At 70.6% G+C, this 115,343-nt stretch carries 100 protein-coding genes, 3 tRNA genes and 2 pseudogenes (1 of these 105 running past the window's edge); 53 read left to right on the forward strand and 52 right to left on the reverse strand.

Annotated features, from left to right (window positions below):
* Window positions 1-149: 149 nt before the first annotated feature.
* Window positions 150-1,346, forward strand: a complete 1,197-nt coding sequence (locus F5972_RS27725; protein ID WP_150937444.1) for a hypothetical protein — start codon at window positions 150-152, stop codon at window positions 1,344-1,346.
* A 237-nt stretch (window positions 1,347-1,583) separates the two neighbouring features.
* Here F5972_RS27725 and F5972_RS27730 read toward each other — a convergent pair whose 3' ends face one another.
* From F5972_RS27730 to F5972_RS27740, 3 genes are read right to left on the reverse strand one after another with little or no spacing between them, the layout of a single operon-like run.
* The gene (locus F5972_RS27730) at window positions 1,584-2,255 is read right to left on the reverse strand and encodes a C40 family peptidase (RefSeq protein ID WP_150937446.1); all 672 of its coding nucleotides are present in this window, start codon (window positions 2,253-2,255) and stop codon (window positions 1,584-1,586) included.
* Entirely contained in the window at window positions 2,252-3,088 is an 837-nt protein-coding gene (locus F5972_RS27735; RefSeq protein ID WP_111700462.1) for a replication-relaxation family protein, read from the reverse strand. Before F5972_RS27735 ends, F5972_RS27730 begins: the two co-directional genes overlap by 4 nt.
* Entirely contained in the window at window positions 3,085-5,286 is a 2,202-nt protein-coding gene (locus F5972_RS27740; RefSeq protein ID WP_191910342.1) for a type IV secretory system conjugative DNA transfer family protein, read from the reverse strand. Before F5972_RS27740 ends, F5972_RS27735 begins: the two co-directional genes overlap by 4 nt.
* Window positions 5,287-5,337: 51 nt before the next feature.
* Here F5972_RS27740 and F5972_RS27745 point away from each other — a divergent pair, with 51 nt between their 5' ends.
* Window positions 5,338-6,096, forward strand: a complete 759-nt coding sequence (locus tag F5972_RS27745; RefSeq protein ID WP_225311954.1) for a nucleotidyltransferase domain-containing protein — start codon at window positions 5,338-5,340, stop codon at window positions 6,094-6,096.
* A 20-nt stretch (window positions 6,097-6,116) separates the two neighbouring features.
* On the opposite strand, the gene F5972_RS27750 is transcribed toward F5972_RS27745, so the two are convergent.
* The 4 genes from F5972_RS27750 to F5972_RS38405 all read right to left on the reverse strand — a co-directional run bounded on the left by F5972_RS27750 (window position 6,117) and on the right by F5972_RS38405 (window position 11,786).
* Window positions 6,117-7,868 (reverse strand): VirB4 family type IV secretion system protein, encoded by a 1,752-nt coding sequence (locus F5972_RS27750; RefSeq protein ID WP_150937453.1) that lies wholly within the window; start codon window positions 7,866-7,868, stop codon window positions 6,117-6,119.
* Window positions 7,865-8,803 (reverse strand): PrgI family protein, encoded by a 939-nt coding sequence (locus F5972_RS27755; protein WP_150937455.1) that lies wholly within the window; start codon window positions 8,801-8,803, stop codon window positions 7,865-7,867. Before F5972_RS27755 ends, F5972_RS27750 begins: the two co-directional genes overlap by 4 nt.
* A complete protein-coding gene (locus tag F5972_RS27760; protein ID WP_150937457.1) occupies window positions 8,800-10,362 on the reverse strand; it encodes a conjugal transfer protein TrbL family protein in 1,563 nt (520 codons plus the stop codon). The genes F5972_RS27755 and F5972_RS27760 overlap by 4 nt, the downstream gene beginning before the upstream one ends.
* Window positions 10,363-10,502: 140 nt before the next feature.
* Complete coding sequence (locus F5972_RS38405; RefSeq protein ID WP_225311955.1) at window positions 10,503-11,786, reverse strand: hypothetical protein; 1,284 nt, start codon at window positions 11,784-11,786, stop codon at window positions 10,503-10,505.
* Window positions 11,787-12,006: 220 nt separating this feature from the next.
* Between F5972_RS38405 and F5972_RS27770 the strand changes: the two genes are divergently transcribed.
* The 3 genes and pseudogenes from F5972_RS27770 to F5972_RS39490 all read left to right on the forward strand — a co-directional run.
* Window positions 12,007-12,558 carry an XF1762 family protein gene (locus tag F5972_RS27770; RefSeq protein WP_150937459.1) on the forward strand — a complete coding sequence of 184 codons (552 nt, stop codon included), beginning with the start codon at window positions 12,007-12,009 and terminating at the stop codon, window positions 12,556-12,558.
* Complete coding sequence (locus tag F5972_RS27775; protein ID WP_318527638.1) at window positions 12,555-13,574, forward strand: DNA-methyltransferase; 1,020 nt, start codon at window positions 12,555-12,557, stop codon at window positions 13,572-13,574. Before F5972_RS27770 ends, F5972_RS27775 begins: the two co-directional genes overlap by 4 nt.
* Window positions 13,575-13,875: 301 nt before the next feature.
* Window positions 13,876-14,820 (forward strand): annotated as a pseudogene (locus tag F5972_RS39490) (recombinase family protein); the annotation flags it as partial.
* 869 nt (window positions 14,821-15,689) lie between these two features.
* Here F5972_RS39490 and F5972_RS27785 read toward each other — a convergent pair.
* A tRNA-Arg gene (locus F5972_RS27785) sits at window positions 15,690-15,762 on the reverse strand.
* Window positions 15,763-16,572: 810 nt separating this feature from the next.
* Between F5972_RS27785 and F5972_RS27790 the strand changes: the two genes are divergently transcribed.
* Complete coding sequence (locus tag F5972_RS27790; protein WP_150937461.1) at window positions 16,573-17,688, forward strand: D-alanyl-D-alanine carboxypeptidase family protein; 1,116 nt, start codon at window positions 16,573-16,575, stop codon at window positions 17,686-17,688.
* Between the two features lie 6 nt (window positions 17,689-17,694).
* On the opposite strand, the gene cpaB is transcribed toward F5972_RS27790, so the two are convergent.
* The 5 genes from cpaB to F5972_RS27815 form a co-directional block, all read right to left on the reverse strand.
* Window positions 17,695-18,288 (reverse strand): Flp pilus assembly protein CpaB, encoded by a 594-nt coding sequence (cpaB, locus tag F5972_RS27795; protein WP_150937462.1) that lies wholly within the window; start codon window positions 18,286-18,288, stop codon window positions 17,695-17,697.
* A gap of 13 nt (window positions 18,289-18,301) precedes the next feature.
* On the reverse strand, window positions 18,302-19,108 hold the full coding sequence (locus F5972_RS27800) for an S-methyl-5'-thioadenosine phosphorylase (protein ID WP_150937464.1): 807 nt from the start codon (window positions 19,106-19,108) through the stop codon (window positions 18,302-18,304).
* Window positions 19,109-19,180: 72 nt separating this feature from the next.
* Window positions 19,181-19,522 (reverse strand): FmdB family zinc ribbon protein, encoded by a 342-nt coding sequence (locus F5972_RS27805; RefSeq protein WP_150937466.1) that lies wholly within the window; start codon window positions 19,520-19,522, stop codon window positions 19,181-19,183.
* Between the two features lie 127 nt (window positions 19,523-19,649).
* Window positions 19,650-21,149, reverse strand: coding sequence for a potassium/proton antiporter (locus tag F5972_RS27810; protein WP_150937469.1), 1,500 nt, complete (start codon window positions 21,147-21,149; stop codon window positions 19,650-19,652).
* A gap of 36 nt (window positions 21,150-21,185) precedes the next feature.
* A complete protein-coding gene (locus tag F5972_RS27815) occupies window positions 21,186-21,761 on the reverse strand; it encodes a 5-formyltetrahydrofolate cyclo-ligase (protein WP_150937472.1) in 576 nt (191 codons plus the stop codon).
* Window positions 21,762-21,785: 24 nt separating this feature from the next.
* On the opposite strand from F5972_RS27815, the gene galU reads away from it, so the two are divergent.
* The 9 genes from galU (at window position 21,786) to F5972_RS27860 (ending at window position 28,029) form a co-directional block, all read left to right on the forward strand.
* A complete protein-coding gene (gene galU / locus F5972_RS27820) occupies window positions 21,786-22,691 on the forward strand; it encodes a UTP--glucose-1-phosphate uridylyltransferase GalU (protein ID WP_150937474.1) in 906 nt (301 codons plus the stop codon).
* A 5-nt stretch (window positions 22,692-22,696) separates the two neighbouring features.
* Window positions 22,697-23,881: a molybdotransferase-like divisome protein Glp gene (gene glp, locus F5972_RS27825; protein WP_150937476.1), complete on the forward strand. Its 1,185-nt coding sequence runs from the start codon at window positions 22,697-22,699 to the stop codon at window positions 23,879-23,881.
* On the forward strand, window positions 23,878-24,378 hold the full coding sequence (moaC, locus tag F5972_RS27830) for a cyclic pyranopterin monophosphate synthase MoaC (protein ID WP_150937478.1): 501 nt from the start codon (window positions 23,878-23,880) through the stop codon (window positions 24,376-24,378). Before glp ends, moaC begins: the two co-directional genes overlap by 4 nt.
* A 7-nt stretch (window positions 24,379-24,385) precedes the next feature.
* Complete coding sequence (locus F5972_RS27835) at window positions 24,386-24,862, forward strand: MogA/MoaB family molybdenum cofactor biosynthesis protein (protein ID WP_150937480.1); 477 nt, start codon at window positions 24,386-24,388, stop codon at window positions 24,860-24,862.
* A 61-nt stretch (window positions 24,863-24,923) separates the two neighbouring features.
* Window positions 24,924-25,565: a GNAT family N-acetyltransferase gene (locus tag F5972_RS27840; protein WP_111701422.1), complete on the forward strand. Its 642-nt coding sequence runs from the start codon at window positions 24,924-24,926 to the stop codon at window positions 25,563-25,565.
* A gap of 112 nt (window positions 25,566-25,677) precedes the next feature.
* Window positions 25,678-26,247, forward strand: coding sequence for a hypothetical protein (locus tag F5972_RS27845; RefSeq protein WP_150937483.1), 570 nt, complete (start codon window positions 25,678-25,680; stop codon window positions 26,245-26,247).
* A 20-nt stretch (window positions 26,248-26,267) separates the two neighbouring features.
* Entirely contained in the window at window positions 26,268-26,834 is a 567-nt protein-coding gene (locus F5972_RS27850; RefSeq protein ID WP_150937485.1) for a hypothetical protein, read from the forward strand.
* Window positions 26,835-27,182: 348 nt separating this feature from the next.
* Window positions 27,183-27,902, forward strand: a complete 720-nt coding sequence (gene sepX, locus F5972_RS27855; protein ID WP_150937486.1) for a divisome protein SepX/GlpR — start codon at window positions 27,183-27,185, stop codon at window positions 27,900-27,902.
* A gap of 50 nt (window positions 27,903-27,952) precedes the next feature.
* Window positions 27,953-28,029, forward strand: a tRNA-Ala gene (locus F5972_RS27860).
* Between the two features lie 529 nt (window positions 28,030-28,558).
* On the opposite strand, the gene F5972_RS39215 is transcribed toward F5972_RS27860, so the two are convergent.
* The 4 genes from F5972_RS39215 to F5972_RS39495 all read right to left on the reverse strand — a co-directional run bounded on the left by F5972_RS39215 (window position 28,559) and on the right by F5972_RS39495 (window position 33,041).
* Window positions 28,559-29,167 carry a tyrosine-type recombinase/integrase gene (locus tag F5972_RS39215; RefSeq protein ID WP_318527639.1) on the reverse strand — a complete coding sequence of 203 codons (609 nt, stop codon included), beginning with the start codon at window positions 29,165-29,167 and terminating at the stop codon, window positions 28,559-28,561.
* An 888-nt stretch (window positions 29,168-30,055) separates the two neighbouring features.
* Entirely contained in the window at window positions 30,056-31,339 is a 1,284-nt protein-coding gene (locus F5972_RS27870; protein WP_150937490.1) for a pentapeptide repeat-containing protein, read from the reverse strand.
* Between the two features lie 548 nt (window positions 31,340-31,887).
* Window positions 31,888-32,676, reverse strand: a complete 789-nt coding sequence (locus F5972_RS27875) for a hypothetical protein (RefSeq protein WP_150937492.1) — start codon at window positions 32,674-32,676, stop codon at window positions 31,888-31,890.
* Complete coding sequence (locus tag F5972_RS39495) at window positions 32,673-33,041, reverse strand: PadR family transcriptional regulator (RefSeq protein WP_150937494.1); 369 nt, start codon at window positions 33,039-33,041, stop codon at window positions 32,673-32,675. Before F5972_RS39495 ends, F5972_RS27875 begins: the two co-directional genes overlap by 4 nt.
* A gap of 570 nt (window positions 33,042-33,611) precedes the next feature.
* Here F5972_RS39495 and F5972_RS27885 point away from each other — a divergent pair.
* Entirely contained in the window at window positions 33,612-34,415 is an 804-nt protein-coding gene (locus F5972_RS27885; RefSeq protein WP_150937496.1) for a GNAT family N-acetyltransferase, read from the forward strand.
* A gap of 139 nt (window positions 34,416-34,554) precedes the next feature.
* Here the strand turns inward: F5972_RS27885 and F5972_RS27890 are convergent, their stop codons facing one another.
* From F5972_RS27890 to F5972_RS27905, 4 genes are all read right to left on the reverse strand, one after another.
* Window positions 34,555-35,124, reverse strand: coding sequence for a ferritin-like domain-containing protein (locus F5972_RS27890; RefSeq protein WP_150937498.1), 570 nt, complete (start codon window positions 35,122-35,124; stop codon window positions 34,555-34,557).
* A gap of 15 nt (window positions 35,125-35,139) precedes the next feature.
* Window positions 35,140-35,793, reverse strand: a complete 654-nt coding sequence (locus F5972_RS27895; RefSeq protein WP_150937500.1) for an MIP/aquaporin family protein — start codon at window positions 35,791-35,793, stop codon at window positions 35,140-35,142.
* Window positions 35,794-36,142: 349 nt separating this feature from the next.
* Complete coding sequence (locus F5972_RS27900; protein ID WP_150937502.1) at window positions 36,143-36,685, reverse strand: hypothetical protein; 543 nt, start codon at window positions 36,683-36,685, stop codon at window positions 36,143-36,145.
* 156 nt (window positions 36,686-36,841) lie between these two features.
* A complete protein-coding gene (locus tag F5972_RS27905; protein ID WP_150937504.1) occupies window positions 36,842-37,294 on the reverse strand; it encodes a hypothetical protein in 453 nt (150 codons plus the stop codon).
* 211 nt (window positions 37,295-37,505) lie between these two features.
* Between F5972_RS27905 and F5972_RS27910 the strand changes: the two genes are divergently transcribed.
* Both F5972_RS27910 and F5972_RS27915 read left to right on the forward strand, forming a co-directional pair.
* Window positions 37,506-38,135 carry a TetR/AcrR family transcriptional regulator gene (locus F5972_RS27910; RefSeq protein WP_225311957.1) on the forward strand — a complete coding sequence of 210 codons (630 nt, stop codon included), beginning with the start codon at window positions 37,506-37,508 and terminating at the stop codon, window positions 38,133-38,135.
* On the forward strand, window positions 38,132-38,506 hold the full coding sequence (locus tag F5972_RS27915) for a VOC family protein (RefSeq protein ID WP_150937507.1): 375 nt from the start codon (window positions 38,132-38,134) through the stop codon (window positions 38,504-38,506). Before F5972_RS27910 ends, F5972_RS27915 begins: the two co-directional genes overlap by 4 nt.
* On the opposite strand, the gene F5972_RS27920 is transcribed toward F5972_RS27915, so the two are convergent.
* On the reverse strand, window positions 38,490-39,224 hold the full coding sequence (locus F5972_RS27920) for a class I SAM-dependent methyltransferase (RefSeq protein WP_225311958.1): 735 nt from the start codon (window positions 39,222-39,224) through the stop codon (window positions 38,490-38,492). The genes F5972_RS27915 and F5972_RS27920 overlap by 17 nt on opposite strands.
* A gap of 195 nt (window positions 39,225-39,419) precedes the next feature.
* On the opposite strand from F5972_RS27920, the gene F5972_RS27925 reads away from it, so the two are divergent.
* On the forward strand, window positions 39,420-40,271 hold the full coding sequence (locus F5972_RS27925) for a cellulose-binding domain-containing protein (RefSeq protein ID WP_150937509.1): 852 nt from the start codon (window positions 39,420-39,422) through the stop codon (window positions 40,269-40,271).
* Window positions 40,272-40,329: 58 nt separating this feature from the next.
* Here the strand turns inward: F5972_RS27925 and F5972_RS27930 are convergent, their stop codons facing one another.
* On the reverse strand, window positions 40,330-40,737 hold the full coding sequence (locus tag F5972_RS27930; RefSeq protein WP_150937511.1) for a hypothetical protein: 408 nt from the start codon (window positions 40,735-40,737) through the stop codon (window positions 40,330-40,332).
* Here F5972_RS27930 and F5972_RS27935 point away from each other — a divergent pair.
* On the forward strand, window positions 40,736-41,584 hold the full coding sequence (locus F5972_RS27935) for an ATP-binding cassette domain-containing protein (RefSeq protein ID WP_263641867.1): 849 nt from the start codon (window positions 40,736-40,738) through the stop codon (window positions 41,582-41,584). The genes F5972_RS27930 and F5972_RS27935 overlap by 2 nt on opposite strands.
* The gene (locus F5972_RS27940; protein ID WP_150937515.1) at window positions 41,559-42,383 is read left to right on the forward strand and encodes a cellulose binding domain-containing protein; all 825 of its coding nucleotides are present in this window, start codon (window positions 41,559-41,561) and stop codon (window positions 42,381-42,383) included. Before F5972_RS27935 ends, F5972_RS27940 begins: the two co-directional genes overlap by 26 nt.
* Window positions 42,384-42,452: 69 nt before the next feature.
* Here the strand turns inward: F5972_RS27940 and F5972_RS27945 are convergent, their stop codons facing one another.
* Together F5972_RS27945 and F5972_RS27950 are read right to left on the reverse strand one after the other, a co-directional pair.
* Entirely contained in the window at window positions 42,453-43,871 is a 1,419-nt protein-coding gene (locus tag F5972_RS27945; protein ID WP_150937517.1) for a hypothetical protein, read from the reverse strand.
* 102 nt (window positions 43,872-43,973) lie between these two features.
* The gene (locus F5972_RS27950) at window positions 43,974-45,581 is read right to left on the reverse strand and encodes a dolichyl-phosphate-mannose--protein mannosyltransferase (protein ID WP_150937519.1); all 1,608 of its coding nucleotides are present in this window, start codon (window positions 45,579-45,581) and stop codon (window positions 43,974-43,976) included.
* Window positions 45,582-45,725: 144 nt separating this feature from the next.
* On the opposite strand from F5972_RS27950, the gene rsmI reads away from it, so the two are divergent.
* Window positions 45,726-46,556 carry a 16S rRNA (cytidine(1402)-2'-O)-methyltransferase gene (gene rsmI / locus F5972_RS27955; RefSeq protein WP_150937522.1) on the forward strand — a complete coding sequence of 277 codons (831 nt, stop codon included), beginning with the start codon at window positions 45,726-45,728 and terminating at the stop codon, window positions 46,554-46,556.
* Here the strand turns inward: rsmI and F5972_RS27960 are convergent.
* Window positions 46,523-48,058 (reverse strand): hypothetical protein, encoded by a 1,536-nt coding sequence (locus F5972_RS27960; RefSeq protein ID WP_191910343.1) that lies wholly within the window; start codon window positions 48,056-48,058, stop codon window positions 46,523-46,525. The genes rsmI and F5972_RS27960 overlap by 34 nt on opposite strands.
* A 266-nt stretch (window positions 48,059-48,324) precedes the next feature.
* On the opposite strand from F5972_RS27960, the gene F5972_RS27965 reads away from it, so the two are divergent.
* The 5 genes from F5972_RS27965 to F5972_RS27985 all read left to right on the forward strand — a co-directional run bounded on the left by F5972_RS27965 (window position 48,325) and on the right by F5972_RS27985 (window position 54,313).
* Complete coding sequence (locus tag F5972_RS27965) at window positions 48,325-49,554, forward strand: glycosyltransferase family 2 protein (RefSeq protein ID WP_225311959.1); 1,230 nt, start codon at window positions 48,325-48,327, stop codon at window positions 49,552-49,554.
* A gap of 77 nt (window positions 49,555-49,631) precedes the next feature.
* Window positions 49,632-51,242: a methionine--tRNA ligase gene (gene metG / locus F5972_RS27970; protein WP_150937524.1), complete on the forward strand. Its 1,611-nt coding sequence runs from the start codon at window positions 49,632-49,634 to the stop codon at window positions 51,240-51,242.
* Window positions 51,243-51,244: 2 nt separating this feature from the next.
* Window positions 51,245-52,102: a TatD family hydrolase gene (locus F5972_RS27975; protein ID WP_150937526.1), complete on the forward strand. Its 858-nt coding sequence runs from the start codon at window positions 51,245-51,247 to the stop codon at window positions 52,100-52,102.
* Between the two features lie 50 nt (window positions 52,103-52,152).
* The gene (rsmA, locus tag F5972_RS27980) at window positions 52,153-53,025 is read left to right on the forward strand and encodes a 16S rRNA (adenine(1518)-N(6)/adenine(1519)-N(6))-dimethyltransferase RsmA (RefSeq protein WP_150937528.1); all 873 of its coding nucleotides are present in this window, start codon (window positions 52,153-52,155) and stop codon (window positions 53,023-53,025) included.
* 250 nt (window positions 53,026-53,275) lie between these two features.
* A complete protein-coding gene (locus tag F5972_RS27985; protein WP_150937530.1) occupies window positions 53,276-54,313 on the forward strand; it encodes a M4 family metallopeptidase in 1,038 nt (345 codons plus the stop codon).
* Between the two features lie 17 nt (window positions 54,314-54,330).
* On the opposite strand, the gene F5972_RS39220 is transcribed toward F5972_RS27985, so the two are convergent.
* On the reverse strand, window positions 54,331-57,507 hold the full coding sequence (locus F5972_RS39220) for a serine/threonine protein kinase (protein ID WP_150937532.1): 3,177 nt from the start codon (window positions 57,505-57,507) through the stop codon (window positions 54,331-54,333).
* A gap of 302 nt (window positions 57,508-57,809) precedes the next feature.
* On the opposite strand from F5972_RS39220, the gene F5972_RS27995 reads away from it, so the two are divergent.
* From F5972_RS27995 to F5972_RS28015, 5 genes are all read left to right on the forward strand, one after another.
* Entirely contained in the window at window positions 57,810-58,736 is a 927-nt protein-coding gene (locus tag F5972_RS27995; protein WP_150937535.1) for a 4-(cytidine 5'-diphospho)-2-C-methyl-D-erythritol kinase, read from the forward strand.
* A gap of 58 nt (window positions 58,737-58,794) precedes the next feature.
* On the forward strand, window positions 58,795-60,630 hold the full coding sequence (locus F5972_RS28000; RefSeq protein WP_150937537.1) for an ABC-F family ATP-binding cassette domain-containing protein: 1,836 nt from the start codon (window positions 58,795-58,797) through the stop codon (window positions 60,628-60,630).
* Between the two features lie 418 nt (window positions 60,631-61,048).
* On the forward strand, window positions 61,049-62,617 hold the full coding sequence (locus tag F5972_RS38420; protein WP_225311960.1) for a trypsin-like serine peptidase: 1,569 nt from the start codon (window positions 61,049-61,051) through the stop codon (window positions 62,615-62,617).
* A 138-nt stretch (window positions 62,618-62,755) separates the two neighbouring features.
* Window positions 62,756-63,118, forward strand: a complete 363-nt coding sequence (locus tag F5972_RS28010; protein ID WP_225311961.1) for a hypothetical protein — start codon at window positions 62,756-62,758, stop codon at window positions 63,116-63,118.
* 401 nt (window positions 63,119-63,519) lie between these two features.
* Window positions 63,520-65,061 carry a trypsin-like serine peptidase gene (locus tag F5972_RS28015; RefSeq protein WP_150937541.1) on the forward strand — a complete coding sequence of 514 codons (1,542 nt, stop codon included), beginning with the start codon at window positions 63,520-63,522 and terminating at the stop codon, window positions 65,059-65,061.
* A 702-nt stretch (window positions 65,062-65,763) separates the two neighbouring features.
* Here F5972_RS28015 and F5972_RS38425 read toward each other — a convergent pair.
* The 3 genes from F5972_RS38425 to F5972_RS28030 form a co-directional block, all read right to left on the reverse strand.
* Complete coding sequence (locus F5972_RS38425) at window positions 65,764-67,296, reverse strand: trypsin-like serine peptidase (RefSeq protein ID WP_225311962.1); 1,533 nt, start codon at window positions 67,294-67,296, stop codon at window positions 65,764-65,766.
* A 697-nt stretch (window positions 67,297-67,993) separates the two neighbouring features.
* A complete protein-coding gene (locus F5972_RS38430; protein WP_225311963.1) occupies window positions 67,994-69,655 on the reverse strand; it encodes a PT domain-containing protein in 1,662 nt (553 codons plus the stop codon).
* A 334-nt stretch (window positions 69,656-69,989) separates the two neighbouring features.
* Window positions 69,990-70,526, reverse strand: coding sequence for a MarR family winged helix-turn-helix transcriptional regulator (locus F5972_RS28030; protein WP_150937543.1), 537 nt, complete (start codon window positions 70,524-70,526; stop codon window positions 69,990-69,992).
* Between the two features lie 82 nt (window positions 70,527-70,608).
* On the opposite strand from F5972_RS28030, the gene F5972_RS28035 reads away from it, so the two are divergent.
* Together F5972_RS28035 and F5972_RS28040 are read left to right on the forward strand one after the other, a co-directional pair.
* Window positions 70,609-71,367 carry a trans-aconitate 2-methyltransferase gene (locus F5972_RS28035; RefSeq protein WP_191910344.1) on the forward strand — a complete coding sequence of 253 codons (759 nt, stop codon included), beginning with the start codon at window positions 70,609-70,611 and terminating at the stop codon, window positions 71,365-71,367.
* Window positions 71,368-71,561: 194 nt separating this feature from the next.
* Window positions 71,562-73,022, forward strand: a complete 1,461-nt coding sequence (locus tag F5972_RS28040) for a CYTH and CHAD domain-containing protein (protein WP_150937545.1) — start codon at window positions 71,562-71,564, stop codon at window positions 73,020-73,022.
* Between the two features lie 82 nt (window positions 73,023-73,104).
* Here F5972_RS28040 and F5972_RS28045 read toward each other — a convergent pair whose 3' ends face one another.
* The 4 genes from F5972_RS28045 to F5972_RS28060 form a co-directional block, all read right to left on the reverse strand.
* Window positions 73,105-73,986, reverse strand: coding sequence for an NUDIX hydrolase (locus tag F5972_RS28045; protein ID WP_225311964.1), 882 nt, complete (start codon window positions 73,984-73,986; stop codon window positions 73,105-73,107).
* A 29-nt stretch (window positions 73,987-74,015) separates the two neighbouring features.
* Window positions 74,016-76,112 carry an RNA degradosome polyphosphate kinase gene (locus F5972_RS28050; protein WP_150937549.1) on the reverse strand — a complete coding sequence of 699 codons (2,097 nt, stop codon included), beginning with the start codon at window positions 76,110-76,112 and terminating at the stop codon, window positions 74,016-74,018.
* A gap of 239 nt (window positions 76,113-76,351) precedes the next feature.
* Window positions 76,352-77,317 carry a TetR/AcrR family transcriptional regulator gene (locus tag F5972_RS28055; protein WP_404803082.1) on the reverse strand — a complete coding sequence of 322 codons (966 nt, stop codon included), beginning with the start codon at window positions 77,315-77,317 and terminating at the stop codon, window positions 76,352-76,354.
* Between the two features lie 160 nt (window positions 77,318-77,477).
* The gene (locus F5972_RS28060; protein WP_150937552.1) at window positions 77,478-78,416 is read right to left on the reverse strand and encodes an acyl-CoA desaturase; all 939 of its coding nucleotides are present in this window, start codon (window positions 78,414-78,416) and stop codon (window positions 77,478-77,480) included.
* Window positions 78,417-78,777: 361 nt separating this feature from the next.
* On the opposite strand from F5972_RS28060, the gene F5972_RS28065 reads away from it, so the two are divergent.
* The 3 genes from F5972_RS28065 (at window position 78,778) to F5972_RS28075 (ending at window position 81,732) form a co-directional block, all read left to right on the forward strand.
* Window positions 78,778-78,848, forward strand: a tRNA-Gln gene (locus tag F5972_RS28065).
* A 178-nt stretch (window positions 78,849-79,026) separates the two neighbouring features.
* Window positions 79,027-80,523, forward strand: a complete 1,497-nt coding sequence (glmU, locus tag F5972_RS28070; RefSeq protein ID WP_150937554.1) for a bifunctional UDP-N-acetylglucosamine diphosphorylase/glucosamine-1-phosphate N-acetyltransferase GlmU — start codon at window positions 79,027-79,029, stop codon at window positions 80,521-80,523.
* Between the two features lie 231 nt (window positions 80,524-80,754).
* Window positions 80,755-81,732 (forward strand): ribose-phosphate diphosphokinase, encoded by a 978-nt coding sequence (locus F5972_RS28075; protein WP_150937556.1) that lies wholly within the window; start codon window positions 80,755-80,757, stop codon window positions 81,730-81,732.
* Between the two features lie 60 nt (window positions 81,733-81,792).
* Here F5972_RS28075 and trpS read toward each other — a convergent pair whose 3' ends face one another.
* The gene (trpS, locus tag F5972_RS28080) at window positions 81,793-82,881 is read right to left on the reverse strand and encodes a tryptophan--tRNA ligase (protein WP_150937558.1); all 1,089 of its coding nucleotides are present in this window, start codon (window positions 82,879-82,881) and stop codon (window positions 81,793-81,795) included.
* A gap of 304 nt (window positions 82,882-83,185) precedes the next feature.
* Between trpS and F5972_RS28085 the strand changes: the two genes are divergently transcribed.
* Window positions 83,186-83,785, forward strand: coding sequence for a 50S ribosomal protein L25/general stress protein Ctc (locus F5972_RS28085; protein ID WP_150937560.1), 600 nt, complete (start codon window positions 83,186-83,188; stop codon window positions 83,783-83,785).
* 79 nt (window positions 83,786-83,864) lie between these two features.
* Window positions 83,865-84,476, forward strand: a complete 612-nt coding sequence (gene pth / locus F5972_RS28090; protein WP_150937562.1) for an aminoacyl-tRNA hydrolase — start codon at window positions 83,865-83,867, stop codon at window positions 84,474-84,476.
* Between the two features lie 54 nt (window positions 84,477-84,530).
* Here the strand turns inward: pth and F5972_RS28095 are convergent, their stop codons facing one another.
* From F5972_RS28095 to F5972_RS28120, 6 genes are all read right to left on the reverse strand, one after another.
* On the reverse strand, window positions 84,531-85,862 hold the full coding sequence (locus F5972_RS28095; RefSeq protein ID WP_150937564.1) for a UDP-glucose dehydrogenase family protein: 1,332 nt from the start codon (window positions 85,860-85,862) through the stop codon (window positions 84,531-84,533).
* Window positions 85,863-85,988: 126 nt separating this feature from the next.
* Window positions 85,989-87,191: a NosD domain-containing protein gene (locus tag F5972_RS28100; RefSeq protein WP_225311965.1), complete on the reverse strand. Its 1,203-nt coding sequence runs from the start codon at window positions 87,189-87,191 to the stop codon at window positions 85,989-85,991.
* Window positions 87,192-87,194: 3 nt separating this feature from the next.
* Entirely contained in the window at window positions 87,195-89,165 is a 1,971-nt protein-coding gene (locus F5972_RS28105) for a right-handed parallel beta-helix repeat-containing protein (RefSeq protein WP_150937566.1), read from the reverse strand.
* Window positions 89,162-91,489, reverse strand: a complete 2,328-nt coding sequence (locus F5972_RS28110; protein WP_150937569.1) for a right-handed parallel beta-helix repeat-containing protein — start codon at window positions 91,487-91,489, stop codon at window positions 89,162-89,164. The genes F5972_RS28105 and F5972_RS28110 overlap by 4 nt, the downstream gene beginning before the upstream one ends.
* On the reverse strand, window positions 91,490-92,707 hold the full coding sequence (locus F5972_RS28115; RefSeq protein WP_225311966.1) for a glycosyltransferase family 2 protein: 1,218 nt from the start codon (window positions 92,705-92,707) through the stop codon (window positions 91,490-91,492). It lies immediately after the preceding gene.
* Window positions 92,708-93,081: 374 nt separating this feature from the next.
* The gene (locus F5972_RS28120) at window positions 93,082-93,678 is read right to left on the reverse strand and encodes an exonuclease (RefSeq protein WP_150937573.1); all 597 of its coding nucleotides are present in this window, start codon (window positions 93,676-93,678) and stop codon (window positions 93,082-93,084) included.
* A 381-nt stretch (window positions 93,679-94,059) separates the two neighbouring features.
* On the opposite strand from F5972_RS28120, the pseudogene F5972_RS39225 reads away from it, so the two are divergent.
* The 9 genes and pseudogenes from F5972_RS39225 to F5972_RS28165 all read left to right on the forward strand — a co-directional run.
* A pseudogene (locus tag F5972_RS39225) lies at window positions 94,060-94,689 on the forward strand (sugar transferase); the annotation flags it as partial.
* A gap of 2 nt (window positions 94,690-94,691) precedes the next feature.
* Window positions 94,692-95,465, forward strand: coding sequence for a 3'(2'),5'-bisphosphate nucleotidase CysQ (locus F5972_RS28130; RefSeq protein WP_150937575.1), 774 nt, complete (start codon window positions 94,692-94,694; stop codon window positions 95,463-95,465).
* 10 nt (window positions 95,466-95,475) lie between these two features.
* Window positions 95,476-96,390 carry a sulfate adenylyltransferase subunit CysD gene (gene cysD / locus F5972_RS28135; protein WP_150937577.1) on the forward strand — a complete coding sequence of 305 codons (915 nt, stop codon included), beginning with the start codon at window positions 95,476-95,478 and terminating at the stop codon, window positions 96,388-96,390.
* Entirely contained in the window at window positions 96,390-97,652 is a 1,263-nt protein-coding gene (cysN, locus tag F5972_RS28140; RefSeq protein WP_150937579.1) for a sulfate adenylyltransferase subunit CysN, read from the forward strand. Before cysD ends, cysN begins: the two co-directional genes overlap by 1 nt.
* A gap of 158 nt (window positions 97,653-97,810) precedes the next feature.
* A complete protein-coding gene (locus F5972_RS28145) occupies window positions 97,811-98,725 on the forward strand; it encodes a sulfotransferase (RefSeq protein ID WP_225311967.1) in 915 nt (304 codons plus the stop codon).
* The gene (locus tag F5972_RS28150; RefSeq protein WP_150937581.1) at window positions 98,722-99,642 is read left to right on the forward strand and encodes a glycosyltransferase family 2 protein; all 921 of its coding nucleotides are present in this window, start codon (window positions 98,722-98,724) and stop codon (window positions 99,640-99,642) included. The genes F5972_RS28145 and F5972_RS28150 overlap by 4 nt, the downstream gene beginning before the upstream one ends.
* Window positions 99,642-100,592 carry a WecB/TagA/CpsF family glycosyltransferase gene (locus F5972_RS28155; RefSeq protein ID WP_225311968.1) on the forward strand — a complete coding sequence of 317 codons (951 nt, stop codon included), beginning with the start codon at window positions 99,642-99,644 and terminating at the stop codon, window positions 100,590-100,592. Before F5972_RS28150 ends, F5972_RS28155 begins: the two co-directional genes overlap by 1 nt.
* A 110-nt stretch (window positions 100,593-100,702) precedes the next feature.
* Entirely contained in the window at window positions 100,703-101,002 is a 300-nt protein-coding gene (locus F5972_RS28160) for a DUF6247 family protein (protein WP_150937583.1), read from the forward strand.
* Window positions 100,999-101,256: a hypothetical protein gene (locus F5972_RS28165; RefSeq protein WP_150937585.1), complete on the forward strand. Its 258-nt coding sequence runs from the start codon at window positions 100,999-101,001 to the stop codon at window positions 101,254-101,256. Before F5972_RS28160 ends, F5972_RS28165 begins: the two co-directional genes overlap by 4 nt.
* A gap of 1 nt (window position 101,257) precedes the next feature.
* Here F5972_RS28165 and F5972_RS28170 read toward each other — a convergent pair whose 3' ends face one another.
* The 3 genes from F5972_RS28170 to F5972_RS28180 all read right to left on the reverse strand — a co-directional run bounded on the left by F5972_RS28170 (window position 101,258) and on the right by F5972_RS28180 (window position 103,822).
* Window positions 101,258-102,142, reverse strand: coding sequence for a bifunctional 5,10-methylenetetrahydrofolate dehydrogenase/5,10-methenyltetrahydrofolate cyclohydrolase (locus F5972_RS28170; protein ID WP_150937587.1), 885 nt, complete (start codon window positions 102,140-102,142; stop codon window positions 101,258-101,260).
* Entirely contained in the window at window positions 102,139-102,798 is a 660-nt protein-coding gene (locus F5972_RS28175; RefSeq protein ID WP_225311969.1) for a cyclodeaminase/cyclohydrolase family protein, read from the reverse strand. Before F5972_RS28175 ends, F5972_RS28170 begins: the two co-directional genes overlap by 4 nt.
* 67 nt (window positions 102,799-102,865) lie before the next feature.
* Window positions 102,866-103,822 (reverse strand): EamA family transporter, encoded by a 957-nt coding sequence (locus tag F5972_RS28180; protein ID WP_150937589.1) that lies wholly within the window; start codon window positions 103,820-103,822, stop codon window positions 102,866-102,868.
* A 98-nt stretch (window positions 103,823-103,920) separates the two neighbouring features.
* Here F5972_RS28180 and F5972_RS28185 point away from each other — a divergent pair, with 98 nt between their 5' ends.
* On the forward strand, window positions 103,921-104,421 hold the full coding sequence (locus F5972_RS28185) for a MarR family winged helix-turn-helix transcriptional regulator (protein WP_150937591.1): 501 nt from the start codon (window positions 103,921-103,923) through the stop codon (window positions 104,419-104,421).
* A 39-nt stretch (window positions 104,422-104,460) separates the two neighbouring features.
* A complete protein-coding gene (locus F5972_RS28190) occupies window positions 104,461-105,021 on the forward strand; it encodes a flavoprotein (RefSeq protein ID WP_150937593.1) in 561 nt (186 codons plus the stop codon).
* Window positions 105,022-105,131: 110 nt separating this feature from the next.
* On the opposite strand, the gene F5972_RS28195 is transcribed toward F5972_RS28190, so the two are convergent.
* The 8 genes from F5972_RS28195 to F5972_RS28225 all read right to left on the reverse strand — a co-directional run bounded on the left by F5972_RS28195 (window position 105,132) and on the right by F5972_RS28225 (window position 112,876).
* A complete protein-coding gene (locus tag F5972_RS28195) occupies window positions 105,132-105,365 on the reverse strand; it encodes a hypothetical protein (RefSeq protein ID WP_150937594.1) in 234 nt (77 codons plus the stop codon).
* 128 nt (window positions 105,366-105,493) lie between these two features.
* A complete protein-coding gene (locus F5972_RS39000) occupies window positions 105,494-105,628 on the reverse strand; it encodes a hypothetical protein (protein ID WP_263641868.1) in 135 nt (44 codons plus the stop codon).
* Between the two features lie 3 nt (window positions 105,629-105,631).
* Window positions 105,632-106,537, reverse strand: a complete 906-nt coding sequence (locus F5972_RS28200; RefSeq protein ID WP_263641869.1) for a sulfotransferase — start codon at window positions 106,535-106,537, stop codon at window positions 105,632-105,634.
* A gap of 32 nt (window positions 106,538-106,569) precedes the next feature.
* On the reverse strand, window positions 106,570-108,015 hold the full coding sequence (locus tag F5972_RS28205; protein WP_225311970.1) for a lipopolysaccharide biosynthesis protein: 1,446 nt from the start codon (window positions 108,013-108,015) through the stop codon (window positions 106,570-106,572).
* A complete protein-coding gene (locus tag F5972_RS28210; protein ID WP_225311971.1) occupies window positions 107,982-108,839 on the reverse strand; it encodes a sulfotransferase domain-containing protein in 858 nt (285 codons plus the stop codon). Before F5972_RS28210 ends, F5972_RS28205 begins: the two co-directional genes overlap by 34 nt.
* 67 nt (window positions 108,840-108,906) lie before the next feature.
* Window positions 108,907-109,908 carry a hypothetical protein gene (locus F5972_RS28215; RefSeq protein WP_150937600.1) on the reverse strand — a complete coding sequence of 334 codons (1,002 nt, stop codon included), beginning with the start codon at window positions 109,906-109,908 and terminating at the stop codon, window positions 108,907-108,909.
* Complete coding sequence (locus F5972_RS28220) at window positions 109,905-111,488, reverse strand: hypothetical protein (protein WP_225311972.1); 1,584 nt, start codon at window positions 111,486-111,488, stop codon at window positions 109,905-109,907. Before F5972_RS28220 ends, F5972_RS28215 begins: the two co-directional genes overlap by 4 nt.
* Window positions 111,485-112,876: a Wzz/FepE/Etk N-terminal domain-containing protein gene (locus tag F5972_RS28225; RefSeq protein WP_150937602.1), complete on the reverse strand. Its 1,392-nt coding sequence runs from the start codon at window positions 112,874-112,876 to the stop codon at window positions 111,485-111,487. The genes F5972_RS28220 and F5972_RS28225 overlap by 4 nt, the downstream gene beginning before the upstream one ends.
* Before the next feature lie 296 nt (window positions 112,877-113,172).
* On the opposite strand from F5972_RS28225, the gene F5972_RS28230 reads away from it, so the two are divergent.
* From F5972_RS28230 to F5972_RS28240, 3 genes are all read left to right on the forward strand, one after another.
* Entirely contained in the window at window positions 113,173-114,240 is a 1,068-nt protein-coding gene (locus F5972_RS28230) for a glycoside hydrolase family 26 protein (RefSeq protein ID WP_150937604.1), read from the forward strand.
* Window positions 114,241-114,397: 157 nt separating this feature from the next.
* Complete coding sequence (locus F5972_RS28235) at window positions 114,398-115,258, forward strand: alkaline phosphatase family protein (RefSeq protein ID WP_150937606.1); 861 nt, start codon at window positions 114,398-114,400, stop codon at window positions 115,256-115,258.
* 4 nt (window positions 115,259-115,262) lie between these two features.
* Window positions 115,263-115,343, forward strand: the start of a protein-coding gene (locus F5972_RS28240) for an MFS transporter (protein ID WP_150937608.1). The gene runs 1,275 nt beyond the window's last position; the window shows 81 of its 1,356 coding nt (coding positions 1-81); its start codon is at window positions 115,263-115,265; its stop codon lies beyond the right edge, outside the window.

Below are 115,343 nucleotides of genomic sequence, written 5' to 3' on the forward strand. Positions count from 1 at the left end.
TCAACCGGCTCAAACGCCACCGGGCCGTCGCCACCCGCTACGACAAGCTCGCCGTGCGCTACGAAGCCACGATCCTCGTCGCCGCACTCAACGAATGGCTCTGATCGACTTTGATACAGGCCCTAGGCGACCGGGCCGCCCCACCGCCCATGACAGCCCCCGACGCAGCTCTTCTCGCCACGAGAATGTTGTGGCGGCCTGCCGGAGACGAGCCAGGCAGCGAGGAAGCGGCCGAATTGGTAGGTGCCGCGGCCGGCTACAGGCTAACGGCAGCCGAGGATTTGCTGCCCTACATCAGCCGCGCCGTCATCGCACGCGTTGAAGCGGCGATGAGGGACACGGACCTCATGAAGAAGATCGATCGTGAAGCACAGGAACTAGCTGACACCAACCACAAGCGTTGGGCTGATGCGTTCATAGGCCGCCACGCGCTGGTGGAGGACACCCTGCAACGGGCCGCAGCCGGTGGTCGCTCAGCCCTCCTTGCCGCAGGAAGACCTCCCGCCGACCCTGCCTCATGGGAGCACACGCTGGCCCACGTCTTGCTTAACGACCCCTCATTGCCTCTCGCGATCGAACGCACCCGCCAACCCCGCCCAAACATCATTGCGCCACCGGGAGCAAGAGACCCGATCTGGCTCCAAGCGCGCGATATCGCCTTAGCCGCAGGACAAGAGCGACGATCGGCCGACGCTGACCTGCTCATAACGGTGGCGTCACCAGCCCTCGAAGGCTTCTGCGGCACCGTTCCTGCCGGCCGCTTCCGTCACTGGCGGATAATCGCCTCGGTCGAGGAGCACACGGTGTTGCCGGTTTGGCCAGAGAAGACCGACCTCCTGCGACAGTCGGGCCGTGATCACGCGCTAGAACTGCGGCAGCCCGACGATTCGGCAGGACTCAATAGCCGCCCCTTCGCTAGCGATACCACAGCAAACTGGTTCGTTCCCACGCCCCCGCTGCTTAACAGCATTGCGCCCAAGACGAGCCTTCCACTGATTGGAATGGACCTTGAGGGTGACTACCTGGCCGACACGCCGAACGGCCTCGGCGTGCATAGCCCACTTCTCGTCCCGACTCTTCGGCTGAAGCTGGTACTTGGCCTTCAGCCAGGCGAGGAGCCATTCGTACTTCACGATGACACCGGACCCGCCTTGGTCATGATTACCTGGCGTAACCACTACCAGACTAGTGACTACTATCTGCCTTGGCCGCGCACTCGGGGCACGATACTGGCGGTAAGTCCAAAAGCCTTCGACAAACTCATCGCTTGGGGAGAGGGCCGTTTGGTCATTCGAGAGGTAATCCACGGAGATCCGTCGCTCGCCTACCCCACAGACCCTATATAGGGTGGAGTCCCAATATCCCAACCATTTGTATTCCTGGCCTCCTCGGCGAGGCGGGCCTCCTATTGCCCCCTAGACGTCCCCAGATCTCTTAGCTTCGATCCGAAAGACGCCTAAGCATTGATGGGCTCCGACCCCCGCACGGCTGGCTCCGCTGCTGCCGCTGTCCGCCTGCCTGCTGATTGCGAACCAGCGTACTGCTTAGGTTGTAAGAAACGGTCATACTTTTGAAAACTCACGTCACGCGGGCCTGACGACGCCGATGAACTCTCGCTCCCGGCTTGGTACACCTGCCCAGGTGTCGACGCGCACGGTGCTGCCGGTAAACGGCGCGTGGACCATGCGGGTCGCGTCGATCGCGATGCCGACATGGTGGATCGTCGCGGGGTCAGCCGGGTCGGAGGCGAAGAAGATCAGATCTCCTGGCCTTATCTGACTTCTGAGCACGTGGATCCCCGCGTTCCACTGCGCGGAGGTGTCGCCGCCGATCCGCGCCCCGGCCCTGGCCCAGGCGTATTCGGCCAGTCCGGAGCAGTCGAATCCTCGCGTTCCGGCGCCGCGACCGATGCCAAAGCTCGGTCCGGCCGGCCCGCCGCCTCCCCACGAGTACGGGGTGCCGCGCATGTGCAACGCCGCCTGAACGGCGATAATCCCGCGCTCCGCTCCAGCCAGCGCCTCTGCCGGAATCTCTCCGGACGATAGTTCCGCGCACAGACCGGCGGCCCCGGGCGGTGTTTCTCGGGGCTGCGTCGATCTCAGCTCGGACACCGAGGGACTGAGGTTGTCACAGACCGCGCTGGCCGAGATGGCCGCGTACCGCGCGCCTCCTGCCAGTCCTATGAAGAGGACAATCCCTGCCACGAGGCTGGCGCCTGCGGCGAGGATCTTCGCCAATGCGTCTTCTTCGATCAAGGGTGCTCCGCTGCGGGCTGAGGCCAGTGATCGGCGAGTTCGGCCAGGCGCAGGCGTGCTTCTCGGTGGTTATGGGGCAGCCAGATGGGGCCCTGCGGGTCAGCCCCGGCGACGGCCGTCGCGCACGGCACCCCGGTTTGAGCCGCACGGAGCTGGAGCCGGCCGTGAAGGCTGCTCTCCCTTCGCCTGGAGGCGGTCAGGAACAGTACGGGGGTGGTGATTCCGGTGGCCGCCGTCAGTGCGGCGTAGCCGTGCAGCTTGGCCAGCACCCGGTCGAGGGTCTCGGTGCCGGTGTCGTACTCGAGGAAGAAGTCGACGGTGTGGCCGTTCTCGGTCCACCTGCCGTAGGCGTCGGGGCGGACGTGCTTGCCCCACTGGGCGGCACAGCGCGTCTCTGGCCACCAGGTCTCCAGGAGGCACCCATTCGCCTCACGGGCGGCGCCGTAAAGGCGGGCGAAGACGTCGTTGACGCCGACGCTGTGGGCGAGACGCTGACTGTAGGCCACGGCCAGGGCGCGGTCGCGGCGGTAGCCGAACTCGCTCAGGTCGACGCCGTCCTCAGTGGCGAGTACGGCGGCGCCGGTTTCACCGAGCACGTAGTGCCAGGGCGCTGAACCGACGGGTGGCTTGGGCCGGAAGCGGTCCAAGACGCCGATGCGATGCAGCCTCACCAAGCGGTGCCGTGCGGTGATCGGGTTGTCGAAGGCGATGTGGGTGATCTGATGGCCGGTCAGGACCTTATGGGTCCAGACCAGGCGCAGCAGGTGGCGGTCGCGGCTGGTCAGCAGGGTGGCAAGCGAGGCCAGGACGCCCGGTGTGTAGTGCTGATTCATGTGTTCTCTCCGTTTCTGGGCCGCTGTCGTGGGTCGTTGTGCGGAAGCACTTCGGGCTGGGCGAGGGGCCGGCCGTGGGCTCTGGCGGCGGCGGCGCGGACGCGTCGTGCCAGGTCGGGGTCGGGGATGGGCAGTGGCCGGGTGCGCAAGGTGAAAGGCGGGGTCTCGGCGGAGCGGACAATCAGGCGGGCAGCGGCCTGGAAGGCGCCGAGATTGGCAAGATCGTGCCGGGTCAGGTACGGGCTGAAGTGGTGCTCAACTTCGCGGGCGTCCTCTGGCGAGAGCGAGAAGTAGATCTTGTTGCGAGCGTCGGAGCTGACCGCCTGACACAGGTCGCGGGGAAGCTGCGCCAGGTGCTGGTGGGCGAGCACCATGGAGAGCCGGTACGCGCGGGCCTCGGCGAGCATGTCCGACAGAGCGTGCGGGAGGTTCAAGAAGTTCTGCGTCTCGTCCACGTACAGCGCGGACGGCGTGCGGCTGCGGCCCAGGCGCGCGCGGTGGGAGGCGGCCTGCCAGACCTGGGCCAACAGAAGCGAGCCGAGCAGGCGTGCGGTGTCGTCGCCGAGCACGCCTTTGGGCAGCCGCGCGAGCAGGATCTTTCCGTCCAGGACGTCGCCGACGTCAAAGGTGGACTGGGCCGAGCCGAGGATGTCCCGGACGAAAGGACGGAGCAGGAACGCCCGCAGCTTGTTCATGATGGGCGCGGTGACGTGCGCTTGGGCCTGCTCGGACAGGTGCTCGTACCAGTTCCAGAATCCCAGCAGGAAAGGATCGTTGAGGCGTTCGGTGAGCTGCTTGCGGTAGAGGGGATCGGTGAGTAGCGCGGGGATGTCGGCGAGAATTCCGCCGTTGCGAGAGAGAGTGAGAGCGCAGCCGCGCAGGATGTCGTCGCTGCGTGGGCCCCAGGAATCGGCGTAAATCTTGTGGAAGATGCCGACGAGGTTGTCCACGAGAGTTTCCAGGTCTGGGCCGCTCAGCACGTTGAGTGCCGGCCGGGGTTGGCGGTCGTCCGGGTCGATCAGAGCGATGCGCTCGCCTGCTTCTTCGGGGATGAGGCCGAGCAGGTCGGCGACGAGGTCGCCCTTCGCGTCGACGACGGCGACGCCGCGCCCCGCCTGGATGTCGGAGATGATCATCTGCGCCAGCAGCGTGCTCTTGCCGGTGCCGTTCGGGCCGAGGACGTGCACGTGGTGGCAGGAATCGATCACACGCAGAGCGACCGGCCGCTCGTGACCGGCGTCGGCCAGGCCGAGCACCTTTCCGTTCTGGGCGACCTGCGGCGAAGGAGCCACCGTGTTCGCTCCGGCTCGTTGTAGCCCGGGTACGGCGGGATCCATTGGCAGATGTGCGAGTGCGGCCAGCTCGGGGACCGACAGGAGGTAGCCGCGTCCGAATCGGCGGGAGGCGAAGTGGCGAGCGGGGAGCGGCAGGCGGCGCCGCTCCAGGTGATTGTGCCCGGAGAACAGAGCGAATGCCGAAGCGATCGCATGCGCACGGCCTCGGATGATCTTCCGGCGGGCCTTGCGCGCCGCCCGGTCCTTGCCTTCGTCGCCTTGGACGGCGTAGCGGACGGCGACCTCGTACCGGGGTTGTAGGGCCTTGTCCCTCATAGCGCGGGCCTCGGCGTACTGCTCCAGACGGGCAGCGTGATCCTGTACCCCGTGGTTCGGCTTGTGGTGAGTGCGAGTCGGGCCCGGTGCGAAGAGGTCGAGTCCGGCTCGCAGCAGGAAGACAGGAATACTGCCGGCGCCGCCGGTAAGGCGGCGGCCGGTCGCGGGCCTGGCGAGAATCTGTACGGCGGAGTGCTGCCAGCCAGGCATGCCCACCGCGGCTCCGAGGAGGGCGCGGAGAGGGTCGTGGTCCTGGTCGTGCCGGAGCGGCAGCCGCTCACTGCGTGCGATCACCAAGTGTCCGCCGATGGCCTGTCCGCTGAGCGGTATCGGCGGAGCGGCCTCCACGACGGTGGTCCGGGCGGACGGCCACGCGGCTTCGATCGCGTGGTCCACCAGGTGCTGAGGGACCGTGCCGGGGACCCACATCCGGATCCGGACTCCGCCGCTGCCGAAGACGTACTCGAAGGCCAGATGCGGCTGGCCGAACAGGGTGCGCTTCCAGGCCGGGCGCAGCAATCCGAGTATGTTGCCCCACAGTGCCTCGGCACCCGCCATGTCCGCCGTGGGCGGGGCGAAGATCTCCACGCATCGTGCTCCGTTCGTCGCGGCGCGGTGGCGGAGCCGTACGACCAGGACGTGGAGCAGTTCGAGGGTGATCGCGGCGGCCGAGAGTGCGAGGGCGAGCTGCCAGACGCGGCCGTTTATCCAGGCCAGCAGCCAGTCCAGAAAGGCATCCGGGTCGTAGAGCATGCTTCACCCGCCCTGCTGGGTGATGATGAGCTGGTGCCGAGGACGGAGACACCGTGGGGGCCGTGGGAGCCGGCGTCGCTGGCCGAGGTGGTCACGCTGTTCCAGGGCTTCGCCGCTTCGTGGTGGGTGAGCGGCGGGTACGCGATAGAGCTGGCGGTCGGCCGCTCCTTCCGGGAGCACGGGGATGTGGACATCTCGGTGCTGCACCGTGACCAGTTGTCCGTGCGTGCGCTGCTGGCTGGTTGGGACGTGCATGCGGCCGATCCGCCGGGAACGCTGCGGCCGTGGCCGGTCGGTGAGGCGCTGCCGGACCATGTACACGACATCTGGGCGCGTGAGCATTCCGACGGGCCGTGGCGGTTCCAGGTGATGCTGGATGTGGCGGAGGACGACGTGTGGGTGTACCGGCGTGACGCACGGATCCGCCGCCCGCTGCCGACGCTGACAATCCGCGAGAACGGAGTCGTGCGGATCGCACCGGAGGTGCAGTTGCTGTTCAAGGCCAAGAGCCCGCGTCCGAAGGACGAGCGTGATTTCGCCGAGGTCCTGCCGACACTGGACCGCGTGCGGCGCCGCTGGCTGGATGAAGCTCTTGCGGTCGAGCAGGGTGACCACCCATGGCGTGAGCGTCTGCAGGCGAATTAGCCGCCGGCGGAATGAGATGTTCACAGGTCGTCCTCCGCGTACTCGGCGAGTTCTCGGGGCGAGGAGGTGACCAGGCGGTGTTCCTGCTCGCTCGCCAGGACCTGGAAGGCCACCCGGGACGCGCCGGAGTTCGCGGCCAGCAGGCCGAAGCCGCGCTCGGCGGAGAGTAGGAGGTGGCGTTCGCCGTCGGACAGGCCGAATGCGTCGCTGACCGCGTCGATTGCCTGGGGAGCCTGCCGCAGCAGGATCTGTGTGGCGGAGTTGGCGATGATCGCCTGGCCGATGTCGGAGCCGAGCAGGTCGGCGGCGTCCTGGGTGACCACCGACAGCCCGGCCCAGTGCTTGCGGGCCGCCTTCGCCATCCGGAGCAGGAACTTGGCGCCCTCGGGGTCCTTCAAGAGCAGCCATGCCTCGTCGACCACGACCAGGCGCGGGCGGCGGTTGCGTGGGTCGGAGACCCTTCGCCAGACGGCGTCCAGGGTGAGCAGGGTGCCGACGGCCTTAAGCTCCTCGGGCAGGTCCCGGAGGGAGAAGACGACCAGGTGGGAGTCGGGCTGGGTGGTGGTGCGGCCGTCGAAGAGCTGGCGGTGGCTGCCGGTCACGTACGGCGCGAGGCCTGCCGCTATCCCGGCGGCCTTGGGGTCGTCGTCTCTGGTAAGCGCGTTTGCCAGATCGCTCATGAGGGGAGGGCGCTTCTTCCATGTGCGCTGGTCGAAGGTGATCCCGGCCTGCTTGTAGGTGGCGAGGATCGCCCGATCGAGTGCCGCCTTACCGGCGTGGTCCAGCGGCCCGCCGAGCATGACCGCGACCAGCGTGTGCAGGAAAAGCGACCGCCGGGTCAGCGGGTCCCCGTCCCGCCGCCCCTCAAGGGGCAGGTCGAACGGGTTGAGCCGGACGTTCGGCGCGCCCAAGTGGAGGTAGGCGCCACCGAGGGCCGTGCACAGGCGGGCGTATTCGTCTTCGGGGTCGATGACCGCGACCTCGACCCCGGCGTAGAGGGATCGCAGCGCTTCCAGCTTGGCCAGATAGGACTTCCCGGCTCCGCTGCTGGCGATGATGGCCGAGTTGTGGTTGGGCTGGGCGAATCGGTCCCAGGCGACGAGGGACGGGCTGGCGGCGTTGGCGCCGTACAGGACGGCGGTCGGTCCCAGTTCGGTGGTCAGGTCCGGGCTGGTGAACGGAAACGCCGCCGCGAGCGCCGGGGTGTCGAACGTACGGTTGACGGTCAGGTTGTCAAAGGCCAGCGGCAGCGAGGACACCCAGCCCTGAAGCTGTCGGAACGCGACCTGCCGGGCATCCAGCAACAGCGACGCGGCCAGCGCTCGTACCTGCGCGCACGCCTCGTCCAGCTCATCCTGGGTGGCCGCGTGGACGGTGAGATAGATCGAGACGCGGAACAACTTGGCCTGACCGCGCGCGATGCGGGAGGCGAGATCCTGGGCGTCTTCTGCCGCGACCTCCGCTCCGGGATCCAGAAGCCGGCCGTGCTGCTGGTCGCTGCGCAGCCCGGATTCCAGACGCGCGAGCTGCTTGCGCAGCCGGTCGGCGGCGACCTGGGACGGGACCGGATCGACATGAAGCGACACATCCAGGCGACCGGGATAGGTCAGCAACGGCTCCAGCCAGCCGGGTGTGACCTCCCGCGGGTATCCGCTGATGGCCAGGGTGGCGCACAGACCGCCGCTTACTCGAAGGTCCCGCGGCCGGACCTGGATCGCGTCCGGCCCGAACCTGGTGGCGAGGGCCGTGCGCCTGTGTGGGAACAGCTTCACTGGTGTCCTCCTGTCCTGATGACCTCGCCCGGGGTCGCGAGTTGGTCGGTGGATAGCAGCGGGCCGGCGGGGTCGAAGCAGGAGGCGAGCAACGCCCGTGTGGCCGGGGCGTCCAGCGGGCGGACGGTGAGTCCGCAGCCCGCCAACAATCGGGCGGCCTCCTCCAGGCGGCGCAGCGCCCGGGCCGATGCCGCGTCCCGGCCGCCCGCTTCGGCGCAGGGCTCCCTAACGATCAGCAGGACTTGGCGGCGCAGCAGGTCGTGCCGGACCGAAAGGCCGGTGAGGAAGGCCGCGTGCTCGTGCGCGGCGGCCGTCAGCGCGGGGTGAGAAAGCGCACGAGCGTTGTCCACCAAGCTGTTGATCGCCTCGCTGAGGTCCACCGGCGCGGCACGGATGAGGATCTGGACCGGGCCGGACAGTGAGTTGAGCCAGCGGCCGAACCCCGAGACGAGGGCGTCCTGCTCGTCCGGTGTCCGAAGGGCGAAGCTGACCGTGGACACCTCCGCCAGGGCGGCAACTCCGTCTGGCCCGAGATCGATGAGCCCGTCATCGGCCACTCCTCGCGCGGGAAGGTGCAGCGGTGCCGGCCGGGGAACGGACCTGGCGGCTATCCAGGCGGGATCCGAAGGAATGCTCTCCGATGCGGAGACCAGATCCTTCCGAGAACGCTGGTGGCGGAGCGCGGCCAGCACGTATCGGTCGAGACTCACACCGTCACGCCGTCCGACCGCCAGCAGGATGCCGGTCAGCGCGATCGGCAGGGCCCCGACGCCGTACATCACCAGAGGCACGTGCTCTCCGAGGAGCATGTAGGCGGCGTACAGCAGGCCCGCGGAGCCTCCGAGGATGGCCACCTGACGGGCGGTGAAGCCGCCGACGATCCGGTCCTCCTGGTCCACATCGGCGGGGATGCGTACCGGCTGCACCCAGCTCATCGGTTGTCACCACCCCCGGGCGGGCGTCCATGCCGCTGCGGCCCACGACGGCCAGGGTTCTGGGGGCGGTCGAATCCGCCGGGAGCCGACGCACCGGGTGCCTGGACTGGCCGTCCAGAGGTCGATGGAGTGGATTGGGTGCGGAGCCAGTACATCTGCGCGAGCCCTGCCGGGCCGTTCGCGTAGTAGATCTCGCGCGGGTAGCCATACACGGGCACGGTGGGGGGAATCGGTACCGACGGCCGCAGCGGCATTGGGTACCTGCCCTGACCCGGTGGCGAGGACGGGGCATGCTTGACCGGCCCGGGCTGCCAGTTGCCAGGATCGCCGGGACGGCGAGCCACCCCGGGCGCGTGGTGGGCCTGGCCGGTGCCGCCCCTGGCCGCGGAGGCGGTGGTCGCTGTGGTAGAGGCAGCCGTACCGGCGGGACCTGCGGCGAGCGTGGGCAGCGCCCTGCTCGCCATCGCGAAGGTCGCACCCTTGGCCCTGCCTGAACCCCTGCCGCCGCGTGCACCTCTGCCGAGGTGCAGAGCGTTCATGACCGGAGAGGTGAGCTTGTAGGCCAAGGCGTACTTGACGATCCGCGTGACCGTTGAGCCACGGCCGGCGGTCTGGGCGAAAACGCGCCGGGAAACCCAGCCCGGGATGCGCACCAAGATGATCAGCAGGCACAGGACGAGGACCAGATTCACGAGCTGCCCGGTCGGCATCAGCCCGAGCAGGAGACGGCCGTCCTGGTTGAAGAAGATCCGTACCGCCATGACCAGCGTGAGCGACTGAGCCACCTGCACGATCAACAGCCCCGTGAAGGCTCGCCACCAGAACCGGGCCAGCCCGTCGGTGTACGGCAGCGCCAGGCAGGCCAGAGCGAGCGGCGCGGCGACCACCAGCAGCACTATCAGCGCGGCCCGCATGACGAACGCGATCAGCAACAGGATCAGCAAGATGACCGCGACCAGCGCGAGCAGAATGTAGAAGATCTCCTGCTGGCCGGGGACGACAACCAGGAGGCGCAGGGTCGCCGCCGCGCGCCTTTCATCGAAGTCCTGGCCGAGCAGCGCGTGTGACAGGGTGTTGGCAAGTTCGATGGCCTTGCCGCAGATGCCGAAGCTGACGTTGACGGCCAAGACCGCGACGAACAGGCGCGGCAGGACCTCTTTGACCGCGTATCGGGTCTGGACCGTCTCATGCCCCATCGCGGTGATCGCACCGATCGTGGCCAGCAGGACGAATCCGGTGTTCGCGATGGCCGCGGTCGCTTTCCACAGGTCGAAGACCCTGCCGTTGCCGGACACGTCCGGGGTCGCCAGCAGTGTCGCGGCTAGCACGTCCAGCAGCGGTTTGATCGCGAGCGCGACCAGATTGGCGAACCAGGAATTGATCTGGCCGTTGATCCAGTCGCCGATGCCGAATCCGAATCCGGGACTGTCGACCGGGATGTCGACTGGTCCGGGCAGCGACGGTGAGGGCGAAGGAGACGGCACTGGAGTGGCGCTCGCGGTTGCCGCCATGGCGGCAACCGACACCGTGACGACGGCCGCCGTGATGACCAGTAGCACGGCCGTGCGTGGCAATGAGAGGCGAACGACTGCCGCACCGGCAACGGGCCGAGAAATGGCGGCAGCGCGGAACGAGGCGTCGGGCCGACTGACGTTGGCTGAGCCGGTGACCCTGGGTCGGGACGAGGAAGCCATCGCTCTCACCCCACGACGCGCTTGAGGATGCTCACGAAGAGCGGAGCCAGCACGGCCAGCGCGTAGCCGAAGGCTGCCGCCTTCAACGCCGCTTTGGCCTTCTGGACCTCGCCGGGATCACCGCCGGCGACGAGGTAGCGAAGCCCGCCGATGGTCAGCATCAGCGTGGCCAGCGTCGCCAGCAGGCCGATCAGCCAGTTGCGTAGGTTCGTGAAGACCGCATTGAGATCCGACGGAGCGGCGGCCACCGGGGAAGCCGCGAAGGCGGCGGTTGCCACTGCGGCAATAACGAGGATGGCGATTGCCGCAGTGGCCAGGCCCCAGGCGGCGATCCCCCGCGAGGATGGTCTCCTGCGGCAGGGACGGCTGCCGCTGGCATGCCGTACCGGGTGCCGCTGCCGGGCGGCCCGGTGACAGCGGGCCACGACTGAGGGGTGGTTGGGAGAGAACCGCGCGGAGCCAGGGGTTGTGTCCCTGCCTCCCTTCGGGTCGGTTGCTGTTTGCGCATCCGGAGTTCCCTGGCTCCGCGCGGAAGCCGAGTGCGCTTCTCCCGGGATCGGAGAAGCGGTCAGGGGAAAGGTGGCGGGTTCGGATTCCTCCCGCCGCAGGACGTTGATCAGTGGCAGCTCCCGGCGGTTCTGCTGCCCGCTGACCGGGCCACGGTCCCGCAGCGGCACGTCCTCAAGCCGCGTCAGGCTGATCAACTCGGCGTCGAGCCCGCTGAGTACGCCTTGGGCCACCGCGTCGATCAGCACCAGATCGGGGTGGTACCAGGGACGCGGGGGAGGCATCGGCTCGCCGGCCGCACAACGGCGCTCGGCCGTGGCCTCGATGTGACGGCGGGTGCGCTCACCCGCGAAGCGGGCTGCCTCGCACAGCCGAGCGCGGATGTGGGGCAGGGCGGTGTCCACACGATGCAGGGATCGCAGGAAGCCCGCCATGATCGCGATATCGACGTCCACGGGGTCTCCGCGGACCAGGTCGCGGGCCAGCGCTATCGCGATCGTGCGCAGGGCCGGCATGGCCATGCCGACGGCCGCGACCGTCCAGGTCGAGCCGGCCTGTTGGGCGCGTGCGACCAGCTCCCGCCAGACAGCATCCCGCGCCTCGTCAGTGACGGTCCTGCTTGTGAGTAGCACGCGCAGCTCCCGCAGGCAGACCGGCCCCCGGGGCAGGCCGGGGGCGAGTGCCGTGCAGTCCAGAGACAAGGCGCCCGGGCCGACAGTCAGCAACCGGAATGACGTCTCCGCGGTGTCCAGGGGTGATTCGGTGAGGCGATGCGCGCTCATGTCGTGCTCCGGGTCGAGAAGGAGTTCGTGGTCTCGAAACCGGTGTACGCACCGCCTCAGAAACGGCTCAGAGAAAAGCTGGGTAGTCGCTCAGGAATTTCTCAGAGCCTCGGCATCCTGAGTAACTCGGCGGCTTCTGAGCGCGACCTCCTGAGCTCAGCCGCCCGGCTTCTGAGCAGACTCTGAGCCTGCTGCTTACCTGGTCACACGCCACGGAGCCGTGCTCACGGCCTCGGCGGCCCGCATCCGGAAAACGTGTCCCGACAAATCAATGGAGAAAAGGAATGGCATCCAGAAGAACGCCGGCAGCGGCGGCCTAGCCACAACGAAAAAGCCGCGTCTGCTGATTTCGCCGGTCGCGGTACAAACCGCGCGGGCGTTCACCGCCTGGACGCACCGCTACCTCGCCCCACCGGCCGCGGCGGAGTTCGTCATCGGTGTCCAGACCAGCAACACAACCCTGGTCGGCGTCGCCTTCGTCGACAGGCCCACCTTCTGGGTCTTCGACGACGGCAGCACGGCAGAGCTCGTCTGCCTGTCCACTGATGGCACGCCCAACGCCTGCTCGGCCCTGCTGGGTGCCGCCTGGCGGACCGCCCAGGCTCAGGGCTATCGGCGTCTGCTCGCCTACACCCGTATCGACGAGCCCGGCACCAGCCTTTGCGCGGCCGGCTTCCGGCTGGTCCCCAGCCCGCTCGGATGGGACACCAGCCGTACCGGCGAGGTCGCCCGCGTCCTGTGGGAGATCCGGGTCGCCGGAGGTCGCGCATGAGTGAGCTGCGTGAGCCGTACTGGCGCGACGAGCACGCGACGATCTACCACGGGGACGCGCGTGCGGTGCTGGCCGAGATGGATGAGGGCTCGGTGGACTGCATCGTCACCAGCCCGCCGTACTGGGGCCTCCGGTACTACTGCGAGGGCCAGTACGGGCAGGAGCCCACGCCGGAGGCGTACGTGGAGAACCTCGGGGCCACCTTCGCCGAGGCCCGGAGGGTTCTCGCCGATGACGGCACCTGCTGGCTGAACCTCGGGGACTGCTACGCGGCCAACTCCGACGGCTGGGCGCGGGGCAGGGACTACAACCCGCGCCAGCCCGAGGTACGGCCCAAGGCCCGGCTGGCCGTACCGCCGAAGAACCTGCTCGGCATGCCGTGGCGGGTTGCCTTCGCCCTGCAGGAGGACGGCTGGATCCTCCGCAACGCCATCGTGTGGAGCAAGCCGAACGCGATGCCGCAGTCCGTCCGGGACCGGATGTCCAACCGGTACGAGCTGATCTTCCTGCTCGTCAAACAGCAGCGGTACTGGTTCGACCTCGACCCGGTCCGTCAGCCCTACACCGGCGACCGACCGATCAGCAGACGGGCACGCTCCGGGGGCAACAAGCCGAACAGCATCACAACGGCCTGGCCTCCGAGCGGCAAGTACGGGGAGGAGTCGGCCGGCCCACGGCACGGCGCGGCAATGCGACCCACAGGTGCACGGCATGCCGCCGCGCACCCCAACGGCAGGAACCCCGGGGACGTCTGGTCGATCCCCACCCGGCCACTGCGGGCGGCGCACTTCGCGGCGTTCCCGGTCGACATTCCGCTCAGGGCCATTGCCGCCGGCTGCCGCCCCGGCGGCACCGTGCTGGACCCGTTTACCGGCAGCGGCACCACCGGCATCGCCGCGCGGCAGATCGGGCGGAGGTTCGTCGGCATCGAGCTCAATGCCGACTACTGCGAACTCGCCCGAACCCGGCTCCTCGTCACTCAAGACGAAGGCACTCCCGGCAGGAGGAGAGGGTGACCGGGCAGCCACAAAGGGCCTGCTCAGAGCCTCCCGAACCAGCCTCAGCGGCGTACTCTGCAGGGCCCGGAAGGGCGAGTCGGGCAGCCGGTCCTCTGATTACTGTGGATGAAGAGCCTCGTCCGGCAGCCGAGGGTTCATCTGCACGGTCAGGGACGGCAGAGCCGCAGCCGCTGACGATCGAATATCAGGTCGTCACGCTTTCCGGGGAGCAGGGCAGAGGACTGCGGGCCACCCAGGCGCGTGCCATCTACAAGATCCTGCTCTGGATGACCGCTGAGGATGCAAGGGGGTAAGGCTGGTGGGCGGATGGGAGAGCAAGGCACGCGAGGACCCCTTCGACGGGCTACGTGTCGCTTGGTGCGGACGAACCTCGACCGAGGATCTACAGGACCCGACGCTCTCTCTGCCTCGTCAGCTCAGCAACAGCCGGGCGGCATTGCCGCCCGGCGCCCTGATCGTCGCTCACTTCTACGACATCGAGTCGGGCCGCAAGAACCTGGAAGACCGCGGCCACAGCACCGCCCACGAGCGCTTCACGATTCCCATTCCTCGGGATGGCGGGATTCAGGACCTGCTGGCGGAAGCCGCCCGGCCGAACCGCCGGTTCGACGCGGTCATTTGCGAGTCCATCGACCGGATCTCTCGCCGCACGTTCTATGGGACGAAGATCGAGCATGAGCTCGAACAACTCGGGGTCGCTCTCTTCGCGGCCGACGAGCCGATCACGCTCAACGGCAAACGTGCCACGGCCATCCTCACCCGCCGGGTCAAGCAGGGCATCGCCGAGTGGTACGCCGTCCAGATGATGGAGGCGTCCTGGGACGGCCTCCGCACCCATACCCAACAGGGCTGGAACATCGGGCGCCCTCCGTACGGCTACCAGGCGGAGAAGGTCCCGCATCCGGTCCCGGCCAAGGCGGCGGACGGCAAGAGCAAGACCAGGTTGGTGCCCGACCCGCTGCGTGGCCCTGCCGTCACGCAGATCTTCGTATGGCGGGTGATGGAACGGCTGGGGTATGGCGACATCGCCGATCGGCTCAACGCGGACCATGAGCGCTATCCACCGCCTGAGTCGCTGAACCCGAACTTCCGGGGACGTAATTCCTGGTCTCGGTCCGGGATCCGGGAGATCCTGCTCAACCCGAAGTACACCGGTTACATGGTGTGGAATCGGAAGGCAACCACCAGCCGCCGAGGCACGAACCGCAGCATGCTGAACCCTCCCAGCGCCTGGGTCTGGTCCGAGCAGCCGACCCATGAGCCTCTGGTCACCCGGGAGATCTACGAGAGCGCCCAGAAGGTCGGCCGGACGCGCAACACGTCGCGTTCCGGTGCTCAGCTCAACAGGCACTCGCAGGCGCGCCGAACGTACCTGCTGCGTTCCTTCGTCCATTGCGATCTTTGTGACCGGCGCATGTTCGGCCAGACCGAGACGCGCCGCAAGGCCCAGGACGCCTACTACGTGTGCCAGCCCGACCGTAACCATCACGGCCGGGAGGACCGTTTCCCTGGCCACCCAAAGGTTGTCCGCGTTCGCGAAGACATGCTTGTTGACGCAGTTCATGATCTGTTTCAACGACGCGTCTTCGGCCAACAGCGGCATGAGCTTCTCGCCGCCGACCTGCCGGAGAACAGCCGCCAGGCGGAGGAGGAGTGGGAGTCTCGGTGCCGTGCGCTCAAGAAGAGCATCACCGAGATCACGCGGAAGCAGGACAGGCTGATCGCTCAGATCGAGGACACCGACGCGGACGACGCGTTCTGCCAACGTCTGCGGGCCCGCTTCACGGAGCTGGAAGGCGAGCGCCGGACCAAGGCGGAGGAGCTTGCCGATGCCGAGGGGAATCCGCCCGCGCGCGACCACCAAACCGACCTGCTCCACATGATCCCCATGCTGCAGACGAAGATCGCTGAGCTGCCCGAAGAGCTCCAGCGCGAGCTGTTCACGGCCTTCCATCTGGAGATCCGCCATGACGCCGGCCGTGGGGTGGCGTTGATCCGAATCACTCTGGACCACGAGACGATCAAAGGAGTCGCGGCGATGGCAGAAGAACTTCCCGGAAACGAAAACAGGCGCCTGCCGGAGGCAGGCGCCTGTGCCGAAGATTTGGTGAGTGCCCCCGGCAGGATTCGAACCTGCGGCACCCGCTTTAGGAGAGCGGTGCTCTATCCCCTGAGCTACGGAGGCAAGTGTGCGGTAGTAAGCCTAGCGAAAGGTTGGGGCGCTCGCGCCTCCACCCGGGGGTGCGGTGGAGAAGTGGGTGGTCATCGGTTGGCCGACCTGCGGTAAAGGCATGGCAACTCGGCGTCGTTGGCACCAGGAAGCCCCCTTACTGTCGCTGGCTGTGACCGTAACGCGACGCGGATCCCTGCGGCGGCGATCGATGACGCTCGTCGCGGCGATGATTGCGCCAGGGATCCTTGCTTCAGGCTTGCTTGTGGCCGATCTCGCGGGCTACGGGGAACGTACGCGGAGCGGCTTGGCGGATGAGGCTCAGAACGTGCTCGCCGAGCCTGCCGGCGGTGTACGGAGTGCCGGGCCGGGGCTGTCCGCCGAGGCGGCGTCGGGAGCGCGGCCGTTCGCGGACGCCGGACGGGCCGCGCAGACGGCAAAAACGGTACTGGAGCCGACGCCGGTGCCCGAGCCGTACGGGCCGGCGCGTCGTTATGAGGGGCTGGTGCGGCTTCCCGCTGTTCCCGCGCCGGTTGTCCGGCGGGTCTGGAAGGCCGTCCCTCGGGAGACACCGGAGAAAGGGCGGCCCATCGAACGGCCTGAACCAAGGGAGGAGCGCCCGGCGTGTGCTCCGGAGTGGGAGGGCACGTGGCTCTGGGATGCCTGCCGGGAGGGCGGCGGGCAGTAGTCGTACGAGCTGGAAAGGCGCAAACGCGACGTGATCGGTCGATAGCGCTTGGGCGAACCCGGGCACCGGCGCACCGGACGCTGTAGTAACGTGCGTCCCTGACCCAGGTCACGAGTTCGCAAACGGGGGAGTCGGGCGTGTCATCTCCTCGGTCGGCCGGGCTGATCGCGGTCGTCACGGTGATGACCTCGCTCACCGGTGCCTCCACGGCCGCGGCGGCATCAGCGCGTACGACAGGCGCGAGCGCCCCTACCGACGCCGCTGTCTGGGCGGGCGAGCTTGGCAAGGAGCCCACCTCCCTGACCGAGCTGCGGCGTGAGGCCCAGAAGGCCTACAAGTCGATCGAGGACGCGAACCGGGCGCTGGTGGCGCGGCAGAAGAAGTTCGCGGGCGTGGAGAAGGAGCTCGCGGGCAAGCTCACTCGTCTCCAGCAGGCCACGGCCGAGCTCAACAAGCTGCGCAAGCCGTTGTCCGACCTGGCGGCGTCGCTCTACCAGGATCCCTCGGTCGCGGGCCTCAGCCCGTTCATCGCCGGCGGGGACGGCACGGCCATCCTGCGCAGGATGAGCGACATGCAGCACCTGGTCGCCGGACACAACACCGTCCTCAGCGAGGCGTCGAAGCTGCTCGAAGGTCAGCAGCGGCTCGCGCAGGAGGCGCAGGAGCTGCGGGCGGCCAGCCTGCTCCAGGAGGCGCAGCTCAGCGCGCAGGTCACCATCATGCGCAAGCGCTCCACGACGCTGGTCCGGTCGCTGACCAGAGCGCTGGTCAAGCTGGGCGTGAAGATCGGCCAGGGGACGGAGGGCGCGGGCGGCTGCGATCCCACCCGCATCGCGCAGGCGGAGCAGTATCCGAACGGCCTTCTCCCCAAGAACATCCTGTGCCCGCTCCCGCAAGCCGGGGAGACCCTGCGGGCGGACGCGGCGATCGCCTTCGCCGACCTCAACCTCGCCTACAAGAAGCGCTTCGGCACGCCGATGTGCATCTCCGACAGCTACCGCAGCCTCGGGGAGCAGCAGGCCGTCTACTACCGGCGGCCCGGGTTCGCGGCCACGCCGGGCAAGAGCAACCACGGGCTGGGGCTCGCCGTCGACCTCTGCGGCGGCGTGCAGAGCTTCCGGTCCGCCCAGTTCAACTGGCTTGAGGCCAACGGCAAGAAGTTCGGCTGGTTCCACCCCGACTGGGCTTATCACAGCCCCTTCGAGCCGTGGCACTGGGAGTACGACCCCAAGCTCGGATCACTCCTGCCTTAACCTCGCTCAGCGGGGGTGGATGGTCACCGAGAGTCTGCCCTGTGCCTGGGCCTGGGCGAGCCCGGCGGCCTGGGCGGGGGTGGTGGCCAGCACGAGCAGTCCTCCGCCGTCTGTGGAACCGGGCGGCCGGGCGATCACCCGGACCTGCTGGGCGACCGTCCGGGCCTCGAAGGGGCCGTCCTCGTACGCCGCCAGGACGTCGATCACGTCCCCCGGCGACAGCAGCCGGGCGGCGCCCGGGTCCGCGATCCGGACCGGCGTCGCGACCGAGTCCGGCGATCCGGAGAACCGGAACAGGCCCGGCCCGAGGAGGCGCGCGTCGGTGAGCGGCTCGCCCCGGCGCAGCGGGCCCGCGACCACCCTGCCGGTCACCGGGGAGCCCGCCGCGTACGCCCCGGCGGGCACGGCGTCGGGCGGCAGCCGTACGACCATCACGTCGGAGGCGGTCAGCCTGCCTCCGGCGAGGTCGCGGGCGGCGGCGAGGACCTCCACGCCCCGCGGCGCCCGTACGGCCGACAGCGCGCACGCCGCCGCGAGCCCGGCGAGGATCGCGGCGAGCGCACGGCGACGGCGCACCGGAAGCCGTTTCAGGGCGCGCATGACGACCCGACCATCAGGGGAGATCGATCGGGAGCTTGATGCCGTCGAGGGCGTTGCCGCAGGGGCAGGGGCGCTCCTCCGGCAGGGCCTCCACGACCTGGGAGACCAGCGTGCGCATCCGCTCCACGTTGGCCGCGAAGAAGGCCAGCACCTCCTCGTGGGTGACCCCTTCGCCCGCCTCGACGCCGGCGTCGTGGTCGGTGACGAGGGCGAGGGTCGTGTAGCAGAGGGCCAGCTCGCGGGCGAGGACCGCCTCGGGGTGCCCGGTCATGCCGATGATCGACCAGCCCGCACCTGCGTACCACTGCGACTCGGCGCGGGTGGAGAAGCGGGGACCCTCGATCACGACCAGCGTGCCGCCGTCCACCGTGTCCCAGCCGGTGTCGCGGGCTGTGGTCGCGGCGGTGGCCCGGCCGGTGGGGCAGTAGGGGTCGGAGAACGACACGTGGACGGCGCCGCCCGCGTCGTAATAGGTCTGCTCGCGGCTCTGGGTGCGGTCCACGAGCTGGTCGGGGATCACGAGGGCGCCCGGGCCGATCTCGGGGCGCAGGGACCCGACCGCGCTGGGCGCGAGGACCTGCCGGACGCCGAGGGACCGCAGGGCCCACATGTTCGCCCGATAGGGGATGCGGTGGGGAGGATACGTGTGGCCGCGGCCGTGCCGGGGGATGAACGCGACGGACCTGCCGCCGATGCGGCCCACGGAGATCGTGTCACTGGGCGGGCCGTACGGCGTCGTCACGTCGACCTCGTGGGCGTCCTCCAGCAGGGAGTAGAGCCCGGATCCGCCGATGACGCCGATGTCTGCGCGATTGACCATGGGGCCGACCCTAGCGAACGGCGCCGTGCCTCCGGCGCGGTCCGGCGGCCCCTGTGGACAACCTCAGAAACCTCAGGCGGCGGCGGTCGATCCCGACGAGGAGGTGCTCGTCGACGTGCTGGTCGAGGCGGTCTCCTTCTTCGCGGCGGCACCCGAACCGCCCGAGTCGCCGGAGCCGTTGGAGTCGGCGGACTTCGACGGCGTCGTCGTGCTGGACGTGGTCGTCGACGAGCTCGACGAACGGCTGTCGGTCCGGTAGAAGCCGGAGCCCTTGAACACGATGCCGACGGCGGAGAACACCTTGCGCAGCTTGCCCTGGCAGGCCGGGCACTCCGTGAGCGGGTCGTCAGAGAACTTCTGAACGGCCTCCAGCTGCTCCCCGCAAGCGGTACAGGCGTACTGGTAGGTGGGCACTCGCTCCTCCTGAGACTGGCACTCGACCGGGTCGATTGCTAATGGTATTCAACCAACAAGCGCAAACGCCACTCCAGCCCGGTTTATTGCCCCCCGGTGTCCCCTTCGCGCAGCCCCAGAAGAACCGTCAGCCGCCGCGTTCGCCGTACCAGCCGGCCAGCTTGCCCTTGCGGCTGACCGCGCGCAGGCGGCGTTCGACCGTCTCCCGCTGCGCGGCCGTGGTGACGACGAGAAGCTGGTCGCCGATCAGAAGCTGGGTCGTCGGCCCGGGCACGAACGACCGCCCGTTCCGTACGACGAGAGTCACCATGGTGTCGGTGGGCAGCCGCAGCTCGAAGATCTCCACGCCGTGCATGAGCGACCCGCGCGGGATGCGGACCTGCAGCAGGTCGGCCTTCAGCTCCTCCAGCGGCGCGGCCTCCACGTCGAGGTCGCGCGCCTCGCCCTCGGCGGCCAGGCCGAGCACCCGCGCGAGGTACGGCAGCGTCGGCCCCTGCAGGAGCGTGAACACGATCACGATGATGAACACGTCGTTGAACAGGCCCTTCGCCCCCGGCACCCCGGCGCTCCAGGGGATCGTGGCGAGCACGATCGGCACCGCGCCGCGCAGCCCGGCCCACGACAGGAAGATCTGTTCCCGCCACGGCATCGACCCGAGACGCAGGAGCCGTACGAACAGGCTGGACACCAGGACCGACGCCGGCCGGGCGACCAGGACCAGCAGCACCCCCGTCACCAGGGCGGGCACGATCACGACGGGCAGCTCCGCCGGGTCGGCCAGGATGCCGAGCATCACGAACAGCCCGATCTGGGCGAGCCACGCCGCGCCCTCCGCGAAGCCGCGGGTCGCGGCGCGGTGGGGAAGACGGGCGTTGCCGAGAATCAGCGTCGCGACGTACACCGCGAGGAAGCCGCTGCCGTGCAGCAGCGCCGCCCCGCTGTAGGCGACGAACGCCAGCGCCAGCACCGCGATCGGATAGAGGCCGGAGGCGGGCAGGGCCACCCGGCGCAGCGCGTACGCCCCGGCGGGCCCGACCGCGAGGCCGACGGTCGCGCCGATGGCGAGTTCGGCGGCGGTGTCCAGCAGGGTGGCCGGCACCGAGAGCGTCAGCGTCGAGCTCACGCTCAGCGTCATCACGAGGATGACGGCGGGCGCGTCGTTGAAGCCCGACTCCGCCTCCAGGATCCCGGCGAGCCGGGGCGGCAGCGGCAGCCGCCGCAACACCGAGAACACGGCCGCCGCGTCGGTGGAGGCGAGCACGGCGCCGAGCAGGAACGCCGACCGCCAGTCCAGGCCGAGCAGGACCGCGACGGTCGCGGCGAGCACGGCGACGCTGACCGCGATGCCCACCGTGGCGAGCACGAGCGCGCTCGGCACGGCGTCGCGTACGTGACTCCAGTTGGTGGTCAGGCCGCCTTCGGCCAGGATCACCGCGAGCGCGATCAGGCCGAGTTCCTGGGCGAGGTGCGCGTTGTCGAAGTGGATGCCGCCGAGGCCGCGTTCACCGAGCAGCAGGCCGAGGCACAGATAGATGAGCAGGGTGGGCAGGCCGGTGCGGTGCGCGATCCGGACGGACGCGATGGCCGCGATGACTACGGCGGCGGACAGCAGCAGCCAGACGTTCAGACCACCGCTCCTTTCACCGCGCCTACGCCAATCTTGTCACACCTGCAACAACCGGACGATTCCACTCGGAAGGGCAGCGAACCGTACATGCTGATCGTGCGGCTCCGCCGGGACCCCCTCGATCAGCTCGCCCTCGTGCAGCAGCGCCACCGTCGGCACGTTCGGCCCGACGCGGGTCAGCGCCCGGTCGTAGAAGCCGCCGCCCCGGCCGAGCCGTACGCCCGTCACCCGGTCGACGGCGAGGGCGGGCACGAGGACCAGCGCGGCCGTCCTGATCGCGTCCACCCCGCGCCGGACGTCCACCGGCTCCATGACCCCGTACGGCCCCGGGGCGAGCGAGTCCGGGCCGTCGTACACCGCCCAGTCGAGCTCGCCGTCGGGCCGCTGCACCGGAAGCATCACGGTCGCGCCGTGCTTCCACAGGGCGAGGATCAGCCCGTGCGTGGCCGGTTCCGTCCCGATCGACCAGTAGCAGGCGACGAGCCCGGCCATCTGCACCCACGGCTGGTCGAGGAGCGTCTCACGGATCGCGGCCGAGGACGCGCGCTGCGTGCGTTCGTCCAGCTCCGACCGGTCGCGGAGGATACGGCGACGCAGGTTCAGCTTGTCCACAGCCCGCTCCGTTAGTGTTCAACCATGGCTGACTTCGATCCCGTGACCAAAGCCGTCGTGCCCGCCGCGGGTCTGGGCACCCGCTTCCTTCCCGCGACGAAGGCGACCCCCAAGGAGATGCTGCCCATCGTCGACAAACCGGCGATCCAGTATGTGGTGGAGGAGGCCGTCTCCGCCGGGCTGCTCGATGTCCTGATGGTGACCGGCCGCAACAAGCGTTCGATCGAGGATCACTTCGACGTAGCGTACGAGCTTGAGGACGCGCTGCGCGCCAAGGGCGACGAGGAGCGGCTCAGCCAGGTGAAGGAGCCCGTGGACCTCGCCACCATGCACTATGTGCGGCAGGGCGAGCCGAAGGGCCTCGGCCACGCCGTCCTGTGCGCCAAGCAGCACGTCGGCCACGAGCCGTTCGCCTGCCTGCTCGGTGACGACCTCATCGACCCCCGCGACCCGCTGCTCAGGCGCATGATCGAGGTGCGCGCGACGTACGGCGGCAGCGTCGTCGCGCTGATGGAGGTGCCGCGCGAGCACGTCTCCCTGTACGGCGCCGCCGCCATCGAGCCGACCGACGAGGACGACGTCGTCCGCGTCACCGACCTCGTGGAGAAGCCCCCGGCCGACGAGGCCCCCTCGAACTGGGCGATCATCGGTCGGTATGTGATCGACCCGGCCGTGTTCGAGGTGCTGGAGCGGACCCCGCCCGGGCGTGGCGGCGAGATCCAGCTCACCGACGCGCTGCGTACGCTGGCGGCGACGGCCCCCGGCGAGGGCGGGCCGGTGCACGGCGTGCTGTTCCGGGGCCGCCGCTACGACACCGGCAACAAGCTCGAATATCTACAGACCGTGGTGCAGTTCGCCGCGAACCGGGGCGATCTCGCGCCCGACTTCCTGCCCTGGCTCCGGCAGTTCCTCGACCAGATCGAACACTGAGAGACATGAAGCCCGTCGACCGCCATCTCGCCGACATCCTCGCGGTGGTGCGCCCGCTCGCCCCGCTGGAGGTCGAGATCGACGCCGCCCTCGGTGCCGTGCTGGCCGAGGACGTCACCTCGCCCGTGCCGCTGCCGCCGTTCGACAACTCGGCGATGGACGGCTACGCCGTACGGGCCGAGGACGTCGCCGGGGCGCCCGTCACGCTGCCCGTGATCGGGGACGTGGCGGCGGGCGACGGCGGGCTGAACGCCGTCGGGCCCGGCCTGGTCGCCCGCGTCATGACCGGCGCGCCGATGCCGGCGGGGGCCGACGCCGTCGTCCCGGTCGAGTGGACGGACGGCGGCACCGCCCGCGTACGGATCGACCGGCCGGCCCTGCCGGGCAACGCGATCCGGCGGGCGGGCGAGGACGTCCTGGCGGGGGAGACGGTGCTCCGCGAGGGCGCCCGGATCGGCGCCGCCCAGGTCGGGATCCTCGCCGGAGCCGGCCGGCGGCGGGTGCGGGTGCGGCCCCGGCCGCGGGTCGTCGTGATCTCCACGGGCGCCGAGCTCGCCGAGCCCGGCACCCCGCTGGGCGCGGGCCAGATCTGGGAGTCCAACAGCTTCATGCTGACGGCCGCCGTACGGGAGGCCGGAGCGGAGGCGTTCCGGGCCGGTTCGGTCTCCGACGACCCCAAGGAGTTCCTGGACGTCCTGGACGCCCAGCTCCTGCGGGCCGACGCCGTGATCACCAGCGGCGGCGTCTCGATGGGGGCGTACGAGCCGGTCAAGGAGGCCCTCTCGCCGCTCGGCACGGTGGCCTTCGAGAAGGTCGCGATGCAGCCGGGGATGCCCCAGGGCTTCGGCGTCGTCGGGCCGGACCGGGTGCCGATCTTCACGCTGCCGGGCAATCCGGTGTCGTCGTTCGTCTCGTTCGTGCTCTTCGTCCGGCCGGCCCTGCGGGCCATGCAGGGGCTCCCGGCGGGGCCGCCGGAGGCCGTACGGGCCACCGTGACGGCGCCGCTGCGGTCGCCCGCCGGGAAGCGGTCCTACCTGCGGGCCGTGCTGACCGGGCGGACCGTCGCGCCGGTCACCGGCCAGGGCTCGCACCAGCTCGCGGCGCTGGCCGCGGCGAACGCGCTGATCGTGGTTCCGGAGGACGTGACCTCGCTGCCCGAGGGGGCCGAGGTGGAGGTGATTCCCCTATGAAACTCACTCACGTCGACGAGACCGGCGCCGCCCGGATGGTCGACGTCTCGGAGAAGGACGTCAGCGCCCGTACGGCCGTCGCGACCGGGCGGGTCCTGCTGTCGCCGGAGGCGGTGGCCGTGCTGCGGGCGGGCGACGTGCCCAAGGGCGACGCGCTCGGGGTGGCGCGGATCGCCGGGATCATGGGGGCCAAGCGCACGCCCGACCTGGTGCCGCTCTGCCACCCGATCGCCCTGACCGGCGTGAAGGTCGACCTGTCCGTCGTGGACGAGGGTGTCGAGATCACCGCCCGGGTCCGTACGGCGGACCGTACGGGCGTGGAGATGGAGGCCCTGACGGCCGTCACCGTCGCGGCGCTCGCCCTGGTCGACATGATCAAGGCGGTGGACCCGGCGGCGGTGATCAGCGACGTGCGGGTGGAGGAGAAGATCGGCGGCAAGACGGGCCACTGGGACCGCGACCCCGGCGACGCCCGCGACCGTCTCGACCGGAAGTGAGGGCGGCGTGCGCGCGCTGGTGGTGACCGTCTCCAACAGGGCGTCCGCGGGGGTGTACGAGGACCGGTCCGGCCCGCTGCTGGCCTCCCTCCTCAAGGAGGCGGGCTGCGATGTGGTGGACGGGCCGCGGGTGGTCCCGGACGGCGAGCCCGTCGAGACGGCGCTGCGCGAGGGCGTCGGCGAGGGATACGACGTGATCGTGACCACCGGCGGCACCGGCGTCACGCCCATGGACCTCACGCCCGAGATGACCCGCCGCGTCCTGGACCGGGAGATTCCCGGCATCGCCGAGGCCGTACGGCAGGTCAACCGCGAGAAGGTGCCGACGTCGATCCTGTCCCGCGGGCTCGCCGGGCAGGCCGGCCGGACGCTGGTGGTCAACCTCCCCGGGTCGTCCGGCGGCGTACGGGACGGCATGGCCGTGCTGGCCCCGATCCTGGCCCACGTGGTGGACCAGATCCGCGGCGGCGACCATGCCCGCTGACCGCTCGAAGTCATGCGCACCCACGTGGCGCGTTGACGGTTCTCCGGTGGATGATTGACAAATGGATCGACTTCGCGGCTGGCCGGTGTCCCTGACCGAGGGGCCCGTGGGGCTACGGCCGCTGCGCCTGCGTGACGTCCGTGACTGGCGCGACACCCGGCTGCGCAACGCCGAGTGGCTCCGTCCGTGGGAGCCGAGCAACCCGGAGACCCCGCTGTTCCGCACCGGTCTCGGGCCGTACGTCTCGATGGTCGGCACGCTGCGCCGCGAGGCCCGCCAGGGGATGGCCATGCCGTGGGTCGTCACGTACGAGGGGCGGTTCGCCGGGCAGCTCACCGTGGGGGCGATCGTGTGGGGGTCGGCCCGTTCCGCCCAGGTGGGCTACTGGGTTGACGGCAGGCTGGCCGGGCGGGGCATCATCCCGACCGCGCTCGCCATGGCCGTGGACCACTGCTTCTTCACCACCGGTTTACACCGTCTGGAGGCCAACATCCGGCCGGAGAACCAGGCCAGCCGCCGGGTCGTGGAGAAACTCGGCTTCCGCGAGGAGGGAATCCGCCGGCGTCAGCTGCACATCGACGGCGCCTGGCGCGACCACATCTGCTACGCGCTGACCGTGGAGGACGTGCCGCGCGGGCTGCTCGTCCAGTGGCGCCGCACGATGAACTCGGCCGCTCGCCGCAGCGAGCCCAGCCCCGGTTAGACGCGGGCGGGCGAGCCCCGCCGCAGTCGCAACCGAGACACAAGTGGATCACCAGTGGGCCCCGTGATGCTTCGTCGCCGTAAGCGAAACCGCATCACGGGGAGACATCCGTATGAGGAAAAAGGCGTTATCCACCGCGGCGGCCGCTCTGACCGCCATGGCGGCCATGAGCGCGGCGGCTCCGGCACCCGCGTCCGCCGCGCCGGTGCGGATCGAGATCGTGACCGCCCACAGTGAGACCGTGCGGGAGTGGATCGACCCGTTCACCTGCCCCACCAACATGGTGCTCACCGCCCGGGCGCACTACGGCGACGAGAACGCCCCCACCACCTACTCCTGCAGCTTCATCCTCATCGAGGGTGAGCAGGCCCGGGTGTACATCGGCGACTGGACCGCCCGCCAGAAGGAGAGCAAGTCCGACTTCAGCGCCCCCGACCACCAGGCGGTCGTCGGCAGGTGGCACGAAGGCGACGAGAACGGCTACACGAGGTACCGAACCGCCACCCTGTACTGGCGGGGCCAGCGGGTGCTGCTGACCAGCGGGGACATCAGCGGTGCCTACCGGGAGAGCAACCACACCTGGCAGGCGCAGGGGACCGGGGTCATGACCGGCCGTAAGCACAGCGGGGACGAGAACGGCAACACGTGGTACCGCTTCGCCAACGTAACCGTCGCGGGCTGACAGGAAAGGCGCCGAAGACTGTGAGAACGTTCAGCAAGGCTCTGTCCGCCGTCGCCGTGGCCGCCGGCCTGTCCGCCACCACCATGACTTCGCCCGCCTCGGCGGCCGTGACGATCAAGGTGGAACAGGTCTTCAGCCAGACCGTCTGGGAATGGACGGGCTACCAGTTCACCTGCCCGCCGAACCAGGTGCTCACCGGCCGTTCGCACTACGGGGACGAGAACGCCAAGACCACCTACTTCTGCAGCCGGATTCTGATCAACGGTCTGCAGGTCGAGGTGCACGCCGGAGACTGGACCTCCCCCCAGAGGGAGAGCAAGTCCGACTACAGCGCCCCGAACGACCAGGTGGTCGTCGGCAGGTGGCACGAGGGCGACGAGAACGGCTACACGAGGTACCGCACCGCCGCGCTGTACTGGTCCACGCGACAGATCAGGCTGGTCGACGGGGAAGTGAGCGGTCAGTACACCGAGAGCAGCCACACCTGGCAGGCCAGGGCCGGCAAGGTCATGACCGGTCGTACGCACTACGGGGACGAGAACGGCAAGACCACGTACCGGTCCGCCTCCGTGTACTTCGATGAGTGACCTCCCGCAGCGCGTCGGCCGCCCACCGTCGGCGCGGCTGAAGCCCTGATCGTCGGTTTCCGACCGTCAGCGCCGGTACGGCCGGCCGGGGACGCCGCCGCGACCCGGCCGGCCGTACCCCGGATCCACCTGGTACCGGTGGGACCACGCGGCTCTCGCGGGATCGAATTACATGAACAGCTTTGACGATCTCGCGACACACCGGACCGAATGCTCGTCATTCATCGACACGCGGTCCTACGGTGCGTGACGTGAACACCTCTCAGACGCCACGAGTGCAGGGATGTGTTCACCATGCCCCCGAGCCCGCCCGTACGGCGTTCCGGAGGCTGATCCGGAGGTGGGCGCGTGGGTAGCGCCGTGCTCTACCTCGCCATCGTGGTCATGTGGCTCAGCGTCCTGCTGCCCATGTGGCTGCGCCGGGACCGGCACATCGACGACGACCTGTTCGAGGACCCGGCGGCGGAGGCGACCACGCTGTCCGAGCCGCCCGCCGCCGCGTCCGGCCCGGAAGCCGACCTCGAAGCCGGCTCCGGCTCCGTCCCGGGCGACGCGATCGAGGACGACGCCGAGGAGAACGACGCCGACACGGTCGTCACCCCGTCGGACAGGTCCACCTCGTCCCCGGCTTCGGCGGCCCCGGCTTCCGTGGACCATGTCGCCGCCGACCAGGTCGCCGCGGAGAGGCATGCGCGGGCACGCAGGGTGGCCGCCCAACGCCGCGCCCGGATCCTCGCGCGGCGCCGCAGGCGCCTCCTTTGGAGCGTTCTGCTCGTCCTGGCCTCCGTGGTCACCGCCGCCGTCCGCGTGATGCCCTGGTGGGCGGTCGCGCCCTCCGGCGTGCTCCTCGTCGGCTACCTCGCCGTGCTGCGCGTGGCCGTACGCGCGGACCGGGAACAGCGGGAGAAGGCCGCGCGGGCGCGGGCGGCGTACCTGCGCCGGCAGCGGGAGCGCCGCCGCGCCCTGGCCGCCCTGGCCCGCGAGGCGGAGATCATCAAGTTCGAGGCGCGCAAGCGTTCGCAGGTCTTCGACCAGTACGCCGACGGGCGGCGCGCGGTCGGCGACTGATTCGGTGGCGCGAACACCCCGCAGAGTTTGGTAATCTAATCGAGGTCGTTGGGGCTATAGCGCAGTCCGGTAGCGCACTTCGTTCGCATCGAAGGGGTCTGGGGTTCAAATCCCCATAGCTCCACCACGACAGAGGCCGGTTCCGCTCAGCGGGACCGGCCTCTTTGATCTTCTGGGTGACTAACTGAGTGACTACGGCGTCGCCGGGCTGCCGGCGCCGCTACCTAACTGCGGGTTGCTCTGGCACCTGCGGAGGTGGCGCTCACGGGACGCCTGCTGTCACCGTGGGGGCAGGCCCCTGGGAGGGCGTCTTGGCTGCGTTGCTCTGCCCCATAGCGATCAAGACGAGGAACACCAGGAAGGCGACGAGCCCACCACCGCCGGCAGCCGCGACTGTTTTAGCCGGAAGTCTTCGTTCGTGCGCCCGGACAGGCACTTTCCTCCCGTTGCGGAGAGTTCGCTGGTGCTGCTTGACGCGGGTCTTGTTATTAGCCATGGCGTCAAACCGTATAAATAGTCACCAAGCACGGCTAGAAGCTGTATGGCGCGCTTTTTGTGGCTTGAAGGAAAGGAACAAAAGTCGCCATAGACAGCTATGGGTAGCTTACTGATGTTGTGCCCGTATGGACGGCCTTAAAACGCCGTCACGCGGACCTTTATTGCTTTGGTGATCGGCCTTCTGAGAAGAGGCCGTCCATCGCTTCGGCCCCCTCCAGGAGCACCGGCCGTAGCTGCTTGCGGTACACCGTCTCGGTCACCCTGGTGTTGCTGTGGCCCACCAGGCGTGAGATGTTCTCGATCGGCACTCCACTAGCCGACAGCAGCGATACGAAGCTGTGGCGCATCTCGCGGGGTGTCCACTCCTTCTCATTAAGACCGGCCTTTTTACTTGTTACAGGTTTCCCTACGCCATCAAGCCGCCTTCGGCGGGGTGCGGTGGGAGGGGGAGGGGGCACTGCGGGGAAGACACGCGAGGAGACCGCAGGCTTAACGATCCGAGACAGAAGGCGGGCCACCAAGGAGGAGGACCCGCCGGGGGATGGGATCGGCAAAGAGGAGGGGTTGTTTCCTGAGCTGTCTTCCAGTGGCACCGTGAGGGGGTCGAACGACGGGGGGAGCACAGCGCAGCCCGGGAAGCCATCACGGCCCGCACTTCCGAGAGGGAAGGCACGCAAGACACAGGGTGTGTATCCCGCTGGGCCGCGCGCCCGCCCCGCCGGCGGGCTGCGGCTCTCCGGCCGGTCCCGCCGGCAGGCGGCGCGCACCCTGCGCCGACAAGCGGCGCGGTGTTCGACCGATGGCGGCAAAGCGGCAATGCGCGAAAAGCGATCTCTCTCCCCAAAGTGGTGAACGGTCGTTGGATCACAAGCGGCACCGCGACGCCGAAGAACCCGGAGACCAGGGGGCGACGCTGGCAGACGGGAAGAGAAGGGAAGAGGAAGCAGGGAGGAGAGACGGGGGAAGCAGTAACGGCGAGGACCTTGGGGCGCTGCCCCAAACCCCGGGGCCTCCGACTCCGAGAGCGGGGGGCGTGCACGGCTCGCGCCGTAGGTGGCTGGGGTAGAAGCCTGATCGCTCGCCTGCCATCGACCCAGGCAGAGCCCAGCAGCCCGGCTCCTCCAGGTCAAGCCCAGCCGTGCGGGCAGGACAACCAGCGCGCGAGGAAGGCCACCGGGAGCAGGTACACGCGAGGCAGGGCTTGACCCTCCGTCCCCGGCCCGCTGTCGCTTCGCGATGGGTCGACGGCAGACGAGAGATCAGGAGGGGTGCGAGTGTGCGGGCCGCACGGCCGGATTTAAACGCACGGACCCTTGACCCCCAGTCAAGTGCGCTGCCAAGCTGCGCTAAGTTCCGTGGCCCGATCGCTTGGGCACATGCAAATCTTAGCATATGGTCACGGCTCATAAGGGCGCATCGGGGGCGCACGCGCTCGGAAAACGCTGGCAAGCGATGACAACGAACGGAAGCGTCATCGCAGGTCGCTTCCAAGGTAGGGCGAGAGCGTGCAGGTAGCGAGCATGCGGAATTAGAACCCGGCCGACCGTCGCGATTCCTGGCAGCTATCGGGGGAGGGGGCGGAGTGGTGCGTACGGACCGGTCAGGAGCCATGCCATGCGCCATCTTTAGCGAGACAGAGCAACCACTATGAGGCGTCAGGGAAGGCCTGCGGCATTGGCTTCGGGCTCCTGATCTCGGCCTTCGGTCTCGTTCTCGCTGGTGTCCTTGTTAGCGGGCGGCGTTCGTAGCCCTGGTGCCTGGTCGGGAAGCTCGATAGGGGGATGGGACCAGTCGGCAGTCTCGCTGAAGTCGACCAGGCCACCGGAGAACTCCGCACCGGCAAACACGACTAGGCTGCCGGAGAACACCGCCCTGTCGAATGAGACGAGGCCGTCGGAGAACTCCGCACCGGCAAACGAGACCCCGCCGTCGGAGAACTCCGCGCCGTCAAACACGACCCGGCTGCCGGAGAACACCGCCCCGTCGAACCAGGCCAGGCCTTCGGAGAACTTCGCGCCGACAAACGAGACCCGGCCGTCGGAGAACTCCGCGTGGGCAAACGTGACCAGGCGGCCGGAGAACTCCGCCCAGCCGAATGAGACCGTGCCGCCGGAGAACTTCGCGCCGGCAAACGAGACCGTGCCGTCGGAGAACTTCGCGCCGTTAAACGAGACCAGGCCGTCGGAGAACTCCGCACCGCCGAACGAGACCAGGCCGCCGGAGAACACCGCGTCTCTGAAGTTGGCGCCGTCGAAGACGACTCCAGTGAAGTCCAGATCGGCCCCGCTCCAGGAGATGGGGGCGTTGCCGCTCAGATGAGCAGCGATCAGACGGACGATGGTGGCACGCACTTCGCGCATGGCCCGCCAACCGACGTGCCCGGCCAGATTGTGACCAGCATCGGGCTCAGGTTCCGGGGGCATGCGCAGGTAGGCGCAAAGGACGTCGATGCACATCTGGCGGCCTCCTTCCCAATCGTCAGCGAGGGCGGCCAGTGCGTGGACACCGGCCAGGCGGACCGCAGGGGCGTCGGAGCCGAGCTGGTTGGCGGCGGTGGTGAAGCGTTCGACGTACAGCTTGGTGTCTTCGCGGCGGGCGGCCTCCCGAGCGCGATCGTTCTGCTCCCGGGCGCGGTGGTTGTCCTCCTCGGCCAGGCGCTGCTTGCGGTAGGCGACAACCAGGGCGACGGCGCCGCCGATGCCGCCGACGACGGCCAGCGAGATTTTGACGATCTCCAGCAGGTTGGTGGTGTCGAGCGTGACCTTGGATGGCAGGCCGATCCAGGCCAGAGCACCAGCCAGCAAGGCGCCGGCGACGAGAGTAGCGGTGACCAGAGTGAGGGCCAGAGCCACGCCGATATGCAGCAGCTTGACCGGCCGCGGCTCACCGGTGCTGCGGCGGAGCCGGACCAGGTTCGCCAGGCGGGGGAGATTCGGCATGTTCCCCACGATGCCAGGCCGGTACCGACAGAGAGCGGAAAAGAGGGGGCGATGGAGAGTGGTGCGGGCGGCTGCTGGGGCACGTACGGGGCACAAGACACCGCGAAACGTCGACAAGTGGTGATCAACGATGTCAGGCCAGAAGGCCGCTCAACCAGCGCAGCAACCCTTCCGGCCCACGTTGCCAGGATGGCGATCAGAGTTCCGCTTCAACGCACCTTGATTGTGCTGAGAGTTCCTGAACGTCGTATCGGCGTCATCCTGTTACGAGGGTAGGCAGACCGAAGCAATGAAAACCTGAGCTCAAGGCTCGCGGGTTCGGCCGGCTGGGGGCGCATCGGGAGCGCATGCGCTCGGAAAACGCTGGCAAGCGATGACAACGAACGGAAGCGCTATCGCAGGTCGCTTGTGGTGTAGCGCGAATTCATACAGCTAGCGCTCATGCGGAATCAGAACCCGGCCTACAGTCCAGCTCGGCCCGACCGCTGAAAGGCCCGCCTCGATCGACGGGCCTTTCATCACAGTCAGGCGCAAGGCCTTGGAGCATCTTATTCGGGCGCTCGGTCAATCCCTCGTGTGGCAGGAGAAGCGCTTTCAAGACTTCCCGACTGATTCGTCGTGGTCCTGACCAATTCGGCCCACCTGTCTTCCGCGTTCTTGAACATGCGATCAAGAACACTAGTGTCAATGGGCTTACCAGCCACCCGCCCATGCCTCTCATCGAGCAGGTTCGCGAATCGAGCAAACCCTTTGAGTGGGCGCGCCGTTTCGTCGAACGCCGTTAAGCTCTGCATAAGGAGGTCCGAGGCTGCACTCATATGCGTAGCCACCTGCTTCAATTCGGCGTGCAGCATGGGTGTCGACTCCCCTGAGAATTCAGTCTCAGTGCGATCGATAACCACTTGAAGCAATGGCCTTATACGCTCTTCAACCGACTGATACACATAGGACAACCTCGGCCGAATCACGCGATATGCATAGAGGATCCGACCTTCACCGCGCAGAAATGCTGGGATCGCTTCCCTGCACTCTTTTATAGAGTAGTGCCTTGCGATATATGCCAAGACCTTGATCTGCCGGGAGCTGCCATGGTAGCTAACATGAAAGATAGCGCTTACAAGGAAGCCCGCCGCCGTGAGCAGCTTGAACAGCTTCCCAGGTCGCTCCTCGATGAGTGCTACGAGCTCATCGGCTCGCATTTGCTGGCGTGGGGCGTTCTTGTACCTGATGTCAGCAGACCAGCGGATGACGATTCTCGCCAACCATGGGGAAACATCGCAGAACTCGTTCACTACAAGGCCGAGAAGTATCCCGAGCACTATCTCTGCGTTACTCATAAAGTGCTCCCGCCGCAACTCGTGGGCCCAAGTAGGCGTCGAAGCGAACCATCGACTTCGTGAGTAGTGCGGAGAGATCTCGGCCGGCGTTCGAGGAGAAGGTTGCGGGCAGCAGGGAGCCCCACTCCGGTCAGCTTATAGAACCGGCGAGCTGGCTTGCTGGGGTCAGGATTTCGATCCTCCCAGTTCCCTTCGATCCAGCCTGCGTCTTCCAGGCGATCAAGTACACCGTAGACAGTGGGGCCGGAGCGGCCCGTAGCCTTGATGATGGCCCATCCGTGCAGCTCATAGCCCTGATGTAGTGCCGTGATGAGAGTCTCGAGAACATCGAGCAGCGGTTTGGTAACACGTACTGGTGGCGACATGGCCTTATCTTACCTAAGTCGAGTAAGGTTTCGCGCGCTATCACCGCTACTCGTTTCGTCGGCATCAGTGACCTAGCCAGCTAGGCGACCCCACCCATAGGCGCAGCCGTCTCGAGTGGCGCAGTTGGGGTGACTAACTGGGTGACGACCACCACGAAGAACCGCGAACATCTGCGGACAGCGGCGAACAGTGTGAGCAGGTTGACGACCACTTGTGCCCAGCTCGAAGCTTCGCCGTCCTGGCTTCGCATCGAAGGGGTCTGGGGTTCAAATCCCCATAGCTCCACCACGACGGAGGCCCGTCAGGTGATCCACCTGGCGGGCCTTTTCGCTGCTCAGGGCCGTCTCGCTACGTCCCGGCCGTTCGCCGTCGAGGCCCGTCGGTATGGCCACCGCGCCCAGCAGGAAGACGGGCGACAACCGTGGGAAGCTCGACCGCCGTGACGGCTGAGACACCGGGGCCGCCGCTCACGATGCCCGGTGCACGCGCACGGCCGGGGCGGTCGAGCGGTTCGACAGCCTGGTCAAAAGCCTTTGAGCCACCGTGGCGCGCTGGCTAGCCTACCGTCCATGATCCCACTCACACGGCACCGCCTGACCGCTGCCGAGACCGGCCCGGCGCTGCGCGCGCTGTGCGAGTGGACGCCATCCGATGCCCCGGGCGGCGGCCTCCATTCCGGAGATGTGGGGTGGCATCTGCGGTTCGACGACGCGGCCGTTCTTCTTTGGACTGATGACGTGGTGCCGGTGGCAGCCGGCTTCCTCGACGGACCCGTGCTGCGCGTGACCGCCGCGCCCGGCGCCGATCTCGGGGCGCTCGCGGCCGATGCCGAGGAACTGCTCGAACCCGGCAACGATCGGTCCGACGGTCTGGCTCTGCCCGGGTGGGAGCTCGATCAAGAGGAGCCCTGGCTCGTCATGTCGTGGACCCCGCGGCCCGTGTCGAGCCGCGCCGAGCCGGTCGGTGAGGCCGGTGCTGCCGATCGGGTGCTGGTGCAGCGGTCCGCCTTCGAGGGATCCACGTTCACCGTCGAGCGCTGGCGCACGATGAAGCGGTCACCGGCGGGCGGACTGGCCGTTGAGGCGCTCGTACGCACGCCCGCGGGGGAGCCCGCGGCCGCCGCGACCGGATGGTTCGCGGGCGCGGGCAGGTGCGGGCTGCTCGAACCGGTTGGCACGCATCCGGACCACCGCGGGCACGGCTATGGGCGCGATGCCGTGCTGGGCGCGTGCGCGGCTCTCGCCCATCGGGGCGCAAGCGCGGTCGCCGTCGTGACACCGTCCACGAACGACGCCGCGGTGGCGCTCTATCGATCGGCCGGGTTCACCGTCGTGCGCGAGGATCGCCATTGGGTTCGTTCTCGACGAGCGTGAACGGTCCAGGCCCCTTCCCGTGACCAGGAGGGGGCCTCCGCCGTCCGTACAGCAGCGGTGCCGCACAGCAACGTCCCCAGCCGCCGGTGAGGAGATCGCGTCGTGTCCGGGCGACCGCGATCCGACTCCTGGGATGAGGTCACGCTGTTGGTTCTGTCCTGTCGGAAGCGACAGACAGACGGGAGAGAAAGGGGGAGCGGCCGCGGAAGCCGGGGCGGAAGCGCGCAGGCGGTCCTGTGCTGAGGAACTCTTCCAGCCACGCCATGTGTTCGGTCTTCTCGTTGCGGATCGCCTGGGCCAGCACGAAGGTGCGTTGATCGCTACCTTCGGTGAGGTCGCACAGGCCCCCGTAGGGGTGGACGGCGCGTCGTACGTCTTCGGTGAGTGTCGTGACCGGATCCCGCGCGTCGCCGGGGAATCCCCACGGCGACGCATGTCCGCTTCCCAGGAACTGCCGGATGTCCCCGGGAAGCGTTCCGTCCAGTTCGTAGATGCGGTTGACGAGCGCGTCGAAGTGGTGGCGATCCTCATCGCGGATGTCTTTGAGGATCTGGCGTAGTTCCTCATCGGCGAAACCGAGCGGATAAGCGGTCAGAATCGTGTACCTGTAGAAGGCGCCCAGCTCCGCTGCGGCGGCGGAGGTGAGCCGGTCGATCAGTTCATTCACATCTATGCCGGCTTGCTCGACGACTTCGCGTGCGCTGATCATGTCGGCTCCAGGCGGTCAGGTTGTGGAGAGTTCCAGCGGGGCGCGTTCCTTCGGGTTGAGCGCGAGGAAGGCGACCCCGGCCAGGGCGCCGCCGGCCAGGTCGGCCAGGAGCCAGACCCAGATCTTGGACCAGGCGAGAAGCCCCATGGAGGCGGCGCCGACGGCGACGGCCGGGTTGAAAGCGCCACCGGAAATGCCACCGACCGCGAACGCGCCGGCCGTCACGGTGAATCCGATGGCCAGGCCGTAGAAGCTGTTGCCAGGGTGGTCCCTGCTGGTGGCCGCGTTCAGCACCACGTACGCGAGCGCGAACGTGAACAGTGCCTCGGCCAGCAGCGCGACCCCCAGTTCGCGCCCAGAGGGCGACAGCGTCGGCACGCTGCGGGGATTGACGATATAGGTAGCGGTAAGCGCGGCGAGAACACCGCCCGCCAGCTGGGCGATCCAGTAGGGAACGGCGTCCGCCGGACTGATCCGGCCGCGGATGAGCACGGCCAAGGTCACGGCGGGGTTGTAGTGGGCACCGGAGACATGTCCTCCGGCGTACACCATGACCGTCAGGATCGCGCCGATGGCCACGGGCGCCAAGGGCGTCTTCGTCAAGACCGTGGCACCGACCGTGAGAACCAGGAAGTACGTTCCGATGAATTCCGTGATGTAGCTGCGCATGGACTGTCCTCTCTACGTGTGAACCGAGACCGGTCACGCAAGCGCGGCAGCGCATCCAGATAGTTCCATGATCCGCAGCTCAGGAGATTGCGGGCTTCTTACGGCCCCTTACGGCCCTTTACGGCGTCGAACCAGAAATGACGCGGAGCGGGGGATGCGGCTCCATCCCTTGTACGGCGAGGGCCGGCCACAATTGTTGTGCGATCTGGGCGTCGGTAAATAGCGGGAAGGCGGAGAATTATCTTTATGGTCATAGCTTCACCACGAAAGAGGCCGGATCCGCCCAGCGGGACCGGCCTCTCCGCTTGTCCGGGTGGCCACCTGAGCGACCACACCCCCGGCAGGGCGGTCAGGAGGAGGCGGCTACGAGGCCGATCACGATCAGAACCAGGGACAGGGTGGCGACCACCGACCCCGCGATCACGGCGGTCCTGCGACCCCGCCTGACCTTGAAGACGTACAGCAGGACGTACGGCAGGAAGGCCAGCACCACGAGGCCGGTGGCGGGGAGTGTCATGGCCCGCAGGACGCCCTTCGTGCCGGATGGCAGCGCCCGGTCGCCCTCGGGGGTGAGCTGGGCCCGCGTCACGTCCCCCGCCTCCGAGTCGGGTGAGGCGGCCACCGGGACCGCGTCTCCACCACTGTCGGGGACGAACCGGCCCTTGCAGTCGTAGCGCCCCTGACCGAGGGAGACGCAGGAGACGACGGTGAGGGTGCCGGGGGTGCCGATCTTCCCGGTCGCCAGCTGGAAGTCCGGCACCGCGACCACGAAGGGCAGCACGCCGAGCGTGAGCCAGCAGATCAGGAGGATGCCCATCCCGATCTTGCCCGGCATGCGGCGACCCGGGGTCACGGTCGTGGTGAGTCCCTCGAAAGCCTCGCTCAGGTCCATGAAGCCAGCATGGCGTCGCGCACTTGGGACTGACCTGGAACAGGCTTGCCACGGCGCCCTGTAACCGGCCCGCCCTGGCCGTGCGACGCGACCTCAGCGCGCTCACGGCGGAGTTCGCGGCGGCTCGCGGGGCCGGCGAGCAGTCAGCGAGCCCGATCACACCCGGCTGTCCTCCGGGGGTGCCCAGAACTGCAGCTTGAACAGCGAGAGGCGGATGACCTCCGCGGTGAAGTTCTCGTGGCTGAGGGGCTTGCGGTGGGCTCTGAACCGCCACTCCTGGCCTGCGCGGCCGAGGTCGAAATCCCCGTCTTCATCGATTTCTTCGACGTACGAAGTGATCGCGCAGATCTTTCCGGAGGTCAGGTAGATGCTCCCGGACCGGCTCTCCTCCCAGTCCGAGGCGGGCGGCTCGCCGTCCCAGAGTTCGTACTCGATGAGAGCGTGACCGTAGTGGGCGGCGTCGAGCGCGATGCCGTCGGGACCGATGGTGATCCATTCGTCGCCGGAGGTGCCTCCGGCGACGCTCCACGGCGCTTCGACGTCCGCGACCCCCCGCAGGTACGGCTCTATCTTCCAGGGGTCGAGAAGGCGCTTGATGATCTCAGCCATGGCACTCCCTCGTGTGTGCTCGGTACGCGTGCCGATCATGGCGAACGGGACTGACAACTTCAGTGGGCCAGAGAGAAGGCCCGCAAGCAGAAGTTCGGCGGCGACGACAGGGTCGGGAGCGGTGACGTATTTCCCTTGACGGAGTGAGTGCTCACTCCGCAAAATAGGTCACATGACAGAGACGACGACATCCCGCCGGAGAGCGCCGGCGATGAGCCCTGAGCAACGCAGAGACATGATCGTGGCCGCTGCGCTTCCGCTGGTCGCCGAACACGGCGCGGCCGTCACCACCAGCCAGATCGCCCGCGCGGCCGGCATCGGGGAGGGCACGATCTTCCGGGTCTTCGCCGACAAGGACGAACTCCTCGACGCGTGTCTCGCCGAGGCGATGAACCCCGGCCACGTGCTGCGCGAGCTGGCCTCGATCTCCCTCGACGAACCGCTGGCCGATCGGCTGACGCAGGCGGCCGAGGCGCTGCGCGCCCACCTGGGCCGCATGGGCACCATAATCGGCTCCCTGCACGGCACCGGCCACCGTCGCGAGCGAGGCTCCGGAGACCGGCGGGCCCCGGGCGGCAGGGAGGCGTCGATGAAGGCGACCCACGAGGCGATCGTCGAGCTGATCGAGCCCGACCGGGCGGCGCTGCGCCTGGAGCCCGGAAGGGTCGCGTCGGTCTTCCTGGGGATGCTCTTCACCCGGCCCCTTCCCGCGTCCGGCGACCTGGGCTCGTCTCCCGGAGAGCTCGTCGACGTCCTCCTGCACGGCACCCTCGGCACCCCCCAGAGCGGCACCCCCCAAAGCGGCGCCTCCCGGAGTGACACCCCCGGGAGCGTGGCATGACCATCACGCTGAACCACACGATCGTCCCCGCCGCGGACAACCGCGAGGCGGCCCGGTTCTTCGCCTCGATCATGGGTCTGGAGGAGTTGCCGCCCGCCGGCCGCGACGGCCACTTCGCGCCGGTACGGGTGAACGACACGCTGACCTTGGATTTCATGACCGTGGACGATCCCGTCGGCGTGCACCTGGCCTTCGACGTGGACCCGGCCACGTTCGACCGGATCCTGGCGCGGCTACGAGAGGCCGGGGTGCCCTACGGCAGCCATCCGGCCCAACCCGACAACGGCCGGATCGACCATCCGCTGTGCCCGCGCGGGCTGTTCTTCGTCGACGCCACGCGCAACCTCTACGAGGTCATGTCTCCCGCCTGACCGCGGTGGCGGCGACCATCGTCGTCCTGGCGTGTGGTCCGCCGTACCAGAACCGCCAGCCGAGGTCGTACACCTCGACGTCGGCCGCCCCGCACTCGCGGAGCACGGCGGCGTACCGGCGGGCGTTGCGGAAGTCGGCCAGGCGTAGCCTGCCGCCCGGCTTCAGCACGCGGAACGCCTCCCGTACGGCCAGCGCGCGCCCTTCGTCGTCGGGGATGTTGTGGACGGCGAGGCTCGACACGACCACGTCGAACTCCGCGTCGGCGAAGGGCAGGTCGCGCATGTCGGCGGTGACCAGGGTGACCCGGCCGGTGACTCCTTCGGCGGCGGCGTTGGCCGAAGTGGCCTCCGGCGTGTTGCCCGACTGGTCCGCGGTCCACAGGTCCAGCCCGGTCGCGTGGCCGCCGGGGACCCGCGCCGCGGCCTTGAGCAGGACGAGCCCGCGCCCGCAGCCGAGATCGAGAACGCGTTCGTTCCCGGTGAGGCCGAGCCGGTCCAACTCCTCGTCCCAGACCAGGAACTTGCCCCGCGAAGTGGTGTGCGCGAAGAACGCGGCGCCGACGAGCATCATGACCCCGCCGACCAGCAGCACCACCGCCGGGGCGACCCAGTCGGCGCCGAAGAGGATCACGGCGAGTCCGGTCTCCGCGATCCCGCCCACAGCCAGCCAGGCGAGCACCCCCGGCGCGTCCACCCCATAGTTCGCACGCGGCTTCACAGCCAGTTTGTACCGCCTCCCGCAGCGCGCCGTACAGGGCGGAGCATCATCCGGAGGGGAGACTCCGGATGAAAGTTGCAGAGCCGCGAGCCGTTTGTCCCAGCGGGACGGCCCTGCGCGCCCGCGTTCGTTGACCGAGAGCCCCCAGGAGCAGACGATCCGGGGCATGGGGGCCGGTCGACACAAGGAGTGCGGATGACACGGACCAGAACGGGGACGGGCGCCTGGATCACGGCGGCCCTGCTGGCGGGGGCCGCGATCGTCGCGCCCGCGGCGGCACGCGCGACCGCCGGGACTTCGGCGGCCTTCACCACGTTCCCGCCGAGCCCGTCGCCGACGGCGAGTCCCACTCCCTGCCCGGCGATTCAGCCCCCGTCGGAGCAGAACACGCCGCCGACCGCCCCGGGAACGCCTACGGACGTCCAGGTCTTCATGACGCAGGTCATCCTGCACTGGGCGCCCGCCACCGACGCGGACGGCATCGCCTGCTACCAGGTCCGCGAGGTGTGGGAGGGCGTCGAAAGGGTCGTGGGGTCCTTCGGGGGCACGGTCGCCGGGGGCTCCGTCTACCTGCCGTGGCCGCCCAGGGGGGTCCCGTCCCAGGTCCACCAGCTGTACGTCGTGGCGGTGGACACGAAGGGCGCGGCCGGCCCGCCGTCCGGCTCGGTGTCCGTGACGATCTACAACGATCTCGTCGACCCGCCCTCGCCTTCGGCCTCACCGGCCCGGGTCACCTGCCGGGTGGCGGTCAGCTCCTCCAGCTGGTGGAGCGGGATGAGCACGAGCATCACGATCACCAATACCGCCGAAACGGCCGTGAGCGGGTGGCGGCTCACGTTCGCCTTCCCCGACCCCGGGCAGAAGGTGACCAACGGCTGGTCGGCCACCTGGTCGCAGAGCGGCACCCAGGTGACGGCGGTGAACCTCGACTGGAACAAGACCATCGCACCGGGCAAGTCCGTGACCGTCGGCTTCCTCGGCAGCCACACCGGCGCGAACCCGTCGCCGGCGACGTACTCCCTCAACGGCGCCTCCTGCGCCTCCTGACGGGCTCCGGGCTCCCGCCGTCCCCCGCGTGAAGGGACGGCGGGAATCCGGGCGAGGCTCAGCCGAGGCCGGCGTACTGGCGGGGGCGCAGCGCCTGCGCGCGCAGCGCGGCCAGTGCGGCGCGGCGGCCCGTGCCGGTGAGCCGCCAGACGTACGCGTCCCGAGCGGACCCGGACGCCCGCGTCGGGGCGGCCGGCCCTGAGCCGTCCGAAGCGCCGCCCGCGAGGCCGAGGGCGTCGAGAGGGTGCCGGAGCCGGGCCAGCGGATGGGAGAGGTCCACGCCGGTGACCCGGCCGCCGTCGGCCGAACGCCAGCCCTCTCCGTTGACCACCTCGGCGACCCGGTCGCGCAGGTCGCCGTCCGGTACGGCGTCGCCGTCCACCAGGATCATCAAAGCGGACTCGCGGATGGAGATCTCGAAGTCGTGTTCGCCGGGGGCGGGGACGAGCACGCTGGCCCGCCTCATGCTCGGCCTCCACCAGCCCACCACCGGCACGGTCGGCTTCGACGGCGTCCCGCTCGACGCGCTGGACCGGGGCGCGCTGCGCCGCCACTTCGGGGTGGTCACGCAGGAGCCGCATCTGTTCACCGGCACCATCCGGGACAACATCGCGCTGGCCCGCCCCGACGCGTCGCTCGCGGAGGTCGTGGAGGCCGCCCGGCTGGCCTGCCTCCACGAGGAGATCGAGGCGATGCCCCTCGGCTACGACACGCGACTGTCGGAGGGCATGGGCCTGTCGGGCGGTCAGCGGCAGCGGCTGGCGCTCGCCCGGGCCCTGCTCGGCCGTCCCACGGTGCTGCTGCTGGACGAGGCGACCAGCCACCTGGACACGGTCACCGAGGCCAGGATCGAGTGGAACCTCGCCATGCTGCCGCAGACCCGCATCGTCATCGCGCACCGCCTGAGCACCGTACGGGACGCCGGCCAGATCGTGGTGATCGACGGAGGGCGGATCGTGGAGCACGGCCGGCACCGGGACCTGCTGGCGCGCGGAGGGCACTACGCGGCACTAGTCGCAAACCAGGACGGGCCGGTCATCGGCCAAGTGATCGCCCGGCTTTTTGCCGTGCGGCGCGCCGCGCCGGAACCACCGGCCGAGGTCGTGCACACCCCGCGCGCCGAAGGCCCACGCTCGCGGAGCGCCGCGGCCGGAGTGAAATTTACAGAGCAGCGAACGGGTGATCGCAGCGTGTGGCCGCACCCGCCCCTCGCAGGGTTGAACTCGTTCACCGCCACGCCGACGATCCGGGCAGACGATACCGGCTGGCTGACGAGGAGTGAAGAGGATGCGGAAGACGACGAGAACGGCTAGTTGGATCACCGCGGGGCTGCTGGCGGCCGCCGCGCTCACCCTGCCGACGACGGGCCAGGCCATGGCGTACACGACCCCGCGGCCGTCCCCGTCCCCGTCAGTGTCGCCCTCCGCGCCTACCTGCCCCACCACGCCGACGTCGCCGAACACGCCGCCCAGCGCGCCGGGCACCCCGGAGGTGATCGGCGTGTACATGAACATGGCCCGGCTGCGCTGGGCCCCCGCCACCGACGACGACGGCATCGCCTGCTACCAGGTCCGGGAGAACCGCGACGGCGTCGCGGTCACCGTGGCGACGTTCTCGTCCACGGCCACGCTGGGCGACGTCTACCTGCCGTGGCCGCCCTACGGCGTGCCCTCCCAGATACACGAGTTGTACATTGTGGCCGTGGACACGAAGGGCGCGACCGGGCCCGCGTCGGGGACCGTCTCCGTGAAGATCGTCAACGACGTCGTCACCTCGCCGTCGGCGAGTCCGCGGCTCACCTGCCGCGTGGAGTACTATCCGTTCACCTGGCCGGGCGGGATGGCGGTGAACATCGCGCTCACCAACACGGGTTCCACCCCCATCTACAACTGGAAGCTCGATTTCAACTTCACCGCCGGTCAGCAGGTGACGTACGGGTGGGTGGCCATCTGGTCCCAGACCGGTGCGAAGGTGACCGCGACGGCCCCGCCCTTTGTCAAGGACATCGCGCCCGGGCAGACGCTGAACATCGGGTTCAACGGCACCCACTCGGGGACCAACCCGAGTCCGGACGACTTCAGGCTCAACGACACCATCGGCTGCACCTCCTGACAGCGCCGCCTGACACCGCCGTCTGTCCGGCGGCGTCGCCCGCGTGTCCCACCGGTTTCGGCGTGGATCTCACCCGAGGCCGGCGTACTGGCGGGGGCGCAAGGCCTGCGCGCGCAGCGCGGCCAGCGCGGCGCGGCGGCCCGTGCCGGTGAGCCGCCAGACGTACGCGTCACGGGCGGGCGCGGAAGGCTCCCGGTCCCCCGCGACGGACGGCCCTGCTGGGGACTCGGACGCCCGCACCCCGTCAGCCGCGAGGCCGAGGGCGTCGAGACGGTGCCGGAGCCGGGCCAGCGGATGGGAGAGGTCCACGCCGGTGACCCGGCCGCCGTCGGCCGAACGCCAGCCCTCGCCGTTGACCACCTCGGCGACCCGGTCGCGCAGGTCGCCGTCCGGTACGGCGTCGCCGTCCACCAGGATCATCAACGCGGACTCGCGGATGGAGATCTCGAAGTCGTGTTCGCCGGGGGCGGGGACGAGCAGGGTGGCCGCGGCGGCCTCCCACAGGGCGGCGGGATCGTCCAGCAGGTTCCGGCCGGTGGTCGTGAGCACCAGCCGCCGCCCGCTGCGCCGCAGCGCCCCGAGGTCGTGGACGGCGATCCGCCGCAGCTCGGTCATGGCGGGCACGTCGGCCTCGCCGCGCACCGCCCGCGGCTCCGTCCCCGAACCCGCGCCCGGCGCCTCCGTACGGGCCCCCGTACGGAGGCCGGTGCGGGCGGCCCAGCCGAAGCGGCCCGCCGCCTCCGCCGCCACGGCCCGCCCGACGTTGAGCCGTTCGGTCAGGCGGACGCCGGTGCGGGCCAGGTCGAGCAGCCAGCGCAGCGGCTCCAGGTGGGGCTCGGCCGGCGCCTCGATGGGCGCGTGCAGCCGCACCTCGAAGGGCTGGGCGAGCTCGCGGCGGGCGGTGCCGCGCCCGAGCACCCAGCGGTTCAGCCGCTCGCCGTGCACCCGGTGGAGCCAGCAGTCGCCGCCCAGCTCCGTCCGGGGGGCGGTGAGCCAGCGGCGGGTCAGCTCCTCACGGTCCACGGGTTCGCCGGCGACGATGGCGAGCTCCAGCGCGGCGGCGCAGGCGACGTGCGCCCCGAGCTCCTCCGGGCCCATGATCGAGCTCCAGGACAGCTCGGCGACGTCCGGGGGCAGCACCCCCGTCGACTCCAGTTCGCGGTGGTAGGCCGAGGTGCCGGCCTCCTCGCCCTCCCTGGCGTACGTGAGCAGGATCCGGGCCGTGGCGGGGGAGTCGCACAGCGCGGCGTACCGCTCCATCCCGGCGAGCCGGAGCAGCTTGCCGAGCGCGCGCGCGATGGTCGCCTGGTCGCCCGGGACCTTGATCGGCAACGTGTACCAGAGGAACTCGCACACGTCGAACTGGCTGATCGTCTCCAGCGCCTCGCCGCCGGCGAGCCATTCGACCGCGACGCGGGCGGGCTCGGCGATGTCCGGTTCGGAGCGCTCCAGTTGGGCCAGGAGCGCGGCGACGTCAGGTGCGGGCATGACCCGCAGTCTGCCGTATCGACCCCATCGTTGACGACGACCCGGTATCACTGACGACCACCCCCTCTGGGCGCAACGGTACGGCCCAACCATACGGGGGTGTCAGATCCAGGAGTCGAACAGCATCCTCGCGTGCCAGGAGTCGTACGGGATGACCTCGGCCGCTATCACCGGATAGAGCCAGCCGAAGTTGACCAACGACAGGAGGACGAACGCGCCGACGACGGCGGTGCCGACCACCCGGCGGTTCGGCCGGGCGGGATCGGCCCGCCCGATGATGAGCCCGCAGCCCAGGACAATCGCCAGGATCATGAACGGCACCATCGGCATCGCGTAGAACGCGAACATCGTCCGGTTGTCGGAGATGGAGAAGTAGAACCACGGCAGCCACCCGGCGGCGTAGCCGAGCAGCACCGAGCCCGCCCGCCAGTCGCGGGTCGCGACGTACCAGGCGATCATGCCGATCAGCGCGAGGAGCCCGGCGAACCAGATGATCGGCGTGCCGGTGCCGAGGATCGAGTAGGAGCAGCTGGGCGCGCCGCACGTCGTCGGCGACTCGTAGAAGAACGCCACCGGGCGCAGCAGCAGCGGCCACTGCCAGGGCCTCGACTGGTACGGGTGGGTCTGTTCGAGGCCCGTGTGGAAGCTCAGCACCTGGTGCTGGTAGTCGAACCACGACCGGAGCGAGTCGAAGACGAAGTAGACCGGGCCGTTGGCGGTGGCCTGCTCCCAGTTGCGCCCGTAGCCCTTGTCGGTGACGAACCACCCCGTGAACGAGACGAGGTAGGCCAGGGCCGGGACGACGGCCATCCAGGCCGCCGCGAGCGGCAGGTCGCGCACGACGACGGCGCGGAAGGGGCGCGGCACCCCGGTGGTCCGCCGCGCGCCGAGGTCCCACAGCAGCACCATGACCCCGAACGCGATGATGTAGAAGGCGGCGGTCCACTTGGTGGCCAGGGCCGCGCCCAGGCAGAGCCCGGCGCCGAGGAGCCAGGGCCGCAGGCCCGTACGCGGGCCGTCGTCGGGCGACCCCGCCTCGTTCCAGGCGACCAGCCGGGAGCGGAACCAGTCGCGGTCGGCGACCAGGCAGGCGAACCCGGCGACCACCCAGAACATCAGGAAGATGTCCAGCAGGGCCGTGCGGGACAGCACGAAGTGGAGGGCGTCCAGGGAGAGCAGCAGACCGGCGACGCAGCCGAGCAGCGTCGAACGGGTCATCCTGCGGGCCGTGCGGGCGAGGATCAGGATCGACAGCGAGCCGAGCAGCGCGGCGGCGAACCGCCAGCCGTACGGGTTCGGGCCGAAGATCACCTCGCCGAGGCCGATCATCCACTTGCCGAGGGGCGGGTGCACCACGTACGAGGCGCACTCGCTGACGCTCGGGCACTGCTTGAAGATGTGATCGTTCCCGGCGAGCAGGAGCTTGTCCGCGCCGTCCACGAACTGCCGCTCGGCGCCGTACCTGACCGTCGCCCACGAGTCCTTCGCGTAGTACGTCTCGTCGAAGACGACCGCGTGGGGCGTGCCCAGCCGGAAGAAGCGCAGGAACGCGCCGAACAACGCGATCACGATGGGGCCGACCCAGCCCCACATGACGCTGCCGGGCATGGGCGGCACCAGCCGGTCGCGAAGGGACACCGCGGGGGCTTCCCCCTCCGGTTCCTCTTCCGGCTGCTCGAACGCCTTGTGGGAATAGTCGGTCACGGCCACCCGGACAGATTACTGGTGAGTCCCCTCGGAGGACACGATTCGCGCGGTGATCGCGCTCTGCGCGCCTCTCACCGTGAATGTTTCACACCTTGGGCGAACAGGGAACGTCGCGGGGCGGCCGCGCGCCGGTCATAGGGTGGACGGGTGCTCGTTCTCGCCGCGGCGCCCATCGGCCAGCCCAAAGACGCCTCCCCCCGGCTCCGCGAGGTGCTCGCGACGGCCGACGTGATCGCGGCGGAGGACACCCGCCGGCTGCGGCGGCTCACCGCCGACCTGGAGGTGACCCCGACGGGCAGGGTGGTGTCCTACTACGACGCGAACGAGAGTGCGCGGGCCGCCGAACTGCTGGAGGCGCTGCGCGAGGGGCGCACCGTCGTGGTGATCACCGACGCCGGCATGCCCGGGGTGTCCGACCCCGGCTACCGGCTCACCCGCCTCGCGGTCGAGGCCGGCCTGCCGGTGACGGCGCTGCCCGGCCCGTCGGCGGTGACCACGGCCCTCGCCGTGTCGGGGCTGCCGAGCGACCGGTTCTGCTTCGAGGGCTTCCCGCCGCGCAAGCCGGGGGAGCGGGCCCGGCGGCTCGCCTCGCTGGCGGCCGAGGAGCGCACGATGGTCTTCTTCGAGGCGCCGCACCGGCTGCGGGCGACCCTGGAGGCGATGGCGGAGGCCTTCGGCCCCGGACGGCCCGCAGCCGTCTGCCGCGAGCTGACCAAGACGTACGAGGAGGTGCGGCGCGGCGGCCTCGGCGAGCTGGCCGACTGGGCGGCCGGCGAGGTCAGGGGAGAGATCACGCTCGTCGTGGCGGGCCGTACGGCCGAGGAGGGCGCGCCCGGCATCGACGAGCTGGTCGAGGAGGTGGCCCGGCGCGAGACCGCGGGAGTCCCCCGCAAGCAGGCCATCGTGGAGGTGGCCAAGGCCGCGGGCGTCTCCAGGCGCGACCTCTACAACGCCGTCCACACCTCCGGCTCCCCCTGACCGCTCTTTCCCTGGTCCGCCTGGTCACTTGGCTGCTCCGTCCGCGCTCCGGCCCGGCGCCGTACGAGGTCGCGCGCGGTGATCGCTGCGGCGAGGCAGGCGAGCGGGACGGCGGGCAGCAGGTAGCGGTAGTCGAACTCGGCGGTCGCCGCCGGCGCCAGGATCAGGCCGGCCGACCCCAGCCAGGGCAGCAGCGCGGGCCCGCCGAGCTCGCGCCAGCGCCGCGCCACGCCGTACAGGCCGAACAGCAGCAGCAGGCCCAGCACGAGGCCCGGCAGCCGGACGACCTTCTGGTAGCCGATCATGAAGTCCGACCAGGGCGAGACGACCCGCGTCGCGGCCGGTCCGTTCTCGTACGCCTCGGCATCCTTGTCGGTGGTGCTGTGGTAGGAGCTCCACTTGGGCAGCTTGCGGGTGTAGTCGTTGGAGAACTCGTACTGCATGTAGGTCTTGGCGTCCGGGAAGCGCGGGCGGCCCCAGTGGAAGGCGCGGAGGAAGTCCTTGGCCACCGCCGCGAGGTAGTCGCCGGGCTGCGACAGGATCGCCTTCTTCGCGAACGCGCTCGCGTTCGCGTTGATCTCCGGGGTGAACTTCATGCCCGACCCGAACACGTGGAGCTGGTTCTGGTCGTCCCACCACAGGTATGCCTGGGAGTAGAGGCCGCGCTCGTCCGGCGGCGTGTTGATGCACAGCAGGGCGAGCTCCAGCTCGCGCCGCTCGTCGATGTCCATCTTGTGGCAGTCGGCGAACAGCGACGTCCGCATGTAGAGGATGACCCCGTCGCTGTTCGTCATCGCGAACTGCCCGTTCACCGCCTTGAACCAGCCCATGTACGCCAGGACGGGCAGCGCGCAGGCGACGACCATCGCGGCGATCGGCCGCCATCCGGCCCGCTTGATCACCAGGTACGCGACGACGAGCGCGAGGATCGGCAGGCCGATGCTCCGGGTCAGCGCCGTCACCGCGAGCAGCAGCCCGACGGCGGTCCCGCCGAGCCAGGTCATCTTCTCCCGCCACAGCACGAGCGTCACCACGCCCACCACGAGCAGGATGAACATTGCGTCCGACATGACCAGCTGTTCGAGCTGGATCTGGTAGGCGTCGAACAGCACGGGGGCCGCCGCGAGCGTCGCCCCCCAGCCCGGCAGCCCGAACCTCCTGGTCAGCAGCGCGTAGATCAGGACCGCCACCGCCAGCCCCATCAGGTGCTGGGTCAGGATGACGAGCGAGAAGCTGTGGAACGGCCTGAGCAGGAGCAGCCAGAAGCTGTATCCGTCGGGGCGGATCGGGTGCGGCCGGGGGCGCAGCGCCACGGAGACGTAGTCGTAGGAGTCGTTGAACCACATCGCCGGGCCGAAGCCGAGCATCGTGACGATCCGCAGCACGAAGGCCACGCCCAGGGTGGCCGAGAAGATCCGGTGCCGGCGCACCAGGGCGACCGCGCGGCCCCATCGGCCGAGCGGCACCGCGTCCACCGAGGGTGGATCCGCGATCGCGACCATCAGCGTCGCGCGGAGGCGACCGGCTGCCTCGGCAGGCGGGCGGGTCCGCGCTTCCTCCCCTCGGATCTCGTCGGTGATGTCTTCCGATTCCCGGGGCCGGGCCCGTCCTCTGCGTCGCCGTCCGGGCGGTGACGCGGGCCGCCCGCCGCTCCGGCGGTGGGTGGAGTCACGGTTACAGAATGCCAGCCGTTTCGCCGACTTGACTCGGACGCTACCGGGAAGCAGGCATCATTGGTGTCCTGCCGTCATATGCAAGGAGTTGCGACGTGGAACTTACCGTTGTCATGCCATGCCTCAATGAGGCCGAGACCGTTGAGATCTGTGTCCGCAAGGCCCTTGACTGCATGCGGGAGAACGGAGTCGACGGTGAGGTGGTCATCGCCGACAACGGCAGCACGGACGGCTCGCAACAGCTGGCCCGTGACGCGGGCGCCCGGGTTGTCCACGTCGACGCGAAGGGCTACGGCAACGCCCTGATCGGCGGCATCCGCGCCGCCCGCGGCAGATACGTGATCATGGGCGACGCCGACGACTCCTACGACTTCACCAACCTGATGCCCTTCGTCGAGCAGCTCCGGGACGGCGCCGAGCTGGTCATGGGCAACCGGTTCCGCGGCGGGATCGCGCCGGGCGCCATGCCCCCGCTCCACCGCTACCTGGGCAACCCGGTCCTGTCCTTCATCGGCCGGCTGTTCTTCCCCAGCGAGATCGGCGACTTCCACTGCGGCCTGCGGGGCTTCCGCCGCGACTCGATCCTGCGGCTCGGGCTGCAGACCGGCGGCATGGAGTTCGCCTCCGAGATGGTCGTCAAGGCGACCCTGCAGGGGCTCGACGTCCGCGAGGTGCCGACCACCCTGTCGCCCGACGGCCGCTCCCGCCCGCCGCACCTGCGCTCCTGGCGGGACGGCTGGCGCCACCTGCGCTTCCTGATGCTCTACAGCCCGCGCTGGCTGTTCTTCATCCCCGGCCTGGTGCTGATGACCCTCGGTCTCGTCGCCGGCGCCGCGCTCACGTTCGGCCAGGTGCGCATCGGCAAGCTCGCCTTCGACGTCGACACGCTGGTCGGCGCGTCCGCGATGGTGGTGATCGGCTTCCAGGCCGTGCTGTTCGCGCTGTTCACCAAGGTGTACGCGGCCGAGGAGGGCTTCCTTCCCGAGGACCGGCGGGTCAGGAAGCTGGTCGACATCGTCACGCTGGAGCGGGGCCTGCTGGCCGGCGGCGCGCTCGCGGTGGCCGGTCTCGCCGGCCTGGTGGCCTCGCTGTCCCACTGGGGCGGCCGCGGCTTCGGCGAGCTGATCCCGGCCGAGTCGCTGCGTCTCGTCGTGCCGTCGGCGACCGCGTTCGTCATGAGCTTCCAGACGATCTTCGCGTCGCTGTTCATCAGCATCCTCGGCATCCGCCGCTCGCGGGAGACCCCGGCCGACATCGCCGCGTCCGCCGCCGAGGAGGCCGCCGAGGCCGTCAACCAGGACGTCAACCGCGAGTCCGTGGCCTGATCCGGCGGCTCGCGCGGACCCGTGTGCCGCCCCTTTATCAAGGGGAGGCACCGGTCGCGGACCGATAGGATTTGCGCATGGCGGCTACAGGAACGACAGCATCCGGGGAGTCGGCGTACTACGTGACGACGCCGATCTACTACGTCAACGACGCCCCGCACCTGGGCCACGCCTACACGACCGTCGCCGGCGACGTGCTCACCCGCTGGCACCGCCAGCGCGGCGAGAAGGTGTGGTACCTCACCGGCACGGACGAGCACGGTCAGAAGGTCATGCGCACGGCCGAGGCGAACGGCGTCACGCCCCAGGAGTGGTGCGACAAGCTCGTCGAGGACGCCTGGAAGCCGCTCTGGGAGCACCTCCAGATCGCCAACGACGACTTCATCCGTACGACCGAGCCGCGCCACACCGACCGCGTGCAGGAGTTCGTGCAGGACCTGTACGAGAAGGGCGAGATCTACAAGGGCGGCTACGAAGGGCCCTACTGCGTCGCGTGCGAGGAGTACAAGTCGCCCGGCGACCTGCTGGAGGGCGACCTGTGCCCGATCCACAAGCGCCCGGTGGAGTGGCTGAAGGAGGAGAACTACTTCTTCCGGCTCTCCGCGTACGGTGAGCGGCTGCTGGAGTTCTACGAGAGCAACCCCGACTTCATCCGGCCCGCCTCGGCGCGCAACGAGGTCCTGTCGTTCGTGAAGCAGGGCCTGCAGGACCTGTCGATCTCGCGGTCGACCTTCGACTGGGGCGTCCCGATTCCCTGGGACACCAAGCACGTCATCTACGTGTGGATCGACGCCCTGCTCAACTACGCCACGGCCGTCGGGTACGGCTCGGACCAGGAGAAGTTCGACGCCACCTGGCCGGCGAACATCCACCTGGTCGGCAAGGACATCCTCCGCTTCCACGCGGTGATCTGGCCCGCCATGCTGATGGCGAACGGCCTGCCGCTGCCGCGCGGGGTCTTCGCCAACGGCTGGCTGATGGTCGGCGGCGAGAAGATGAGCAAGTCGAACCTGACCGGCATCTCGCCGCGCGAGCTGACCGAGCACTTCGGCGTGGACGCCTACCGCTACTACTTCCTGCGGGCGATCCCGTTCGGCCAGGACGGCTCGTTCTCCTGGGAGGACTTCTCCGCCCGCTACACCTCCGAACTCGCCAACGACTTCGGCAACCTGGCGTCCCGGGTGGCCGCGATGGTCGGCAAGTACTTCGACGGCATCCTGCCGGAGGCGGGTAAAAGCGGCACTGGGGAGGCGACGGACGCCGGTCCCGCCGAGCAGGCGATCGCGGACGGCCTGGCCGCCGCGGCGGCCCAGGCGGACACCCTGATCGGCGACAACCTGGACTTCTCCGCCGGCATCGGCGCGATCTTCGATTTCGTGAAGCAGGTCAACGGTTACCTCAGCGACCAGGCGCCCTGGAAGGTCGCCAAGGACGACTCGCCCGAGGGGCAGGCGCGGCTCGCGACGATCCTCTACACGGCGGCCGAGTCGCTGCGCGCGATCGCGGTGCTGCTGCACCCGGTGATGCCGGGCACCGCTGAGAAGCTCTGGGCGTCCCTCGGGGCGGAACCGCACCTCGGCGCGCTCACGGACCAGCGGATCGCCGACGTCGCCACCTGGGGCCGGCTTCCCGCCGGGGCGCAGGTCGTCAAGGGAGAGATCCTCTTCCCGAGGCTGGAGAACGCCTGACCATGTCGCGAGAGCGTCCGGCGCCGCCCGAGGCGCTGCCCGCGGAGGTGTTCGACAGCCACTGCCACCTCGACATCATGGTCGGCAACCGGCAGGCGTCGTCCGGCGACCCGGTCGCGCTGGCCGCCCAGGCGGCCGGGGCGAGCGTCGAGTCGATCGTGGCCGAGGCCAGGGCGGTCGGCGTGACCCGCCTGGTGACCGTCGGGTACGACCTGCCGTCCTCCCGCTGGAACGCCGCCGTGGCCGCCGGGCACCGCGACGTGTACGCCGCGGTGGCCATCCACCCCAACGAGGCCCACGCGTCCACGCCCGAGGTCCTCGCCGAGATCGAGGACCTCGCGCGGCAGCCGGACGTGCGGGCGGTGGGGGAGACCGGGCTCGACTACTACCGCGACTGGGCCTCCAAGGAGGACCAGCACGCGAGCTTCCGCGCGCACATCGAGATCGCGAAGCGGACCGGGAAGGCCCTGGTGATCCACGACCGGGACGCGCACGACGACGTGCTCGCCGTGCTCGCCGACCAGGGCGCCCCGGACGTGGTCGTCTTCCACAGCTTCTCCGGCGACGCCGAGATGGCCAAGCGGTGCGTGGATGCCGGCTACTACATGTCGTTCTCCGGCCCGGTGACGTACAAGAACGCCGGATATCTCCGTGAGGCGGCGGCGGTGGCCCCGCCCGAGCTCGTGCTGGTCGAGACCGACGCGCCCTACCTGCCGCCGACGCCGCACCGGGGCAAGCCGAACGCGCCCTACCTGGTCCCGCTCACGCTCCGCTGCCTCGCCGAGGTCAAGGGCATGGACGTCGCCGATCTCGCGGCCCGGATCTCCGCCAACGGCGAGGCCGCCTTCGGCGCCTGGTGAGGCGCCCGCTCGTGGTCCGGACCGGCGCGGGGATGCCCGACACTGGAGGCATGAGTCTGCTCGGGCCGGTCGAAGTGCGTGTGCTGGCGGAGAAGCTGAACCTCCGCCCGACGAAGAAGCTGGGGCAGAACTTCGTGATCGACGGCGGCACGGTCCGCCGGATCGTCCGGGTCGCCGAGGTCACCCCTCAGGACGTGGCGATCGAGATCGGCCCCGGGCTCGGCTCGCTCACCCTCGCGCTGCTGCCGGAGGTCGCCGAGGTCGTCGCCGTGGAGATCGACCCGGTGCTGGCCGGTCAGTTGCCGCTGACGGTCGAACAGCGGGCTCCCGAGGTGGCGGGCCGGCTGACCGTGGTGCACGCCGACGCGCTCAAGGTCGGCCCCGGCGACCTCCCGGCCGAGCCGACCGTGCTCGTGGCCAATCTGCCGTACAACGTGTCGGTGCCGGTCGTGCTGCACCTGCTGCGGGTGCTGCCGTCGCTGCGGCGCGGGCTGGTGATGGTGCAGGCGGAGGTCGCCGACCGCCTGGCCGCCGCGCCGGGCTCGCGGGTCTACGGCGTGCCCTCGGTCAAGGCCGCCTGGTACGCCGACGTGCGCCGGGCCGGGCCGGTCGGGCGCAACGTCTTCTGGCCCGCGCCGAACGTCGACTCGGGCCTGGTCTCCCTCGTACGGCGCGAGCCGCCGTCGACGACGGCGACCCGCGAGGAGGTCTTCGCCGCCGTCGACGCGGCCTTCGCCCAGCGCCGCAAGACGCTGCGCGCCGCGCTCGCCTCCTGGGCCGGTACGCCCGCCGCGGCCGAGGAGGCGCTGGTCGGGGCCGGAGTCGACCCCTCGGCCCGTGGTGAGCAACTGCGGGTCGAGGACTTCGCCCGCATCGCCGAGCAGCGCCCCGCCAGAACCCCCCGCCCCGCGACCACTCCCTGACCGCCGCCCGCGGCGTTCAGCCCGCGACCACCCCCTGACCGGCCGGGCGGCCTCTCGGCTCAGCGACGGAGGCGTACGCCCCGGCTGGTCCTGGTCTCGCTTCCGCCGCCCGGCCGGACTCCCGAACGGCGGGCCGAGTCGGATGAACCTGGCCGAATCGATCATTACGGACGGGCCTCGGCTCTTGTGGTGACGAGGGGGATGTGGCGACGATTTCTCGTAATCGTGCGCCTCATCACGGAGGATCTCCATGCCCCCCAAGCGCCTCCCCGCCCTGGCCGCCGGCCTCGCCGGTGCTCTCGTCGCCGCCGTGGCCGGTGCGGCCGTCACGCCCGCCGCCGCGCACGCCGGTGCCGGTACCGCCACGGCGACCGTCTTCGCGCCCAACCCCGTGCAGCAGCTCGGCCTGCAGAATCTGACCGACGCCAAGGACGCGGACCTGCCCGAGTTCGGACCGGCGTACACGCAGGTCACGCTCACCGACCTCGACGGCTCCGGCACCCTCACCGGCCGCTACGTGCGGGTGAAGAGCACGACCGGCCCCGCCGCGAAGGTGTCCGGCGGCGCCTTCCCGGCCTACCACCGCGACGCGGACCAGTTCGAGCAGATCATGGGCTACCACTGGGTGACCACCGCCCAGCACTACATCCAGTCGCTCGGCTTCGGGGGCACGCTGCGGCCGGTGAACCAGCGGCAGATCGAGCTGCGCATCGACCAGTACGGCGGCGACAACTCCTTCTTCCGTGACGACAAGGCCAACATCACGCTCGGCAAGGGCGGCGTCGACGACGGCGAGGACGCCGAGGTGATCGTCCACGAGTACGGCCACAGCGTCCAGGACGGGCAGGTGCCCGGGTTCGGCACCACCCTCGAGTCCGGCGCGATCGGCGAGGCGTTCGGCGACTACCTGGCCGTGGCCGTGAGCAGCTGGGCGACCGGCACGCCGGCCAGGACGGACGAGGCGTGCGTGGCCGACTGGGACTCGGTGAGCTACACCTCGGCGCCGCACTGCCTGCGCCGCCTCGACGGGACCAAGCACTATCCCGAGGACGTCAGGGGCGAGGTGCACGCCGACGGCGAGATCTGGTCCCGCGCGCTGTGGGACGTCCGCCGCGCGCTCGGCGACCGCAAGGCGAGCACGCTGATCATCGAGGCGCAGTTCGCCTTCGCCCCCGACACCACGTTCAGGGCCGCCGCGGAGGCGACCGTCGCCGCGGCGCGCCGTCTGTACGGCCCGAGCGCGGCGAACGCGGTGACCAAGGCCTTCGGCGACCGCGGCATCCTCTGAGGACGCGGAGGCGGCGGTCAGCCCGCGACGGCGGCGCCGAAGTCGAGGGTGTCCGCGCCGTCCGGCCCGGGAAGCACCATCCGCTCGCCGGGCCCGGGAGATGGTCCGGAGCCGGAAGACGCCTCGGCGCTGGGGATAGTCGTATAGATCGCCGCGCCCGTCACCCCGGCGTCCGGAGCCCCGGCCAGCACCCGTCCGTCCGTCGTGCCGCCGACGCTCCATCCCAGATGGTCGTACGGCGCGGGTCTGTCCTCCCGGAGCACGACGCGGCCGGGCGGACCGGTGAGCGGGATCACGTGGACCGCCCCCGCCTCGGGCACGCCCGGCAGCGCCTGACCGGGGGCCCCGGCAAGTAAGGACGACCCGGCCAGCGCGAGGGAGAAGCCGAACCGGCCGCGTTCGCCCGCCTCGGCCTGCGCGCCCAGCAGCCGGACGAACCGCGGCCCGGGACCGGCCGCCTGGAAGAGCAGGACGGCGCCCGCGTCACGGGTGTCGTAAGGATCGGCCCCGGGGGCGCCTGCCGCCAGGTGACCCGCGCCGTACGCGAGGGAGTAACCGAGGCGGTCGCCGGGGTGGGACGGCAGGTCACCGGTGAGGCCCGAGATGCTCCACCCGGCGCCCTGGTAGGCCCACGGCCGGGTCACCACGTCGTAGATCACCGTGACGGCCCCGGTGTCCGCCTGGCCGTTCTCCTCCTGGTCCTCGAACGGCGCGCCCACGGCGAGGTCGAGCGGTCCGGCCGCGCCGCCGAGCCGCCCGAGGGCGAGCGACCAGCCGAACATGTCGCCCGGCTGGGACCCTCCCGGGACGCCGGGCGAGTCCTGGGTGATGCGCTGCGGCGTGCCGGGGCTACGGCCGGTGAACCGATAGACGTACACGGCTCCGGAGTCGACCTTGCCGTCGGCGTCCTCGTGCGGCGCGCCGACCACGACCACCCCCTGCGCGCCCGCGCCACTCTCGGTGGCGCCGTTCACGGGGGTGGGGGCGGCGAGCCCGATGCCGGGCGACGGGTCGCTCACGGCGAGGGACCAGCCGAAGTGGGCGTCGGTCCTGGCCTCGGGGGCGCGTAGCTCGGTCCGGGGCGCGCCGGGCGTGCCGAAGTCGGGCCCGCCCCAGTAGACGTACGCCACCCCCGCGCCGTGCGCCTGCACCTGACCCGCACCCCCGTACGCGTAAGGGGTCGAGACCACGAGATCCAGGCACCGGTCGCCGTCGATGTGCGCGGCGCGGGCCGTCCAACCGGGCGCCGCCGCGTCGAACGCGGTGACCACGGGCGCAGACGTCGACGGAGGCCCGCCGCGCAGGAGGTACAGACGGCCCGACCCCACCGCCGTGCTGTCCGGGCTCGGGGCCAGCGGGTCGGTGACCACCGCGTCGTCGAAGCCGTCTCCGTCGAAGTCGGCCGGGCCGGCCCGCGCGCAGTCGCCGCCTCCGGCGTCGGCTCCGGCTTCGTCCAGGGGCGTCGCCGCCGTCGCGCCGGTCGCCTCCCGGGCGGCGTCCGGCGTTCCTCCGGAGGCAGGGTTCACGGGGTCAGGACTCACGGAGGCGGTGTTCACGGGGCCGGGACTTTCACGGCCTGGGCTTCGGGGGTCCGGGCTTGCCTGGGCCGGACTCACAGAGGCAGCAGTCCCAGCGGCAGGGTTCACGGGGGCCGGTTCCGGCGCGGCCCGCCGGGGCCCCTCCCCGGGCGGCTTCCCGTACGCGTCCCCGGGCGGGGGAAGACGTACGTGGACGACCGGCGTGTGGGCGACGAAGGAGCCGTCGAGGCGGGCGGCCGTACGGCCGGAGGGCAGCGCGTACTCGGCGCTGAGCGTGACCATCGCCCCCGGCGCGAGCGTGGCGGGCACGGAGCGGGAGGCACGGGGGTGGTGCGGCACGCTCCGGTCGTCGAGAAGGTCGGGCGGGCCGGCCGGCTCGGCGTCGGCGCCGCCCATGTTGAGCATGATCCAGTCGATTCGGCACACCAGGCCGTCGTCGGCTTCGCCATCCTCGGCGGCACCCAGCCCGACCACGCGACCGTCACCCTCGCCGGCGCCGACCACGCGACCCTCGACCTCGGCGCCGTCTGCCGCGCTCGCGCTGAGCACCGCGGCTCGCGCCGCGCCACCGTCTGCCGTGCCACCGTCTGCCGCGCCGGAGCCGGCCGGGGCGGCGCCGGTCGGAGGGTGGCAGGCGGGGGGCGGGACGACGACCTGGACGTCACCGATCTCGATGCGGCGGCCCACGTCGCTCGCCCGGCTGGCGGGCGGAGGGCCGCCGGAGCGGGAGGTGAGCAGCCCGACCGCGAGCCCCGCGACGATGGCGAGAGCCACGGCGGAGGCGACCAGCGCGAGGAGCCTCCCGGTCCGCCGCCGGGGGCGCGGCCCGGACGGACGCGGCCCGGACGGAAGCCCCGGCGGGTCCCACGGGCCCTCGATCACCTGGGTGGTCGGGTCGGGCCGGCTGCCGACGAGGTCGAGCAGCAGTTCCTGCGACGTGGGCCGGTTGCGCGGCTCCCGGTCGAGCGCCCGGCGGACCAGGCGGTCCAGCGGCGCGGGCAGCGTTCCGAGATCGGGTGCGCTCTCCAGCAGACGGTGGGCGAGGACCATCGGGTCGCCCTCCCCGAAGGGGTGGTGCCCGGTGGCGGCGTACGCCACCAGGCAGCCCCAGGTGAAGACGTCGGCGGCGGGGGTGACCGGGAGGCCCCGGAGCTGCTCGGGCGCCCACCAGCCGGGGGTGCCGACCAGTTCGTCGGTCCCCGTGTGGCCGTGGGTGGCGTCCACGGCCCGCGAGATCCCGAAGTCGATCACCCGGGGGCCGGACATCGACAGGATCACGTTCGACGGCTTGAGGTCACGGTGGACCAGCCCGGCGGCGTGGATCGCGGTCAGCGCCGCCGCCACGCCGAACGCGACGCCGTGCAGGGTGCCCGGCTCCAGCGGCCCGTCCGTCGCGATGTGCCGGTCGAGCGGTGTGCCGGGAATGTACTCGGTGACCATGTACGGCCGTCCGTCCGGCGTCTCGCCGTGACCGAGCACCTGGGCGGTGCAGAACGACGCGACGGCGCGGGCGTGCTCGACCTCCGAGGTGAACCGCGCCGTGAAGCCGGAGTCGCCCGAGCGCCCGGCCCGGATGACCTTGACCGCGACGTGCCGCCCCTCCGGGGAGACGCCCATGTAGACCGTGCCCATCCCGCCCGAGCCGATCCGGCCCACCAGCCGGTAGTCGCCGATCGTCTCCGGGTCGCTCGGGGCAAGGGGGGTGGTGGCGTCGGGATCGATCAGGGCTCCCAGGGGGCGGTGCCGGAGGCGGTCATGACGGGAGACGTCACGGAAGCCGGCACGGGGGCGGATCTGAGGTCACCGTACCGGGACGTGTACGGCTTTCGCCCTTGTTTATGGGCTTCTCTTGGCCGGGCGCGGGACGGGACCACGTTAGGCTCGGGTCCCATGTCTGGAGCGAACCCGCAGGCCGCCCGCAGGGCCGGCCGCCAGGACGTCCCGCGGGCGGCGGCCCGATGAGCGCGATCACCGTACGCGTGCCCGCGAAGGTCAACCTGCAACTCGCGGTCGGGCCGTTGCGCGAGGACGGTTACCACGACCTCGTGAACGTCTTCCACGCCGTGTCGATCTTCGACGAGGTCACGGCCGCCGAGCCCGGCGACGTGTCGGCGGCCGCGCCGCCGCTGACCGTGCGGATCGAGGGGGAGTGGGCGGGCGAGGTGCCCGCGAACGACGACAACCTGGCCGTACGGGCGGCCCGCGCGCTGGCCGGTCGGGCCGGTCGCTCCTACCGGGCCGACCTGCTGATCCGCAAGTCGATCCCGGTCGCGGGCGGCATGGCGGGGGGCAGCGCCGACGCGGCCGCCGCCCTGGTGGCCTGCAACGAGCTGTGGGGCCTCGGCCTGCCGCCGGAGGACCTCATGGAGATCGCCGCCGACGTCGGCAGCGACGTGCCGTTCGCCCTGTTCGGCGGCACGGCCGTGGGCACCGGCCGGGGTGAGCGGCTGTCGCGCCTGGAGACGGCGGGCTCCTTCCACTGGGTCTTCGCGCTCGCCGACGGCGGCCTGTCCACTCCCCGCGTGTACGGCGAGTGCGACCGCCTGCGCGAGGAGGCCGGGACGGACCCCGGCCGTCCGGTGGCGAGCGAACCCCTGCTGGCCGCGCTGCGCGAAGGGGACGCCGTCGCCCTCGGGCGGGCGCTGACCAACGACCTGCAGCCCGCGGCGCTGTCCCTGCGGCCGTCGCTCGCCCACACGCTGCACGCCGGCGACGAGCTGGGCGCCCTGGGCTCGCTCGTCTCCGGATCGGGCCCGACCTGCGCGTTCCTCGCCGCGTCCGAGACGCACGCCGCGGAGATCGCCGCCGGGCTCAAGAACGCCGAGGGCTGCCGGGCCGCCGTCACGGCCACCGGCCCGGTCCCCGGAGCCGAAGTGGTCGGCTGAGGCCCGCGTGCTCGCCGAATACGCTCAGGGGACCGAGGGCGGATAGGCTTGTCGGACGATGAACCTGGTCAATCTGGAGTCGGTCTCCCACGCCTTCGGCCTCAAGCCCCTGCTGGCCGATGTCTCTCTCGGCATCGAGCAGGGCGACCGGATCGGCGTCGTGGGCCGCAACGGCGGCGGCAAGACCACGCTCATCTCGATCATCTCCGGCACGCTGCGGCCCGACAGCGGGCGCGTGACGCACACGCGCAACCTGCGGGTGGGCATGCTCTCCCAGCGCGACGAGTTCGACCCGGACATGCCGGTGAAGGACATCGTCCTGGCCGGGCGGGCCGAGCACGAGTGGGCCGGCGACGCGGCGATCAGGGAGATCCTCGCCCGGCTGCTTGGTGACGTCGACCTGGCGTCCCCGGCCGGGGCCCTGTCCGGCGGCGAGCGCCGCCGTACGGCGCTGGCCAGGCTGCTGATCGGCGAGCACGACCTGATCGTCCTCGACGAGCCGACGAACCACCTCGACATCGAGGCCATCGCCTGGCTGGCCGGGCACCTGTCCCGGCGCAGGTCGGCGCTGCTGGTGGTCACGCACGACCGGTGGTTCCTCGACGCGGTGGCCACCCGGACCTGGGAGGTCGTGGACGGCACGGTCGAGCGGTACGAGGGCGGCTACGCCGCCTACGTCCTGGCCAAGGCCGAGCGCGCCCGCCTCGCCCAGGCGGCCGAGGAGCGCAGGCAGAACCTCATGCGCAAAGAGATCGCCTGGCTGCGGCGCGGCCCGCCGGCGCGTACGTCGAAGCCGAAGTTCCGGATCAACGCCGCCGAGGCGCTCATCGCGAACGAGCCGCCGCCGCGGGAGACGGTCGAGCTGCTCGGCTTCGCCTCGGCGCGGCTGGGCAAGACGGTCTTCGACCTGGAGGACGTGACGCTCCACGCGGGAGGTCCCGGCGCCGGGCCGCTCGTGCTCGACCACAGCACGTACCAGTTCGGCCCGGGTGACCGGATCGGGCTGATCGGGGTCAACGGCTCGGGCAAGTCGTCGGTGCTGCGCCTGCTGTCGGGCACGGTCACGCAGGACGCCGGCCGGGTCGTGCGGGGCCGGACCGTACGGCTCGCTCACCTGTCGCAGGAGCTGCACGATCTCGATCCGTCGCGGCGGGTGCTGGAGACGGTCGAGGAGGTGCGCAAGTACGTCCAGGTCGGCAAGAAGGAATGGTCGGCCTCCCAGCTGCTCGAACGTCTCGGCTTCCGGGGCGAGGCGCAGTGGAAGGTCGTCGGCGACCTGTCCGGCGGTGAGCGGCGGCGGCTCCAGCTCCTTCGGCTGATCATGGACGAGCCGAACGTGCTCCTGCTCGACGAGCCGACCAACGACCTCGACATCGAGACCCTCACCGAGCTGGAGGACCTGCTCGACGGCTGGGCCGGCACGCTGGTCGTGGTGAGCCACGACCGCTACTTCCTGGAGCGGGTGGCCGACCGCTGCGTGGCCCTGCTCGGGGACGGCAGGCTCTCCATGCTGCCGGGCGGCGTGGACGAATACCTGGAGCGCCGGGCTTCGGGAACCGCGCTGTCGGCCCGCGCCGCGGCCTCGTCGGCCGCGCCGGCCGCCGTACCGGCGGAGCAGCGGCAGGGAGCGGACGGGCAGGGCGCGGACCAGGTGGCCACGGGCGGCCTGTCGGCCAAGGAGCTACGGGAGCTGCGCAAGGAGCTCAACCGGCTGGAGCGGCAGCTCGACAAGCTCGGCGAGCGGGAGGCGAGGCTGCACGCCGACATGGCCGGGGCCGCCGGCGACTTCACCCGCCTGGCCGCTCTCGACGCGGAGCTTCGCGAGGTCGGCGCGCAGAAGGAGACGGTCGAGCTCGAATGGATGGAGCTCGCCGAACGCCTGGAAGGCCAGTGACGCGAACCCTGGCCTCCGCGCGGCGCGCGTAGGACTCGAAAACAGGACATGGAACAAGGCGGCGCGTGGCCCGGGAGGGCCACGCGCCGCTCCGTTGTGGGTGGGCGTTGTGGCGGCGGGCGAGGCCCCCGGACGTACGCACGACGGGTATGGGTTCCATGCGCTGGATGTGACCTTCGTCACAGTGCCTCCTGACCCACCGGCTGACAGCGATCCCGCAAGATCCCTCATGATCAGCGCAAACACAGCTGACATTCAGGGACCGTGCCAACAGGGCGACGCTTATGTGACGCTTGGTGGCTATTCGCACCGCACGATTGTCACTTTTCACGCGCTTTCTTCGTATAACTTTCTCCTCGTTCCTTCACTGACGCATGGGGCGCAAGTGACGCCTCACGACAGACCAGGGAGAATTTCCATGAAGCGCACGCTTGCCCTCGGTGGCATGGCGGCCGGTCTGCTGGCCACCGCCGTTGTCGCCTCCCCCGCCGCTCACGCCGGGAACGACGTTGCCGCTGACTCGCTGGCCAAGACCAACCTGGCCGCTCAGCAGGTCGCGGCATTCTGGTTCGGCGAGAACGCCGCCAACCTGATCAACGCCACGCCGTACGGTGTGGAGACCAAGGTCGTCGCCAAGCACGTGTCCAAGGGCGGGCCGACGGCCGACACCAAGCCGGGTGTCGTGCCGGCGATCGGCGACGAGAAGAAGTCGTCCTCGAAGTCGAAGAACGTGAACCTGCCCAAGACCTCGGGCAAGGTGTTCTTCCTCGGCGCAGACGGTAAGCCGCACTGGTGCACCGGCACCTCGGTGCAGTCGGCCTACCACAACGTCGTCGCGACCGCGGGTCACTGCGTGTACGACACGGAGTCGAACAAGGCCACCCTCGACAAGTGGGTGTTCGTCCCGGGTTACTACCAGGGCAAGACCCCGTGGGGCATCTACGTCGGTAAGACCGCCTACACGCACTACGACTACGACGTGTACGAGGACGGCGACCGCGACTACGCGTTCGTCACCGTGTACAACGGCGTCAAGATCGACCGAGCCCACCTGTCCGGCGCCCACAGCGACGCGGGCAAGGACTGGGGCACCTTCGAGACCTACTGGGACGCGAAGAAGAAGGTCAAGCAGCTGCAGGACGCCAAGGCGTCCGGCGCGTCCGACCTGAAGATCACCCCCGTCGTGACCAGCCAGGCCACCGGCAAGGGCAAGCTGGGCGACCCGAGGAACTTCGGCTCCGAGTGGGTGCAGGTCAACCAGGCCGCGATCAACACCAAGGTGGCGGACGGCGACCTCGGTGACAAGGCTCCCACGGCCTTCCCGGCCGGCACCGGCGTCAAGGTCATGCCCAGCGACAAGGCGGCCTTCGACAAGGCGTACGCGGCTGCTGCGAACGGCAAGAAGGGCTACGAGGGGCAGAACAACGTCAACGGCTGGGCGTGGAGCCCCGACCTGAAGACGCTGTACGTCAAGCGTGGCATGGTCTACACGACCCGTACCTTCTGGATCAACTACGACGTCGACTACAAGGTCACCGGCAAGGTGCTCTGGATCGGTCTGTCGGACGCCGGTCGCCTCGGCGACAACGTCGGTGGTCAGGGTCTGGCCTACAACCAGAAGATCGGCCAGCCGGTCTTCGTGTTCGGCTACCCGAGCGGTGTGCACCCGGACGGGAACAACGCCTTCACCGGCCACACGCTCAAGTGGACGTACGGCAAGACCTTCGCGGCGCAGGCCCCGGCCATCAAGGCCGAGGAGCTGCAGGGCGTCAAGTCGTCCTTCACCGGTGAGGGCGCGCTCGGCTCGTCCTGGCTGCTGAAGTACAACAACGGTCGCCGTCTCGGCTACCTGAACGGTGTGACCATCGGCGTCTCCGACACCGACGGCAACGACCGCTACGACACCTCCGTCTCCCCGTACTTCGACGGCGAGACCTACGGCGTCTACAAGGCGGCCGCCACCGTGTGGTCCGGCAAGATCGTCTGATCTTCCCGTAACTGATCGCGAAGGGGCCCGGCATCCAGCCGGGCCCTTTTTCGTGCGCGGCTTTCGTGCGCGTGGCTTTGGTGTGGGCGGCGTCGTGCGGCAGGTCCCCTGGTCGGGTGCTCCATGCTGCCGGGCGGCGTGGACGAATACCTGGAGCGCCGGGCTTCGGGAACCGCGCTGTCGGCCCGCGCCGCGGCCGCGCCGGCCGCTGTACCGGCGGAGCAGCGGCAGGGAGCGGACGGACAGGCCGGGGACCAGGCGGTCACGGGCGGCCTGTCGGCCAAGGAGCTACGGGATCTGCGCAAGGAGCTCAACCGGCTGGAGCGGCAGCTCGACAAGCTCGGCGAGCGGGAGGCGAGGCTGCACGCCGACATGGCCGGGGCCGCCGGCGACTTCACCCGCCTGGCCGCTCTCGACGCGGAGCTTCGCGAGGTCGGCGCGCAGAAGGAGACGGTCGAGCTCGAATGGATGGAGCTCGCCGAACGGCTCGAAGGCCAGTGACGCGAACCCCGGTCCCCGCGAAGCGCGCGTAGGACTCGAAAACAGGACACAGGAAGGCGGCGCGTGGCCCGGAAGGGCCGCGCGCCGTCGCGTTGTGACGGTCCGGGAGGCCGCCGGACGTATGCATGACGGGTATGGGTTCCGTCCCGTGGGTGTGACCTTCATCACAGCACTTCTGACCCACCGGCTGACAACCATCCCGCGAGATCCCTCATGATCAGCGCAAACACAGCTGACTTTCAGGAATCGCCTTGACGTGCTGATGCGTATGTCGGGCTGGTGCCCATTTGCACCGCACGATTACCACTTTTCCCGTCCTTTCTTCGTATAACTTTCTCCTCGTTCCTTCACTGACGCATGGGGCGCAAGTGACGCCTCACGACAGACCAGGGAGAATTTCCATGAAGCGCACGCTTGCTCTGGGCGGCATGGCGGCCGGTCTGCTGGCCACCGCCGTTGTCGCCTCCCCGGCCGCGAACGCCGGGAACGACGTTGCTGCCGACTCGCTGGCCAAGACCAACCTGGCCGCTCAGCAGGTCGCGGCATTCTGGTACGGCGAGAACGCCGCCAACCTGATCAACGCCACGCCGTACGGTGTGGAGACCAAGGTCGTCGCCAAGCACATCTCCAAGGGCGGGCCGTCCGCGGACAGCAAGCCCGGTGTGGTGCCGGCGATCGGCGACGAGAAGAAGTCGGCCGCCAAGTCGAAGAACGTGAACCTGCCCAAGACCTCGGGCAAGGTGTTCTTCCTCGGCGCCGATGGCAAGCCGCACTGGTGCACCGGCTCCTCGGTGCAGTCGGCCTACCACAACGTCGTCGCGACCGCGGGTCACTGCGTGTACGACACGGAGTCGAACAAGGCCACCCTCGACAAGTGGGTGTTCATCCCGGGTTACTACCAGGGCAAGACCCCGTGGGGCATCTACGTCGGTAAGACCGCCTACACGCACTACGACTACGACGTGTACGAGGACGGCGACCGCGACTACGCGTTCGTCACCGTGTACAACGGCGTCAAGATCGACCGCGCCCACCTGTCCGGCGCCCACAGCGACGCCGGCAAGGACTGGGGCACTTTCGAGACCCCCTGGGACGCGCAGAAGAAGGTCAAGCAGCTGCAGGACGCCAAGGCGTCCGGCGCGTCCGACCTGAAGATCACCCCTGTGGTCGACTGGGCGCACAAGGTGGTCGTGGGCACTCCGGGCTCGCAGAAGGTCGCGGCCAGCGTCGCCCAGCTCGCGGTGGACCCGGCCACGATCAACACGGCCCGGACCACCCTGGAGAACCACGCCAAGAGCCACACCAACGGTGCGTCCACGTTCAGTGACAACACGTGGGGCTCCGAGGTCAAGGAAGTCACGTCTGGGGCGTTCGCTGCGGGCTGGAACACGAACGACGCCAAGACGCAGACGGTCTTCTCCTGGGTCGCGCAGAGTGGCAAGAAGTACCGGGCCACCTTCTGGGGCAACTTCGACACCGACTACAAGGTCACCGGCAAGGTGCTGTGGATCGGCCTGTCGGACGCGGGTCGCCTGGGCGACAACGTCGGTGGTCAGGGTCTGGCCTACAACCAGAAGATCGGCCAGCCGGTCTTCGTGTTCGGCTACCCGAGCGGTGTGCACCCGGACGGGAACAACGCCTTCACCGGCCACACGCTCAAGTGGACGTACGGCAAGACCTTCGCGGCGCAGGCCCCGGCCATCAAGGCCGAGGAGCTGCAGGGCGTCAAGTCGTCCTTCACCGGTGAGGGCGCGCTCGGCTCGTCCTGGCTGCTGAAGTACAACAACGGTCGCCGTCTCGGCTACCTGAACGGTGTGACCATCGGCGTCTCCGACACCGACGGCAACGACCGCTACGACACCTCCGTCTCCCCGTACTTCGACGGCGAGACCTACGGCGTCTACAAGGCCGCTGCCACCAAGTGGTCCGGCAAGATCGTCTGATCTTCCCGTAACTGATCGCGAAGGGGCCCGGCATCCAGCCGGGCCCTTTTTCGTGCGCGGCTTTCGTGCGGCAGGTTCCCTGGTCGGGTGCTCCACGATCCCGACCGCCGTGGCCACGCCAGCACGTGGCCTACGTCCGCGCCGGTCACGGGCACGTGCTCTTGGGCTGCCGTGGTCGCGGGGCCGTGTTCGGCCGGCGCGCGGTCCGCCAACGTTCACCGGGGTGGAGGGAGCGGAGCGGAAGGGAGCGAGGACCGCGAGCGTTGCGCCCAGCGAAGCGGGCTTCGCGAGGACTGGAGGTTCCTTCCGGCGCAGTGACCGACTCGGCCAAGGGAGGACCGGGAATTCCCCGGTGTAGTGACCGAACCGGCCGAAGTTCGAGGACAACCACCAGGGACCGCCGTGGTGCCGGGGCTGCCGCGGGTGCCAGTCCAGCCGCTACGCCCTGCGGTCCTGCCGGGCTCCCGCCACGCTCCTCGGGCGCCCCTGGCCATGCCCACCGCTCGTGCCCGCTGCTCGTGCCCGCCGGTCGTGCTGCTTCCCGTGTCCGCCGCTGACGAGTGCCGGCACGCCGGTCGGTGGATGCGCTCCACCTCGCCTCCCACCCGACGCCTTCGCGGCGCCGCTCGTCGGATGCCCTGGCCGGGACAACGGAAAAGGGCCCGGCATGAAGCCGGGCCCTTCTCGTCAGGCGTACGGAGATCAGACGATCTTGCCGGACCACACGTTGGCGGCCGCCTTGTAGACGCCGTAGGTCTCGCCGTCGAAGTACGGGGAGACGGAGGTGTCGTAGCGGTCGTTGCCGTCGGTGTCGGAGACGCCGATGGTCACGCCGTTCAGGTAGCCGAGGCGACGGCTGTTGTTGTACTTGAGCAGCCAGGACGAGCCGAGCGAGCCCTCACCGGTGAAGGAGGACTTGACGCCCTGCAGCTCCTCGGCCTTGATGGCCGGGGCCTTGGCGGCGAAGGTCTTGCCGTAGCTCCACTTGAGGGTCTTGCCGGAGAAGGCGTGGTTGCCGTCCGGGTGCGACCCGCTCGGGTAGCCGAACACGAAGACCGGCTGGCCGATCTTCTGGTTGTAGGCCAGACCCTGACCACCGACGTTGTCGCCGAGGCGGCCGACGTCCTTCAGGCCGATCGACAGCACCTTGCCGGTGACCTTGTAGTCGGTGTCGAAGTTGCCCCAGAAGGTGGCCTCGTACCGCTTGCCGTCCTTCTCGAAGGTGTAGACCGTCTGCCGACGGGCGTCGCTGGAGTTCCAGCCGAGACGGGAGGAGTGGTGCCTCCGGCTCGGGCGGGCCTCCTTGACCACGGCGCCCCACGTCTTGTCGTCGTAGGTGGACTCGCCGAGGTGGCCCTTGGCCCAGTTCTCCAGGGTCTCACGAGCCGAGTTGACGGTCTTCGGGTCCACCGCGATCTGAGCGACGCTGGCCGCGACCTTCTTCGAGCCCGGGGTGCCGAGGGCGACCTTGTGGGCCCAGTCCACGACGGACTCGACCCTCAGGCTGGAGTAGCCCGTGTCCTTCTGCGCCTGCAGCTTCTTGAGAGCCTCGAGAGCCTGGCCGTAGCTCTCGTACGAGGCCGACTCGTACTTCTTGCCGCCGGAGACGGACGTCGGCAGAACGCCGTTGTACACGGTGACGAACGCGTAGTCGCGGTCGCCGTCCTCGTACACGTCGTAGTCGTAGTGCGTGTAGGCGGTCTTACCGACGTAGATGCCCCACGGGGTCTTGCCCTGGTAGTAACCCGGGACGAACACCCACTTGTCGAGGGTGGCCTTGTTCGACTCGGTGTCGTACACGCAGTGACCCGCGGTCGCGACCAGGTTGTGGTACTTCGACTGCACCGAGGTGGCCGAGCACCAGTGGGGGCGGTGGTCCGCGCCGATGAAGAACACCTTGCCCGTGGTCTTGGGCAGGTTCACGTTCTTCGACTTGGACGACGACTTCTTCTCGTCGCCGATCGCCGGGACGGTGCCGGGCTTGCTGTCCGCGGACGGCCCGCCCTTGGAGATGTGCTTGGCGGCGACCTTGGTCTCCACGCCGTACGGCTTGGCGTTGACGAGGTTGGCCTTGTTCTCGCCGTACCAGAACGCCGCGACCTGCTGGGCGGCCATGTTGCTGCTGGCCAGCGTGTCGTGGGAGATGTCGTTCCCGGCGTGGGCGGCCGGGGAGGCGACGACGGCGGAGGCCAGGAGGCCGGCCGCCATGCCACCGAGGGTGAGGGTGCGCTTCAAGAGGGTTCTCCCTTGGTCTGTCGTGGGGCGCCACCTGCGCCCCATGCGTCAGTAAAGGACTGATAAGCAAAGTTATAAGAGAAATCGGGAGGATCAACGGTGTTCGGGTGAACGAACCATCGCACTCCGTGATCATCAGCGTCTTGGAGTCCTCTGACCGATTCTGAGATTTTGCTGTGTTTCGCCTGTTAGGAGTGTGAATCTTCGGCCGAATCCGGGGCTGCTCGCAAGATCCCTTAGGGCCGCTCAATGTGACCTAAATCACACCAAAGAGACGAAACCAGAAAGCATGGTGATCACGTCTGAGTTGCCTGCAGCCGTGGCGGCGGGGTCCCGGCGCGGCTCGGGCCGTCCTGGAATCGGTGTGCGGCGCCGCTGAGTCGCGACGAGCCTTGAGAGGGTCTCCGCACGGCAGGAAGAGCGCGTACGGCCGTCAGGCGCGCGCTCAGCGCGACGTGCGAGGAGCGGGCCCGCGGAACGGGGAGGACGGCCGCCGAAGGAGACGCCGAGGCGGTGGAGCAGACGCCCGGAGATGACGGCGTAGATGCCCGGAAGTGACGGCGTGGATGCCGCGAGGCGCGGTGGAGACGCCTGGAAGCGACGGCGGAGGCGCCGCGAAGGACGGTGGAGATGCCGCCGGAAACGCGAAAAGGGCCCGGCTGGATGCCGGGCCCCTTCGGGATCAGTCTGGGACAGATCAGACGATCTTGCCGGACCAGTTGCCGGCCGCGGCCTTGTAGACGCCGTAGGTCTCACCGTCGAAGTACGGGGAGACGCTGGTGTCGATCCGGTCGTTCTTGTCGGTGTCGGCGAGGCCGATGGTCACACCGTTCAGGTAACCGAGGCGACGGGCGCTCTTGTACTGCAGCAGCCAGGACGAACCGATGGCGCCCTCACCCGTGAAGGAGGACTTGACGCCGACCAGCTCCTCGCCCTTGACCGCGGCGGCCGAGGCGGCGAAGGTCTTGCCGTAGCTCCACTTGAGGGTCGCACCCGAGAAGGCGTTGTTGCCGTCGGGGTGGTATCCGCTCGGGTAGCCGAAGACGAAGACCGAGCTGCCGATCTTCTGGTTGTAGGCCAGGCCCTGACCGCCGACGTTGTCGCCGAGGCGGCCGACGTCCTTGAGGGCGATGATCGGGCCGTGCCCGTGCCCGCCACGCAGGCTCTTCACGTAGAAGGTCCGCTTGAAGTAGCGGTACTCCCGGCGCCCGGGCCAGGTGGGGGAGGGCGTCGCGGACGGGGTGGCCGAAGGCGTCACCGTGGGCGTCGCGCTCGGCGACGCGCTCGGGGTCGCGCTCGGCGTGGAGGTGGGGGTCACCACGATGGAGGGAGCCGCGTCGCGGGGGCCGCGGTGGTCGCCATGCCCGTGGTCGCCACCGTGGTGGTCGTCGCGACCACGCACTTCCTTACGGAAGTACAGGGTCTCGCCGTCCCGGCTGACGTACCAGTCCCGCCGGCTGTCGTACTCGCGGCCGGTGATCTCCTTGGTCACGACGCTCGTGCCCGAGGCCCAGGGGCCGTTGCCCGTGAGGTCCTTGCCCCTGTTCTTGGCCTGGAACTCGCGGACGCTGATCTGGCGGACCAGCGTGCGGTCGTCGTGCCCGCGCCCACGGTGGTCGTCGCGACCGTAGCGGTCGTCACGGCCGTGGTGGTCGTCGCGCCCGTGGTGGTCGTCGCGCCCGTGGTGGTCGTCGCGCCCGTGGTGGTCGTCACGGCCGTAGCCGTCGTCGACCACGGTGGGCAGCACGCCGTTGTACACGGTGACGAACGCGTAGTCGCGGTCGCCGTCCTCGTACACGTCGTAGTCGTAGTGGGTGTAGGCGGTCTTGCCGACGTAGATGCCCCACGGGGTCTTGCCCTGGTAGTAACCCGGGACGAACACCCAGCGGTCCAGCGTCGCGCGGTTCGACTCGGTGTCGTACACGCAGTGACCGGCCGTGGCGACCAGGTTGTGGTACGACGACTGCACCGAGGTCGCGGTGCACCAGTGGGGGCGGTGGTCGGCGCCGATGAAGAACACCTTGCCCGTGGTCTTGGGCAGGTTCACGTTCTTCGACTTGGCGGTCGACTTCTTCTCGTCGCCGATCGCCGGCACGACGCCGGGCTTGCTGTCCGCGGACGGCCCGCCCTTGGACACGTGCTTGGCGACGACCTTGGTCTCCACGCCGTACGGCGTGGCGTTGATCAGGTTCGCCTTGTTCTCGCCGTACCAGAACGCCGCGACTTCCTTGGCGGCCAGGTTGGTCCCGGCCAGAGTGGCGGCGCGGTGGTCGGAGCCGGCATGAGCGGCGGGGGAGGCGACGACGGCGGAGGCCAGCAGGCCGGCCGCGACGCCACCGAGAGCGAGCGTGCGCTTCAAGGGGAAACTCCCTGGTCTGTCGTGAGGCGTCACCTGCGCCCCAAGCGTCAGTAAAGGAACAAAATGGAAAGGTATCTGAGAGAATGCTGGGAAAGGGGGTATTTCAGCTGACCACATTGCGGGTGTCACGGTGCCGCGTCGGCGGCCGGAGGGCTCTGGCGTGGTCGTTTCCGCTGATCATGACGGGTGGATCCCCCTGCTGATCACACTGGGTGATGGATCGCTCCAGCTACGGGTGTGACGAACATCACACCTGGTGATGAAACCGGTTGTCGCCGTGGACCCGTCCGAGATTGCCGTGCCGGCGCCTCGCATCGGCGTCCGGGGGAGCCGCCTACCGGAGCCCGTTGTCGAGTGCGTCCGAAGGGGCGTCGAAGGGCACGAGAAGCGTGCGCAGCAGCCGGGCGAGGGCCTGCTGCTCGTGCGGGTCGAGCCCGGCCAGCAGTTCGCGCTCGCGCCGCAGCAGGTCGGCGAACGCGGCGTCGACCCGGTCCATGCCGGCGCGGGTGAGGCGCACCAGCACGCCGCGCCGGTCCTCGGGATCGGGGCGCCGGGTGACCAGCCCCGCGGCGGCGAGCCGGTCGATGCGGTTCGTCATCGTGCCCGACGTCACCAGGGTGGCGCGCAGCAGCGCGCCGGGGCTCAGCTCGTACGGCTCGCCGGAGCGGCGGAGCGCCGTCAGCACGTCGAACTCCCACGACTCGATGTCGTGGGAGGCGAAGGCGGCCCGGCGCTCACGCTCCAGGTGCCGGCTCAGGCGGGAGACCCGGCTGAGCACCTCAAGCGGTGTCACGTCCAGGTCCGGGCGCTCCTGCTTCCAGGCCGCGACCAGCCGGTCCACCTCGTCCTCGGCGGGCCTAGAGAAGGTCATGCGCCGAGTCTAGCTTTTCTTGACATCGAGATATCTCGCGCGATATCGAGTATCTCGACATCAAGATAATTAGGAGGCGGGCATGCCTGGGGACATCTGGGACCCGGAGGTCTACGAGCGCTACGCGGCCGAACGCGGGAGGCCCTTCCACGAACTCGTGAGCCGGATCGGCGCGCGGTCGCCCGAGTACGTCGTCGATCTCGGCTGCGGCACCGGGGAGCTCACGGCGACGCTCCTCGCCCGGTGGCCCGGCGCGCAGGTCCACGGAGTGGACGCCTCACCCGCGATGATCGGCAAGGCGCCGGCGGGCCTCGGCTTCGAGGTGGCCGACGTACGCGACTGGCGTCCGTCGCGGCCGGTCGACGTGATCGTCTCGAACGCGCTCCTGCAGTGGCTCCCCGAGCGCCGCGACCTGCTGAGCCGGTGGCGGGGCTGGCTCGCCGACGACGGGTGGCTCGCCTTCCAGATGCCCGGCAACTTCGACGCGCCGAGCCACGCCGTCGTGCGCGAGCTGTGCCGTACGACCTGGCGGGCGGAGCTGGGCGACGTGCCGCGCGGGACGACGGTGGGGGAGCCCGAGGAGTACGTGGACCTGCTCGCCGGTCTCGGCCTCACGGTGGACGCCTGGGAGACCACCTATGTCCACGTCCTGCAGGGGGAGGACCCGGTGCTGAACTGGGTCAAGGGCACGGCGCTGCGGCCGATGCTCGACCGGCTGCCGCCCGAGCGGCACGCCGCCTTCCTCGCCGACTGCGCGCGGGCCCTGCGCGAGGCCTACCCGCCCCGGCCGTACGGCACCCCCTTCCCCTTCCGCCGCATCTTCGCCGTCGCCCACTCATGAGGCCACAACCGAGCGATCCGGAGGGGCGCGCCGCCGATCTGCACTGAGGAGCGAGGAACGAGCGACGAGGGCTGTGTTCCTCGCGCGCCTCCGGCACGACCAGGCGGGTGTGAGCGCCCCGATGGTGAGCGGGAAACACTGTTCACTTTCGCGTGGCACTATGACGGCCCGACCGGGAGGCACTTGGGGGAACGGTGGCGCTTGAGATCGAGGACAAGTTCGACGTACAGGAAGACTTCGCCCTGCCCGACCTGGGCGGCGTGCCGGGATGCGCGCGGGTGGCCGAACCGCTGTCACACCGCCTGACCGCGGTCTACTTCGACACTCCCGATCTGCGCCTGGCCGCCCGGGGCGTCACGCTGCGGCGCCGGCGCGGCGGGGACGACGAGGGCTGGCACCTCAAGCTGCCCAAGGCCGCGGGCGCCCGCGAGGAGATCACCCGGCCGCTCACCCGCAGCGCGAAGACCGTCCCCGCCGAGCTGGCGAGTCTCGTCCTGGCGTACACGCGGGGCGCCCCGCTGGCGCCGGTGGCCCAGCTGGAGACCCGCCGTTCCATCGCGCTGCTGCTCGGACCCGAGGACACTCCGCTCGTGGAGGTCGCCGACGACCGGGTCAAGGGCACCGTCCTCGGCGACGAGCCGGTGGTGCGGCGCTGGCGGGAGGTCGAGGCCGAGATCAAGGAGGGCGACGCCGAGATCCTCAAGAAGGTGGGCAAGCGGCTGCGTAAGGCCGGCGCCGCCCCCTCGGCCAGCGGGAGCAAGCTCGCCCGGGTCCTCGGCGACCGGCTCCCCGCTCCGCGCCCCGCGACCCGGCCCGAGCCGGGCTCCGTCGGCGAGGTCGTCGTCGGCTACCTCCGCGCCCAGGTCGCCGCGCTCGCCGCCCAGGACCCCCGCGTACGGCTCGCCGGGGAGGACGCCGTGCACCAGGCGAGGGTGGCCTGCCGCCGGCTGCGCAGCGCGCTCAAGGCGTTCAAGCGGATCGTCGTGGAGACCGAATCCGTGCAGGAGGAGCTGAAGTGGCTCGGCGAGGTGCTGGGCGAGGCACGTGACCTGGAGGTCATGCGGGCGCGCTTCGCCGGCCGTCTCGACGCGCTCGACCCGCGGCTCGTCACCGACGAGGCGCGCCGCAGGCTGGGCGACGACCTGCTGGCCAGGGAACACGACGCGTACGACCGCATCCGGGCCGCGCTCAGCGGCGAGCGGTACTTCGCGCTGCTCGACGCCCTCGACGCGCTGGCGGCCGACCCGCCGCTGACGGCGGCGGCGGGCAGGGACGCGGCCAAGGCCCTGCCGAAGATCGTGGACAGCAACTGGCGGCGGGTGGTGGACGCCTACGACGCGGCCGGGCGCGCGGAGGAGGGCGAGGAGCGCGAGACGGCCATGCACGAGGTGCGCAAGGCCGCCAAGCGCGCCCGGTACACCGCGGAGGCGGCCGGCATGTCCGGGCCGGCCAAACGGGCGAAGCAGGTGCAGACGGTGCTCGGCCGGCACCAGGACGGCGTGGTCGCCCAGGACACCCTCCTGGAGGAGGCCGCCCGGGCGCGGGAGGCCGGGGAGGACACCTTCACCTACGGCGTGCTCGCGGGCGTCGAGAGCGTCGAGGCGGCCCGCGCCCACGAGGAGTTCCCCGCCGTGTGGGCGTCCGTCACCGGATGACCCGCCGGCCCACGCGCCGCGTCTCCACGGCCACCGCGGCCGGTTCACGGTTGACGCGCCAGGCGCCCGCCTCGCCGGCCGGTCAGGTCACGTAGCGCTCCAGCGTGACCACCTGACCGGCCGCGTGGTGGAGGACGGCGAAGCCGCCCTTGGCGATGGCGAGGTCGGCGGACCGCGCCCGGTGCAGCGTCTCGCCCGCCGTGCCCAGCAGCGCGGGCAGCACCTTGCCGTGGCTGCACAGCACCGCCGCCTCCGCCGCGGCGAGCGACTCGCGCACCAGGCGTTCCGCCTCGCGGGGGTCGTAGCCGCTCTCCGACAGCGCCTTCTCCTTACGCACCTCCAGGCCGCGCCGTTCCGCGTACGGCCCGATCGTCTGCGTGCAGCGCCTGGCGTGCGAGCTCACGAGCCGCTCCGGCCGGTACGCCCCGAGCACCGCGGCCAGGATCTCGGCCTGGGCGCGACCCCGCTCGTCCAGCGGGCGGTGGTCGTCGTCGCCCTTCCACTCCTGCCGGGAGCCCGCCAGCGCGTGCCGCAGGAAGATCAGCGGAGTGGTCGTGAGGGGCGCGGCGCGGACGGCCCGCAGCAGGCGCCTGTCCCATCGATAGGTGAGGCGCCGCACCGCCTCCTCGATCGGCAGCCAGACGACCTCGTCGACCTCCTTGTCGATCACGTGGCCGTCGCCGCCCGCCGCCCGCCCGTCGCCGGGGTCGCGGGCGAGCCAGTAGTCCACCCGCTTGAGCCGGCCGTCCTTCAGGTAGTGCACCGGCGGGAGCGCGCGGCCGAGCACGACCCGCAGGCCGGTCTCCTCCCGCACCTCGCGCAGCGCCGCGGCGATCACGTGCTCGCCGTGCTTGAGCTTGCCCTTGGGCAGGCTCCAGTCGTCGTACGCCGGCCGGTGGACGAGCGCGATCTCCGGATCGGCCTCCTCGCCCCGCCAGACGACCGCCCCCGCTGCTCTGATCACACGGGCCGCTCTGACCACTGCGCCGAACATCACTCGGCCCCGTCGTCCACGGTCCGCCAGCGACGGCTCGCGATCAGATGGTGCTGGAGGTCGGTCTCGCCCCGGTGGCGCAGCCACTTGCCGTCGGAGTGCAGCGTCCAGGCGGTGGTGGTGTCCTCGAAGGCCAGGTCGAGCAGGTGGGCGAGATATCTGCGGTGCTCCGGGCTGGTGACCTTGACCAGCGCCTCGACCCGCCGGTCCAGGTTGCGGCGCATCAGGTCGGCGCTGCCGATCCAGATCTCCGGCCGGCGTCCCCCGCCGAACTCGAACACGCGGGAGTGTTCGAGGAAGCGGCCGAGCACGCTGCGTACGCGGATGGTCTCCGACAGGCCCGGCAGGCCCGGGCGGAGCGTGCAGATGCCGCGGACCCACAGGTCCACCGGCACGCCCGCCTGCGACGCGCGGTACAACGCGTCGATGACCGGCTCGTCCACCATCGAGTTCGTCTTGATCCGGATGCGGGCCGTGCGGCCGGCCTCGCGATGGGCGATCTCCTGCTCGATCCGGTCGAGCAGGCCCTGGCGCAGCGAGTCGGGCGCGACCAGCAGCCTGCGGTAGTCGGACTGGTGGGAGTAGCCGGTCAGGTGGATGAACAGGTCGGTCACGTCCTCGCCGACCTGCGGGTCGGCGGTGAGCAGGCCGAAGTCCTCGTACTGCCGGGCCGTCTTCGGGTTGTAGTTCCCGGTGCCGATGTGGCAGTAGCGCCGCAGTTCGCCGCCCGCCTCCTGGCGGACCACCATGGCGAGCTTGCAGTGCGTCTTGAGGCCGAGCACGCCGTAGACCACGTGGCACCCGGCCGTCTCCAGCTTGCGGGCCCAGGAGATGTTCGCGTGCTCGTCGAACCTCGCCTTGATCTCCACCACGACCACGACCTGCTTGCCGGCCTCGGCCGCGTCGATCAGCGCGTCCACGATGGGCGAGTCGCCGCTCGTGCGGTAGAGCGTCTGCTTGATGGCCAGCACGTCCGGGTCGGCCGCCGCGTCCTCCACGAACCGCTGCACGCTCGTCGCGAACGAGTCGTACGGGTGGTGCACCAGGATGTCGCGCTCGCGCAGGGTGGCGAACAGGTCGTCCTCGGCGCTCACCGCCTCCGCCGGGACGAACGGCCGGAAGTGGAGCTCCGGGCGGTCGAGGTCGGCGATGGCGTGCAGCCCGGTGAGGTCCAGCGGGCCGGGCAGCCGGTAGATCTCGTGGTCGCCCACCCCCAGCTCGTCGACCAGCAGATCGAGCACCTCGGGAGTGATGGTGTCCTCGACCTCCAGCCGCACCGGCGGCCCGAACCTGCGCCGCAGCAGCTCGCGCTCCAGCGCCTTCATCAGGTTCTCCGTGACGTCCTCGTCGACCTCCAGGTCCTCGTTCCTGGTCACCCGGAAGACGTGGTGCTGCACCACCTGCATGCCCTTGAACAGCTCGCCGAGGTGCGCCGCGATCACGTCCTCCAGCGGGACGAACCGGTCCTTCGACGCGTTCACGAAGCGGGGAAGCTGCGAGGGCACCTTCACCCGCGCGAACACCGTGTGGCCCGTCACCGGGTTGCGCACGGTGACCGCCAGGTTCAGCGAAAGCCCCGAGATGTACGGGAACGGGTGGGAGGGATCGACGGCCAGCGGCGTCAGGACGGGCCTGATCCGCTGGCGGAAGAGCTTGCGCAGCGCCGTCCGCTCCTCCCGGGCGAGGTCCTCCCAGCGGACGATCGCGATGCCCTCCTCGGCCAGCTCCGGGCAGATCCGGTCGTGGAAGACCGCCGCGTGCCTGCGGGCGAGGTCGTCGGCGACCGACGCTATCCGGGTCAGCGCCTCGCTCGGCTTCAGCCCGCCCGGCGTCCGCAGCAGCAGCCCGGTCGCCATCCGCCGTTTCAGCCCGGCCACCCGTACGCGGAAGAACTCGTCGAGGTTGCTCGCGAAGATGGCGAGGAACCGCACGCGTTCGAGCAGCGGCACCGACGAGTCCTCGGCGAGCTCCAGGACCCGTTCGTTGAAGAGGAGCCAGCTCTCCTCACGGTTGAGGAACCGGTCGTTCGGCAAGGGGGCGGGCACGGGGAGGTCGGCCTCCTCCGGCGCAGGTGAGGGGGAGCTTTGGGCGGACATATAACGAAATATGCCCCACAACGTTGAACGGAACGTTAACTTCGCAGCAACGAAACCGTCAGGCCGGTCCACCCCCGCCGGTCACCTTGCCCGCGGTATCGCGGGCCGTCCCGCCAGTGGTCACCGGGGTGGAGGGAGCGGAGCGGAAGGGAGCGAGGACCGCGAGCGTTGCGCCCAGCGGAGCGGGCTTCGCGAGGACCGGAGGTTCCTTCCGGCGCAGTGACCGGCCCGGCCACGACCTAGCGCTGCTCGCGTTCCCTGGTCTTCTCCAGCTCGCGCTGGCGGCGTTCGAGCTCCTTGGCCCGTTCGCGTAGCTCGCGTTCGCGGGCCTTCTCCTGCTCCCGCCGGAGCTTCTCCTGCTCCTTGAGCTGCCGCTCGAGCTCCTTGGCGCGCTCGCGCTGCTCGCGTTCCTTGAGCTTCTCCAGCTCGCGCTGGCGGCGTTCGAGCTGCCTGGCGCGTTCGCGTTGCTCGCGTTCGCGGGCCTTCTCCTGCTCGCGCCGGAGCTTCTCCTGCTCCTTCGCCTCGCGCTCGGTGGGCCGCGGCGTACGGGTCTCGGCAGAAGGGGTCAGGACCAGCCCGCGGGTCGCGCCGGTGAGCCCGGGGTCGGAGTCGAGGCCCTTCAGGCCGTTCCACGACAGGTTCACCAGGTGGGCGGCGACCTCCTCGCGGCGCGGCGTGCGCACGTCGAGCCACCACTGGCCGGTGAGGGCGGTCATCCCCACGAGCATCTGCGCGTACATCGGCGCGAACTTGGGGTCGTAGCCGCGTTCCCTGAACTCGTCCGCGAGCACGTCCTCGACCTGGCTCGCGATCTCGCTGATCAGGCTGGCGAAGGTGCCCGTCCCCGACGCGGCGTGGGAGTCGCGGACCAGGATGCGGAAGCCCTCGCTGCTCTCCTCGATGTACTGCAGGAGGGCGAGCGCGGCGCGCTCCAGCTTGACGCGGGCGTGCGAGGCCGACAGCGCCTGGGTGACCAGGCTCAGCAGGCGCTGCATCTCCCGGTCGATCACGACGGCGTAGATGCCCTCCTTGCCGCCGAAGTGCTCGTAGACCACGGGCTTGGAGACCTTGGCGCTGGCCGCGATCTCCTCGACCGACGTGCCGTCGAAGCCCTTGTCCGCGAACAGGGCCCGGCCGACCTGGATCAGCTGCTCGCGCCGCTCCGCGCCGGTCATGCGTCTTCGAGTTCGGGAGGACTCGCTCACAGGTTCCATGATGGCGGTCGCCCCGGCCGGAGCCCGGCCCGGGACGGGTAAGGGGAGCGGCGCCGTCGAGGGCGCCGGTGCGGACGTCAGCGGAGAGAGGGTGGGGGACAGGGCCGCCGCGTGTGCGAAAGCGGCCCCGCCATCCGCGCCGACGGGGGCGTCAGGCAATGCGCTTCGCCGCCAGCCGCTCCGGTGTCGGCCAGCGCACGTCACGGGCCCAGCCGGCCTTCTCGAACCAGCGGATGAGGCCGGCGCTCAGGTCGATCTGGCCCTTCAGCGCGCCGTGCCGGGCGCAGGTGGGGTCCGAGTGGTGCAGGTTGTGCCACGACTCGCCGAACGAGGGGATCGCCAGCCACCACACGTTGCGGGACTTGTCACGCGACTCGAAGACCTCCTCGCCGAACACGTGACAGATGGAGTTGATCGACCAGGTGACGTGGTGCAGCAGGCCGATCCGGATCACCGTGCCCCAGAAGAACGCGGTCACCGCGCCCTGCCAGGACCACGTGATCAGGCCGCCCAGGATCGCCGGGAGCAGCAGGGAGGTGATCGCCAGGGCCGGGAAGGCCCGGTGCAGCTTCATCACGTCCGGGTCCTTCATCAGGTCCGGGGCGTACTTGGCGCGGTTGACCCGCTCGGACTCGAACAGCCAGCCGATGTGGGCGTAGAGCAGGCCCTTGCACATGGACTTGAAGCCGGGGCCGAAGCGCCACGGCGAGTGCGGGTCGCCCTCCTTGTCGGAGAACTTGTGGTGCTTGCGGTGGGCGGCCACCCAGTCGAGCACGGACATCTCCAGCGAGAGGCTGCCGGCGATGCCGAGGGCGATCTTCAGCGGCCGGTTCGCCTTGAACGATCCGTGCGTGAAGTAGCGGTGGTATCCGACGGTGACGCCGAGGCCGGACACGACGTAGAACACCGCGGCGATCGCGAGGTCGGTCCAGCCGAGGCCCCAGCCCCAGGCGAAGGGCACCGCGGCGAAGACCGCCAGGATCGGCGCGCCGACGACGATCGCGAAGACAACCAAGTCGGCCTTGCTCTTGTCCTGCGGTTCGAAGTCCGGCTTCGGCTGTGGTGCGGCGCGGTCGGTGACGACGGTCATGGGCTACCTCACGGGTGTTGGGAAGATTGTCTAGCTACGCGACCGTAACTTACGCCATCGTAAGTTAGGAACCCCTAAGAGCGAATGTGTGGAAGGTGACGCGCGGGGCCACATCTGGTGGCGAATCCACGTCTTGCACCAACTCTCGGCAATCTGGTAATGCCTGCCGCCGCACATCAGAGGCTCGTCGCCGGCCGCGCGAGGTCCACGGCGACCTGCCCGAAATGTGGCTTAACTAACATCCCGGCCCGTTGTCGTGGGCGTCCGGCTCGTTTTGGGGGCGCGCGTGAGGGGTCGGCTCTGTATCCTGAGGTCGGATTCCGGCTCCTGCCGGAATCCGACAAATGGGACTTTGGCCCATTCCCGGGTCGTCTAGGGGCAAGACTACAGATTTTGGTTCTGTCAACGGAGGTTCGAATCCTCCCCCGGGAGCCTGTCCGTCCGTCCGTCGTGCGCCCCGGGGGGCCTGGTTCCCGCCCGGGGGACGGCAGGTAAGCTCACCTTGTCGAGCGGGTGACCGTGCGGTTCCTGGGTAGTGGACGCGTGGAAGCCGCAGCCGATCCCGCACCGTTTCGTGTAGTAAGCCGCGACGCCGAGGGAGCCTCAGTCCGTGAGTGTGCCGCGCCCGGCAGCCGTGATCGTCCTCGCCGCCGGCGAGGGCACCCGGATGAAGTCGAAAACCCCCAAGGTCCTCCACGAGGTCTGTGGCCGGACGCTGGTGGACCACATGCTCGCCGCCGCGCGCGGCCTCACCCCCGAACGCCTGGTCGTCGTCATCGGCCACGCCCGGGAACAGGTCGGCGCGCACCTGGCGGAGACCGCGCCGGACGCCCGCCTGGTCGTGCAGGAGAAGCGGAACGGCACCGGCCACGCCGTGCGCACCGCCCTGGAGGCCGAGGGCCCCATCGAGGGCACCATCCTGGTGACGTACGGCGACACGCCGCTGCTGCGCGCCGAGACTCTGGCGGTCCTGCTGGAGCGGCACGCCGCCGACGCGAACGCCGTCACCGTGCTGACCGCCGTGGTCCCCGACCCGACCGGGTACGGACGCATCGTGCGCGACGGGGACGGCGCGGTGCTGGAGATCGTCGAGGAGAAGGACGCGTCCCCCGAGCAGCGCGCGATCACCGAGATGAACTCGGGCGTGTACGCCTTCGACGGCGCGCTGCTGGCCGACGGCCTGCGGCGGATCGGCGCCGCCAACGCCCAGGGCGAGGAGTATCTGACCGACGTGCTGGCCATCCTCCGGGAGGACGGCCACCGGGTGGGCGCCTGCGTCGCCGCCGACCACGCGGAGGTCGAGGGCGTCAACGACCGCGTCCAGCTCGCCTTCGTGCGGCGGGTGCTCAACGACCGCATCCTGGAGGCGCACATGCGCGCCGGGGTCACCGTCGTCGACCCCGCTGGTACGTGGGTCGACGCCGGAGTCGTCATGGAACCCGACGTCGTGATCCATCCCGGCACCCAGCTCAGGGGCGCCACGAGGGTCCGGGCGGGAGCCGAGGTGGGGCCGGGCAGCACGCTGACCGACACCGTCGTCGGCGAGGACGCCGTCGTGCGCAACACCGTGGCCGACGGCGCGGAGATCGGCGCCGGCGCCACCGTGGGCCCGTTCGCGTACCTGCGCCCCGGCACCGTGCTCGGCCGCGGCGGCAAGATCGGCGCGTATGTCGAGACCAAGAACGCGCGCATCGGCGAGGGCTCGAAGGTCCCCCACCTCACCTACGTCGGCGACGCGACGATCGGCGCCGGCTCGAACATCGGCGCCGCCTGCGTCTTCGTCAACTACGACGGCGTCGGCAAGCACCACACCGTCGTGGGCGACCACGTCCGCGTGGGCAGCGACAACATGCTCGTCGCCCCGGTCACGATCGGCGACGGCGCCTACACGGCCGCCGGCTCGGTGATCACGTCCGACGTCCCGCCCGGGGCGATGGCGGTCGCCCGTGGCAGGCAGCGCAACATCGAGGGCTGGGTGGCCCGCCGCAGGGCCGGCACCCCGTCCGACGAGGCGGCCCGGCGGGCGCTGGCCGCTCCCGAGACCGCCCCCGAGACCGCTGCGGAGGGCGCGCCCGGGGTGAACGGCGCGGACCCCGCCGCGCGGTGAGGACCACCCACGGCGCGCGCCCCAGCGCGCCGTGCGGGGACAGGAAGAGTACGAGGCGCGGTCCCGACCGCGTAGCGCCGAAGGGCCAGGCCAGGAGGACACCGTGACCGACCACATCGACGGGGCGAAGGGGTTCGCGGGCCCCGGGCGACGCGAGGCCACCGCGGACCGGCAGGCCCGGCCACAGCAGGCGTGGCACGGCCGACAGGCTCGACACGCGAGGAGCGCGGCATGAGCGGCAAGAAGACGACCGGCGAGCGGAACCTCATGTTCTTCTCCGGCCGGGCCCACCCCGAGCTCGCCGAGGAGGTCGCGAACGCCCTCGGTGTCGAGATCACGCCGACCGCGCTGCGCGACTTCGCCAACGGTGAGATCTACGTGCGCTACCTGGAGTCGGTGCGCGGCTGCGACGCCTTCGTGATACAGAGCCACACCGCGCCGATCAACCAGTGGATCATGGAACAGCTGATCATGGTGGACGCGCTCAAGCGGGCCTCGGCCAAGCGGGTCACCGTCATCATGCCGTTCTACGGCTACGCCCGCCAGGACAAGAAGGGCCGCGGCCGCGAGCCGATCACCGCCCGGTTGGTGGCCGACATGTTCAAGCAGGCGGGCGCCGACCGGATGATGTCCATCGATCTGCACACCTCGCAGATCCAGGGCTTCTTCGACGGCCCGGTCGACCACCTGTTCGCGATGCCCGTGCTGATCAACTACCTGCGCGGCAAGCTCGACCCGGCGACGACCACGATCGTCTCGCCCGACACCGGCCGCGTACGGCTCGCCGAGCGCTGGTCCGACACCCTGGGCACCCCGGTGGCCTTCATCCACAAGCGGCGCGACCTCGACGTGGCGAACCAGGTGAAGGTGCACGAGGTGGTCGGCAAGGTCCACGGCCGGACCTGCGTGCTGATCGACGACATGATCGACACCGGTGGCTCCATCTGCAAGGCGGCCGACGCCCTGTACGAGCACGGAGCGACCGATGTCATCGTGGCCGCCACCCACGCGGTGTTCTCCGGGCCCGCCGTGGACCGCCTGAAGAACTCCCGGATCTCCGAGGTGGTCGTGACCAACACGCTGCCCATCGAGGAGGAGAAGAGGTTCGACAGCCTCACGGTGATGTCGATCGCCCCGCTGATCGCCCGGGCCATCACCGAGGTCTTCACCGACGGCTCCGTCACCAGCCTCTTCGAGGGCGACGCCTGACCCGTTCCGGCGCCTGACCTGTTCCGGGCCCCCGGACGCACCCGGGGGCCCGGACCGGTTCTAATAGAGGGCGCCCATCGCCGTACGGACCTCCGCGAGGGTCGCGTCGGCGACGGCGGCGGCGCGCGCGTTGCCGTCGCGGAGCACCCGGCGGACGTGGCCGCGGTCCCCGGCGAGCTCGGCCCGCCGCGCCCGCAGCGGCGCGAAGTGGTCGTTGATCGCGTCCGTGACCAGCGCCTTCAGCGCGGCGGCCCCCCGCCCGCCGATCTCGCCGGCCACCTCCTGCGGGTCCCGGCCGAGGCACAGCGCGGCCAGGAGGACCAGGCTGGACACCTCGGGCCGGGCGGCCGGGTCATAGGTGATGTGGCGGTCCGCGTCGGTCTTCGCGCCGCGGATCAGCCGGGCGGTCTCGTCGGCGGTGGCGGCCAGGGCGACGGCGTTGCCCCGGCTCTTGCTCATCTTGGCGCCGTCGGTGCCGAGCAGCAGCGGCGCCGCGGACAGCAGGGCCTCGGGCTCGGGGAAGACCGGGTTCGCCGGGGAGCCGTAGCGGTGGTTGAAGCGGCGCGCGATGATGCGTGCCACCTCCAGGTGGGGGAGCTGGTCCTGCCCGACCGGGACGATCCCGGCCTTGCAGAACAGGATGTCGGCGGCCTGGTGCACGGGATAGGTGAACATCAGCCCGCTCACCGCCGACTGCCGCGAGTGGGCGATCTCGTCCTTGACCGTGGGGTTGCGGCCCAGCTCCGCGACCGAGACCAGGCTGAGGAACGGCAGGAGCAGCTGGTTGAGCGCGGGCACGGCGCTGTGCGTGAAGATCGTGGCCCGGCCGGGGTCGAGGCCCGCGGCCAGGTAGTCGAGCACCAGGTCCTCCACGCGCTCGGTGAGCCGGTCGGCGACGTCCCGGTCGGTCAGGACCTGGTAGTCCGCGACGAGCACCATCATCTCCACGCCCAGGTTCTGCAGGCGGACGCGGTTCTGCAGGGTGCCGAAGTAGTGCCCCAGATGCAGCCGGCCGGTCGGCCGGTCCCCGGTCAGCGCCCGGAACGTGCCGGGCCGCTCCCGTATCGATCTCTCCAGCTCGGCGCTGCGCCGTCGCGCGCCCGCCACGCCGAGGTCGTCGGACGGGCCGATCTCCAGAGTGGTCGTCATGTGCTCTCTCCCTTGGCAGGTGGTCCGCCGCCGACGGCGACCCCTCGTCCAGGGAGCACGAAAAAGGGCCGTCCATCCGAACGGCCCGGTCGTACGCGTGTGATGGCCGCTCCTATCCGGAGCGCCACCAGCCCTGACACGACGTACGTTGCATGCCGCCAGTGTAACGACCACCCGGCCACCGCGGGAGAGACTGAGCGAAGCGGGAAACACGGTAGGCTGTGAGGGTTGCGCTCGTAACGCCTTCCGCTAGGGCGGGTGAGGGGGAGCGCGTCATCCGTCGAACATCCCTAGGAGATGTGCCGTGTCCGAAGTACGCATCGCCGCCGAGCTCCGTGACGAGTTCGGCAAGGGCGCCGCCCGCAAGATCCGCCGGGCGAACAAGGTTCCCGCCGTTCTCTACGGCCACGGCACCGACACCAAGCACCTGACCCTCCCCGGCCACGAGCTGCTGCTCGCGCTGCGCACGCCCAACGTGCTCATCCGCCTGCACGGTGAGGGCGTGGACGAGATCGCGCTGCCCAAGGGCGTCCAGCGCGACCCGATCAAGGGCTTCCTGGAGCACGTCGACCTGCTCCTGGTCAAGCGGGGCGAGAAGGTCGTCGTCGAGATCCCGGTCACCGTCGTCGGCGAGACGAACGGCAGCGCCATCGTCGACCAGCCGCTGAACACGCTCTCGGTCGAGACCGAGGCGACCCACATCCCGACCGGCGTCGAGGTCGACGTGGACGGCAAGGAAGAGGGCTACATCGTGCACGCGGCCGACCTGAAGCTGCCGGAGGGCACCACGCTGGCCGGCGACCCCGAGGCCCTGGTGCTGCAGGTGATCGGCGCTCCGTCGGCCGGGCTGCCCGAGGAGGGCGAGGCCGCCGCCGAGGGCGAGACCGCCGAGGCCGCCGAGTAGGACCGATTCGTGAGAGAGTCCTCCGCGGGGTGTCCCGCGGAGGACTCTTCCATGTGAGGTGACTATGGAGGAGACAGCGATGTCCGACACGGCCGCGCAGCGGTGGCTGGTCGTGGGCCTGGGCAATCCCGGGCCGGAGTACGCCGGGAACCGCCACAACGCGGGCTTCATGGTGCTCGACGAGCTGGCGGCCCGGGTGGGCGGGCGGTTCAAGGCGCACCGGTCGCGGGCCGAGGTGGTCGAGGGCCGTCTGGCCGCGCTGCCCGTGGTGCTGGCCAAGCCGCTGTCCTTCATGAACCTGTCCGGCGGCCCGGTCAAGGCGCTGGCCGACTTCTACAAGATCACACCCGACCGGGTCGCCGTGGTCCACGACGAGCTGGACATTCCGTACGGTGCGCTGCGCGCGAAGCTCGGCGGCGGCGACAACGGGCACAACGGCCTGAAGTCGATCACGAAGTCGCTCGGCACGCGCGACTATCCGCGCATCCGGTTCGGCATCGGCCGCCCGCCGGGCCGGATGGACCCGGCGACGTTCGTGCTGCGCGACTTCGCCACGGCCGAGCGCAAGGACCTGCCGTTCCTGGTGGACCGAGCCGCCGACATGGTGGAGTCGCTGATGACGGCGGGCCTGGAGGCGACGCAGAACCGGTTCCACGCCGGCGACCTCAACCCGGCCAAGCCGCCCCGCTGAGGGTCCCTCCGCCGGGAGCGCGCGGCTCCCGGCGAGGGGTGACCCGCGGGGGCCTCAGGGACGGCCGAGGGCGCGGTACTCCCAGCCCGCCGCGCGCCAGGCGTCGCGGTCGAGGGCGTGCCGGCCGTCCACGATCCGCCGGTGCGCGACGACCTCCGACAGCGCCTCGGGCTGGATCTCGCGGAACTCCGCCCACTCGGTGAGCAGGACCACCACGTCCGCGTCCCTGGCCACGTCCATGGCGCTGGTGCCGTACCTGAGCTCGGGATAGGTGCGGCGGGCGTTGTCCAGCGCCGCCGGGTCGTAGACCCGCACGTTGGCGCCCAGCCCGTGCATCGTCCGGGCCACGTCGAGCGCGGGGGCGTCCCTGATGTCGTCGGAGTTGGGCTTGAAGGCGGCGCCGAGGCAGGCCACCCGCTGGCCGTTGAGCTGGCCGCCGAGCAGCTCCCTGACCAGGTCGATCGTACGGGAGCGCCGGCGCCGGTTGATGGCGTCGACCTCCCGCAGGAAGGACACGGCCTGGCCGACGCCGATCTCCTCGGCCCGGTAGGCGAAGGCCCGGATGTCCTTGGGCAGGCAGCCGCCGCCGAACCCGAGACCGGGCTGGAGGAAACGGCCGCCGATCCGGTCGTCGTAGGCGAGGGCCTGCGCCAGGTCGCGTACGTCGGCTCCGGTGGCCTCGCAGATCTCGGCCATCGCGTTGATGTAGGAGATCTTGGTGGCCAGGAAGGAGTTGGCGGCGACCTTGACCAGTTCGGCGGTGGGGAGGTCGGTGACCACGGTCGGGGTGCCGAGGTCGAGGATCGGCGCGAACGCCGCGGCCAGCCGCTCACGCGCCCACTCCGTGGTGACGCCGAAGACGAGCCGGTCGGGCCGGAGCGTGTCGTCGACGGCGAAGCCCTCCCGCAGGAACTCCGGGTTCCAGGCCAGCTCCACCTCCGCACCGGCCGGGGCCAGCTCGGTCAGCAGGCCGCTCAGCCGGGCCGCGGTGCCGACCGGCACGGTCGACTTGCCGACGACCAGGCAGCGGCGGGTCAGGTGCGGGGCCAGGCCCCGGACGGCGGCGTCGACGTAGCTGAGGTCGCAGGCGTCCAGGCCGGGCTGCTGGGGGGTGCCCACGCAGATGAAGTGGACGTCGCCGTGCTCGGCGGCCTCGGCGTAGGAGGTGGTGAAGCGGAGCCGTCCCGACTCCAGGGTCTTGGCCAGCAGCTCGGGCAGGCCCGGCTCGAAGAACGGCACCTCCCCGGACTGCAGTTTGCGGATCTTCCCGGGGTCCACGTCGAGCCCGACCACGTCGTAGCCCAGCGAGGCCATGCAGATGGCGTGTGTCGCCCCGAGGTAACCGGTCCCGATCACCGTCAGCCGGGGGAGTTCGGCGTCGCTCATGTCAGTTTCCCAATGAGTGTCGGCGAGTCGCCGTCCGGCGGACTCGGTGCCTGGTGACCGCCGGCGGGGTGTGCCGGGCGGCCGGGGGAGTCGGGCTCCGGCGGGAGGTCCCCGCCGGAGCCGTGGTCAGGAGCAGCCGCCCTTCTTGGTCAGCGCTCCACCGGTGACCTTGTTGTCGCAGGAGATCGTGTTGCCGCCGGCGGTGTCGTTGACGCCGTAGCCGCCCGAGCCGCCGAGGTCGATGACGTTGGCCCGGAACACGTTGCCGGTGCCCCAGCCGTCCACGATCCTGTGGGTCTGGAAGCCGTCCTCGCTGGTGCCGCTGCCGGTGTTGCGCTCGATGACGTAGCCGTTGCCCTTGACGTCCACCCAGGAGTCGTTGTGCTTCGACCCGCCGAGGGCGGAGCCGTCGAAGACGTTGCCGACGATCCGGCCGCCGGAGGTGCCCTCCTTGACGTCCACGGCCTCCGCGGTGGCGCGGATGACGTTGCCGCGCACGACGTTGCGGTCGCTGCGGTCCATCTTCCCACCGGAGAAGGACGCCCAGTTGCTCTCGGCGGTGCCGAGGTAGACACCCTCGCCGAACTTCTCGCGGCGCAGGCCGGTCGCGTAGACCGTGTTGTACTGCACGGTGTTGTCGCTGCTGAAGTTGCGCAGGTGGATGGCCTCGTCCCCGATGTCGTGGACGGTCAGGCCCTGGACGATCGTGTGGGAGGTCTGGTCGGCCATCACGCCCTTCTGGCCGTTGCGGACGTCGAAGCCGATCAACCGCCAGTGGCTCACCTGGTTGAGGTGGAAGGCGTAGCCCTTCTTCACGCCGCCGCCGTCGAGAACCGCGTCGGGCGGGCCGCAGACGAAGATCGGCTCGGACGCGGTCCCGGAGACCGTCGCCACGAACCTGCCGACGTACACTCCGGGATCCAGCGCGATCACCGCGCCCGGCTCGGCGGTCTTCAGCGCCTCGGTCAGCCCGGCCGCGTCGCCGACCGTCACCGTGGCCTCCGGGCAGTCGATCTTCCCCGGCCCCTCGGGGACCGGGACGGCGGGCGGGTCCTGCGTCGGGACGAACGGCACCGCGTCGTCCCCGTCCAGCGCCGCGTCCTGGTCCTCGTACTTCTCGCCGTCGTCCGGCTGCGCGTTCTGGGAGTCCTGGGAACCGTCGTCCATCGCCGCCGGAGGCCGGGTGTTCCCGCCCACCGGGCGGATGTCCTCGACAGGGGGCTCCGAGCCCCCGCCGAACAGCCCGCGCAGCAGCACCACGACGACGATCGTGAGGGCCGCCCCGACGAGCATCCCCACCAGGGTCCTGCGGTCGATGTAGCGGTCCACCGCTCAGTCCCCCTTTCCGGCGGCCGCGACGGCGGCGGTCCGCAGTTCCCTGGCCGGCCGCTCCTCCAGCACCGCCTGCTTCTCGTACGGGTCGACGATGCGGCGGCCGGCCCGGGGGCCGTCACCGTTCAGCGCCCGGATCGCGGCGATCGCGATGAGGAGGATCACGCCGAACCAGATCAGGTTCATCGGCTTGGCGATCCGCCTGACCATGGTCCAGAAACCGGCCGTGTCCTGCCAGCCGCCGGTGTTGTTCCGCGCGACGGTCAGCGACCCGGTGGCCCGGGCGGTGTCCAGCGCGCTGCGGCCGGCGCCGCCCAGGGTGTTGCCGGTGATCTCGCTGCCCCCGGCCGCGCCGAGCACGGAGATCGCGTGCAGCGAGGCCGACTGCACGGTGTTGGCCGTGACCGTGACCCGGGAGTTCCTGACGTAGATCGCGGTCGGGACCTCCCTGACGATGTTGCCGCTGACGCGGGCCGACACGACCCCGTCGCGCAGCACGATGCCCTGGCTGCTCTGGCCCCTGACCCGGTTGCCGGAGACCTGCGCGCCGGTGGCGTCCTTGCTCACGACGATGCCCATCTCCCCGCCGACGACCTCCGTGGTCTGCACGACCGGCCGGATGCCGCCCTGCACCTCCACGCCGTACCGGCCGTTGTCGCGGGCGGCGCTGCTCAGCAGCGAGTCGCCGCCGAAGCTGCGCAGCGACTCTCCGGAGGCGGAGGGGCCCTGGGCCAGCGGGAGGCCGCTCATCGTGAAGCCGTTGCCCGCGTTGCGCTCGGCCGTCGAGCCCGTGATCGTGACGTTCTGCGTGCCCCGCGACAGCACGAACCCGTCACCCCTGCTGCCGGTCACGGTGGTGTTCTCGATTGAGGCGTTGCGCGCGAACCGGTGCAGCAGCACGCCGTGGATGAGGCTGTCGCTGATCGTGACGTTGTCGATCCGGGTCTGGTCCGAGGCGCTGATGAAGACGCCGTACGCGTTGCCGACGATCGCGGTGTCGCTGATCTCACCGGTGACCAGGTTGGCCTGGGGCATCTGGTAGGCGATCTTGCTGCCGCCCGAGCTGTCGGTGATCTCGACCTCGTCGTCGCCGCCCCGGCTCGGCACGAGCAGGCCGTTGGGCAGGAGCGTCTTCTGCTCGGGGTCCTCCCTGTCACCCGCCTTCTCGCCGGATCCGGCCCTGCCCGGTGTCCGGGGGGCGGGGGTGGCCGCCACGCCCGCGCGTACGGGGACCCGCTCGGCGGTGTCGGCGGGCCGGTCGGTGCCCGTCAGCGCGAGCCCGCCGGTCGGGCCGCTCCAGAAGCCGAGGTACTCGACCCGGGTGTGGCTCATCCGGAGCTCTCCGCCGATGGCCCGCAGGTACGCGCGGCCGTCGGAGACCTGCGTGTCCGCCGTCCTGGTGTGGGGGTTCCAGCTCGTGATCCGCACCGGGTTCTGGGCCGACCCGTTCATCCGGATGCTCGCGTCGAAGCCCACGATCGAGACGAAGGCGCCGGGTTCGCTGCGCATCCGGATCACGAGCGGGCCCTGCGCGTTCTGCAGCACCAGCTTGGCCCCGGGGCCGAGGAACACGTTGATGCCGAGCACGAAGGAGCCGTCCGACTGCTTCTGGAACTCCTCCAGGCCGAGGCGCTCCAGGTCGGCGATGCGGTACGGGTCACGCCGCTGGGGCAGCACCAGTGTCTGGCCGTTGGCCGAGCTGGAGATGTGCGGCACCCGGGCCTGCGCGGCGGCCGGCCCGCCCCGGGCCAGCGCCGAGGACAGCGTCGCCCGGGTCTGCATGACGCGCAGCGACTCCTGGTCGACCAGCGTCGACTGCTGCTGGGCCTCCGCCTGGGGCACGTCGTTGATCGCGGGCGGCGGCTCGGCTCCGTCGGTGTAGGCGAGGTACGCCCAGGTGCAGGCCGCGACCAGGCTCAGCACGAGGATCACGAGCAGGGCGCGGCTCCGGCGCGGTGGCGTGTCGCTCATGGGGTGATGCCTCCCGTCGCGGGCGCGGCCGGGGCCGGGGCCGGGTGATGGATCGGCAGCGACGGCTCGCGGTGCCGTGGACGGTCTCCGCCGTGGGCGGAGCGGGCCGGCGGGGTCCTGACGGCGGGCCGCAGCGCCAGAGCGGGCCGTTCCTCCAGCACCCGCTGACGCGCGTAGGGGTCGCCGATGGCGGCACGGCGCCGACGGCGATCGGCTCCCACCTGCCGCGACCGCAGCGCCGACACGATGACCAGGAGGATGACCGCCGCCCAGATCAGGTTCATCGGCTTGACGTAACGCTTGGCCTTGACCCAGAACGTCGAGGTGTCGTGCCAGGCGTCCTCGACGTTGTCGTGTTCGTTCACCCGGTGGGCGGACCGTGAGACGCTGATCGCGCTGGTGCCCGAGCCGGCGACGGTGTTGCGGGTGATCTCGGTGGCGCCGACGTCGCCGACCATGGTGATCCCGTGGGCCCTGGGCCTCACCAGCGTCGTGATCTTGTTGCCCACCACCCTGGCGTTGGAGTCGCGCAGGTAGATCCCGGTCACGGTGTCCGTGATCGTGTTCCCGGCCACGTGGCCGGCGGTCGCGCCGTCCCGCAGGGCGATGCCCTGCCTTGCCTGGCCCGACAGCCTGTTGCCGGAGATCTGCACCTCGCTGGCGCCCTCGCGGACCACGATCCCCATGTCGCCACCGGTGATCTCACTGGTGTAGACGGACAGGCGGCTGCCGCCGAGCACCTCGACGCCGTACCTCCCGTTGTCGCGGGCGACGCTGTCGTTGACCGAGTTGTCGCCGTAGACGGTCAGCGACTCGCCGCTCGCGGACGGGCCCTGCGCGAGGGCCTGCCCGTTGAGCGTGAAGCCGTTGCGGCCGTTGCGCTCCGCGACGCAGTCGGTGATCTGCACCTTCTCCGTCGCCCGCGACAGCACGAAGCCGTCGCCGCCGCTGCCGATCACCTTGGTGGACTGGACCGTCGCGCTGTTCACGAACCGGTGCAGGAAGACGCCGTGCGCCAGGCTGTCCCTGATCTCGTCGTCGACGATCTGCGTCTGGTTCGACCCCGAGACGAACAGCCCGTACGCGTTGCCGGTGATGACGCTGTGCCTGATCGACCCGGACACCAGGTCGTCGGCGAGCACGTGCGTCGCGGTGCCGGGGCCGATCGGGATGGTCTCCACGTCGCCGAAGCTGCTCCCGCCCCGCTGGCTGCCGGCCCTGGACAGGCGCTCGGCCTTGTCCTGGTGCCGCTGCGTCTTGGTGCGGTGCCGGTAGACGCTCGCCGGTCGCTCGGTGCCGGTGAGCGCGATGCCCCCGGTTCGGCCGCTCCAGAACCCCAGGTCTGAGACCTCGGCGTACGCCATCTCGAACTTGCCGCCGACCGCCCTTATGTAGGCGCGGCCGTCGGTCGTGGTCATGTCGGGCCTGCGCGTGCGCACGTCCCAGCTGGTGATCCGGACCGGCTTGGCGGCGGTGCCCTTGATGTCGATGTCGCCGCCGAACGAGATGATCGAGCTGAACGACCCCGGCAGGCTGCCCATCCGCAGCGTCAGCGGCCCGCGCAACTGCAGGCGCGCGCCGTCGGCCACGAAGACCTGCACGCCGAGCAGGTAGGAGCCGTCCTTCATCCGCCGCAGATAACGGCCCTTCTCCACCGCCGCGATGTCACGCAGCGTGTACGGCGCCGTGGTGTCGTTGCGCGCGGGCAGCACCAGGGTCCTGCCGTACGCCGAGACGAAGACCTGGGGCCGCTTGCGCTGGGCCGCGGCGATGCCGCCGGCCTGCAGCAGGGCCGTCAGCGCGGCCCGGGTCTGGATGATGCGCTGGTCCTCGACGTCCACCAGCCGGGCCTGCGCCTCGGCGTCCGCGGAGATCAGGCCGGCCTTCAGCGTCTCGTCGTCGGCCATCACCGCTTCCTCCAGCGGCGCCGGCGTCTCCCGCGGCTCCTCGTCCTCCTTCGGCTCCTCCCGCGTGGGAGTCGGCAGGCTCTGCCCGCCCGCCGGAGTCTGCCGCGCCGTCCCGGCCGTGCCGGTCCCCGGCGTACGGGTGGCCTTCGGCGGCCGGGCGGACGAGCGGGTGGGGCGGGCCGACGGGCTCCGCTTGGGGGTCGGGGACGGCCGGGAGGTCTCGGTCGGCGTCGGATCGGGCGAGGGAGTCGGGCTGTGGTCCCGATCGGACGGGGGCGCCGCCGGGTCCACGAGATCCACCGGTGTCGGCTCCGCGGCCGCCGCGCGCCCTCCGCGTACGGGGGCGGCCACAGCCGGGCCGGCCACGCCGAGCGTCAGGGCCGCCGCCGTCAGGAGCGCGGGCAGCGACCGTCTCACTCAGGCCACCCCCTTGAGGGTGGCCGCGGTCTGGCCCGCCCCGCCCATCTGGTTGGCCGAGCGGGTCAGCCATCCCTGCTTGTTCATGGTGACGAACGCGTACAGCTTGATCGGCAGCGCGATCATGATGACCACCAGGCAGACCAGCGGCAGGAGCCAGATCTCCCCGGGGTGGCGGCGCAGATGCGACCAGCCGCGGACGCCCCGGCTGAGGAGCACCCAGCCGACGGCGAGCGCGATGCTCGGCAGGGTGGGCTGGAGCCTGCTGAAGAACAGGTAGGCCAGCGTGATTCCCATGGTCACCGGGGTGAGCAGGATCTGCAGCACGGTCACCTTGGTCACCAGCGGCGTCTTCCAGAGCCACCCCTTCCACAGGGCGGTGAGGTAGCAGCGGTAGGAGTTGCGGCTCCACCGGACGCGCTGCTTGACGAAGGCGCGGAAGGAGGAGGGGAACATCGAGACGGCCCGCGCGGTCGACTGGTGCACCGTCTTGTAGCCCGAGGCGAGGACGAGCCAGGTGAGCCGGCCGTCGTCCCCGGCGATGCAGCGGCGGCCGAGGAAGAACTCGTTCTCCAGGTGCTGGACCACCGGGAGGATGGCCGCGCGGCGGTAGGCCGCCGTACGGCCGGACAGGCAGGCGACGCCGCCTCTGCTGCCCATCGCCGGGACGTAGTCGTAGTAGCGGAGGTTGACCAGCCAGTCCGCGACGCGCCGCCAGACGCTGGTGGTCCGCTGGTAGACGTTCTGCTGGGTCCCCACGCCGCCGACGGCCGGGTCCTCGAAGGGCATCTGCACCGCGTCGAGCAGGCCGGGCTGCCACCACGTGTCGGAGTCGGCGAAGACCACGATCTCGCCCTGTGCCGCCCGGATGCCGACCCCCAGCGCCGAGCGCTTGCCCGCGTGCTCGTAGATGAGGACGTGCAACCGGGGGTCCTCCACCTGCGCGAGCCTGGCGTGGCACTCGGTGTCGGCGACGTCGACGACGATGATCACTTCGAGCGGGTCCTGGGCCAGCCAGCTCTCCAGGCAGCGCACCAGGATCTCGGGGTCCTCGCGGTAGGACGGGACCACCACGGAGACCGTCGTCCGGTAGCCGTTCACGATCGGCCTGGCCAGCCGGGAGAGCACCACCCGATAGATCCAGAGCCCCCAGACGAGCAGTCCGGCCAGGCCCAGCGGGATCAGATTGCGCCAGGAACCATCCGTTCCGGTGCGCACCAGCCATTCATAGGCGGCATCGAGCCAATTCGAATCTGACCCCACGGATCCTCCCCGACCTTTTCCCCGCCTGCCCACGTGTGCTGGGGGACGCGCTCGCATAGCGACAGGTAGAGAAGATACGTGGCGATTTGCCTAGCTTGCCTGGAACGATCCATCTGTTATCAGAGTGAAATGTGTTTCATCTGGGGCAGATGGGGTTTATGAGGTGACCTGGAGTAAACCGATGGGTAAGCGTCTGTGTCCGCAAGGAAAACTAGAAATGGCTAAAAGCATCATTTCTCGTGCCTTTAAGGATACCCGAAACCCCCAAAGCGGACAAAGGGTGGGTCGGATGGTGAGATGACTCGAAGCTTGACGAATTTGTCAGAGAGTCAGCTTTCCGTCGGCCTCTTGCCGGAAGACCGCCACTCCATGAGGTTCTGCAGCAGCTCGGCCTGCTCGACGGCGTCGTCGAGCGCGTTGTGGGTGTGCCGCCGGCTCGACCGCACCTCGCGCGGCATCTGCCGCTTGGTGGCCCAGGCGATCGGCACCATGGCCTTCGCCGCGTACAGCGTCTTGATGTCGACGCACCGGGAGTGGCCGAACGGCGACTCGCCGGTGAAGCGCAGGAAGTACCAGTACATCCACATCCAGTCGTACGACAGGGGGAAGGCCGCGAGCACCGGCAGGTCCGCGCCGCAGACCTCCGCGACCCAGGCGGCCGCGGCCGCCATCGCCTCCGCCGGATCGCGGCCCTCGCGCAGCAGCGTGTCGCGGTCGAGGCCGCTCACCGCCAGCGCCTCCGGCACGAACTCGTCGCTGATCGGCCGGAGTTCGGCGTAGAAGGTCCGGGCCTCCGGATCGGTCCGCTCGAAGCGCCGTCCCGTCATGCGGCCCGCCACGGTCATGCCGAAGCTGACCATGGAGTACGGGCCGGGGATGGGGCCGTCCGCCTCGATGTCGACGGATATGTACGTCTCGGCTTTCACCAGTTCTCCCTGAGGGGCCAGGGTGCGGCCGCTAGCATTCCATCACGTTCGGTAGTGCGACGATCGCGAGGGGTGAGAGTGCTGGGCGGCGTCACCTGCCTGGTCACAGTCGGCACGTCGCGGGGCGCACCCCGCCGTCCGGCCGCGCCACCACCGGAGTGGACCGCGCCACACCGGTTCGCCGCCGCCGTCTGCGACATCTCGGGCACCTCTCTTCCGGGGATCACCACCGTCGTGATCCGGTCCGGTGAGGGTACTGGGTACGTGAGTCCGTACGTGATGGCGAGTGGCGCGCTGCCGGTCGTATGGGTGATCGTCCTGGCGGTGCGGCGCGGGCTGCGCCGGCGCCGGGCGGCGGGCGTGGGCGGTGCGGAGCCACCGCCGCCACCGCACGGCGGGCGTCCGGGGCTCTCCGGCCGGCGGCGACTGGTCAAGGCCGTCTTCGACCGGCTGGTGGCCGCCGCGGCGCTGGTGGTGCTGGCCCCGCTGCTGGCCGCGGTCGCCGTGGCCGTACGGGCCAGTGGGCCGGGCCCGGCCCTGTCCCGGCAGCGGCGGGTGGGCCGGGACGGCGCCGAGTTCACGATCCTGAGGTTCCGCACGACGCACCGCCGCGCCGAGGCCCGCAGGGTCGAGCTGACCGGCGACGCCCGCGGCGAGCTGTTCCGGGTCCGCAGGGACCCCCGCGTCACCCCGCTCGGCGCTCTCCTGCGGCGTTACTCGATCGACGAGCTGCCGCAGCTCGTCAACGTGCTGCGCGGCGACATGTCGCTCGTCGGGCCGCGCCCGCCCCTGCCGGAGGAGGTCGCGCGGCACGGCGACGGCGTCCGCGGGAGGCCGGCGCTGCGGCCGGGGATGACCGGACTGTGGCAGGTCAGCGGCCGACCTGACCTGTCATGGGAGGAATCGGTACGGTTGGACCTGCGTTATGTCGAGAACTGGTCTCTCACGCTGGATCTGCGGATCCTATGGAGGACATGGGCCGCGGTCGCACGCGGGGCGGGAGCGTACTGAAGATGACGATGCGGGACGACCATTCCCTCGCGGGGGAGCTGGCGTCGGAGGCGGGGGAGCGGCTCCTGGAGCTGCGCGCACGCCTCGGTTTCGCGGACGGCCCGGCGTTGAAGGACGCCGGTGACCAGGCCTCGCACCGGTTCCTGATGGACGCCCTGCGGCGGCTCCGCCCGGACGACGCCGTGCTGTCGGAGGAGGCGACCCGCGAGGAGCGGATGGACCCCCGGCGGCTGTCGGCCGAACGCGTCTGGATCGTCGACCCCCTCGACGGCACCCGCGAGTTCTCCGAGGAGGGCCGCGCCGACTGGGCCGTACACGTCGCGTTGTGGGAGCGGGGCTCCCTGACGGCGGGCGCCGTCGCGCTGCCGGCCCAGGGGCGCACGCTCACCACGGCGGCTCCGCCGGAGCTGCCGGAGAAGGTGCGCGAACCGTTCCGCGTCGCGGTCAGCCGCACCCGGCCGCCGGAGTTCGTCCGCGACCTCGCCGCCCGCCTCGGCGCGGAACTCGTCCCGATCGGCTCGGCCGGCGCCAAGATCGCCGCCGTGCTCACGGGTGAGGTCGAGGCGTACGTCCACGCGGGAGGCCAGTACGAGTGGGACTCGGCCGCGCCGGTCGCGGTGGCGCTCGCGGCGGGGGCCCACGCCAGCAGGATCGACGGCTCATCCCTGACCTACAACCAGGGGGACCCGTCACTCCCCGATATCCTGGTCTCCCTACCGGATCTGGCGCCAACGTTGCTCGCCGGAATCCGTGACCTGCATCGCCAGACTCCCTGAAGGAAGCCGAATGCTTCAGCGTGACTACACCACGTCGCAGCTCGACGTGCTCGAGGCCGAGGCGATCCACATCATGCGTGAGGTCGCGGCCGAGTTCGAGCGCCCCTGTCTGCTCTTCTCCGGCGGCAAGGACTCCATCGTCATGCTGCGGGTCGCCGAGAAGGCCTTCTGGCCGGCGCCGATCCCCTTCCCCCTGATGCACGTCGACACCGGGCACAACTTCCCCGAGGTGATCGAGTTCCGCGACCGGCGGGTCGCCGAGCTGGGCGCGCGGCTGGTGGTCGCGTCGGTCCAGGCGTCGATCGACGCCGGGCGGGTGGTCGAGCAGACCGGGCGGCGGGCCTCCCGCAACCGGCTGCAGACCACGACGCTGCTGGACGCCATCGAGGAGCACGGGTTCGACGCGGTGTTCGGCGGGGCCCGGCGCGACGAGGAGAAGGCCCGGGCCAAGGAGCGGGTGTTCTCCTTCCGCGACGAGTTCGGCCAGTGGGACCCGAAGAACCAGCGCCCCGAGCTCTGGAACCTCTACAACACCAAGATCAGCAGGGGTGAGCACATCCGCGTGTTCCCGTTGTCGAACTGGACCGAGCTGGATGTGTGGCACTACATCCGGCGTGAGGGCATCGAGATCCCGTCGATCTACTTCTCCCACACCCGCACGGTCTTCGAGCGCGACGCCATGCTGCTGGCCGACTCCGAGGTGGTCCAGCGGGGCGACGACGAGCCCACGTTCGAGGCCGTCGTCCGCTACCGCACCGTCGGCGACATGACCTGCACCGGCGCGGTCGCCTCGACCGCCACCACGATCGACCAGATCATCGACGAGATCGCCGCCACCCGGATCACCGAGCGCGGCGCGACCCGCGCCGACGACCGGGCGTCCGAGGCCGCCATGGAAGATCGCAAGAAGGAAGGCTACTTCTGATGGACATCCTTCGTTTCGCGACGGCGGGCAGCGTCGACGACGGCAAGTCCACGCTGATCGGGCGGCTGCTGTTCGACTCCAAGGCGATCTTCGAGGACCAGCTGGAGGCGGTCGAGCGAACCTCCCGCGACCGGGGCACGGAATACACCGACCTGTCGCTGCTGACCGACGGCCTGCGGGCCGAGCGCGAGCAGGGCATCACGATCGACGTGGCCTACCGCTACTTCGCCACGCCCAAGCGGAAGTTCATCATCGCCGACACCCCGGGGCACATCCAGTACACCCGGAACATGGTCACCGGCGCCTCCACCGCCGACCTGGCGATCATCCTCATCGACGCGCGCAAGGGCGTGCTGGAGCAGTCGCGGCGGCACGCCTTCCTGACGACGCTGCTGCGGGTGCCGCACCTGGTCCTCGCGGTCAACAAGATGGACCTCGTCGACTACTCCGAGACCCGCTTCGACGAGATCCGCGAGGAGTTCACCGCGTTCGCGAGCAAGCTGAACGCGAGCGACCTCACCTTCATCCCGATCTCGGCGCTGCACGGCGACAACGTCGTCTCCCGCTCCGAGAACATGCCGTGGTACGAGGGCTCCTCGCTGCTGCACCACCTGGAGCACGTGCACATCGCCTCCGACCGCAACCTGGTCGACGTGCGCTTCCCGGTGCAGTACGTCATCCGCCCGCACAGCGCGACCAGCCAGGAGCTGCACGACTACCGGGGGTACGCCGGGCAGGTCGCGGGCGGCGTGCTCAAGCCGGGGGACGAGGTGCTGCACCTGCCCTCGGGCCTGACCACCACGATCGCCGCGATCGACACCTTCGACGGGCCGGTGGAGGAGGCGTTCGCACCCATGTCGGTCACGCTGCGGCTGGCCGACGACATCGACATCTCGCGCGGCGACATGATCTGCCGGCCGAACAACCAGCCGCACGCCGCCCAGGAGATCGACGCGATGGTCAGCTGGATGGCCGACGGCGTGAAGCTCCAGCCCAGGTCGAAGCTGATCATCAAGCACACCACCCGTACGGCCCGGGCGCTGGTGCGCGACCTGCACTACCGGCTCGACGTCAACACCCTGCACCGGGACGAGTCGGCCACCGCCCTCGGCCTGAACGAGATCGGCCGGGTGTCGCTGCGGACGACCCAGCCGCTGTTCGTGGACGACTACGCCCGCAACCGCCTCACCGGCGGCTTCATCCTGATCGACGAGGCCACCAACGGCACCGTCGGCGCGGGCATGATCGTCGACGCGCACTGATTCCATCCTGAACGGCCCCCGAGCGCGACCGCGCCGGGGGCCGTTCTCGTAGGCAAGGAGCCATCCCGCACTCCGGTAGATCCTTTGGGGATCGCCGGTCAGTCGATTACACTGCGCGCTAGGGTCGTCACGTTTCGCATCCTTTTCGTGGAGGACACGTGGCCGACGCTCAGCCGGTGATCTTCGTGGGCGGCCTGGGACGCAGCGGAAGCACCCTGATCGAGCGCCTGCTCGGCGAACTGCCGGGGGTGGCGCCGCTCGGCGAGGTGGTCCATCTGTGGGACCGCGGGGTGCGGGCCGACGAGCCCTGCGGCTGCGGGCAGCCGTTCTCCCGGTGTCCGTTCTGGACGAAGGTGGGCGAGCACGCGTTCGGGCAGTGGCGGGAGAGCCAGGCGGGGTGGCTCCCGAGCCTGCGCATGCGGGTCGACCGCACCCGCAGGCTGCCCGTCCTCGCCCTCGGGCTCCCGAGCCGTGAGGCCGAACTGGCCGAATATGTCCGGTCGTACTCCCGCATCTACGCGGCGGCGGCCGAGGTGGCCGACGCCCGTGTCGTCGTCGACTCCAGCAAGCACGCCTCCCTGGCGTACTGCCTGGCCGCGATCATGAAACCGCGCGTCGTCCACGTGGTGCGCGACCCGAGGGCGGTGGCCGCGTCCTGGCGCCGCCGGGTGCGCAGGCCCGAGAACGGACGGCCGATGACCCGCTGGACGCCCGCCAGGACCGCTGTCCACTGGCTGGCCCAGAACCTCGCCTTCGAGATCCTGCGCCGCCGGGGCGTGCGGGTCGTCCGGGTCCGGCACGAGGACCTGCTGCGCGACCCGCGCGCCACCGTCACCCGCCTCGCCGTACGGCTCGGGCTGCCGGTCGGCGGCCTCGACTTCCTCGACGGCCGCCACGCGCGTCTGGGCGTCGCCCACACCGTCTCCGGCAATCCGATGCGCTTCTCCGTCGGCCCGATCGAACTGCGCGACCGTACCGCGCCCCTGCCGCGTACGCAGCGGTGGCTGGTCACCGCGCTCACCCTTCCGCTGCTCCTCTGGTACGGCTATCGCCTCGCGGGAGCCCGGCGGTGACGCCGTCGGTCGGGGTCGTCATCCCCACCAGGGGCGACCGGCCCGGCCCGCTCCGGGCCGCGCTGACCGGGGTGCTCGGCCAGGAGTACGGCGGCGAGGTGCGCGTGCTGGTCGTGGCCGACGGCGTTCCGGCTCCCCAGGTGGCCGGACAGGTCGCCGGCGTGCCCCTGCCGGGGAGCGGAGGCCCGCGCGGCGTCCGGATGCTGGGTAACCGGCGCACCCCCGGGCTGCCGGGCGCCAGGAACACCGGAATCGCCGTGCTGGACACCGATCTCGTCGCCTTCTGCGACGACGACGACCTCTGGCTGCCGGGCAAGCTGGCCGCCCAGGTGGCCGCGCTCGCGGAGGCGCCCGCAGCGGCCTTCGCGAGCTGCGCGGTCGAGGTCGAGTACGGGACGCGCCGAGTGCCGCGGCTGGCCGGCACCGACCGGGTCGCCCACCACCACCTCACCCGCTCGCGGATGATGATGGTCCACTCCTCGACGTTCCTGTTCCGGCGTGGCTCGGTGTGGGTGGACGAGAGCGCCCCCGGCGGCCAGAACGAGGACTGGGACCTCGCGCTTCGGGCCGCCCGGCGGCACCCGATCGTCCACGTCGACCACCCGCTCGTACGGGTGCGCTGGGGAGCGTCGCACTACGCGGCACGGTGGGCCGACCGGATCGCGGGGCTGGAGTGGATGCTCGCCCGGCATCCGGGCCTGGCCGTCGAACCCCGCGGCGCGGCCCGCGTCTACGGGCAGCTCGCCTTCTGCCACGCTGCCCTCGGACGGCGTCGCGAGGCCGCCCGGTGGTCACTGCGGGCCTTCTCCGCCCGGCCGGGCGAGCCGCGCGCGGCGGTGGCGCTGGCGGTCGCCGGCGGCCTGCTCACCCCGCGCGCCGTACTGCACGCCCTCCACCTGTGCGGCCACGGCATCTGATGACCGACCCGATCCCCACGGCCGCTCTGGACCCGGCGTTCCCGGCCCGGCCCTGCCGGGCCCCAGCAGGACAGGCGGCCTCGGCCGGGATCGGGGCGGCCGGGCCTGTGGTCACCGGAACCGGAGGCGCCGACGCTGGGATGGCCGAGGCCGGGACGGACAGGGTCCCGGTGGCCGGGGTGCTGCTCGACCCGTTCACCGAGGCGCAGGTGGTGGCCCACATCATGGCCGCGCTGGAGCGTGGCGAGGGCGGCCACCTGGTCACCCCGAACGTCGACATCTGCCGGGCCGCCGCCCGGGACCCCTCCCTGCGTACGCTGATCGGCGCGGCAGAGCTCGCGGTGGCCGACGGCATGCCCCTGGTCTGGGCCTCGCGGCTGCTCGGGTGCCCGCTGCCGGAGCGGGTGACGGGAGCCGACCTGATCTGGTCGCTGACCGGGGCCGCCGCGTCGCGCGGCCTGCCCGTCTACCTGATCGGGGGGCCGCCGGGCGTCGCCGAGGCGGCGCGTGACGCGCTGTGCGGGCGGCATCCGGGCCTGCTGGTCGCGGGCGTCCACGCTCCGCCTTACGGGTTCGAGACCAGCCCGGCGGCGCTGGCGGAGATGCGGGGGCGACTCGTCGCCGCGCGGCCGTCCCTGGTCTTCGTGGGCCTCGGGTTCCCCCGGCAGGACCGGCTCATCGCCGCTCTCCGGGCCGATCTGCCGGGCACGTGGTTCGTCGGCTGCGGCGCGGCCATCGCCTTCGCCGCCGGGTCGGTGCGCCGCGCCCCCGGCTGGATGGGCGACCACGGGCTGGAATGGCTGTTCCGCCTGATCAGCGAGCCCCACCGCCTCGCCCGCCGCTACCTCGTCGACGACCTCCCCTTCGCCCTCCGCCTCCTCATCCACGCCCTCCTCCAACGCGCACTCCCCGGCCGCCCACCAGGACGCGTCAGGCGAGCGAATCGTTGATCGGTCCGACCAGCCGGCACTCTTCCGGAACTGATAGCCCGCCGACCGGCCGCAGGCGCTCTCGGCCACATCGACAGGACTTTCCTCATACGACAGATAGATTGGTCGGTATGACCGCTCAGCCTCTGGAATCTTCTGGACTCCATGACCCCGGCGAGGACCCGGCCGCGATCTTCGAGGCGCTTCCGCCGGTGCACCGCGCTCGGTTCCGGGCCGAGTACGAGGACGCGTTGGACGCCGCCCATGACTTGGCTCGCTTCAAGCAAGTGCAGACGCTGCTGCGTCAGTGGCGACTGCGGGCGATCGCTTACGCTCGCCCGGGTTACGAGGAAGCCATCCAGGACGCGCTACAGCAGCGAACGGAGATGTTCGCCCGCTACACCCCGCCGGAGTGGGAAGGCCGGGTGTGAGCTACAAGTTCGACGGCTTCCACGGACGCGCCCTGTATGAGCTGAACGGTCTTCCCCAGGATGTGCGGGATGGCGCACTGCTGGAACGCCTCATCGAGCTCCTTCGCGACCCGTGGGACGCGGTCACGGAGCGTCCTGGCCAGTCCATGGTGAGACAGGCATTCTTCGGAAACGACAGCCAGGGGATGATCACATTCATCCTCGACGAGGACACCCGGACCTTGCGCATCATCGACATCCTCTGGGTCGGCTGACCTAGGATTCCGCCTCCCTCACAGCGCCAAGGCCGCCACCTGCGGACGAGCGAAGGGCGTGGACGGTGTGGCGGAGCAGGAGGGCGGTGGTCACCGGGCCGACGCCGCCGGGCACGGGTGTGAGCGCTCCGGCACTGTCGGCGACCGCGACGGCGTCCACGTCGCCGACCAGGCCGCCGTCCTCGGTGGGATTGGTGCCGACGTCCACCACGACCGCTCCCGGCCGTACGTGCTCGGCGGTGATCAGGCCGGCGCGGCCGACCGCGGCGACGACCACGTCGGCCGTGGAGGTGATGGCGGCCAGGTCCCTCGTACGGGAGTGACAGATCGTCACGGTGGCGTTCCGGTCCAGCAGGAGATGGGCGGCGGGCTTGCCGACGACGGTGGAGCGGCCGACCACGGCGACGTGCCTACCGGCCAGGTCGATGCCGTGGTGGTCGAGGATCGCGACGACCGCCTCGGCGGTCGCCGGGGCGAACGCGGGCAGCCCCGCGGCCAGGCGGCCGAGCGACAGCGGGTTCGCGCCGTCGACGTCCTTTTCGAACGCGATGGCTCCGGCCAGGTCCTCAAGCCTGGCCCCCTGCGGCAGCGGGGTCTGGAGGATGATCCCGTGCACGGTGTCGTCGGCGCTCAGCGACGCCAGCCTGTCGCGGATCAGGGCGGGTTCGGCCTCCGCGCCGAGGTCGACGATCTCGCACATGATCCCGGACTTCTCGGCGGCCCGGGCGATCGAGCGGACGTACCAGGCGCTGGACTCGTCCGCGGTGGCGACGACGACCGCGAGCTTCGCGGGGGTCCCGGCCGCCGCGAGTTCGGCGGCCCGCGCGGTGGCCTCGGACCGGATGGAGGCGGCGAGTTCCTTGCCGGACAGCACGCGGGCGCTCATCCGGCGATCTCCTCGCGTACGGCGGCGGTGACCCGCTCGGCACGTGCGGCGACGTCGTCCACCTCCGCGGCCTCGGCGGCCAGCCCGGCGCGGACCTTCTCGTCCTTGATCCCGCCCAGGTTGATCTCGATGTTCACCCGGGCGGTGGTCGCGGCGGCCCGCGCGGCCTCGGTGGCGGCGGCGATGTCGGAGACGACGTTGCGGTTGGCGACGGGCAGCAGTTCCTCGGCGATCTCGACGGCCCGCCGGGCGACGGCGACCACCTTCGCCGGCACGGTGCCCGCCCCCACCAGGGCCCGCGCGATGGCGGCGGACCGGGCGTCCTTCGCCTCGTCGGTGTCCTTGGGCAGCTTGTAGGCCTCGGCGACCGCTCCGAAGGCCGTCGCGTCGTCCTCGGCCAGGCGCAGGGCCTCCGACCGGAGCACGTCGGTCTCGCCGATGATCCGTTCGACCAGGGACGTGTGCTCGGCGTACTTCTCGCCGGTGCTGTAGCGCGCGACCATCCCCAGCAGCGCCACGGCCTGGGCGGCCTGCAGGGCCGCGGCGGCCCCTCCGCCGGGCGCCGGCACCCGGTCGGCGAGGTGGAACAGGAAGTCGCCGATCGTCTCCTCGCGCATCGCGCCGCCCTCCGCTTGTCTCCCTGCTCGTCGCAACACAACGTGAGAATCGTCCCACGCCCGTCCGGACGTCCGGCCTCGGCGCACGCGTGTCGCCTGCGGAGAGTCAGGAGCTTACGGCCTTGAGATCGCTCAGTGGGACGGAACCACCTTCCGGGGTGGAGGGCCGTACGGGAGGCCGGTGGGGAGAGGACCCGGGGGACTGGCCGAGCAGGGTGCCGGCGAGGGCGAGGGCCATGCCGAGCAACTGGATCGGGGTGAGGGCCTGACCGAGTGCCGCCCAGCCGATCACGGTGGCCGACACCGGGCTGAGCAGGGCCAGGAAGGCGACCGAGGTCGCGGGGAGCCGGGAGATGCCGCGGAACCAGATCCAGTACGCGCAGGCGGTGCCGACGATCCCGAGATAGGCGTAGCCGAGGACGTTCTCTGTGCTCAGCGCGGGCGGCGCCCCCTCGATGAGCAGGGCGACCGGGAGGAGCAGCAGCCCGCCCGCGGTCAGTTGCCACCCGGTGAGCGCGAGGGCTCCGACGCCCTCGGGACGACCCCAGCGCTTGGTCAGTACTGTTCCGGCGGACATGGAGGCGGCCCCGGCGAGCCCGGCCAGCACGCCGACCATATCGAGCGCCGCGTCGGCGCGCAGGACGACCAGGCCGACGCCGGCCAGCCCGGTGAGGCCGGCGAGCAGTTTCCGGCCGGTCGGCCGTTCGGCGAGCAGGGCGCGGGCGAAGGCGAGCGCGAACAAGGGGCCCGCCGCACCCAGCACGGCGGCGACGCCGCCGGGCAACCGGTATGCCGCGAGGAACAGGAACGGGAAGAACGCTCCGATGTTCAGCACGCCGAGCACCGCGGCCCGCCAGACCCACTGTCCGCGCGGCAGCACACGGGTGACGGCGAGCAGCCCGAGCCCAGCCGGTAACGCCCTGGTCAGCGCGGTGAACAGCGGCCGGTCCTGCGGCAGGAACTCGGTCGTCACGGCATACGTCGAGCCCCACACCAGTGGAGTCAACCCGGTGACGGCCACAGTGCCCGCAATCGCGAGGGATGTACGGTTCGAGGCTCCCATGCCTTACTCCTCCGTTGATAATCTCAACGTTGAGATAAAAACACCTACGAAGCTTCAACGTCAAATAAGCGAACGTTGAGATATCTGGAGAGGCCGCGATGGGCGACGCCGTGGACCTGTTGCTGGATCAGTGGCGGCGGGAGCGGCCGGATGTGGACCCCTGGCCGATGGGCGTCGTCGGCCGGGTCTCGCGGCTGGCCAAGCTGCTCAACCGGGAGCTGAAGGAGTTCTTCGCGTCGTACGGGCTGGAGCACTGGGAGTTCGACGTCCTCGCGACGCTGCGGCGCTCGGGCCCGCCGTACGAGCTGGCGGCGGGCGCCCTGGTCAAGGCGGCGATGGTGACCTCCGGCGCGATCACCAACCGGATCGACCGGATGGTGGCCAAGGGGCTGGTCGATCGGCTGCCGGACGAGGGGGACCGCAGATCGGTCCGGGTGCGGCTCACCGACCGCGGGCTCGCGCTCGTGGACGAGATGCTGGCGCCGCACGTCGCGAACGAGGAGCGCCTGCTCGCCGCCCTCGACCCCCGCGACCGAGACCACCTCGCCGACGCCCTGCGCACCCTCCTCGCATCCCTCGGCGACACGACCCTTGGCTGACGAGACCGACCGACGAAACGAGAGGGAGAACAGCGGGATATGACAGAAGGCAAGCCGGTTCTGTACGTGATCGCGTGTGGGGGACGGCCGGCGGGTGAGCTTCCCGCCTTCGTGGAGCGTCTTCAGGCGGACGGCTGGACGGTCTGTGTGATCGCGACGCCGTCAGGTATGAAGTTCGTCGACGCCGAGCGGCTCAGCACGCTCACGGGCTATCCCGTACGGCACGACTACAAGCGGCCCGAGGAACCGGACGTGCTGCCCCCGGCCGACGCCATGGCGGTCGTCCCGGCGACCTTCAACACGACCAACAAGTGGGCCCTGGGCATCAGCGACACGCTGGCGCTGGGCCTGCTGAACGAAGCGATCGGCCTTGGTCTGCCGATCGTCGCCGCGCCGTGGCCCAACCACGCGCTCGCGAGGCATCCCGCCTTCCCCGGCAGCGTGGCCCGGCTCAAGGAATGGGGCGTGCGGATGGTTCTCGACTGGGACCGGCTCCCCGCCCCCGATTCAGGTGCACCCGGAGCGGGTTCCTTCCCCTGGGAAGGTCTGCACGACGCTCTGCACGCCATGCGCGGCACGTTCGGCTCTTCGTCCGGCTGAAGCGGTCCCCACCAGCTCGCGCGGTGAGCTGATCCAGGTCGCCGCGGTCGCGGTCAAGTGGGTTCAGGACCTCGACAGACGCACCGGCTCGCAGCAAGCACCAGCACCGGTCACGGGCTGAACCGTCTGCCCGGGTTCTTCTCCGCGGCTCGGGTGAACGGGTTGAGCGAGGTCAGGGCGCGGACGGCGGCCAGGTGGACGGGGAAGTTCGGATCGAGGAGACCCAGGAGGAGGACGACGGCCCAGGCGAGGGCCGCGATCAAGGCGCCGTCGTCGAAAGGGGACGGGAGCGTGAGGCCCAGCCGGTGGACGAGGAGAAGAGCGGCGAGAGGGACCAGGGCCATGATCAGGGTTCGGGCGGCCGCTGGAGATCGATGACCGCTCTGGAGGCCTCGATCGCACGGGCCCGGACGACGGCCCTGCGCGGGCGGTGGCGATGGGGTTCCCCGCGCCAGAGCCTGGCGTCCCCGGATCAGGTGCTCGTGTGCCTGTCCAGGGCGGCTTCGAAGGCGCGCGTCGTGGTCACGATCGTCGCACGTTCGGCGGGCGTGAGGCCGTCCAGCACTTCCGTCCAGGCGGTGGCGGTGCCGGAGAGCCACTCGACCACTGTTCAGTCGAATATGGGCGGATCGGTGGTCAGGGTCCGTACTTGGGCGGCGTCTTCGGCGGGGAGGGAAGGCGAGGCGAGAGCCTGGCGGGAGTCCATGGGGCGGAAGGCCGTACGGGACAGGCCGGTCCAGGTGAACGCGGACCGGGCCGGAGCGCGGCGGGACGTGCAGGCGGCCGCGATGCGGCGGGCGGCGCGATCGGTCCAGGGCAGGCCACACCAGGCGTACAGGTCGCGGAAGCCGTCGAGCGGCGCCGCGCACAGGTCCTCGTACCGCACGATCCTGATGCCGGCGGTGCGGCCGGTCACCGTGCGAACGACCTGGTGGGCGACCCGCCACAGCATGGCCGCCCCCGCGATCAGGTCCTGACCGTCGGCGACGGACTCCAGTTCGGCGACGTACGGATGGTCGCGGACCAGCAGCGGCTGGCTCAGCAGTTCGCGGACGTCCACCGACCAGCCGAGCCGCCGCCAGCTTCCGGCGAACGACACGGGGTCGCGGACCACGACAATCACCCGGCAGCCGAGGCGATCAGCGAACCACTCGGCGGACAGCAGCGCGAACGGGTCGTCCAGCAGCGCCCTCCGGGCGAGCAGCCGGCCGAGGGTGAAGGCGGTGCCGTATTTGGCCATTCTGGCGAGGTCGCCGGGCCGGTGGTTGCGGTGCAGTTCCGCCGACCAGCCGTAGCGCAGTGCGACCGTACGGGAGAACGCCGCCAGCCAGGGCGCCTCGTCGTCCGGGCAGATGTACTGGAACCGGTGCGTGACGGACGCGTCGAGCACGCCGGGGGAGCGGCCGGGCGGGCGCTGCGGGTTGAGCGGCTCGTTGACGTAGACCAGACGGCCGCTCGCCGTGAGCATCCGGCCCACCCAGCTCGTGCCGCTGCGCGGCAGGCCCGTGACCAGCACAGGCGGCCCAGCGGCGCACCCGTACGGAGGCCTCACGTCGTCCGTGCGACAGGACCGAGGCCGAACGGACGCAGGCCGTAGCGGCGGGAGACCTGCACGGCGGGCAGCAGGTTCTTCACCAGCACCCCGCCCGACCAGCCGAGCGCGGCTCCCAGCGCGCCGTACGCGGGGACGAGCAGCACGTCGAGGGCGATTGTCACGGCGACGGCCGCGGACACGTTCGCCAGGCTGGCCGTCGTACGCCCGGCCGCGACGAGCACGACGTCGACCATCCCGCAGGCCGTGGCGACCATCATCGTGGCCGACAGGACGAGCGCGATCGCGACACCCCCCGCGTACGCGGGCCCGAACAGCGACAGCGCCAACGGCGCGAGCGCCGCGTACCCCAGCCAGAGCGGCCACGTCAGCCCGACCAGCCACCTCGTCGTGGTCCGGTACACCCTTTCGGCCGTGGTCAGGTCGCCCTCCGCCAGGGCCCTGACCAGGCGGGCCTGCGCGGCCTGGGCGAGCCCCTGACCGGCGAGCTGTCCCACCACCTTGAAGCGGGTCGCGGCGGTGTAGACGGCCGCCGCGGCCGGCCCGGCGAGCAGCGCGACGACCACCACGTCGAGCCGCTGGAACACCGACTGCACCGCCGCCGCCACCGACCGGGGCGCGGTGTGCCGCCAGAAGGCGCGCACGTCTCCCACGTCGTACGGCCCGAGGCCGCGCAACCGGACGGCGGCGAGCACCGCGCAGGCCACGGAGGGCAGTGCCCAGGCCGCCGCCAGCACCGGTGCCGGAGCCCCTGCGAGTACGGCCGCGGTGACGAGGGCGAGCTGGCCGAGCGGCTGGACGGCCCCGGAGATCAGCAGGGTCGGCCGCATCGTGCCGAGGCCGCGGGTGGCGCAGACCAGCACGTCCGACAGGACCACGAACGGCAGGGCGGCGGCCAGCACCGCCCAGACGCCGGGGGACACGCCGGTCAGCCCGGCCAGCGGACCTGCCGCCAGCCAGACCCCGGTTGCGGCCACACACGCCAGCGCCCCCACCGGGGCCAGGACCCCCCGCACCATCCCCGCCGACTGACCACGGACACATCGCCGCGGTTGAGGGACACCTGCCAGAACCCCCCGCAGCAATCCAGGAGGCACCTTTTGGTGCGGGGCGTCTGCCGGGACTCCCCGCTCCGATGCCGCCGCCCTGGCGTTGCGTGCCGGTCCCGTACGGCTCCCGGCGAGGGCGTGGACGAGGCCGTTGCCGGTGTCGAGGCGGACGACGCCCGCGAGCATCAGGCACGCCGTGGTGGCCGTGAAGAACGCGCCGGCGGCGCGTGGTTCCAGTGTCCGCGTGACCACCAGCACGATCGCGAACTGCCCGGTCGCGGCGGTCGCGGCGGCGGCCAGACCGGCGGCGCCGTGCCGCACCAGGCCGCGCCGGAACGGCCCCCGGCGCACCGCCCCGGTCAGCGGCGCCATGACGGGTCGGCTCCCAGCCATCGGACGAGCAGGGCGTCCCACGGCTCGAAGTGCTCGATCAGGCGGCGGCGCACCGACTCGGGCACGACGCCCGTACGCGGCCGGGCGTTGTGCCGCGCGAACTCCACGCCGCCGATCCGGGGCAGGTCCAGGAACTCCAGCACCCGGTCGTACGCGGAGCCCGGGTCGTCGAACATCCGCCCGCTGTCGAGGACGAGGATCCGGTCGCGGCCGAGGAGGGGCTCCAGCCGGGCCAGTTGCTCGGCGTACCGGCCCCGGGCGAGATAGGCGTGGTGCCGGTGGGCCGCGCTCACGTAGCCGGGTACGTCCCGCAGCCGTTCGATCTCTCCGGCGAGGCGGAGTGGTTCGAGTTCGACGGCGCGCTCGAAGCTCGGCTCGGTCTCGTAGCCCCGCGCCAGCTCATGGGCGTGGGCGGAGCAGGCCCGCTCGACCGGGTCCCGGACCAGGACGATCAGCTTGACGCCGGGCAGGTCGGCGGCGATCCGGGCCCCCGCGAGGGGATGGAAGAGGTAGTAGGGGGTGGATTCGAAGGCCTGGACGCGGCCGCCGTGCCTGCGGCCCAGTGCCCGGGCCGTGGTCACCAGCGGGAAATGGGCGCGATACCAGGGAAGGCCCCGGTCGTAGGCCATGTCGAAGTAGTGGACGCCCTTGCGCAGCACCGGCTTCATCACGAGCGGGTGGCGTGACAGCGCGCGGTAGAGCGAGGTCGTGCCGCACCGCTGCGCTCCGGCGATGAGGAACGACGGGAGCACCCGCGCCTCCGTGGTGAGCCGTCCGGCGGCGAACGAGACGGCGTGGGCCGAGCGCTTCAGTACGGACGTCACGGTCGCCCCTTCCACAGTCCCGGGACGGAAGAAGCTCGCCCGCGCGATCGGGCGCGTCCGACAGGTTTCACAGGAGGCACTCCAAGTGGTCGATGGCGGGGTTGAGCCAGGTGGCGGGGGACCCGAGCGGCTCATGGCCGTCGCGGCGGTGCCGCTCGGCGAGGGTGATCAGATAGTGGGCCGCCGTACGACGCGCTCCGGCGGCGTCGGCGCCGAACGGCTCCAGAATCCGGCCCGCCTGGGCCAGGCAGGCGCGGGCGGCGACCGGGGGAGGCATCCGGCGCAGGGCCTGGTGGAAGAAGTGGTGCAGCGCGTCGAAGCCCACGGGCGCGCCGACGGCGAACCGCTCCCAGTCCCACACGAGCAGCCGTCCGTCCGCGCCCGCCGCCGTGTTCCACGGAGTGAAGTCCCCGTGCCACGCCGCCGTCCGGCCGAGGCCCGCGTACGGGTCGCCGTGCGGGGAGTCGTCTGTGGCCTGGCCGGTTCGGGGGCCGAGGGCGGCGATCTCCCGTACGGCCGAGGCGAGCAGGCCGGCGGGCACTCTACGGGAGGTGAACGGGCGGGAGGGGACAGGCAGAGATGACAGCGCCAGCACCTCCAGGCCACGCCACACACCGTGATGCAGCACCGTGGGCGGCACGACGACCTTGAGCGCCCGGTCGGCGAGCCCGCGCAGCACCTCGCCCTCGTGCCGCACCAGCGCGCGGGCTCGCTCGGAATCGCCGATCTTCACGAACGCCACGAGTCCGGAGGAGTCGTACGCCTCCAGGATCGGTTTGCGGTTGGCCCGGCGGGCGGGCCTGACGTGGACGACGACGCGCACGCGGCGGTCGAAGACCTCGCTCAGGTGCGTCTCGATCGTGCCGGACGCCCCGCAGGCCGGCAGGCGGCGGCCCAGCGCCGCGTGCCACCACGCGCGGGGGACCACTCGCCGGGGCACGAGGCGGTGCGGCAGCACGGTGCGCGCCGTCCCCCCGGCGGCCCGGTCACCGTTCCGGTCCCCACCGGTCGGGAAAAGCGCTTCGAGCACCTCGTCGAGGTAGCGGAGACGGACCGCCGCGTCTCTCATGGGCGCCGCCGATCGCCGGGGAACGCACCGGTGGCCGTCGCGGCTCCGTTGCGCCACAGGAGGGCGAAGGAGATCAGGTAGAGGGTCAGGGCGCTCACCAGCCCGTCGTACACGACCATGTAGAGCAGCACGAGGATCATCACGAGCGTCCCCGCCTTGCCGATCGGCGACCGGTCGGCCCAGTAACGCCGCACCGCGCCGGCGAAGAAGGCGATGTACAGCAGCGCCCCCGTGAAGCCCTGGCTGATCAGCAGCAGCCACAGGTGCCCGTCGCTGCCGAGCGGCGGATGGCCGCAGTCGGGGCACCACGCGCTGCGGCCCGTCGTGGCCGTGCGGTGGCTGCCGTACGCGGTGCGGGTGTTGCCGAAGCCGATGACCGGGGAGGAGGCCGCGACCCGCACCGTGGTCGCGATCGTGAAGGCCCGGATGCCGTTGCTCTGTGGATTGTCCAGGCGCTGCGCGACGATCCCGCTCAGCGGCGACAGCAGGAAGGCGACCCCCGCGACGGCCGTGACGAGGCCCGCGAGGAGGGGCCGCCCGCCCCGGACGGCCAGGTACGCCGCCGAGACCCCGAGCCCGATCCACAGGCCCCGGTTGAGCGAGTAGACGACCGGTACCGCCGCGACGGCGAGCAGCAGCACGGCCGCCACCCGCCGGTACGGCCCGCCGTAGGTCCACCAGCCCACCACGAACCAGATCACCAGCACCGAGACGTCGCTGCCCCAGGCGTTGGCCCACTCGAACGGCGCCTCCGGGCGCGGCGAGGCGTGCCCGAGCACGTGCTGCACCTGGGCCGCCGTCGGATGGATCAGGTTGGCGACGAACGGGTTGCCACCCAGCCACGACGGCAGCGCCATCTCCAGCGGCGAGGTGAACTCGAAGCGCGGGGCGAGGACGCCGAGCAGCCCGCCCGCGACGGCCGTCAGGAACAGCGCGCCGAGCCACCTCACCAGCGTCCGCTGCGGCAGCTCCTCCAGGGTCAGGTTGCCCAGGTAGAGCACCATGATCAGAAGCGAGACGTAGACCGCGAGCCGCATCAGGTAGCCGACGACCCGGCCGGTGTTCAGCTCGCCGTAGGTGCCGTCCGGGGTCTCGGCGAGCGTGAGCGCGCTGACGAGGTAGCCCGTCAGCAGCAGCGCCCACAGGCCGAAGCCCTTCGGCGCCCTGATCGGCCGCCTGCGCCACAGCACCACCGCCATCGGCACGGCCAGCACCACCGCCGACAGGGATCCCAGGCCGAGCGCCCACCACAGCGGATAGCCCAGCAGGAGCGCCCCGATCGGCCACGCCGCCGCGGACGCCCGCGCCGTTCCGCGCGCCGTTCCGCTCGCCGCTCCATTCGCCGGCACGCGGTGCCTGCCACGCGCCGGTTCACGTACGCCGGCGGGCGGCGAAGCGTACGCCGGGCGTGTCGAGGTCTCCACGGGCTCCCGGCGCTTCGCGTGCGCGGGCCCGGCCGCGGGCAGCCGCCCGCTCTCGCCCGAGGCGTGCGGCGAGGGAGCGGCCGGGCCGCGAAAGCCGGCGTACGGCGGGGGATCGACGCGGCCGGCGAAGGCGGCGTGTGGCGGGGGCGACGTCAAGCGCTCCACCTCGTGGGCTCGGTGACGGGCTCGGAGACGGGTGGGGTGACGGGCGCGGTGATTCCCTGGGATCCGGTGAACCCCCGGGGCACGGTGACTACACCGACCACCCGCGCTCCCTGCCGCCCGAGTTGCCGTACGGCCCGGGCGACCTCGGTGGAGGTCGTCCGCCTGAGGCCGACGAGCAGCAGGGCGGCGTCCGGGTGGGCGGCCCGGGCGGTCACGACCGTCGCCGGCACGAGACGGGCGAGCGTGCCGCCGAGTCCCCTGGCGACCTGCCTGGCCGCGTCGTCCGCACCGGCTCGCCGGGCTCCGCTGCCGGCCCCCACCCGCCTTGTCCTGGCGCCGTCCCCGCCCCGCCGAGGTCCGGTGCCGTCGCCGACGCCTTCGACGAGCAGCCGGTGCGGGCCACCGCCCAGCGACGTGGCGACGGCGGCGGCCATCTCGCCGAGGAACTCCGGACCCGGTCTGACCGGAAGCTCGGCGAGCAGGGGCAGGCCGCACATCCGCTCGACGTCCGCGCAGGTGCGCAACCGCGTGTCCGTACGGTCGCGGGCGAAGGCGGCGCCCGCCCCCGCGAGTATCCCGAGGAACAGGCCACTGCCCAGGAATAGCGGAGGGCTGGGGCTGCTGGGCCGGATCGGCGGCCGGGCCGGGCTGATCACCGTGCCCGGCGTGACCGCGACCGTCCTGAGCGCGTCGTGGCGCAGGGTGAGATCCGACACCTGCCGGGCGAGCACGGCCTGCCGCCGGGCCGCTCCCAGCCGGGCCACCGGATCAGCCTGCCCGGCCGTGCGAGCGGCCTGCCCTGTGGCCTGCCCTGGGGTCTGCCCGGTCCGCGCGGCCGCCGGAGTGGTCCCGGCGGCCTCGTCCAGGTCGTCCTCGACCTGGCGCAGCCGCGCGGAGATGAGCTTGAGCTGGGCGGCGAGCGCGTCCTCGGCGGCGCGGGCGCGATTGTGCAGATACGCCTCCGCGTACGCCTGGGCGCCCGCCGCCGCGGCCCCGGGATCGTACGCCGTGTAGGAAATGGAGAGGATCGCGGAATTGGGTGGCACGTCCACCATGACGTGCTCCCGTAATTCCTCCGAATCCTGATATTTTAGAGTTCTGGCGGCAAGGGCGGAAACGACCGCCGAGCGGGCAATCTGTGATTCGGTGTCGAGATTGAGTGGTTCGCGTTGCCGGGTGCTCGGTGTGTTGAGTTGTTCCTGTATGCCGGTCGGCAGCACCTGCACCTGGGCGACCGCCGTGTACCGCGCGGGGGTCGCCGCCAGCGCCGCCGCCCCGCCGCCCACCCCGGCCAGCAGGCAGACGGTCACGACCAGCCGCCTGCGCCAGAGCACCGAACCGTACTCCCCGATGTCCCGGCTGTGCGGCGGCAGGCTCATGGATCTCTCCGTGCGCTCGTTCGTCACCCCGCCGCGGTCGCGGCACAGCGGCGGCACGCCGTCGGAGACGGGCGTGTCCGCGGTCCGGGCGGCCCTCCGGCGTGACCCGATTTCGAACTATAGGCGGCGGCGGACTTTCGTCCCCGGCTATTGCTGATTTTCCTCGGGACAATGGCCGTCAATTAGCTACTTAAAACGCGCTATTTCCGTACGCGTGAGATCGGGAAAACGGCCTCGGAATCCGGGGAATCGGTGGGATGGTGTTCACCCATCCATTGCGGGGACAGGGGGGCGCGATGAGACGGACCACCGGCGTGGCCGTACTGGTGGCGGGGGCGTGCCTGACGGCCTGCGGGGGCACCGCGACGGGCGGCACCACGACAGGCGGGCTCGGAACCGGCGCGGGGCCGGGAAAGCCGGGGAACGGCGCCGCGCGGGCGCCGGGCGCCTGCACGGTCACGGACAAGCTGATCCCGACGTGCGGGGCGTGGTGGGGGATCGCGCCCGACGTCTTCTCCGGGCGCGGCCCGGTCCGGGCGATCGAGCTCGCCGAGCGGCGGATGGGCCGCAGGGCCGACATCGTGCACGTCTACCACCGGGGCGGCGAGCTCTTCCCGACCGCGGAGGAGCGGGAGGTCGCGAAGGGGCCCCGCCTGCTGCTGGTCAACTGGAAGCCCGCGCTCGACCACACCTGGGCGGAGGTCGCCCGCGGCGACGTGGACGGGCGGATCGACCGGCTCGCCGAGCACGTCAGACGCACCTTCCCCGGCCGGTTCTTCCTCACGATCCACCACGAACCGGAAAACGACGTGCGCGAGGGCGGGGGATACTCGGCGGCCGACTACACCGCCATGTTCCGCCACGTCGTGACCCGTCTGCGGGAGCAGGGCGTACGCAACGCGGTGACCGTGATGACCTACATGGGCGCACCCAACTGGACGGCCAGGCCGTGGTTCGGCCGGCTCTACCCGGGTGACGACGTGGTCGACTGGGTGGCGTTCGACCCCTACGCCGACGGCCGGGTGGGCGACTTCGCCGGGCTGGTGGACAAGACCCGCCCCGATGTGCCGGGCTGGCCGGGGTTCTACCGGTGGATGCAGGCCAGGTTCCCGGCCAAGCCGATCATGGTCGCCGAGTGGGGCGCGTTCGAGCGGCCGGACGCGCCGCACTTCAAGCGCGACTTCTTCGACTCCGTCGCCCGCCAGATCGGGAACTATCCCCAGATCAAGGCGCTGGTCTACTTCGACTCGCCGCTCGCGCCCCGGGGGGACACCCGGTTCGACACCACGCCCGGCGCCACCCGGGCGTTCGCCCAGCTCGGCCGGGACCGCCGCTTCACCTCCACGCCGGTGCCGGCCTCCTGACCCGCCCGCTTCGTCAGCCGCAGCGAGGCGCCCCGGAAATCGGGTGACAACGGTCTTCACTCACCGTTCGGCCCATCTTCACGTCGGGCGTGCGGTCCGCGTCACGACGCGTTCCTAACCTGAGCCGGTCGCAGACACCCCCCTGTGGAGGACAGCCATGCCGTCCCGCCGGATCACCGCTCTCGCCGCCGCCCTCACGCTGTCCGCCGCCTCCCTGGGCCTGTGGGCCACCGGAGGCCTCAGCGCCCAGGCGGCCACGTTGCCGACACCCGACCACACGGTGGTCGTGGTCTTCGAGAACCACGCCTACTCCCAGGTCGTCGGCAGCTCCAGCGCGCCGTACATCAACTCGCTGAAGAGCGGCGGGGCCAACCTGACCGCGTTCTACGCCGAGACCCACCCCAGCCAGCCCAACTACTTCGCCATGTTCTCCGGGTCGACGCAGGGCATCACCGACGACTCCTGCTACACGCCCGGCTTCAGCTCCAAGCCCAACCTGGCGTCGGAGCTGATCGCCGCGGGCAGGACCTGGGCCAGTTACAACGAGACGCTGCCCAGCCAGGGCTCGACCACGTGCAGCAGCGGGAAGTACGCCCGCAAGCACAACCCCTGGTTCGGGTTCTCCAACGTGCCGACGTCCACCGCGTACACCTTCGCCCAGTTCCCCACCGACTTCACCAAACTGCCGGCGGTGTCGTTCGTCGTCCCGAACCTGTGCAGCGACATGCACGACTGCTCGGTGTCCACCGGGGACACCTGGCTGAAGAACAACCTCGGCGCGTACGCGACCTGGGCCAAGACCCACAACAGCCTGCTCGTGGTCACCTTCGACGAGGACAACCGGCTGAGCGGCAACCGGATCGCCACCGTGCTGTACGGGCAGCCGGTGCGGGCGGGATCGTCCTCCGCGACCACCTACAACCACTACAACCTGCTGCGCACCATCGAGGACATGTACGGCACCGCCCACGCGGGCAACGCCGCCTCGGCGTCGGCGATCTCCGGCGTCTGGAACTGACCGCGTGTACCTCGCGGACAGCCGCGGCACGCCCGCCGTCGCCCCGCACCGGGGACGGCGGTGGGCGGCCGTTCCGGGAACCGTG

The organism is Microbispora cellulosiformans (assembly GCF_008728085.1).
Taxonomy (GTDB): domain Bacteria; phylum Actinomycetota; class Actinomycetes; order Streptosporangiales; family Streptosporangiaceae; genus Microbispora; species Microbispora amethystogenes.

Coding starts and splice junctions, on each gene's coding strand:
- F5972_RS28190 (WP_150937593.1), top strand. CDS start 104,461: ATGACAGAAGGCAAGCCGGTTCTGTACGTGATCGCGTGTGGGGGACGG.
- pth (WP_150937562.1), top strand. CDS start 83,865: ATGTCCGACACGGCCGCGCAGCGGTGGCTGGTCGTGGGCCTGGGCAAT.
- F5972_RS27890 (WP_150937498.1), bottom strand. CDS start 35,124: ATGATCAGCGCACGCGAAGTCGTCGAGCAAGCCGGCATAGATGTGAAT.
- F5972_RS28160 (WP_150937583.1), top strand. CDS start 100,703: ATGACCGCTCAGCCTCTGGAATCTTCTGGACTCCATGACCCCGGCGAG.
- F5972_RS28000 (WP_150937537.1), top strand. CDS start 58,795: ATGAACCTGGTCAATCTGGAGTCGGTCTCCCACGCCTTCGGCCTCAAG.
- F5972_RS28050 (WP_150937549.1), bottom strand. CDS start 76,112: ATGTCCGCCCAAAGCTCCCCCTCACCTGCGCCGGAGGAGGCCGACCTC.
- F5972_RS28075 (WP_150937556.1), top strand. CDS start 80,755: ATGAGCGGCAAGAAGACGACCGGCGAGCGGAACCTCATGTTCTTCTCC.
- trpS (WP_150937558.1), bottom strand. CDS start 82,881: ATGACGACCACTCTGGAGATCGGCCCGTCCGACGACCTCGGCGTGGCG.
- F5972_RS27885 (WP_150937496.1), top strand. CDS start 33,612: ATGATCCCACTCACACGGCACCGCCTGACCGCTGCCGAGACCGGCCCG.
- F5972_RS28185 (WP_150937591.1), top strand. CDS start 103,921: ATGGGCGACGCCGTGGACCTGTTGCTGGATCAGTGGCGGCGGGAGCGG.
- F5972_RS28130 (WP_150937575.1), top strand. CDS start 94,692: ATGACGATGCGGGACGACCATTCCCTCGCGGGGGAGCTGGCGTCGGAG.
- F5972_RS28235 (WP_150937606.1), top strand. CDS start 114,398: ATGCCGTCCCGCCGGATCACCGCTCTCGCCGCCGCCCTCACGCTGTCC.
- F5972_RS28030 (WP_150937543.1), bottom strand. CDS start 70,526: ATGACCTTCTCTAGGCCCGCCGAGGACGAGGTGGACCGGCTGGTCGCG.
- F5972_RS28205 (WP_225311970.1), bottom strand. CDS start 108,015: ATGGCTGGGAGCCGACCCGTCATGGCGCCGCTGACCGGGGCGGTGCGC.
- rsmA (WP_150937528.1), top strand. CDS start 52,153: ATGAGTCTGCTCGGGCCGGTCGAAGTGCGTGTGCTGGCGGAGAAGCTG.
- F5972_RS27985 (WP_150937530.1), top strand. CDS start 53,276: ATGCCCCCCAAGCGCCTCCCCGCCCTGGCCGCCGGCCTCGCCGGTGCT.
- F5972_RS27930 (WP_150937511.1), bottom strand. CDS start 40,737: ATGAGGCGGGCCAGCGTGCTCGTCCCCGCCCCCGGCGAACACGACTTC.
- F5972_RS27840 (WP_111701422.1), top strand. CDS start 24,924: ATGGATCGACTTCGCGGCTGGCCGGTGTCCCTGACCGAGGGGCCCGTG.
- F5972_RS27935 (WP_263641867.1), top strand. CDS start 40,736: ATGCTCGGCCTCCACCAGCCCACCACCGGCACGGTCGGCTTCGACGGC.
- F5972_RS27925 (WP_150937509.1), top strand. CDS start 39,420: ATGACACGGACCAGAACGGGGACGGGCGCCTGGATCACGGCGGCCCTG.
- F5972_RS28225 (WP_150937602.1), bottom strand. CDS start 112,876: ATGAGCCTGCCGCCGCACAGCCGGGACATCGGGGAGTACGGTTCGGTG.
- F5972_RS28060 (WP_150937552.1), bottom strand. CDS start 78,416: ATGACCGTCGTCACCGACCGCGCCGCACCACAGCCGAAGCCGGACTTC.
- F5972_RS39495 (WP_150937494.1), bottom strand. CDS start 33,041: ATGTCGCCACCAGTACGTGTTACCAAACCGCTGCTCGATGTTCTCGAG.
- F5972_RS28215 (WP_150937600.1), bottom strand. CDS start 109,908: ATGAGAGACGCGGCGGTCCGTCTCCGCTACCTCGACGAGGTGCTCGAA.
- moaC (WP_150937478.1), top strand. CDS start 23,878: ATGAAACTCACTCACGTCGACGAGACCGGCGCCGCCCGGATGGTCGAC.
- cysN (WP_150937579.1), top strand. CDS start 96,390: ATGGACATCCTTCGTTTCGCGACGGCGGGCAGCGTCGACGACGGCAAG.
- F5972_RS27735 (WP_111700462.1), bottom strand. CDS start 3,088: ATGAATCAGCACTACACACCGGGCGTCCTGGCCTCGCTTGCCACCCTG.
- F5972_RS28155 (WP_225311968.1), top strand. CDS start 99,642: ATGACCGACCCGATCCCCACGGCCGCTCTGGACCCGGCGTTCCCGGCC.
- F5972_RS28170 (WP_150937587.1), bottom strand. CDS start 102,142: ATGAGCGCCCGCGTGCTGTCCGGCAAGGAACTCGCCGCCTCCATCCGG.
- F5972_RS27900 (WP_150937502.1), bottom strand. CDS start 36,685: ATGGACCTGAGCGAGGCTTTCGAGGGACTCACCACGACCGTGACCCCG.
- F5972_RS38420 (WP_225311960.1), top strand. CDS start 61,049: ATGAAGCGCACGCTTGCCCTCGGTGGCATGGCGGCCGGTCTGCTGGCC.
- F5972_RS27975 (WP_150937526.1), top strand. CDS start 51,245: ATGTCGCGAGAGCGTCCGGCGCCGCCCGAGGCGCTGCCCGCGGAGGTG.
- F5972_RS27895 (WP_150937500.1), bottom strand. CDS start 35,793: ATGCGCAGCTACATCACGGAATTCATCGGAACGTACTTCCTGGTTCTC.
- F5972_RS28180 (WP_150937589.1), bottom strand. CDS start 103,822: ATGGGAGCCTCGAACCGTACATCCCTCGCGATTGCGGGCACTGTGGCC.
- F5972_RS28195 (WP_150937594.1), bottom strand. CDS start 105,365: ATGGCCCTGGTCCCTCTCGCCGCTCTTCTCCTCGTCCACCGGCTGGGC.
- F5972_RS27725 (WP_150937444.1), top strand. CDS start 150: ATGACAGCCCCCGACGCAGCTCTTCTCGCCACGAGAATGTTGTGGCGG.
- cpaB (WP_150937462.1), bottom strand. CDS start 18,288: ATGCGCGCCCTGAAACGGCTTCCGGTGCGCCGTCGCCGTGCGCTCGCC.
- F5972_RS27940 (WP_150937515.1), top strand. CDS start 41,559: ATGCGGAAGACGACGAGAACGGCTAGTTGGATCACCGCGGGGCTGCTG.
- F5972_RS27995 (WP_150937535.1), top strand. CDS start 57,810: ATGAGCGCGATCACCGTACGCGTGCCCGCGAAGGTCAACCTGCAACTC.
- galU (WP_150937474.1), top strand. CDS start 21,786: ATGGCTGACTTCGATCCCGTGACCAAAGCCGTCGTGCCCGCCGCGGGT.
- F5972_RS27945 (WP_150937517.1), bottom strand. CDS start 43,871: ATGCCCGCACCTGACGTCGCCGCGCTCCTGGCCCAACTGGAGCGCTCC.
- F5972_RS27775 (WP_318527638.1), top strand. CDS start 12,555: ATGAGTGAGCTGCGTGAGCCGTACTGGCGCGACGAGCACGCGACGATC.
- F5972_RS38405 (WP_225311955.1), bottom strand. CDS start 11,786: ATGAGCGCGCATCGCCTCACCGAATCACCCCTGGACACCGCGGAGACG.
- metG (WP_150937524.1), top strand. CDS start 49,632: ATGGCGGCTACAGGAACGACAGCATCCGGGGAGTCGGCGTACTACGTG.
- F5972_RS28095 (WP_150937564.1), bottom strand. CDS start 85,862: ATGAGCGACGCCGAACTCCCCCGGCTGACGGTGATCGGGACCGGTTAC.
- F5972_RS27800 (WP_150937464.1), bottom strand. CDS start 19,108: ATGGTCAATCGCGCAGACATCGGCGTCATCGGCGGATCCGGGCTCTAC.
- F5972_RS27845 (WP_150937483.1), top strand. CDS start 25,678: ATGAGGAAAAAGGCGTTATCCACCGCGGCGGCCGCTCTGACCGCCATG.
- F5972_RS28015 (WP_150937541.1), top strand. CDS start 63,520: ATGAAGCGCACGCTTGCTCTGGGCGGCATGGCGGCCGGTCTGCTGGCC.
- F5972_RS28230 (WP_150937604.1), top strand. CDS start 113,173: ATGAGACGGACCACCGGCGTGGCCGTACTGGTGGCGGGGGCGTGCCTG.
- F5972_RS27915 (WP_150937507.1), top strand. CDS start 38,132: ATGACCATCACGCTGAACCACACGATCGTCCCCGCCGCGGACAACCGC.
- F5972_RS27875 (WP_150937492.1), bottom strand. CDS start 32,676: ATGAGTAACGCAGAGATAGTGCTCGGGATACTTCTCGGCCTTGTAGTG.
- cysD (WP_150937577.1), top strand. CDS start 95,476: ATGCTTCAGCGTGACTACACCACGTCGCAGCTCGACGTGCTCGAGGCC.
- glp (WP_150937476.1), top strand. CDS start 22,697: ATGAAGCCCGTCGACCGCCATCTCGCCGACATCCTCGCGGTGGTGCGC.
- F5972_RS27910 (WP_225311957.1), top strand. CDS start 37,506: ATGAGCCCTGAGCAACGCAGAGACATGATCGTGGCCGCTGCGCTTCCG.
- F5972_RS27755 (WP_150937455.1), bottom strand. CDS start 8,803: ATGAGCTGGGTGCAGCCGGTACGCATCCCCGCCGATGTGGACCAGGAG.
- F5972_RS28035 (WP_191910344.1), top strand. CDS start 70,609: ATGCCTGGGGACATCTGGGACCCGGAGGTCTACGAGCGCTACGCGGCC.
- F5972_RS27960 (WP_191910343.1), bottom strand. CDS start 48,058: ATGGTCGCGATCGCGGATCCACCCTCGGTGGACGCGGTGCCGCTCGGC.
- F5972_RS28105 (WP_150937566.1), bottom strand. CDS start 89,165: ATGAGCGACACGCCACCGCGCCGGAGCCGCGCCCTGCTCGTGATCCTC.
- F5972_RS27870 (WP_150937490.1), bottom strand. CDS start 31,339: ATGCCGAATCTCCCCCGCCTGGCGAACCTGGTCCGGCTCCGCCGCAGC.
- F5972_RS27905 (WP_150937504.1), bottom strand. CDS start 37,294: ATGGCTGAGATCATCAAGCGCCTTCTCGACCCCTGGAAGATAGAGCCG.